Source organism: Subtercola sp. Z020 (assembly GCF_002931235.1).
GTDB lineage: Bacteria > Actinomycetota > Actinomycetes > Actinomycetales > Microbacteriaceae > Subtercola.
This window is the reverse complement of record NZ_PSTT01000009.1, coordinates 1-113916: the sequence shown is the minus strand read 5'-3', so window position 1 is coordinate 113916 and position 113916 is coordinate 1. Positions and strand designations below refer to the sequence as shown.

Annotated in this window: 108 protein-coding genes, 1 tRNA gene and 2 pseudogenes (1 of these 111 only partly in view); 61 read left to right on the top strand and 50 right to left on the bottom strand. The window is 68.5% G+C overall.

Translation table 11 applies throughout. From position 1 onward, the window contains the following. Positions 1–1207, top strand: the end of a protein-coding gene (locus tag C5B96_RS01435; RefSeq protein ID WP_104242201.1) for a fibronectin type III domain-containing protein. The gene continues 2024 nt to the left of window position 1, outside the view; 1207 of the gene's 3231 nt are visible here — the last part of the coding sequence; the start codon falls outside the window, past its left edge; the stop codon is at positions 1205–1207. A gap of 41 nt (positions 1208–1248) precedes the next feature. On the opposite strand, the gene C5B96_RS01430 is transcribed toward C5B96_RS01435, so the two are convergent. Beyond that, a complete protein-coding gene (locus tag C5B96_RS01430) occupies positions 1249–1980 on the bottom strand; it encodes a FadR/GntR family transcriptional regulator (RefSeq protein WP_158507096.1) in 732 nt (243 codons plus the stop codon). 235 nt (positions 1981–2215) lie between these two features. On the opposite strand from C5B96_RS01430, the gene C5B96_RS01425 reads away from it, so the two are divergent. The 7 genes from C5B96_RS01425 (at position 2216) to C5B96_RS01395 (ending at position 8842) form a co-directional block, all read left to right on the top strand. After that, positions 2216–3547, top strand: coding sequence for an ABC transporter substrate-binding protein (locus C5B96_RS01425; RefSeq protein WP_233188925.1), 1332 nt, complete (start codon positions 2216–2218; stop codon positions 3545–3547). Between the two features lie 107 nt (positions 3548–3654). Beyond that, complete coding sequence (locus tag C5B96_RS01420; RefSeq protein ID WP_233188924.1) at positions 3655–4500, top strand: carbohydrate ABC transporter permease; 846 nt, start codon at positions 3655–3657, stop codon at positions 4498–4500. Between the two features lie 3 nt (positions 4501–4503). Next, positions 4504–5412 carry a carbohydrate ABC transporter permease gene (locus tag C5B96_RS01415; protein WP_104242192.1) on the top strand — a complete coding sequence of 303 codons (909 nt, stop codon included), beginning with the start codon at positions 4504–4506 and terminating at the stop codon, positions 5410–5412. A gap of 28 nt (positions 5413–5440) precedes the next feature. Further along, on the top strand, positions 5441–6625 hold the full coding sequence (locus C5B96_RS01410) for a mandelate racemase/muconate lactonizing enzyme family protein (RefSeq protein ID WP_104242190.1): 1185 nt from the start codon (positions 5441–5443) through the stop codon (positions 6623–6625). Further along, the gene (locus C5B96_RS01405) at positions 6622–6957 is read left to right on the top strand and encodes an L-rhamnose mutarotase (RefSeq protein WP_104242188.1); all 336 of its coding nucleotides are present in this window, start codon (positions 6622–6624) and stop codon (positions 6955–6957) included. Before C5B96_RS01410 ends, C5B96_RS01405 begins: the two co-directional genes overlap by 4 nt. After that, positions 6954–7862, top strand: a complete 909-nt coding sequence (locus tag C5B96_RS01400; RefSeq protein ID WP_199176516.1) for an amidohydrolase — start codon at positions 6954–6956, stop codon at positions 7860–7862. The genes C5B96_RS01405 and C5B96_RS01400 overlap by 4 nt, the downstream gene beginning before the upstream one ends. Next, entirely contained in the window at positions 7859–8842 is a 984-nt protein-coding gene (locus C5B96_RS01395; RefSeq protein WP_104242183.1) for an aldo/keto reductase, read from the top strand. Before C5B96_RS01400 ends, C5B96_RS01395 begins: the two co-directional genes overlap by 4 nt. A gap of 51 nt (positions 8843–8893) precedes the next feature. Here the strand turns inward: C5B96_RS01395 and C5B96_RS01390 are convergent, their stop codons facing one another. Further along, positions 8894–9664, bottom strand: coding sequence for a FadR/GntR family transcriptional regulator (locus C5B96_RS01390; RefSeq protein WP_104242181.1), 771 nt, complete (start codon positions 9662–9664; stop codon positions 8894–8896). A gap of 113 nt (positions 9665–9777) precedes the next feature. Beyond that, a complete protein-coding gene (locus C5B96_RS01385; RefSeq protein ID WP_233188923.1) occupies positions 9778–10899 on the bottom strand; it encodes an ABC transporter substrate-binding protein in 1122 nt (373 codons plus the stop codon). A gap of 255 nt (positions 10900–11154) precedes the next feature. Between C5B96_RS01385 and C5B96_RS01380 the strand changes: the two genes are divergently transcribed. From C5B96_RS01380 to C5B96_RS01330, 11 genes are all read left to right on the top strand, one after another. After that, entirely contained in the window at positions 11155–12486 is a 1332-nt protein-coding gene (locus C5B96_RS01380) for an ABC transporter substrate-binding protein (RefSeq protein ID WP_104242333.1), read from the top strand. A 143-nt stretch (positions 12487–12629) separates the two neighbouring features. Further along, complete coding sequence (locus C5B96_RS01375) at positions 12630–13727, top strand: carbohydrate ABC transporter permease (RefSeq protein ID WP_104242177.1); 1098 nt, start codon at positions 12630–12632, stop codon at positions 13725–13727. Further along, the gene (locus C5B96_RS01370) at positions 13724–14617 is read left to right on the top strand and encodes a carbohydrate ABC transporter permease (protein WP_104242175.1); all 894 of its coding nucleotides are present in this window, start codon (positions 13724–13726) and stop codon (positions 14615–14617) included. Before C5B96_RS01375 ends, C5B96_RS01370 begins: the two co-directional genes overlap by 4 nt. A gap of 2 nt (positions 14618–14619) precedes the next feature. Next, the gene (locus C5B96_RS01365; protein ID WP_369826414.1) at positions 14620–16071 is read left to right on the top strand and encodes a glycoside hydrolase family 1 protein; all 1452 of its coding nucleotides are present in this window, start codon (positions 14620–14622) and stop codon (positions 16069–16071) included. 35 nt (positions 16072–16106) lie between these two features. Continuing rightward, positions 16107–17159, top strand: coding sequence for a LacI family DNA-binding transcriptional regulator (locus C5B96_RS01360; RefSeq protein ID WP_369826413.1), 1053 nt, complete (start codon positions 16107–16109; stop codon positions 17157–17159). Positions 17160–17250: 91 nt separating this feature from the next. Then, entirely contained in the window at positions 17251–18273 is a 1023-nt protein-coding gene (locus C5B96_RS01355; RefSeq protein ID WP_104242171.1) for a LacI family DNA-binding transcriptional regulator, read from the top strand. Positions 18274–18313: 40 nt separating this feature from the next. Continuing rightward, positions 18314–19573 (top strand): extracellular solute-binding protein, encoded by a 1260-nt coding sequence (locus C5B96_RS01350; protein ID WP_104242329.1) that lies wholly within the window; start codon positions 18314–18316, stop codon positions 19571–19573. 63 nt (positions 19574–19636) lie between these two features. Continuing rightward, positions 19637–20614 (top strand): carbohydrate ABC transporter permease, encoded by a 978-nt coding sequence (locus C5B96_RS01345; protein ID WP_158507095.1) that lies wholly within the window; start codon positions 19637–19639, stop codon positions 20612–20614. Next, positions 20611–21429, top strand: coding sequence for a carbohydrate ABC transporter permease (locus C5B96_RS01340; protein ID WP_104242169.1), 819 nt, complete (start codon positions 20611–20613; stop codon positions 21427–21429). The genes C5B96_RS01345 and C5B96_RS01340 overlap by 4 nt, the downstream gene beginning before the upstream one ends. Positions 21430–21433: 4 nt before the next feature. After that, a complete protein-coding gene (locus tag C5B96_RS01335) occupies positions 21434–23359 on the top strand; it encodes a glycoside hydrolase family 127 protein (RefSeq protein WP_104242167.1) in 1926 nt (641 codons plus the stop codon). Further along, positions 23356–25065: an amylo-alpha-1,6-glucosidase gene (locus C5B96_RS01330; RefSeq protein WP_104242165.1), complete on the top strand. Its 1710-nt coding sequence runs from the start codon at positions 23356–23358 to the stop codon at positions 25063–25065. Before C5B96_RS01335 ends, C5B96_RS01330 begins: the two co-directional genes overlap by 4 nt. 63 nt (positions 25066–25128) lie before the next feature. Here the strand turns inward: C5B96_RS01330 and C5B96_RS01325 are convergent, their stop codons facing one another. After that, positions 25129–26061, bottom strand: coding sequence for an oxidoreductase (locus C5B96_RS01325; RefSeq protein ID WP_104242164.1), 933 nt, complete (start codon positions 26059–26061; stop codon positions 25129–25131). Positions 26062–26085: 24 nt separating this feature from the next. Between C5B96_RS01325 and C5B96_RS01320 the strand changes: the two genes are divergently transcribed. Continuing rightward, positions 26086–26970 (top strand): MurR/RpiR family transcriptional regulator, encoded by an 885-nt coding sequence (locus C5B96_RS01320; RefSeq protein ID WP_104242163.1) that lies wholly within the window; start codon positions 26086–26088, stop codon positions 26968–26970. After that, positions 26970–27830, top strand: a complete 861-nt coding sequence (locus C5B96_RS01315) for a DMT family transporter (RefSeq protein WP_104242162.1) — start codon at positions 26970–26972, stop codon at positions 27828–27830. The genes C5B96_RS01320 and C5B96_RS01315 overlap by 1 nt, the downstream gene beginning before the upstream one ends. A 5-nt stretch (positions 27831–27835) precedes the next feature. Here the strand turns inward: C5B96_RS01315 and C5B96_RS01310 are convergent, their stop codons facing one another. Beyond that, positions 27836–28513 carry a hypothetical protein gene (locus C5B96_RS01310; RefSeq protein ID WP_146078060.1) on the bottom strand — a complete coding sequence of 226 codons (678 nt, stop codon included), beginning with the start codon at positions 28511–28513 and terminating at the stop codon, positions 27836–27838. A 105-nt stretch (positions 28514–28618) separates the two neighbouring features. On the opposite strand from C5B96_RS01310, the gene C5B96_RS01305 reads away from it, so the two are divergent. Then, a complete protein-coding gene (locus C5B96_RS01305) occupies positions 28619–28978 on the top strand; it encodes a nuclear transport factor 2 family protein (RefSeq protein ID WP_104242158.1) in 360 nt (119 codons plus the stop codon). Between the two features lie 4 nt (positions 28979–28982). Here C5B96_RS01305 and C5B96_RS01300 read toward each other — a convergent pair whose 3' ends face one another. The 4 genes and pseudogenes from C5B96_RS01300 to C5B96_RS01295 form a co-directional block, all read right to left on the bottom strand. After that, the gene (locus tag C5B96_RS01300) at positions 28983–29729 is read right to left on the bottom strand and encodes a hypothetical protein (protein ID WP_104242156.1); all 747 of its coding nucleotides are present in this window, start codon (positions 29727–29729) and stop codon (positions 28983–28985) included. Further along, complete coding sequence (locus tag C5B96_RS17020; RefSeq protein ID WP_146078059.1) at positions 29726–30199, bottom strand: hypothetical protein; 474 nt, start codon at positions 30197–30199, stop codon at positions 29726–29728. Before C5B96_RS17020 ends, C5B96_RS01300 begins: the two co-directional genes overlap by 4 nt. Before the next feature lie 45 nt (positions 30200–30244). Beyond that, positions 30245–30355 (bottom strand): annotated as a pseudogene (locus C5B96_RS18030) (helix-turn-helix domain-containing protein); the annotation flags it as partial. Between the two features lie 73 nt (positions 30356–30428). Next, positions 30429–31268, bottom strand: a complete 840-nt coding sequence (locus C5B96_RS01295) for a DeoR/GlpR family DNA-binding transcription regulator (RefSeq protein WP_233188922.1) — start codon at positions 31266–31268, stop codon at positions 30429–30431. Between the two features lie 190 nt (positions 31269–31458). Here C5B96_RS01295 and C5B96_RS01290 point away from each other — a divergent pair, with 190 nt between their 5' ends. The 5 genes from C5B96_RS01290 to C5B96_RS01270 all read left to right on the top strand — a co-directional run bounded on the left by C5B96_RS01290 (position 31459) and on the right by C5B96_RS01270 (position 36735). Next, the gene (locus tag C5B96_RS01290; RefSeq protein ID WP_104242323.1) at positions 31459–32742 is read left to right on the top strand and encodes an ABC transporter substrate-binding protein; all 1284 of its coding nucleotides are present in this window, start codon (positions 31459–31461) and stop codon (positions 32740–32742) included. A 98-nt stretch (positions 32743–32840) separates the two neighbouring features. Next, on the top strand, positions 32841–33761 hold the full coding sequence (locus C5B96_RS01285) for a carbohydrate ABC transporter permease (RefSeq protein WP_104242154.1): 921 nt from the start codon (positions 32841–32843) through the stop codon (positions 33759–33761). A 2-nt stretch (positions 33762–33763) separates the two neighbouring features. Next, positions 33764–34609: a carbohydrate ABC transporter permease gene (locus C5B96_RS01280; RefSeq protein ID WP_104242152.1), complete on the top strand. Its 846-nt coding sequence runs from the start codon at positions 33764–33766 to the stop codon at positions 34607–34609. 67 nt (positions 34610–34676) lie between these two features. Then, a complete protein-coding gene (locus tag C5B96_RS01275; protein ID WP_104242150.1) occupies positions 34677–35534 on the top strand; it encodes a ketose-bisphosphate aldolase in 858 nt (285 codons plus the stop codon). A gap of 4 nt (positions 35535–35538) precedes the next feature. Then, the gene (locus C5B96_RS01270) at positions 35539–36735 is read left to right on the top strand and encodes an ADP-dependent glucokinase/phosphofructokinase (RefSeq protein ID WP_233188921.1); all 1197 of its coding nucleotides are present in this window, start codon (positions 35539–35541) and stop codon (positions 36733–36735) included. On the opposite strand, the gene C5B96_RS01265 is transcribed toward C5B96_RS01270, so the two are convergent. Next, positions 36701–38470: an MDR family MFS transporter gene (locus C5B96_RS01265; RefSeq protein WP_233188920.1), complete on the bottom strand. Its 1770-nt coding sequence runs from the start codon at positions 38468–38470 to the stop codon at positions 36701–36703. The two genes, C5B96_RS01270 and C5B96_RS01265, sit on opposite strands and share 35 nt — an antisense overlap. 234 nt (positions 38471–38704) lie before the next feature. On the opposite strand from C5B96_RS01265, the gene C5B96_RS01260 reads away from it, so the two are divergent. From C5B96_RS01260 to C5B96_RS01245, 4 genes are read left to right on the top strand one after another with little or no spacing between them, the layout of a single operon-like run. After that, positions 38705–40384, top strand: a complete 1680-nt coding sequence (locus C5B96_RS01260) for an asparaginase domain-containing protein (protein ID WP_104242148.1) — start codon at positions 38705–38707, stop codon at positions 40382–40384. A gap of 46 nt (positions 40385–40430) precedes the next feature. Then, positions 40431–41504, top strand: a complete 1074-nt coding sequence (locus tag C5B96_RS01255) for an LLM class flavin-dependent oxidoreductase (RefSeq protein ID WP_158507094.1) — start codon at positions 40431–40433, stop codon at positions 41502–41504. A gap of 2 nt (positions 41505–41506) precedes the next feature. Then, positions 41507–42853, top strand: a complete 1347-nt coding sequence (locus tag C5B96_RS01250; protein WP_233188919.1) for an NtaA/DmoA family FMN-dependent monooxygenase — start codon at positions 41507–41509, stop codon at positions 42851–42853. Positions 42854–42865: 12 nt separating this feature from the next. Further along, the gene (locus C5B96_RS01245) at positions 42866–43666 is read left to right on the top strand and encodes a GntR family transcriptional regulator (RefSeq protein WP_104242144.1); all 801 of its coding nucleotides are present in this window, start codon (positions 42866–42868) and stop codon (positions 43664–43666) included. Positions 43667–43668: 2 nt separating this feature from the next. On the opposite strand, the gene C5B96_RS01240 is transcribed toward C5B96_RS01245, so the two are convergent. Next, a complete protein-coding gene (locus C5B96_RS01240; RefSeq protein ID WP_104242142.1) occupies positions 43669–44847 on the bottom strand; it encodes a nitrate ABC transporter substrate-binding protein in 1179 nt (392 codons plus the stop codon). Between the two features lie 300 nt (positions 44848–45147). Here C5B96_RS01240 and C5B96_RS01235 point away from each other — a divergent pair, with 300 nt between their 5' ends. The 7 genes from C5B96_RS01235 (at position 45148) to C5B96_RS01205 (ending at position 53233) form a co-directional block, all read left to right on the top strand. Beyond that, on the top strand, positions 45148–46479 hold the full coding sequence (locus C5B96_RS01235) for an MFS transporter (protein WP_233188918.1): 1332 nt from the start codon (positions 45148–45150) through the stop codon (positions 46477–46479). Then, positions 46472–47770: an alpha/beta fold hydrolase gene (locus tag C5B96_RS01230; RefSeq protein ID WP_199176515.1), complete on the top strand. Its 1299-nt coding sequence runs from the start codon at positions 46472–46474 to the stop codon at positions 47768–47770. The genes C5B96_RS01235 and C5B96_RS01230 overlap by 8 nt, the downstream gene beginning before the upstream one ends. After that, entirely contained in the window at positions 47767–49245 is a 1479-nt protein-coding gene (locus tag C5B96_RS01225) for an aldehyde dehydrogenase (protein ID WP_104242138.1), read from the top strand. The genes C5B96_RS01230 and C5B96_RS01225 overlap by 4 nt, the downstream gene beginning before the upstream one ends. Positions 49246–49285: 40 nt before the next feature. After that, positions 49286–50188, top strand: coding sequence for an NAD(P)-dependent oxidoreductase (locus C5B96_RS01220; protein ID WP_199176514.1), 903 nt, complete (start codon positions 49286–49288; stop codon positions 50186–50188). A 2-nt stretch (positions 50189–50190) separates the two neighbouring features. Continuing rightward, positions 50191–51051, top strand: coding sequence for an N-acyl homoserine lactonase family protein (locus C5B96_RS01215; protein WP_104242136.1), 861 nt, complete (start codon positions 50191–50193; stop codon positions 51049–51051). Beyond that, positions 51035–52507: an FAD-dependent tricarballylate dehydrogenase TcuA gene (gene tcuA / locus C5B96_RS01210; RefSeq protein WP_104242134.1), complete on the top strand. Its 1473-nt coding sequence runs from the start codon at positions 51035–51037 to the stop codon at positions 52505–52507. The genes C5B96_RS01215 and tcuA overlap by 17 nt, the downstream gene beginning before the upstream one ends. Before the next feature lie 90 nt (positions 52508–52597). Then, positions 52598–53233: a GntR family transcriptional regulator gene (locus C5B96_RS01205; RefSeq protein ID WP_233188917.1), complete on the top strand. Its 636-nt coding sequence runs from the start codon at positions 52598–52600 to the stop codon at positions 53231–53233. 59 nt (positions 53234–53292) lie between these two features. On the opposite strand, the gene C5B96_RS01200 is transcribed toward C5B96_RS01205, so the two are convergent. The 6 genes from C5B96_RS01200 to C5B96_RS01175 form a co-directional block, all read right to left on the bottom strand. Then, on the bottom strand, positions 53293–53898 hold the full coding sequence (locus tag C5B96_RS01200; protein WP_104242132.1) for a response regulator transcription factor: 606 nt from the start codon (positions 53896–53898) through the stop codon (positions 53293–53295). Further along, on the bottom strand, positions 53895–55061 hold the full coding sequence (locus C5B96_RS01195) for a sensor histidine kinase (RefSeq protein ID WP_233188916.1): 1167 nt from the start codon (positions 55059–55061) through the stop codon (positions 53895–53897). Before C5B96_RS01195 ends, C5B96_RS01200 begins: the two co-directional genes overlap by 4 nt. Before the next feature lie 29 nt (positions 55062–55090). After that, positions 55091–55888: an ABC transporter permease gene (locus C5B96_RS01190; protein WP_104242130.1), complete on the bottom strand. Its 798-nt coding sequence runs from the start codon at positions 55886–55888 to the stop codon at positions 55091–55093. Further along, positions 55885–56823 carry an ABC transporter ATP-binding protein gene (locus tag C5B96_RS01185; RefSeq protein WP_104242128.1) on the bottom strand — a complete coding sequence of 313 codons (939 nt, stop codon included), beginning with the start codon at positions 56821–56823 and terminating at the stop codon, positions 55885–55887. The genes C5B96_RS01190 and C5B96_RS01185 overlap by 4 nt, the downstream gene beginning before the upstream one ends. A gap of 94 nt (positions 56824–56917) precedes the next feature. Beyond that, entirely contained in the window at positions 56918–59788 is a 2871-nt protein-coding gene (locus C5B96_RS01180) for an FAD-binding and (Fe-S)-binding domain-containing protein (protein WP_104242126.1), read from the bottom strand. A 6-nt stretch (positions 59789–59794) separates the two neighbouring features. Then, positions 59795–60889, bottom strand: coding sequence for an EAL domain-containing protein (locus tag C5B96_RS01175; RefSeq protein ID WP_104242124.1), 1095 nt, complete (start codon positions 60887–60889; stop codon positions 59795–59797). Between the two features lie 144 nt (positions 60890–61033). Here C5B96_RS01175 and C5B96_RS01170 point away from each other — a divergent pair, with 144 nt between their 5' ends. Both C5B96_RS01170 and C5B96_RS01165 read left to right on the top strand, forming a co-directional pair. Next, entirely contained in the window at positions 61034–61855 is an 822-nt protein-coding gene (locus C5B96_RS01170) for an alpha/beta fold hydrolase (protein WP_233188915.1), read from the top strand. A gap of 8 nt (positions 61856–61863) precedes the next feature. Then, entirely contained in the window at positions 61864–63276 is a 1413-nt protein-coding gene (locus C5B96_RS01165; protein ID WP_158507093.1) for a diguanylate cyclase, read from the top strand. Positions 63277–63295: 19 nt separating this feature from the next. On the opposite strand, the gene C5B96_RS01160 is transcribed toward C5B96_RS01165, so the two are convergent. The 6 genes and pseudogenes from C5B96_RS01160 to C5B96_RS01130 all read right to left on the bottom strand — a co-directional run. Continuing rightward, on the bottom strand, positions 63296–63892 hold the full coding sequence (locus C5B96_RS01160; protein WP_104242120.1) for a DUF1349 domain-containing protein: 597 nt from the start codon (positions 63890–63892) through the stop codon (positions 63296–63298). 275 nt (positions 63893–64167) lie between these two features. Next, positions 64168–65544: a GntP family permease gene (locus tag C5B96_RS01150; RefSeq protein ID WP_104242116.1), complete on the bottom strand. Its 1377-nt coding sequence runs from the start codon at positions 65542–65544 to the stop codon at positions 64168–64170. Positions 65545–65608: 64 nt separating this feature from the next. Then, positions 65609–66637, bottom strand: coding sequence for a methionine synthase (locus tag C5B96_RS01145; RefSeq protein ID WP_104242114.1), 1029 nt, complete (start codon positions 66635–66637; stop codon positions 65609–65611). Continuing rightward, entirely contained in the window at positions 66634–67650 is a 1017-nt protein-coding gene (locus C5B96_RS01140; protein WP_104242112.1) for a putative oxygenase MesX, read from the bottom strand. Before C5B96_RS01140 ends, C5B96_RS01145 begins: the two co-directional genes overlap by 4 nt. Before the next feature lie 271 nt (positions 67651–67921). After that, the gene (locus tag C5B96_RS01135; RefSeq protein ID WP_233188914.1) at positions 67922–68800 is read right to left on the bottom strand and encodes a LysR family transcriptional regulator; all 879 of its coding nucleotides are present in this window, start codon (positions 68798–68800) and stop codon (positions 67922–67924) included. Positions 68801–68903: 103 nt separating this feature from the next. Further along, positions 68904–69446: pseudogene (locus C5B96_RS01130) on the bottom strand (alpha/beta hydrolase); the annotation flags it as partial. A gap of 220 nt (positions 69447–69666) precedes the next feature. Between C5B96_RS01130 and C5B96_RS01125 the strand changes: the two are divergent. Further along, positions 69667–70554 (top strand): SDR family oxidoreductase, encoded by an 888-nt coding sequence (locus tag C5B96_RS01125; RefSeq protein ID WP_104242106.1) that lies wholly within the window; start codon positions 69667–69669, stop codon positions 70552–70554. A gap of 48 nt (positions 70555–70602) precedes the next feature. Here the strand turns inward: C5B96_RS01125 and C5B96_RS01120 are convergent, their stop codons facing one another. The 4 genes from C5B96_RS01120 to C5B96_RS01105 all read right to left on the bottom strand — a co-directional run bounded on the left by C5B96_RS01120 (position 70603) and on the right by C5B96_RS01105 (position 74673). After that, positions 70603–71415 (bottom strand): carbohydrate ABC transporter permease, encoded by an 813-nt coding sequence (locus tag C5B96_RS01120; protein ID WP_369826412.1) that lies wholly within the window; start codon positions 71413–71415, stop codon positions 70603–70605. Positions 71416–71428: 13 nt separating this feature from the next. Beyond that, complete coding sequence (locus tag C5B96_RS01115) at positions 71429–72352, bottom strand: carbohydrate ABC transporter permease (RefSeq protein ID WP_104242104.1); 924 nt, start codon at positions 72350–72352, stop codon at positions 71429–71431. Positions 72353–72437: 85 nt separating this feature from the next. Continuing rightward, positions 72438–73688 (bottom strand): extracellular solute-binding protein, encoded by a 1251-nt coding sequence (locus C5B96_RS01110; protein WP_233188912.1) that lies wholly within the window; start codon positions 73686–73688, stop codon positions 72438–72440. 187 nt (positions 73689–73875) lie between these two features. After that, complete coding sequence (locus C5B96_RS01105; protein ID WP_104242102.1) at positions 73876–74673, bottom strand: FadR/GntR family transcriptional regulator; 798 nt, start codon at positions 74671–74673, stop codon at positions 73876–73878. Between the two features lie 247 nt (positions 74674–74920). Here C5B96_RS01105 and C5B96_RS01100 point away from each other — a divergent pair, with 247 nt between their 5' ends. After that, entirely contained in the window at positions 74921–76246 is a 1326-nt protein-coding gene (locus C5B96_RS01100) for an MFS transporter (RefSeq protein WP_104242100.1), read from the top strand. 82 nt (positions 76247–76328) lie between these two features. After that, entirely contained in the window at positions 76329–77063 is a 735-nt protein-coding gene (locus C5B96_RS01095) for a FadR/GntR family transcriptional regulator (RefSeq protein WP_104242098.1), read from the top strand. 25 nt (positions 77064–77088) lie between these two features. Here C5B96_RS01095 and C5B96_RS01090 read toward each other — a convergent pair whose 3' ends face one another. Both C5B96_RS01090 and C5B96_RS01085 read right to left on the bottom strand, forming a co-directional pair. Beyond that, entirely contained in the window at positions 77089–78228 is a 1140-nt protein-coding gene (locus C5B96_RS01090; protein ID WP_104242096.1) for an enolase C-terminal domain-like protein, read from the bottom strand. 47 nt (positions 78229–78275) lie between these two features. Further along, complete coding sequence (locus C5B96_RS01085; RefSeq protein ID WP_158507092.1) at positions 78276–78956, bottom strand: RraA family protein; 681 nt, start codon at positions 78954–78956, stop codon at positions 78276–78278. A 191-nt stretch (positions 78957–79147) separates the two neighbouring features. Here C5B96_RS01085 and C5B96_RS01080 point away from each other — a divergent pair, with 191 nt between their 5' ends. Further along, positions 79148–80308, top strand: a complete 1161-nt coding sequence (locus tag C5B96_RS01080) for an enolase C-terminal domain-like protein (protein WP_104242094.1) — start codon at positions 79148–79150, stop codon at positions 80306–80308. 32 nt (positions 80309–80340) lie between these two features. Here C5B96_RS01080 and C5B96_RS01075 read toward each other — a convergent pair whose 3' ends face one another. The 3 genes from C5B96_RS01075 to C5B96_RS01065 all read right to left on the bottom strand — a co-directional run bounded on the left by C5B96_RS01075 (position 80341) and on the right by C5B96_RS01065 (position 84137). Next, entirely contained in the window at positions 80341–81591 is a 1251-nt protein-coding gene (locus tag C5B96_RS01075) for an MFS transporter (RefSeq protein WP_233188911.1), read from the bottom strand. A gap of 198 nt (positions 81592–81789) precedes the next feature. Then, on the bottom strand, positions 81790–83109 hold the full coding sequence (gene hisD / locus C5B96_RS01070; RefSeq protein ID WP_104242092.1) for a histidinol dehydrogenase: 1320 nt from the start codon (positions 83107–83109) through the stop codon (positions 81790–81792). Between the two features lie 92 nt (positions 83110–83201). Then, the gene (locus tag C5B96_RS01065) at positions 83202–84137 is read right to left on the bottom strand and encodes a LysR family transcriptional regulator (protein ID WP_104242090.1); all 936 of its coding nucleotides are present in this window, start codon (positions 84135–84137) and stop codon (positions 83202–83204) included. Positions 84138–84322: 185 nt separating this feature from the next. Here C5B96_RS01065 and C5B96_RS01060 point away from each other — a divergent pair, with 185 nt between their 5' ends. From C5B96_RS01060 to C5B96_RS01045, 4 genes are all read left to right on the top strand, one after another. Next, positions 84323–85783 (top strand): APC family permease, encoded by a 1461-nt coding sequence (locus C5B96_RS01060; RefSeq protein ID WP_199176513.1) that lies wholly within the window; start codon positions 84323–84325, stop codon positions 85781–85783. Then, positions 85780–86907 (top strand): Zn-dependent alcohol dehydrogenase, encoded by a 1128-nt coding sequence (locus C5B96_RS01055; RefSeq protein WP_104242086.1) that lies wholly within the window; start codon positions 85780–85782, stop codon positions 86905–86907. Before C5B96_RS01060 ends, C5B96_RS01055 begins: the two co-directional genes overlap by 4 nt. A 2-nt stretch (positions 86908–86909) precedes the next feature. Continuing rightward, positions 86910–88274 carry an NAD-dependent succinate-semialdehyde dehydrogenase gene (locus tag C5B96_RS01050; protein WP_104242084.1) on the top strand — a complete coding sequence of 455 codons (1365 nt, stop codon included), beginning with the start codon at positions 86910–86912 and terminating at the stop codon, positions 88272–88274. A gap of 115 nt (positions 88275–88389) precedes the next feature. Continuing rightward, a tRNA-Gly gene (locus tag C5B96_RS01045) sits at positions 88390–88460 on the top strand. Between the two features lie 39 nt (positions 88461–88499). On the opposite strand, the gene C5B96_RS01040 is transcribed toward C5B96_RS01045, so the two are convergent. The 3 genes from C5B96_RS01040 to C5B96_RS01030 form a co-directional block, all read right to left on the bottom strand. Next, positions 88500–89594 (bottom strand): alkene reductase, encoded by a 1095-nt coding sequence (locus tag C5B96_RS01040; RefSeq protein WP_104242082.1) that lies wholly within the window; start codon positions 89592–89594, stop codon positions 88500–88502. 83 nt (positions 89595–89677) lie between these two features. Then, a complete protein-coding gene (locus tag C5B96_RS01035; protein WP_104242080.1) occupies positions 89678–91000 on the bottom strand; it encodes a HipA domain-containing protein in 1323 nt (440 codons plus the stop codon). Continuing rightward, positions 90997–91215, bottom strand: coding sequence for a helix-turn-helix domain-containing protein (locus C5B96_RS01030; protein WP_158507091.1), 219 nt, complete (start codon positions 91213–91215; stop codon positions 90997–90999). Before C5B96_RS01030 ends, C5B96_RS01035 begins: the two co-directional genes overlap by 4 nt. 218 nt (positions 91216–91433) lie before the next feature. Here C5B96_RS01030 and C5B96_RS01025 point away from each other — a divergent pair, with 218 nt between their 5' ends. Together C5B96_RS01025 and C5B96_RS01020 are read left to right on the top strand one after the other, a co-directional pair. Continuing rightward, a complete protein-coding gene (locus C5B96_RS01025; RefSeq protein WP_233188910.1) occupies positions 91434–92210 on the top strand; it encodes an HAD-IIB family hydrolase in 777 nt (258 codons plus the stop codon). 88 nt (positions 92211–92298) lie between these two features. Then, complete coding sequence (locus tag C5B96_RS01020; protein ID WP_104242074.1) at positions 92299–92577, top strand: TraR/DksA family transcriptional regulator; 279 nt, start codon at positions 92299–92301, stop codon at positions 92575–92577. A gap of 26 nt (positions 92578–92603) precedes the next feature. On the opposite strand, the gene C5B96_RS01015 is transcribed toward C5B96_RS01020, so the two are convergent. After that, on the bottom strand, positions 92604–94580 hold the full coding sequence (locus C5B96_RS01015) for a hypothetical protein (RefSeq protein WP_104242072.1): 1977 nt from the start codon (positions 94578–94580) through the stop codon (positions 92604–92606). A gap of 9 nt (positions 94581–94589) precedes the next feature. After that, positions 94590–95051 carry a MarR family winged helix-turn-helix transcriptional regulator gene (locus tag C5B96_RS01010; RefSeq protein WP_104242070.1) on the bottom strand — a complete coding sequence of 154 codons (462 nt, stop codon included), beginning with the start codon at positions 95049–95051 and terminating at the stop codon, positions 94590–94592. A gap of 36 nt (positions 95052–95087) precedes the next feature. Between C5B96_RS01010 and C5B96_RS01005 the strand changes: the two genes are divergently transcribed. Both C5B96_RS01005 and C5B96_RS01000 read left to right on the top strand, forming a co-directional pair. Then, positions 95088–95327 (top strand): hypothetical protein, encoded by a 240-nt coding sequence (locus C5B96_RS01005; protein ID WP_104242068.1) that lies wholly within the window; start codon positions 95088–95090, stop codon positions 95325–95327. 52 nt (positions 95328–95379) lie between these two features. After that, complete coding sequence (locus C5B96_RS01000) at positions 95380–96363, top strand: helix-turn-helix domain-containing protein (RefSeq protein ID WP_104242066.1); 984 nt, start codon at positions 95380–95382, stop codon at positions 96361–96363. Here C5B96_RS01000 and C5B96_RS00995 read toward each other — a convergent pair. Genes C5B96_RS00995 through C5B96_RS00985 form a run of 3 tightly spaced genes read right to left on the bottom strand, consistent with a single transcriptional unit; the run spans position 96341 to position 97866 of the window. Further along, positions 96341–96670: a hypothetical protein gene (locus C5B96_RS00995; RefSeq protein WP_146078057.1), complete on the bottom strand. Its 330-nt coding sequence runs from the start codon at positions 96668–96670 to the stop codon at positions 96341–96343. The two genes, C5B96_RS01000 and C5B96_RS00995, sit on opposite strands and share 23 nt — an antisense overlap. A 15-nt stretch (positions 96671–96685) precedes the next feature. Then, entirely contained in the window at positions 96686–97306 is a 621-nt protein-coding gene (locus tag C5B96_RS00990) for an Asp23/Gls24 family envelope stress response protein (RefSeq protein ID WP_104242062.1), read from the bottom strand. Next, the gene (locus C5B96_RS00985; RefSeq protein WP_104242060.1) at positions 97303–97866 is read right to left on the bottom strand and encodes an RNA polymerase sigma factor; all 564 of its coding nucleotides are present in this window, start codon (positions 97864–97866) and stop codon (positions 97303–97305) included. Before C5B96_RS00985 ends, C5B96_RS00990 begins: the two co-directional genes overlap by 4 nt. Before the next feature lie 163 nt (positions 97867–98029). On the opposite strand from C5B96_RS00985, the gene C5B96_RS00980 reads away from it, so the two are divergent. Genes C5B96_RS00980 through C5B96_RS00955 form a run of 6 tightly spaced genes read left to right on the top strand, consistent with a single transcriptional unit; the run spans position 98030 to position 100500 of the window. Beyond that, positions 98030–98491, top strand: coding sequence for an Asp23/Gls24 family envelope stress response protein (locus tag C5B96_RS00980; protein ID WP_104242058.1), 462 nt, complete (start codon positions 98030–98032; stop codon positions 98489–98491). A gap of 2 nt (positions 98492–98493) precedes the next feature. After that, positions 98494–98691 (top strand): DUF2273 domain-containing protein, encoded by a 198-nt coding sequence (locus C5B96_RS00975; RefSeq protein ID WP_104242056.1) that lies wholly within the window; start codon positions 98494–98496, stop codon positions 98689–98691. Continuing rightward, entirely contained in the window at positions 98688–99101 is a 414-nt protein-coding gene (locus C5B96_RS00970) for a hypothetical protein (protein ID WP_199176512.1), read from the top strand. Before C5B96_RS00975 ends, C5B96_RS00970 begins: the two co-directional genes overlap by 4 nt. Next, positions 99098–99676, top strand: a complete 579-nt coding sequence (locus tag C5B96_RS00965) for a DUF6286 domain-containing protein (protein WP_104242054.1) — start codon at positions 99098–99100, stop codon at positions 99674–99676. Before C5B96_RS00970 ends, C5B96_RS00965 begins: the two co-directional genes overlap by 4 nt. Then, positions 99673–100278 (top strand): hypothetical protein, encoded by a 606-nt coding sequence (locus tag C5B96_RS00960; protein ID WP_104242052.1) that lies wholly within the window; start codon positions 99673–99675, stop codon positions 100276–100278. Before C5B96_RS00965 ends, C5B96_RS00960 begins: the two co-directional genes overlap by 4 nt. Before the next feature lie 48 nt (positions 100279–100326). Then, the gene (locus C5B96_RS00955) at positions 100327–100500 is read left to right on the top strand and encodes a CsbD family protein (RefSeq protein ID WP_104242050.1); all 174 of its coding nucleotides are present in this window, start codon (positions 100327–100329) and stop codon (positions 100498–100500) included. 84 nt (positions 100501–100584) lie between these two features. Here the strand turns inward: C5B96_RS00955 and C5B96_RS00950 are convergent, their stop codons facing one another. From C5B96_RS00950 to C5B96_RS00935, 4 genes are all read right to left on the bottom strand, one after another. Further along, positions 100585–101247 (bottom strand): G5 domain-containing protein, encoded by a 663-nt coding sequence (locus tag C5B96_RS00950; RefSeq protein ID WP_146078056.1) that lies wholly within the window; start codon positions 101245–101247, stop codon positions 100585–100587. Positions 101248–101394: 147 nt separating this feature from the next. Next, positions 101395–102774 (bottom strand): M18 family aminopeptidase, encoded by a 1380-nt coding sequence (locus tag C5B96_RS00945; protein ID WP_104242048.1) that lies wholly within the window; start codon positions 102772–102774, stop codon positions 101395–101397. Between the two features lie 30 nt (positions 102775–102804). Further along, the gene (locus C5B96_RS00940; RefSeq protein ID WP_104242046.1) at positions 102805–104007 is read right to left on the bottom strand and encodes a hypothetical protein; all 1203 of its coding nucleotides are present in this window, start codon (positions 104005–104007) and stop codon (positions 102805–102807) included. Positions 104008–104121: 114 nt separating this feature from the next. Continuing rightward, positions 104122–105027 (bottom strand): PhzF family phenazine biosynthesis protein, encoded by a 906-nt coding sequence (locus C5B96_RS00935; RefSeq protein ID WP_104242044.1) that lies wholly within the window; start codon positions 105025–105027, stop codon positions 104122–104124. A gap of 257 nt (positions 105028–105284) precedes the next feature. Here C5B96_RS00935 and C5B96_RS00930 point away from each other — a divergent pair, with 257 nt between their 5' ends. Further along, positions 105285–106775: a PLP-dependent aminotransferase family protein gene (locus C5B96_RS00930; protein ID WP_104242043.1), complete on the top strand. Its 1491-nt coding sequence runs from the start codon at positions 105285–105287 to the stop codon at positions 106773–106775. A gap of 71 nt (positions 106776–106846) precedes the next feature. On the opposite strand, the gene C5B96_RS00925 is transcribed toward C5B96_RS00930, so the two are convergent. The 4 genes from C5B96_RS00925 to C5B96_RS00910 form a co-directional block, all read right to left on the bottom strand. Then, a complete protein-coding gene (locus C5B96_RS00925) occupies positions 106847–107758 on the bottom strand; it encodes an NADP-dependent oxidoreductase (protein ID WP_104242041.1) in 912 nt (303 codons plus the stop codon). A 136-nt stretch (positions 107759–107894) separates the two neighbouring features. Beyond that, positions 107895–108326, bottom strand: a complete 432-nt coding sequence (locus tag C5B96_RS00920; RefSeq protein WP_104242039.1) for a MarR family winged helix-turn-helix transcriptional regulator — start codon at positions 108324–108326, stop codon at positions 107895–107897. After that, positions 108323–109924: an MFS transporter gene (locus C5B96_RS00915; RefSeq protein ID WP_233188909.1), complete on the bottom strand. Its 1602-nt coding sequence runs from the start codon at positions 109922–109924 to the stop codon at positions 108323–108325. Before C5B96_RS00915 ends, C5B96_RS00920 begins: the two co-directional genes overlap by 4 nt. An 88-nt stretch (positions 109925–110012) precedes the next feature. Continuing rightward, positions 110013–110474 (bottom strand): Lrp/AsnC family transcriptional regulator, encoded by a 462-nt coding sequence (locus C5B96_RS00910; protein ID WP_104242037.1) that lies wholly within the window; start codon positions 110472–110474, stop codon positions 110013–110015. Between the two features lie 95 nt (positions 110475–110569). Here C5B96_RS00910 and C5B96_RS00905 point away from each other — a divergent pair, with 95 nt between their 5' ends. After that, the gene (locus C5B96_RS00905) at positions 110570–111097 is read left to right on the top strand and encodes a DUF2000 domain-containing protein (protein ID WP_104242035.1); all 528 of its coding nucleotides are present in this window, start codon (positions 110570–110572) and stop codon (positions 111095–111097) included. Positions 111098–111167: 70 nt separating this feature from the next. Here the strand turns inward: C5B96_RS00905 and C5B96_RS00900 are convergent, their stop codons facing one another. Both C5B96_RS00900 and C5B96_RS00895 read right to left on the bottom strand, forming a co-directional pair. Beyond that, the gene (locus C5B96_RS00900) at positions 111168–112568 is read right to left on the bottom strand and encodes a glycine--tRNA ligase (RefSeq protein ID WP_104242033.1); all 1401 of its coding nucleotides are present in this window, start codon (positions 112566–112568) and stop codon (positions 111168–111170) included. 108 nt (positions 112569–112676) lie between these two features. After that, on the bottom strand, positions 112677–113366 hold the full coding sequence (locus C5B96_RS00895; RefSeq protein ID WP_104242031.1) for a pentapeptide repeat-containing protein: 690 nt from the start codon (positions 113364–113366) through the stop codon (positions 112677–112679). 108 nt (positions 113367–113474) lie between these two features. Here C5B96_RS00895 and C5B96_RS00890 point away from each other — a divergent pair. Then, positions 113475–113916 (top strand): helix-turn-helix domain-containing protein (locus C5B96_RS00890; RefSeq protein WP_104242029.1); only part of this gene is annotated, 442 nt, incomplete at its 3' end.

The window sequence follows — 113916 nt, the reverse complement described above, 5'->3', positions numbered from 1 at the left end:
GAACCAGTTCGGCTTCAGCCAGTGCCCGACCGATGCGCCCGTGAGCAGCGACTTCAGCACCACGGGAGCGTCGGCTGTGAACTCGGTGTTCCGGCAGAGCGGCACCAGCTTCGGCATCGCCGCGGCAGGCGCCGACATCTGGAGCGCCGGATCGACCAAGGCGGACCAGTTCGGCTCGATCTATAAGGCAGGCTCGGTGAATGCGCTCTCGAGCGTGTCGACCAGGGTCGTCTCGGTGAACGATGCCAACGGTTCGGCGAAGTCCGGCGTGATGGTGCGGAACGACATGACCAAGGCCGGCTCCTCCGCCGGCTACGCGGTCGTCGCCGTGACCGCCCGCAACGGCGTCGTCTTCGAGTGGGATGCCAACGGTGACGGGTTCCTCGAATCCGAGGCCAAGGCGAACGTCGACATCTACCGTCCGATCTGGGTCAAGCTGGCCCGGGCAGGCACCGCGTTCACCGCGTCGTACTCCTACGACGGGTCGAACTACACCGCCATCGGCTCGCCGGTCACTCTCTCGTCGGCTGCCGCCACGCAGGACGCGGGGATCTTCTCCACCTCGCACGACGTCAGCCAGTCGGCGATCAACCAGTTCGACGCCTTCGCCGTGACGGCAGCCACTGCTCCGGCAGCGCCCGCGGCACCCTCCGTGGGGCTCGGCGACAAGGCCGCCAAGGTCAGCTGGCAGCCCGGCGCCGACGGTGGCTCGCCCATCACCGGCTACACGGCGACCGTAACACCGGGCGGCGCGAGCTGCACGGTGGCGGCTCCCGCCTCGAGCTGCCGCATCGAGGGGCTCACGAACGGCAGCGCCTACACCTTCACGGTGACGGCGCAGAACGCCTTCGGCACCTCGGCGGCATCGGCTCCGAGCGCGCCGGTCACCCTCGGGTTCCCCGCGGGCGGCTCCGACGTGGGAGTGTCCGTCTCCGCCAAGACCCAGTGCATCAACGGTGCACCGTCGCTGGCGGTGTACGTGATGAACAAGGAAGCCGTGAAGGTGGATGCCCGGGTGACCACCGGTCTCGGCGAGGTGAAGGTGTCAGGGCTCGCGCCCGGTGCGTCGAAGTACCTCACCTTCGCCGGAACCGGAACGGAACTCGCCGCCGGCACGGGCACCGTCGCCACCTACAAGTACGTGAACGGTAAGGGGTACTACACCGTCTACCAGCTCGCGTACGCGGGGGTGAGTTGCTCGAAGTAGCGCCTCACTGAAGCAGACGAGACCGTCTGGCCCACCCCGGGTCAGGCGGTCTCGTTCAGTGCGAGCAGGCGGCGTTCGATCTCGAACCGGTAGTCCTCGAGCGACCGGCGCACGTGGTGCGCTGCCCGCTCGCCAGCCAGCTCGGAGTCGCCGTCACGGATCGCCTCGAGAATCTCCGAGTGCTCGCGGATGGCGCGCTCGGCGTCTGTCACGTCCTGGCCCAGTTCGAGAAAGCTCACCTGGGCCTGCAGCTCGCGGATGCGCACCACCGCATCGACGAAGAAGATGTTGTGGGAGCTCTCGGCGAGGGCGGTGTGGAAGCGCTCGTCGGAGCGCGTGAACGCCGTCCAGTCGCGGCGCCCCGCCGACTCCCGGCCGAGTTCCACCGCGTCTTCGAGCGCGCGCACCTCCATGGGCGCGGCGTGCGACGCGGCCAGCCTGGCCGCCTCCCGCTCCTGCACCGCGCGAAAACGGAAGAGGGCGGCGATCTGGTCCATGTCGGTGGGGCGGAACGGCACGGGATGCGCTCCGCGCAGGGATTCGGTACCGCGGCCGACGAACAGTCCTCGGCCGCGTTCGGCCTTGACCCGGCCGATGGCCGAGAGCATTTTCAGAGCGTCGCGCACGGTGCGCTGGCTGGTTCCGAGCTCGGCGGCGAGCTCGGATTCCGTCGGCAGACGATCGCCCGGCTTGAGGTCGCGGCTCGAAATGAGAACGATGATCTCGTCGACCACCCGCTCGTACGCGGGCCGATAGTCCTGGCCAGATGCCACAGTTGCTCCTCCAAGCTCTCTAGACAGATTCTCGCACGCAGAGCGTCGGGGACGAGCTCTTTTCCCACCAAAATGAATGACATCCATTTTTCGGCCATTTGCTCCACTAAGCGGTTGATATCGCTCCAGCTATCGGTTATGGTCGCTCTGACGCGCATGGTCGTCAATGAAGTCGACAGAATGAAGGACATCGATGTTCCCACTGTTTGGTAAGACCCGAACCCGGCGACGGGCCGTGTTCACACTCGGAGCGACGGCCATCACCGCTGTCGTGCTCAGCACCGCCGGGTGCAGCGGCTCCTCGTCGTCGACCGCCGACGGCGAGTTCGGTTTTCCCCAGGTCGCCCAGAACACCTCGGCCAAGATCACGGTGTGGGTCGACTCCGACCGCCAGGCCGTCGTCGACGCCTTCGAGGCGGCACACCCCGAGATCGCCGTCGATGCCGTCTCCTACGACGGCTCGGCCAACGGCTCGAACTCCTTCCGCACCAAGATGCAGCTGTTCGACCGTGCCGGCAGCGGCTGGCCCGATGTCGTCTTCTCGTCGCAGAACAACGACGCGTCGTGGGCCAGCCAGGCCTCGAACGGCAAGCAGGCCTTCGCAGCCCAGCTCGACAAGGGGCTCGTTCCCTCCGACACCCTCTCGAACTTCACCGAGGGGTCGTTGAACCCCTGCACGGTCGACGGCAAGGTGTACTGCCTGCGCAACGACCTCGCGCAGAGCGTGCTCTGGTACAACCAGTCCCTCATGACGCAGTTCGGCTACACCATGCCCACCACGTGGGAGGAGTACGAGGCCCTCGGCAAGAAGGTGGCCGCAGAGCACCCGGGCTACATCATCGGCACCGCCGGCGACGCCTGGACCCCCGAGGTGTACTTCTGGGCGAGCCAGTGCCAGGCCAACGACGTGACGGGCCCGCGCGAGGTCACCGTCAACACCAGCAGCGACGAGTGCACCCGCGCAGCCAAGATGCTCGACGACCTGCGCGCCAACGGCACCGTTCCGAACGTGAGCGTGTTCACGCCCGAGTTCCTGCAGCAGTACACCGGCAAGGTGCTCATGCTGGCCGGCCCGGCCTGGTACGCCGGGGCGATCTTCAACAACCCCAACTCCCTGAACGTTCCCGCCGGTGAGCTCGGCGTCGCCGCTCCGCTGCCCTGGCAGGGTTCCGATGCGGTGACCGGCAACGTGGGCGGTGGCACCTGGTTCATCAGCAGCCACTCCGCCAACCTCGCCGCAGCGGCCACCTTTGCCGAGTTCGCCACGACCGCCGATGACTACCAGGTCGAAAAGGCACCCGGTTACCCGGCCTACGCTCCGGCAGCCACGAAGTGGGTCGCCAAGCAGGAGGCGAGCGGCTACTTCGGTACCTCGCTGCAGCCGCTCGTCGAGGCCGGCTCGCAGATCTGGACCGGCTGGGGTTCGGGAATCTTCAGCCAGGAGGCCATCTGGGCGAAGACCATCACACCGGCGATCGCCGGCGGCCAGTCGATCGCCGACCTTCTGCCCACCTGGCAGGATGCGATCAAGAACCAGGCCCAGGTCGACGGGTACACCGTCAAATGACGGTTCCCGCCCTCTCGACACCGAAGCCCGCCGGCGTGGCAACGCGCCGGCGGGCTTCGGCCGGGGCCTCCCCTGAGTCCGCACGACCCGGCAAGAAGCGTTCGACGATGTCGTACGTCTTTCTCTCGCCGTACCTCCTGCTCACCCTGGCGTTCGGAATCTTCCCGGCGCTCTACGCCGTGGTTCTCGCCTTCACGAACGGTGCGGGCGACTTCGCGGGGGTCGACAACTTCACGCAGGTGATCGCCGACTTCCGGTTCTGGCCGGCTGTCGTGCACGTCGCGGTGTACCTGGTCATCTGGCTCGTCTCGCTCGTGCTGCTCGTGACCCTGCTCGCCATCGTGGTGCATGCGATCCGCGTGCGCTGGCTGAGCACGACGCTGCGCTTCGTGTTCTACCTGCCCGGCGCACTGGCGGGGGCATCCTCCGTTCTGCTCTGGCTGTTCGTGCTCGACCCGACGTCGAGCCCGGTCAGCGGGCTGCTGAACCTCCTCGGCTTCCAAAGCTTCGTGCAGGTCATCGTGCCGGGCAACCTCCCGCCGGTGTTCGCCATCATCGCCTTCTGGACGGGGGCGGGCGGCTGGATCGTCATCATGTACGGCGCGCTGAACAACATCAGCGCCGAGGTGATGGAGGCGGCGCGCATCGACGGCGCGAGCACGCTGCAGATCGCCACGCGCATCCAGATCCCCCTGCTGCGCAAGTGGATCGCCTACATGGGCGTGATGTCGCTGGCGGCCGGAACGCAGCTCTTCGTCGAGCCCCAGCTGCTCTCGCAGGCCAGCAATGCGGTCGTGCCCAACGACTACTCGCTGAACCAACTCGCCTACCAGTACGCGTTCCAGCAGAACAACTTCAATGGCGCCGCCGCCATCTCCCTGCTGCTGCTCGTGGTGGCCCTCGTGCTGTCGACCGTCTTCGTGACGCGCGGCGGACTCTTCGATACGGAATAGGACATGACAGCCACCAACCTCCAGAGCCCCGGCCGCAAGGTCGGAGCGCGCGGCTGGACCGCGCGAACCGTCATCGGCGTCGTTCTCGTCGCCTTCGTGCTCTTCTTCGCCATCCCGATCATCTGGCTGCTGCTTGCGACGACCAAAACCGGGCGCGACCTCGTCACGATCAACCCGTTCCTGCCGGGCACGTTCGACGGCCTGATGACGAATGTCACTCAGCTGATCGGCTATCAGGACGGAGCCGTCGCGACGTGGATCGGCAACTCGACGGTCTACACCGTCGGCGCCCTCGTCATCACCCTGGTCGCGAGCATCCCGGCCGGCTACGCCCTCGCCCTGACGGAGTTCAAGCTGCGCCGGGCGATGCTGGTGCTGACCCTCGTGCTGATGCTGATGCCGAGCACCGCGCTCGTTCTGCCGATCTTCCTCGAACTCAACACCGTCGGCCTGATCGGCAGCCCGCTGAGTGTGATTCTGCCGATGTCGTTCTTCCCCTTCGGCGTCTACCTCACCTACATCTACTTCTCGACGAGCATCCCGCAGGATCTGCTGGCTGCGGCGAGACTCGACGGCTGCGGCGAGTTCCAGGTCTTCACCCGGATCGCCCTCCCGCTCGCCACCCCGATCGTCGCCCTCGTGGGATTCTTCAGCTTCGTGCAGAACTGGAACAACTTCTTCCTGCCGTTCGTGATGCTGCCCTCGAGCAACTCGTACCCGATCCAGGTCGGCCTGACCTCGCTGCTCGCATCGACCCCGGCGTTCAACCCGAGCTCCGCGGGTGCCCAGTCGGTGCAGCTGCCCACTCTCGCCCTGGCGACCGTGGTGTCGGTTCTGCCTGTTCTGATCATCTTCCTGTTCTCACAGCGCTTCCTCGTCTCGGGGATGACGGCCGGCGGAACCAAAGAATGACCGCGACCCGTTCGCCGAAGGAGTTTTCATGAAGATCACCGGCTACCGCAGCCTGGTAACGATGCACAACTGGGAACGCCGCACCGGCGACGCCAACGGCGTGATGCCCGGCCACCAGACCCCCGTGCACGTGCTCATCCTCGAGACCGACGAGGGAATCGAAGGCGTCGGCCTCGGCGCCCACGGTGACATCGACCGGGTGTTCGGGGCGGTCGAGGGCGAAGACCCGCGCGCCGTCACGGCTCTCTACGACCGGATGCTCGCCCGCACCTTCAAGGTCGGTCACGCCGGCTCGGTGTTCGGTGCCATCGGCGCGATCGACATGGCCCTGTGGGACCTGAAGGCGAAGCTCGCAGACGAACCGCTCTGGCGAACCCTCGGCGGGCGGGACCGCTTCGTGCGCGGCTACGCCTCGGGCCTCGAGATAGCCCTCGACGACACCGCCCTGATCGACCTCTACGAACGGTTCGCCGACCGCGGCTTCTCGTCGGCGAAGATCAAGGGCGGGCGCGACCTCGACCACGACCTCCCCCGCCTGCTCGGCGTGCGCGACATCCTGCGGCGGAATGCCCCGCGACCCGCGATGATGCTCGACGTCAACGAGTCGTGGAACCGCTCGCAGGCCATCCGCTACCTCACCGAACTCGAGACCCACCTCGACCTGACCTGGATCGAGGAGCCTGTGCGCCGGTGGGATGCCGCGGGCATGCGCGCGATCCGCAATGCGGTGCGCGCGGGTGTGGCGAGCGGCGAGAACCTGACCGGGCTCGAACAGTTCCGCCCGCTGCTCGACGCCGAGGCGCTCGACATCGTGCAGGTGGGCAACGTCTGGGGCATCACGAACTACCTCCGGGTCTCCGCTGTCGCGCACTCGCACGATCTGCCGGTGAGCCCGGTGACCTACAACTGCAACCCGCTCGCCCACGCCTCCACCGCGATCCCGAACCATCTGGTGTCGGAGGTGCAGGATCTGTCGTTCCCCGTCGGCCTCAGCGTCGACCAGGAGTTCGCCGACGGCGGCATCGTGCTGGGCGACAGGCCCGGCCTCGGAATCGAGGTCGACGAGTCGCACATCCGCGTGGTGACGGCCGAGAACCCGGCCGCCGTGCTGACCGGCCCCCACGTGCGCCCCGAGCGCGCGGGGCTCCGCCTGGTCGACCGCGACGACGAGCGCCCTGTCGCCGACCGCGACCTCGCCGGAGCCGGACGGTGAGCGGCGTCGAGCGGCACGCCCTCGTCGTCGGGGTCCGCCCCGAGCTGCGGGAGGAGTACCTCGCCCTGCACAGGGCCGTCTGGCCGCAGGTCGAGCAGACTCTTCGCGAGTGCCATTTCACCAACTACTCGATCTTCGTCGTCGAGAACACGCTGTTCGCGTACTACGAGTACACCGGCGACGATCACGCCGCCGACCTCGTGCGCATCGGCGAGGACCCGGTGACCCGCGAATGGTGGACCAAGACCGACCCGTGCCAGGTGCGCATCGTGCCCGAGACCGACCCCGGAGCGCTCTGGCAGCCGCTCGAAGAAGCCTGGCACCTCGCGTGAACGGAGCGATCGACGCGCACGTGCACCTCTGGAACCGCGCGACCGACCCGCAGGACTGGATCGACCCGCTGACGATGGGCGCGATCGACCGTGACTTCGGCCTCGCCGAACTCGCCGGAATGCTCGATGCGACCGGCGTGAGCCGGGCCGTGGTCGTGCAGTCGTCGAACAGCCTCGCTGAGACCCTGCGGCTCCTGGAGCTGGCGGCAATCGACCCGCGCATCCTCGGCGTCGTCGGGTGGCTCGATCTGACGGCGGACGTTCCCGCACAGCTGGCCGGCATCCCTGCCGCGCACCGTGAGCACCTCGTCGGGGTGCGGCACCTGGTGCACATCGACGACGACGAGGAATGGCTCGGCCGGGCCGACGTGAATGTGGGCCTCGACCACCTCGGTGAGGCCGGTCTCGCGTTCGATCTCGTGGTGCGCTGGTGGCAGCTGCCGCTCGCCGCGAAGACCGCCTCCCGGCACCCCGGCGTGCGTTTCGTGCTCGACCACCTCGGCGGCGTACCCGCCGAGACCGGCGCACCCGGCGAGCCCGACAGGGTGGCCTGGCGCGACGGCCTGCGGGCCCTCGCCGGGCAGCCGAACACCGTCGCGAAGGTGTCGGGGGTGAGCGGCCTGCTCGACGCGGGGACGAGTCGCGACGAGCTCGATCGCCTCGTCGACATCGCCGTCGACGCGTTCGGAGCCGACCGCCTGATGTTCGGGTCGGACTGGCCGCTCGTCGAACTCGCCGCAGGCGCCGCCGGCTGGCGGCAGATCGTCGACCGCCAGGTCGAGGGCTGGGGCTGGGCTCCGGATGCCCGGCAGAACCTGCTCGAAGGCACCGCCCTGCGGAGCTACCGCCCCGACAGCACCCTGCGGAACCACCACACCGACACGACCGATGGGAGCCTCCGGTGACCGACCTCACTGCCCTGCTCGACGGCCTCGGCCCCCACACCCCGCGGATCGGCCTCGGTGGCGGTCCGCTCGGCAACCACGGTGTCGCCATCAGCGACGACGATGCGGCGGCCACCGTTCGGGAGGCCTGGGATCTCGGGATCCGGTACTTCGACACAGCGCCGCACTACGGGCTCGGCCTGGCCGAACGCCGCCTGGGCGAGGCCCTGCGCGGGCGGCCGCGGAAGGAATTCATCATCTCGTCGAAGGTCGGGCGGCTGATCGTGCCCGCTGAACAGCCCCGGGAGTTCGACGACGACGGCTTCATCGTGCCCGGCGACCAGACGAGGCAGTGGGACTTCAGCGCCGCCGGGGTGGAGCGCTCGCTCGACTCCAGTCTCGAGCGCCTGGGCCTCGACTACATCGACATTCTGCTCGTGCACGACCCCGACCAGGCCTGGCCGGGTGCCGCCCGGGAGGGCCTCGACTCTCTCGCCCGGCTGAAGGCCGACGGCCGGGTCGGCGCGGTGGGCATCGGCACCAACAGCACGGCCGGGCTCGAGACGTTCATCGACGACGGCACCGTCGACGTGATCATGTTGGCGAACCGGTACAGCCTGCTCACCGACGATGCACTCGAGCCCGTGCTCGAACCCGCCCGACGGGCCGGAGTCGCCGTCGTGGCCGTCGGCGTGTTCGGTACCGGGCTGCTCGCCACACCGCGGCCCGTTGCGGGCGCGAGCCTGGAGTACCGCGCTGCAGACCGCGCAGCGATCGAGCGCGCCGAAGCCATCGCCGACGTCTGCGAGGCCCACGGAACCGATCTGCCGACGGCGGCGATCGCCTATCCGCTGCTGCACCCCGCGGTGCAGGCGGTGGCGCTCGGGATGCGGTCACCGGCCGAGGCGGCAGCGAACGTGCGCCGGGCCGCGGCGACGGTGCCCGCTGCGCTCTGGGTCGCCCTGGCCGACGCGGGCCTAGTGCCGGCTCCCGTGGCCTGAGGCCGGGCCCGGCCGGCCCGGCCTGGGTCGGTGTCTGGGTTCGCTCCCGGATCAGAGGCGGATGTCGGGCGCCCGCCGGCTCTCCCACGAGCCCTGGATGTGCGCGAACATCTCCCGCCGGGCCGCGGGCGCATCCCCCTGCCCGATCGCGTCGAAGATGCGCTGGTGCGCACTGAGCGTGACCTGCCGGGCGTCGTCGGGGCCGACCCCGTGAAAGCGTGCGCTCTCTGACGCGCGGTTGAAGAGGGTGCGGGCGATGCTCGGTGCCAGTCGGTCGCCCGACATCGCCATCACGGCGGCGTGGAACCGCTGGTCGGCCGCGTCGAAGCGCTCATGGTCGTCGAGGGCATCCTGCATCTCGTCGAGTACTCCCCGCAGTTCGGCGAGCTGCCCGGCCGTCGCCAGCGCGGCTGCATCTTCGGCCATCGTCGATTCGAGGCCTGCGCGCACCCGCGTGAGCTCATCGAGAATCTGCAGCGCCCCGTCGTGCTCGATCAGGGCGCTGAGCACGACCGGGTCGAGGAGGTTCCACTCCGTCGGGTCGGTCACCCGCGTTCCGAAGCCCTGGGCCACCGTGACGAGGCCCTTCTCGTCGAGACGTTTCATCGACTCGCGGATGATGGTTCGGCTCACGCCGAACTGGGCCGTCAACTGCGCTTCGGGCGGGAGCAGGTCACCGGGCGCCAGCGCGCCGGTCACGATGACGTCGGTCAGCTGCTTCACGACGGCGACACCCAGCCGCGCGGCCGGCGCCGTGACCTCGAGCGTCGGCAGGTGCGAGACCAGCAGGCCCGCCGGTGCGTTCTCGCTCTGGTTCGTCATGCCGCCAGTCTATTTCGCCGCGCCCCGTCGGCCCGGGCATCATCCCCTCCACGTCGTCGACGAGCCCGCGCGCCCCCCGCGAGGCGGCGATGGCGGCGCCGGCTCGCAGGCTGTCAGGGCGCCGGCCAGATGAGTTCCGACCCGGAGGAGATCGCGGCGACGAACGACGGGTCGACGAAAGTCGCGGTGTCTGGCGCGGTGGCCAGCTGCCCGCTGTCGACGAGAAAGCCGACCTCCTTCGCCATCAGCTCCGGGTTCAGCGCGCCGAGTGGTGCGCCGGCGGGCCGGGATGCCGCCACCAGAGCGGTCTCGGTCTGCCAGACCTGCACGTTGTGGGCGGTGTCGTACGAGTCTCCCCCGCCGGCCAGCTTCGCGGCCAGCCCGACGCACTCGTCGGCATTCGACTCGCAGTGGCCGTAGGCGTGGAAGGCCGCCCGCAGAAAGTCCTCGGTCGCCGTGCGGTTCGCCAGGGCGAAGGCCGGGTTCACCACCACCGTGCCGAACGTTCCCGGAATGCCGTAGTCCTCCGGGTTCCACTCCGTGATCGCGTCACCGTCGGCCTTCAGGGTCAGCGGCTCGTTCGACTTGTACCCCGTCAGCGACTGCACCTGCCCGCGCGGCAGCACGGTCGGGTCGTAGCCCACCACGACCTGGTTGATCTTCGCGACGTCGACACCGTCGGCGACGAGCATCGCCGCGATCTCCGCCGGCAGCTGGCCCTTCTGGCCGAGCGTGGTGCCCTCCAGCTGCTTCAGGTCGGTGACATCGGTGCCCGTCATCAGCGTGGTGATCGGCACCTGGCCGTAGGTCGCCACGGCCGTCACGCCGACACCGTTCGCCTGCGCGAGCAGCAGGTCGGAATCGCTCCCCAGATCGGTCACGGTCGCCGTTCCCGCGGCGACGAGCTGGGCATTGCCGGCCGTGTCACCACTGCCGGGCTGCACCTCCACCGTGAGACACAGGGCATCGAAGTAACCCAGCTCCTTCGCCGCCAGGAACGGGAGGATCGACGCCGACGACTGGTACTGGAACCCGGTCACGTAGGTGATCGTGCCGGCGGCCCTGTTCGACGCGCAGCGGTCGGCCGAGATGGTCTGCGAGCCGGCCGACGAGCCGACGGTCGGGCCGGACGACGAGCCCGGCGAGGTGCTCGTGCCCGCGCATCCCGCCAGCGCGAGGGCGGAGACGGCGGCGACAGCCAGCAGGGTGGTGATGCGGAACGGGCTGCGTCTCAACGGCGGGAACTCCTCGAATGGATGGGCGCAGCGTTCGGTCGAACCGCGGCGCGTGGGCCGACGGGGTCGACATTCGAGCATCTCACAGGGTGAGGGCAGACCCGCCCCCGCGCCCTCCCTGCCCCCGGTCACAGAACCGGTGCTTGACAGCGGGCCGAATCGAATTTAGATTACTCCCATCCCATTGAGAGCGCTCTCATGAGATGTTCATCGCGTCGTGAGAGCGCTCTCTCAAACGCACACAAAGGAGTGACCGTGAAGTTTTCACGACGAACAAAGGGCCTGGCGGCCGTTGCAAGCGCCGCCGCCTTCGCCCTGCTGGCCACCGGATGTTCAGGGGGCGGTTCGAGCACCGCCGCCGGCAGCTCGACCGATCCCATCACGCTGACGGTCACGACCTTCAACACGATGGGCTACGACGACCTCTACAAGCAGTACGAGGCGGCGCACCCGAACATCACGATCAAGGCAACCAACATCGACACCGGTGACAACGCCAAGACGGACTGGCAGACGAAGCAGGCCGCCGGGGCGGGGCTCCCCGACGTGCAGGCCGTCGAAGAGGGGTGGCTGAGCGCGGTGATGCAGGTCTCCGACCAGTTCAACGACCTCAGCCAGTACGGCGCCAACGACATCAAGGACCGCTGGGTCGACTGGAAGCTGAAGCAGGCCACCGACTCGAACGGCCGCATCATCGGCTACGGTTCCGACATCGGCCCCGAGGGGCTCTGCTACAACAGCGCGGCATTCGCCGCAGCAGGCCTCCCGACCGACCGAGACGCCGTCGCCACCCTGTTCGGCGGAGACAACGCCACCTGGGACGACTACTTCGCCGTCGGCCAGAAGTACCACGCCGCCACGGGCAAGGCCTTCTACGACCAGTCCGGCTTTCTCTGGAACGCCATGGTGAACCAGCAGAAGGAGGGCTACTACAAGACCGACGGCAGCCTGAACGTCGACGGCAACGCCGACCTCAAGGCCCTCTGGGGCAAGCTGTCGACCGCCACCACCTCCGGCCTCTCGGCCAACCAGACCGCATGGGACTGGGGCAAGGGCAAGGCCTTCACCGACGGAACGTTCTCGACGTTCGTCTGCCCGGGCTGGATGCTCGGGGTCGTCAAGGGCCAGGTCACCTCGGCGGGCGGCAGCGCCGCGACCGGGTGGGACTTCGCCAACGTCTTCCCCGGCGGCGCGGCGAACTGGGGCGGCAGCTTCCTGACCGTTCCGACGCAGTCGAAGCACCCGCAGGAGGCTGCGGACCTCGCCGCGTTCCTGACCAGCGCCGACTCCGAGGCTGCGGCCTTCGGAGTGGCCGGCACGTTCCCGAGCGTCACGGCGGCCCAGACCTCGCCTGCGGTGACCGGAACGAACGACCTCTCGACGTTCTTCAACAACGCGCCGGTCGGCCAGATCCTCGCCGACCGCTCGAAAGGTGTCGTCGCCCAGTACAAGGGTCCGGATGACTCGGTTATCCAGTCGCAGGTCTTCGGCCCGTCGATCCAGGAGATCGACTCCGGCAAGGCCGACGGCCCGACCGCCTGGAACAACGCGATCACGCTGCTGAACCAGCTCGTCGTCAACAAATAAGCGAGCGCGGCAAGCGGCTTGAACAGCCGCTTGCCCCCAGCGCGGCGCATCTCACGCGGCGGGCGGCCTGAACGGCCGTCCGCCCCCAAGGGCGGCGCAGCTCGCCGCCGCATCCCCACCCAGGCATCCATCGGAGAAGGTTCATGACCGCCACCCTCACGCCACCCCCGGCGACCACGACACCACCACCGCCCCGACGGGCGCCGAAAGACAAGCAGCCCTTCCGCCACCGCCTCAGCCGGTTCGACGTGAAGGCTTCCCCCTATATCTACATCGCCCCTTTCTTCATTCTGTTCGGCCTCGTCGGCCTCTTTCCCCTCGGCTACACCTTCGTCGTCTCGCTCAACAAGTGGAACCTGCTGACCGGCCCGGCCGGCTTCATCGGTCTCGACAACTACGTCGCCGAACTGAATGACCCCTTCTTCTGGAACAGCCTCTTCAACACGGTCAGCATCTTTCTGCTCTCGGCCATCCCGCAGCTCGTCGGAGCCGTGCTCATCGCGGCCGTTCTCGACCAGAACATCAGGGCCAAGACCTTCTGGCGCATGAGCGTTCTGATTCCCTACGTCGTCACCCCGGTGGCGGTGACGCTCATCTTCTCGAGCGCATTCGACGAGAAGTACGGGCTGATCAACAACCTGCTCGCGTCGTTCCACCTCGACCCCGTGATGTGGAAGACCGAGACGTTCCCCTCGCACGTCGCGATCGCCACCATGGTGAACTGGCGCTGGACCGGGTACAACGCCCTCATCCTGCTCGCCGCGATGCAGGCCGTGCCGCGCGACATCTACGAGTCCGCAGCCCTCGACGGCGCGGGCGCCGTGCGTCGGTTCTTCTCGATGACGCTGCCGAGCATCCGCCCCACCATGATCTTCGTCATCATCACGGCGACGGTCGGCGGCCTGCAGATCTTCACAGAGCCGAAGCTGTTCAACCCCACCACCGCCACGCCCGGCGGGCCCCAGCGCCAGTACCAGACCACCGTTCTCTACCTGTGGGACCTGGCCTTCAACCGGCAGAACTTCGGCAAGGCCTCGGCCGTCGCCTGGCTGCTCTTTCTCATCATCGTGCTCTTCGGCGTGCTCAACTTCTTGGTCTCGCGGCGCATCGCGTCGACAGAGGCGCGCGTGTCGAAGCGCCGAATGACGAAGCTCTTGAACGACCACAACCAGCAGAAGACCGACCGGGCGGCCCAGGGTTCGCTCGCCGTCATCGCCGCGGCCGAGGAGAAACGCTCATGACTGCCACCATCACCCGCCCCCGCGCCGAAGCCGACCCCGCGGCTCCGCAGCCGAAGAGCCGCAAGCCGCTCGGCATCGACCGCCGGCCCGGGTTTCTGACCTACGGCCTGCTGATCGCGTTCTTCATCGGCGGCACGTACCCGCTCTACTGGTCGTTCGTCGCCGGCTCGAGCCCGAGCTCGGTGCTCACCGACACCTGGCCGCCGCTGCTGCCGGGCGGCTTGTTCTGGCAGAACGTCGGCGCCGTGATGGACACCGTTCCGTTCTGGATGTCGCTGCTGAACAGCGTCGTGGTGTCGGCGATCATCACGGTGAGCGTCGTCTTCTTCTCGACGCTGGCGGGCTACTCCTTCGCGAAACTGAAGTTCCGCGGCCGTGAGGGGCTGCTGGTGTTCGTCGTGGCGACTCTCGCCGTTCCGACCCAGCTCGGCATCATCCCGCTCTTCATGGTGATGAAGCAGTTCGGCTGGACCGGCTCGCTCGGAGCCGTGGTCGTGCCGACCCTCGTGACGGCGTTCGGGGTCTTCTTCATGCGCCAGTACCTCGTCGACGTCATTCCCGAGGAGCTGATCGAGGCCGCCCGCGTCGACGGCGCCAGCATGATCGCCACGTTCTGGCACGTCGGCATTCCGGCGGCCCGGCCCGCGATGGCGATCCTCGGCCTCTTCACGTTCATGACCGCATGGACCGACTACCTCTGGCCGCTTCTCGTCGTACCGCAGAACCCCACCCTGCAGGTGGCGCTGAGCCAGCTGCAGTCGGCGAAGTACGTCGACTACAGCATCGTGCTCGCCGGTGCCGTGCTGGCGACCATCCCCCTTCTCGTTCTCTTCGTGCTCGCCGGCCGCCAACTGGTCTCGGGCATCATGGCCGGCGCGGTGAAAGGCTGATGATGACCGACCTCGCACTGCACCCCTGGCCCGCCGACTTCATCTGGGGCTCCGCCACCGCGGCGGCCCAGATCGAGGGGGCCGCCCACGAAGACGGCAAAGAGGACTCCATCTGGGACCACTTCGCCCAACAGCCCGGCGCGATCGCGCACGACGACACTCCGGAATCGGCGGTCGACCACTACCACCGCATGCCCGCCGACGTGCAGCTGATGAAACAGCTGGGCCTCGGGTCGTACCGCTTCTCGACGAGCTGGGCACGGGTCAAGCCCGGCGACCGCTTCGTCAACCAGAAGGGGCTCGACTTCTACTCGCGGCTCGTCGACGAGCTGCTGGACGCCGACATCCTCCCCTGGCTCACGCTCTACCACTGGGATCTGCCCCAGGCCCTCGAAGACAGGGGCGGGTGGGCGAACAGGGACACGGCGTACCGCTTCGCCGACTACGCAGAGGCGGTGTACGACGCCCTCGGCGATCGCGTCACGCACTGGACCACCTTCAACGAGCCGCTCTGCTCCTCGCTCATCGGGTACGTCTCCGGCGAGCATGCACCCGGCCGCGTCGACCCGCGCGCCGGCCTCGCGGCCGCGCACCACCAGCACCTCGCGCACGGTCTCGCCGTTCGGCGCCTGCGCCGACTCGGCGAGCGGGATGACCGGGAGACCCGGCTCGGAATCACCCTGAACCTGACCAACGCCGTGCCGAACGACCCGCACGACCCGGTCGACCTCGATGCGGCACGCCGTGTCGACGGCCTGTTCAACCGGCTGTTCCTGAACCCCCTGCTCTGCGGGAGCTACCCCGACGACGTGCTGAACGACGTGCGGGAGTTCGGGCTCGAGGAGCACATCCACCCGGGCGACCTCGACATCATCTCGGCTCCCCTCGACTTTCTGGGGGTGAACCACTACCACGACGACAACGTCAGCGGGCATCCGCACGCCCGCCCCGAGGGGGAGTCGCCGCTTCCGCCTTCGCCGTCGGCCCGGCCCCGGCGTTCGCCCTTCCCCGGTTCGGAGTTCGTCACCTTCCCGCCGCGCGACCTGCCGCGAACTGCGATGGGCTGGGAGGTGCATCCCGAGGGCCTCGCCCGGCTGCTCGTTCGACTGGGCCACGAATACCCGAATCTGCCTCCGCTCTACGTGACAGAGAACGGGGCGGCCTATGACGACACGGTGGCACCGGATGGGGGCGTGCACGATGTCGAGCGAACGGCGTACATCCGCGCGCACATCGATGCCGTGGGGCGCGCGATCGCCGACGGAGCCGATGTTCGCGGGTACTTCGTCTGGTCGTTGCTCGACAACTTCGAGTGGGCCTGGGGCTACGAGAAGCGATTCGGCATCGTTAGGGTCGACTACCAGACCCAGAGGCGCACCGTCAAGGACAGCGGTCTCGCCTACGCGGCACTGATCGAAGAGCTCCGATCGACGCTCTACACTGAAGTTCGCTGAGGAGCCGATTCGTGAACGACTGAGGGAGAGGGCCCGTGACCACAGACACCTCTCCCTCCCGCCAGGGGCCGCCCCGCACGCCCACTCTCGAGATGGTCGCCGCAGAAGCAGGGGTCTCGCGGGCCACCGTCTCCCGGGTCGTCAATGACTCGCCCCGGGTCACCGAGCACGTCGTACAGGCGGTGAACGAGGCGATCGCCCGGCTGAACTACGTTCCGAACCGTGCCGCGCGATCCCTGGCGAGCCGCCGCACCCAGGTGATCGCCCTGGTGGTGCCCGAGACGACCGCGAAGCTGTTCAGCGACCCGTTCTTCGCGACCGTCGTGCAGGGCATCGCCATGGCGCTGTCTGAGACCGAGTACACGCTGAACATGCTGATCTCCTCTGAGCTGCGCTCGGAGAAGACGAGGCGCTACCTGCTTGGCGGCAACGCCGACGGGGCGATCGTCGTCTCGCACCACAGCGGTGACCACGACTTCAGCCACCTCGGCGCCACCCTTCCCATCGTCTTCGGCGGGCGGCCCCTCATCCAGAACGACGAAGACAGCTACTTCGTCGACGTCGACAACGTCGCGGGAGCGGCCACGGCCACCGAACACCTGCTCGACCGCGGCGCCCGCCACGTCGCCACGATCGCCGGCCCCCAGGACATGCCTCCGGGCTTCGACCGGCTCGCCGGCTGGAGCCGTGCACTGCAGAGCCGGGGGCTCGACGACTCCCTCGTCGAAGTGGGCGACTTCACGCCCGAGTCGGGTGCCGAGGCCATGCGACGCCTGCTCGAGCGGGGCCGGCCGATCGACGGGCTCTTCACCGCCAACGACCAGATGGCCGCGGGCGCGTACTCGGTCATCAGGGACCACGGTCTGCGCATCCCCGACGACATCATGGTGGCCGGCTACGACAACAACTACTTCGGCTCGACGGCGTCACCGTCGCTGACCACCATCAACCAGCCGTCGCACGAACTGGGCGCGAAGATGGCCGAGGTGCTGGTGCGCCTGATCGAGAACAAGCCGACCCCTCTCGTGACCCTGATGCCCACCGAGCTCATCGTGCGCGCATCGACCGATCGGCGCCCGACCGCCTGATCGTATTTCCCTCTTGCAGTCGGATGTCTGTCGATGTAGTGTCGAACCGGTTCGAATCGAACCGGTTCGACACTAGTCAACGGAGACAGGCATGGCGACAATCGGAGACGTGGCCCGGATAGCGGGCGTCTCACGCAGCACCGCTTCGTACGCGCTGTCGGGCAAGCGATCGATCTCGGCCGAGGTGCGGGAGAAGGTCGAGCAGGCCGTTCAGCAGCTCCGGTACACGCCGAACGCAGGGGCCAAGGCGCTGGCCACCTCCCAGACGAAGGTCATCGGCCTCCTCGCCCAGTTCTTCGAAGACGAATTCGCCCCCGCGATGCTGCAGTACATCCTGGGCGTCACGAACCGTGCCCGCGACTGCGGGTACGACACCCTGCTGCTGACCGAAGAAGACGGCGTCTCCGCCCTCACCCGCATCTCGGCCTCACGCATGGTCGACGGGTTCATTCTGCTGAACGTCGCCGAGAACGACGACCGTCTCGACCCCCTCCGCCGGGCACCGCAGCCCGGCTCCCTGGTGGGGCTGCCCGGTGACCCGTCGGAGATCGACGTCTTCGACCTCGACTTCGCCGCGACCGGCCGCCTGATGGTCGAGACGCTCGCCGAGCTCGGGCACCGCGAGCTGGTGCTGGTGTCGCAACCCGAACACGTGCTGCAGCGCGGCGGAGCCTACGTGTGGCGCCTCGCGAATGCTGCCCGGGAGCAGGCGGCCGAACTCGGCGTCACCCTGCACCACCACTTCGGCTCGTCGACCCAGCCGCAGATCGGGAGGGAGCTCGACGACCTCCTCGATGCGCATCCGAACGCGACCGGCCTGCTTCTGAACAATGAGGCCGCCGCCGCCGCACTCCCGAGCGTTCTGCAGAGCCGTGGCATCTCCGCCCCGCGCGACATCTCGGTGATCGGCCGGTACTCCGACGACTTCGCCCGAACCTTCTCCCTGCCCTACACCGCCATCGACAGCGCAGCCGCCGAGCTCGGTCGCCGCGCTGTCGAGCACCTCGTCTCCCGAATCGAAGGCACGTCTGATTCGGAGAAAACCGTCGTCGATCTGATCGCACCGCAGATCGATGACCGCGGCAGCACAGCCGTTCCACCCACCCGTCACTGACCCGACGTCCGGCATCCCGGACATGTTCAAGGAGGAACACATGATCACCCGAAAATTCCGAGCGCCGGTCGTCATCGCCGTCGCAGCCCTCGCTGTGGGCGCCCTTGCCGGCTGCTCCGGATCGAGCACCGGCTCGTCGACCGACGCCGCCGGCGGCACCTACACCTGGTGGGACCCGTACCCCCAGCACGCTGAGGGCTCCGACTGGGCGAACCGCGTCCAGGCCTGCGGCACCGATGCCGGCGTCACCATCCAGCGCACCGCCTACGACACCACCTCCCTCACCAACCAGGCGCTCCTCGCCGCCCAGGAGGGCACGGCGCCCGACGTCATCCTGCTGGACAACCCGGCGGTCTCGACGCTGGCCGACACCGGAATGCTGACCACGACAGACGAACTCGGTCTCGACACCTCGGGAATCGACGCCAACCTGCTCGCCGCCGGCCAGATCGACGGCAAGAACTACGGTGTGCCCATCGGCGCGAACACCCTCGCGCTCTACTACAACGCCGACATCCTGTCGGCGGCCGGTGTCGACCCCGCAACGATCACCAGCTGGAGCAGTCTGACCGACGCGCTCGCCAAGGTCACCGCGGCCGGCCACAAGGGCATCACCTTCGCGGGCATCAACACCGAAGAGGGGTCATTCCAGTTCCTGCCCTGGTTCTGGGGATCGGGCGCCGATCTCACGAAGCTCGACTCACCCCAGGCCGTGAGCGCCCTGTCGCTGTGGACCGACTGGGTCACCAAGGGGTACGCCCCGCAGTCGGTGATCACCAACTCGCAGAACACCACCTGGGAGGAGTTCATCACGGGTGACTTCGCCTTCGGCGAGAACGGGACCTGGCAGGTCGACAACGCCGCAAAGCAGTCGTTCAAGACCGGCATCATCGAGATTCCGGCCGTCGACTCCGGTGTGGCCCCCGCGCCGACCGGTGGAGAGTTCATCACCACCCCGGTTCAGAAGGACACCGCCCGGTACGAGACCACGAAGAAGATCGTCGACTGCATGACGACGCCCGACGGTTTCGTCAAGACGGCAGACACCTTCGCGTACTACATCCCGCCGACCAGCGCCGGCCAGGAACAGCTCCTGACCGAGCACCCCGACCTGAAGACCTGGGTCTCTGCGGTGCAGTCGGCGAAGGGTCGCACCAGCGACAATCTCGGCACGAACTACCCGCTGATCTCCGAGCAGTTGTGGACGGCCGTGCAGAGCGCCCTCTCCGGCGCGTCATCCCCCCAGGATGCCCTCGCCGCAGCCCAGACGGCGGCGGCCTCCGCCACCGACGGCAAGTAGCACTCGACGTTCCTGCCGGCGGGCCCCCGCCCGCCGGCAGGAACCCGCAACGAAGGATCAGGGATGACACTCTCCATGGCACCGCCGGCGACGCCCGTACCGGGTGACCCCCGCGACACGGCCGACGACCGCCCACCCGCCCGTCGTCGGCGCTCGAGACTCGGCGGATCGCGCTGGGTGGCAGCGGCCTTCGCCGCTCCCCTTCTGGTGTACCTCGCCGCGTTCTACGCCTATCCGCTGTTCCGCAGCATCGACCTGAGTGTGCACGACTACACCGTGCGCGCCTTCGTGCAGGGAAACGCCGCCTTCGTCGGGCTGAAGAACTACGCCGACGTGGTGTCGTCGCCGCTGTTCAGCCAGGCGCTCCTGAACACGGCCGTCTTCGTGTTCGCCTCCCTGGTCTTCCAGTACGTCTTCGGCCTCGCCCTGGCCGTGTTCTTCCGCAACCACTTCCGGCTGAGCGGCGTGCTGCGCGCGCTCTTCCTCGTGCCGTGGCTGCTGCCCCTGATCGTCTCGGGGTCAGTATGGGCCTGGATGCTCAACAGCGACAACGGCATCGTCAACGCCTTTCTGCAGGCCGTCGGCATCGGCCAGATCAACTGGCTCACCTCACCCGACACCTCGATGATCGCGGTCATCATCGCGAACATCTGGCTGGGCATCCCGTTCAACCTCGTCATTCTGTACTCCGGCCTGCAGAACATCTCTGCCGACGTGTACGAGGCCGCCTCGCTCGACGGCGCCGGGGCGTGGCGCCAGTTCTGGAGCATCACCTTCCCGCTGTTGCGCCCGGTCTCGGCGATCACCCTGCTGCTCGGGCTCGTCTACACCCTGAAGGTCGTCGACATCATCTGGATCATGACCAAGGGCGGCCCGGCGAACTCGACCACCACCCTGGCCACCTGGTCGTACCGCGAAGCCTTCGGCACCGGCCAGCCCGACCTCTCACCGGCCTCTGCGGTGGGCAACATCCTCATCATCATCGCCCTCATCTTCGGGTTCCTGTACCTGCGGATGCAGCGTCGTCAGGAGAACTCATGACCGCCCGCAGAAACTGGTGGAAGACCGCGCTCGGCATCGTCTTCACCGCGCTGATGCTCTTTCCCATCTACTGGATGGTGAACGTCTCGTTCACCCCGACCCGAGACCTGCGCCTGAGCCCACCGCACCTCTTCCCCACCGACGCCACCCTCGAGGGCTACACCGAGGTGCTGCGGCAGCAGCTGCCGAACCTCGGCACCAGTCTGCTGATCGGGCTGGGCTGCGTCGCGCTCACCCTCGTCATCGCGACCCCCGCGGGTTACGCCATCGCCCTTCTGAACCTGCGGGGCGGGCGAACGCTGAACTTCGTTCTCCTCGTGGCGCAGATGATCCCCGGTGTCGTGATGGCGATGGGCTTCTACGCCATCTACGTTCGCCTCGGCCTGCTCAATGGTGTCGGCGGGCTCATCCTGGCCGACTCGACCATCGCCGTTCCGTTCGGCGTGCTGCTGTTCACCGCGTTCATGAGCGGCCTCCCGGCCGAGCTTCTTCAGGCGGCCCGGATGGACGGGGCGAGCGCCTGGCGCACCTTCACGTCGGTCGTGCTGCCGCTCAGCCGCAACTCGGCGCTCACGGTCGCGCTGTTCGCCTTTCTCTGGGCCTGGTCGGACTTCATCTTCGCCTCGACGCTCGCCCGCAACTCGCCGCTGAAGCCGGTCACCCTCGGCATCTACTCCTACATCGGCAACAACACGACCCAGTGGAACGCGATCATGGCGACCGCTGTTGTAGCATCCATCCCGGCGGCCGTGCTGCTGATCGTGGCACAGCGCTACGTCGCGGCCGGCGTCACCGCCGGCGCAGTGAAGGACTGACCCCATGACCCTCTCCGCGACGACAGCCGGCACCACGCCCGGCACGAGCGCAGCGACCGGAGTGCCCGTCGCGCCCACGACGGGCCTTCGCAGAGGCGTCGGTGTCGGCGACGTGACCCTCGACCCGGCGGGCTTCTGGGGCAGACGCCAGGGCGTCAATGCCCGAGCCACCCTCGGCCACTGCCTCGCCTGGATGGAACGCCTCGGCTGGATCGCGAACTTCGACCGCGTTGCGCGCGGCGAGACGATCACCGATCGCCCGGGCTGGCAGTTCTCCGACTCCGAGATCTACAAACTGCTGGAGGCGATGGCGTGGGAGCTCGGCCGCTCCGACGACCCCGCCCTCCAGGAGACGTTCGAGGCCCTGGTGGCCCGGGTCGGCGCCGCCCAGGATGCCGACGGCTACCTGAACACGGCCCATGGGCATGCGGGGCTGGCCCCCCGGTACAGTGACCTGGCGATGGGCCACGAACTGTACAACACCGGTCATCTGCTGCAGGCCGCCGTCGCGCGACACCGCACCGGCCACGATGACGAGCTCGTGCGGATCGGTCGGCGCGCGGCCGACCAGGTCTGCGAGGAATTCGGGGAGGGCGGCCGCGACGCGGTCTGCGGTCACCCCGAGATAGAGGTGGCGCTCGTCGAAGCGGGGCGCGCTTTCGGCGAGCGTCGCTACCTCGAGCAGGCCCGGCTCTTCATCGAGCGCCGCGGCCACGGCACCCTGGCCGTGCGCCCCCTGCTGTCGGCCGAGTACTTCCAGGACGACGTGCCGGTCAGAGAGGCGGTCGCGCTCCGGGGCCACGCGGTGCGGGCTCTCTACCTCTCAGCGGGCGCGCTCGACGTCGCGGTGGAGACCGGCGACGATGCGCTGTTCGACGCCGTCGCCCGGCAGTGGGATCGCACGGTCGCGCGCCGCACCTACCTCACCGGCGGTATGGGTTCGCGCCACCAGGACGAAGGGTTCGGCGACGACTGGGAGCTCCCGGCCGACCGTGCGTACTGCGAGACCTGCGCCGGAGTCGGCTCCGTCATGCTCGCCTGGCGGCTCTACCTCGCCACCGGCGACGCGCGCTATCCCGACCTCATCGAGCGCACCCTCTTCAACGTCGTCGCCACCTCGCCGAGCGACGACGGCCGTGCCTTCTTCTATGCGAACCCCCTGCACCAGCGCGAGGCCGGTGCCCCGGCGGGTGCCGGCGTGAACGGCCGCGCCGAGGGCGGCGTGCGCGCCCCGTGGTTCGACGTGTCGTGCTGCCCGACGAACGTCGCCCGCACCCTCGCCTCGCTCGGGTCGTACACCGCCGCGGTCGACGAGCGCGGAATCGCCCTTCTGCAGTACGCGGCGGGCGAGGTGCGCGCGGGCGGGTTCGTTCTCACGGTGCAGACGCGCTACCCCGACGCGGGCGCGATCACGGTGCGCATCGACGAGGCTCCGGCCGGCGACGCCCGGCTCCGGCTCCGAGTGCCGGGCTGGGCCGAGGGGGCGACACTGCGAGTGAACGGCGGCGACGCCTCACCTGTGCGGCCGGGCTGGGCCGATGTGACCCGCACCTTCTCTGCGGGAGACGAGGTGGCGCTGCTGCTGCCCGTCGCGCCCCGGTTCACCTGGCCCGACCCCCGCATCGACGCCCTGCGCGGAACGGTCGCGCTCGAGCGCGGGCCCCTCGTGCTCTGTCTGGAATCGCCCGATCTGCCGCGAGGGGTGACCATGGAGAACATCCGTATCGACACCGCTCATGCCCTCGAAGAACACGGTGACGGAGCCCTCGCCCACGGATCCGCCGTCGACGGCCCGGCCGACGACGGTCTTCCCTACGGCCCTCCGCCCTCCGAGCGGGTCGGGCGCCCGGCGCTCGGCCTGGCGTTCGTGCCCTACCACCGCTGGGCAGAGCGCGGCCCGGCAACGATGCGCGTCTTCGTGCCCGCATGAGCGCCCCCTCCGAGACGGGTTTCGACATCCGCAGCATCCCGTTCAGCCGGCGGGGTTCATGGCTCGACATCTCGCCCGTGGTCGCCCTGCACGATGTGCGCGACGACCTGCACCTCGTCTCCCACCAGACAGGTATGCACGCGATCTTCACCCTCGAACCCCTGCAGGGCGGCGAGCGCGTGCCCGTCGACGTCGACGCCGCTCCGGGCAGGCTCCGGCTCGCCGGCGCGGGCGGGGAGATCGAGATCGTCTTCGAGAACGACACGACACTGCGGCTGCGCGGCCGGATGCTCGACCTCCGTCTCGCCGACGCTGCCGCCGCACTCACCCCGTTCACCGGCACCTATCTCTTTCACGATCCGATCGACGGTTCAGCGGTCTTCACGTCGTACGAGACGGGCCGCCGCTACCGCATCACCACCCTCCGAGGAACGGCGACCGTGGCTGGTGCCGAGCTGCTGGGCTCCGGCGAGCGGGCCGTGACCATCGGCGGTGACGAGTGGGAGGTGGCCATCGAGGAGTTCGAGACGGCAAGGGCCCCATTCACCGGCACCCTCTCATTCGACGAGGCAGCCCGCGCCGTCGCCCTCGACTTCGACGACTACGTCGACAGGGTCGCCCCGTGGCGGAGCGAGCGCACGCCCGGCGCCGTCGCTGCGGCGTACGTTCTGTGGTCGGCCACCGTCTCCGCGCGCGGCTTTCTCACGCGCGAGGCGATCCTCATGTCCAAACACTGGATGGACAAGGTCTGGAGCTGGGACCACTGCTTCAACGCGCTCGCCCTCTCCCCCGGACTGCCCCGCGAGGCGATCGACCAGTTCAGCGTCGTCTTCGACTTCCAGGATGCCGCGGGCGCCCTGCCCGACTCGGTCACCCATTCCGAAGTGCTCTACAACTTCGTCAAGCCGCCGATCCACGGCTGGGCGTTCCGCAAGCTGCGCCAGAGTCTCGCCGAACCGCTGAGCCGTGACGTCGTGGCCGAGCTGTACGGCTCCCTGGTGCGGTGGACCCGGTTCTGGCTCGACTCCCGGCGGGCCCCCGGGCATCCACTCGCCCACTATCAGCACGGGAACGACAGCGGCTGGGACAACTCGACCACCTTCGACAACGACCGCCTGATCGAATCGCCCGACCTCGCCGCCTTCCTGGTGGTGCAGTTCGACGTGCTCGCCGAACTCGCCGACGAGCTCGGCCTGGCCGGCGACGCCGACGAGTGGCGGGCAGAACTGCGGTCGATGCGGGGGGCGCTCCTCGAGCTCTGGGATGCCGACACCTTCGTCGCGCGTGCCGTGACCACGGGTCGCCGCAGCACGACGACGTCTCTGCTGACCACCCTGCCGATCGTCGCCGCCGCGCACCTGCCTGCCGAGGTCAGCCACCTGCTGGCCGAACGCATCTCGCTGCACCTGACCGAGTTCGGCCCGGCGACCCAGCTCGTCGACACCCCGGAATACGAGGCCGACGGCTACTGGCGCGGCCCCATCTGGGCGCCGTCGACCGCCCTCGTCGAAGACGGTCTGCGCCAGGCGGGCGAGACCGGGCTGGCCGACCTCATCAGCGCCCGCTTCCGAGCGCTCTGCGAACGGTCGGGGTTCGCCGAGAACTTCGACGCCCTGACGGGGGAGGGTCTTCGCGACCGGGCCTACACCTGGACGGCGAGCTGCTACCTCACGCTCGCCCGCGAGGCGGAGGAGCGGCGCGGCTGAGGCCGGGCCGGCGCCGGGCCCGCTCGGCCAGCCCGCGCCGCCCGCGTTCGGCACGCCGCCCGGTCAGCCCGGCCCGTCGCTCGATGCGGCCAGAAGCGGCACCAGCACGTCGCTCACCGGGGTCGGGATGCCGTGGGCCAGGCCCCGGCGCCGAATGATGCCGTTGCGGGTGTCCCATTCCAGGGGTCGGCCCGCCTGGCTGTCGGTGAGGATGGAGGTTCCGAGGTCTGCCGGATTCGCCCGGAAGTACCGGATGATCTCCCCGACCGTCTCGTCGCCGAGCTCGGCTCCCTCAGCCCGGGCGACAGCCAACCCCTCGCGGAGGTAGCGCTCGGCGAGCTCCGCGATGTCGTCGCGCACGAACATTCCCGACCGTCGCCGGGCCGGCACCATCAACCCGGCCACCGCATTCTGCAGCAGCTTGCGCCAGGCCACCGCCCGAAAGTGCGGTGCGAGCTCGACCGAACAGGCGGTCTGCTCGAGCGCCGCGACGACGACCCGGGAGGCGGGCAGGTCGGGGAGGGTCAGGCGGGCGCTCGCCCGCAGTCGCACTGAGCCGTCGGGCTGCGTGGTGGCCGGAAACCACACCACAGCCGGTACGACCGCGGCACCGGCGGCGTGCGGAGTGACCGAGGCCAGCTGCTCCACCCCGTTCTGCAGAACGCAGACGACCGTGCCCGGATGGCAGAGGGCACCGAGCCAGACAGCTGCGGCCTCGACCTGCGTCGTCTTGACGGCCAGGAAGACGAGGTCGACGGGCCCCTCCGCCTGCTCGGGTCGGGTACGCACGGGGCCCGGCACCGTGACAGAACCCTCGTCGTCGTGCAGGGTGACACACGGCCGGGGCGTTCGCCCGTAGAGCAGCGGTGTCTGTCCGGCCCGGTGCAGCAGCGCGGCGATCGTCGTGCCGATCGCGCCCGGGCCGACCACGGCGACCGTCGGCGGCCGGCCCGACGGGGAGCGCCGGTCGCCGGGGGGAGTGCGGTTTTCTGCCATGCCTGACACGTTACACTGTTACCGATGGATGACACAGACGGTAATCGCGTTTCTGATGAGCACCCCGGGCTGCTGCGCTGGCTCGGAACCGTTGCGGGGCGGAGCGGCGACCTGGCCGCGAGCGAGGCGAAGGTGGTCGCGCTCGTGATGGCCGACCCGCTGTTCGTCGGCACGAGCACCACGGCCCAGGTCGCCGCCCGTGCGGGGGTCTCTGCCCCGAGCGTCGTGCGCGCGGCACGGGCGATCGGCTTCGCCGGGTTCTCCGACCTCAAGTTCGAGATCGCCCGGGCACGCGGCGCCACCGAGTTCTTCAGCCCTCCCCCTGCGCTTCCCGACGACGCCCCCACCGTCGACGTGCTCGAATCCGCCACGCGGACCGGCATTGAGGCATTGACAGCCCTGGCCGGGTCGCTCGACCCCGCGGCGCTCGACCGGGCCGTCGATGCCGTTCGGGATGCGCGCCAGGTTCTCGTCGTGGGCGCGGGAACATCGGCGGCAGTCGCCGCCGATGCCGTCTTCCGGCTGCGAGCGCTCGGCGTCGGGGCCCTCACCATCCCCGACCACGAATCGGCCATGATCGCGACACGGCTGCTCGACGGGCGCGATGTCGTGCTCGCCGTCAGCTCCACGGGCAGAACGGCGTCGACGCTCGCCGTCGCCGACGCGGCCACCTCGGCCGGTGCGGCACTCGTCGCCCTCACCAACCACTACGACACCCCGCTCGCCGAACTCGCCGACATCGCCCTCGCCGTCGGGGGCGCCGCGCTCCCCGGCCAGATGGCCGCGGCGGGGAGCCGGCTGGCGCAGTTGGTCGTCATCGATGCCCTGGCCGCAGTTCTGGCGCTCCGTGACCCGGAGAGGAGACGCCGGGCCGAGCACGCGGGAATGGATCTCCCCAACCTCACCTGATGGCACCGGCCACCGTCGCGATCGTTCTGCTGGCCGCGGTCGCCCACGCCATCTGGAACACCGTGTCGAAGTACCGGCGCGGCGACACGATCGTCTTCGTCTGGGCGTACACCTGCCTCGCAACCCTTCTCTGCCTGCCGTTCGGACTCGTGCCGCTGATCGACGGCGACCAGCCGGTGTCGGTCGCGCTTCTCGTCGGGTCGCTCGGCTCGGCGGTGTTCCACCTGCTGTACTCGTTGACGCTGCAGACGGGATACGACCGTCACGACCTCGGAGTGGTCTACCCCGTGGCGCGGGGAACCGGCCCCGTGCTGACGATGGTGGTCGCGGTGGTCTTCTTCGGCGAGCGGCTGGGCACCCTTCCGATCGTCGGCGCCCTCGTCGTCGTGGCGGGCATCCTCGTCGTCACGGGCAACCCGCTGAGAGCGGCGAGGCCCGGGGCGGCGGGCGGGCTGGGCTGGGGCGCCGCCACCGGCGTCGCAATCGCGGCCTACACCCTGTGGGACAGTTACGCCGTCTCGGCGCTGCACCTCTCGCCCGTCACGTACTTCACGGGAACCTTCCTGGCGCAGAGCCTGATGCTGGCGCCGCTGGCCCTCCGGCGCCGCGGCCGCCTGCGGCTCGACCTGCGCCGGGACGCCATACCCGTGACCACGGTCGCGGTGCTCTCGCCCGTCTCGTACATTCTCGTTCTGACCGCACTGCAGACCGCCCCCGTGGCGCTGGTCGCGCCGCTCCGGGAGTCATCGATCGTGATCGGATCACTGCTGGCGTGGCGACTGTTCCACGAAGGGCAGCTCGCCCGGCGCCTCGTCGGCGCGGCGATCGTGCTGGCCGGGATCGCCGCCATCGCCCTCTGAGACGCTCAACCGATCGCGAGCTGAACGGCCTTGGCGCCCGTGTAGTCCTTCGGGTCACCGTCGATCACCAGCCGGTCGGGCACATTCCCGCCGGTGTAGACACTGACCGAGCAGAGCACATTGATGACGTTGTCGTTGTCGAACTGGCCGGTCGTGGGGTCGGTGCACTTCTCGTAGTCGTCGGGAACGAGCAGGGTGCTGCCGGTGTCGCCGGTCGCGGAGTCGAGAGTCGAGACGCGCTGCACCGGGCTGGAGAACTCCGAGCCCTCCAGCAGCACCCAGGAATAGTTCACGTAGAAGGGCGTTCCGGCGGTGCTGTCGCTCGTACCGTTCAGAACCTTGACGTCGGCGAGATCATCCGCATCGCCCTGACGCATCGCGCCCGAGCGGATGGCGATCGTGCTGACGGGAGGGGTCGAGGTGGAGTCGGTGATCTGCACGACGGCCCACTCGCCGGCCGGAACCACCGTGCCGGCCGGGGTGAGCGCGGCGGCGTCGGGCATGTTCGTCGCAGGTGCCGGCGACGGCCCGCCGAGGGACTCCTCCCGGGCGCTCAGTCCACTCGACGAGCACCCGGCGAGCACCACGACCGACGCGGCGAGCGCCACGACCACCGCCGCGCGCCGGCCGGCGCCTCGTGCAGGAGCCGGGCGGAGGGAACGGGATGCCGGTCGGAAGATCATCCATCCAGTATGCCAAGGCGGCATACTGTGCATCACGACCCCTGCACGACGACCTATGCACGACGACCTCTGCACGACGACCCGTGCACGACGAAAGGCACGCCGATGACCGCCAGCACAGAAGACCTGATGACCGCCAACCTGCTCGAGGTGTTCGGCCAGCGCGACCCGGCGCTCCGCCGCGCCGCCATCGAGCGCACCTACACCGAAGACGTCGTCTTCCTCGACCCCGACGAGGTCGTCGAGGGCTACGACGCGCTCGACGCGAAGGCGGGCCGGCTGCTCGCCGGCGCCCCCGGCTTCACCTTCTCGCCGGCCGGCCCCATCTACGCAAACCACGACATGGGCTATCTCGCTTGGAACCTCGGCCCCGAGGGCGAGGCCCCCGTCGTGCGCGGCTTCGACACCTGCTTCATTCGCGACGGCCGCATCGCCAAGGTCTACACGCTGCTGCTCGCCGACTGACACCTCAGTCCACGACGAACTGACCGCGGACCACCTCGACGGTGGCCGCATCGACGCCGACAGCGAGATGGAGTACGGGCCGTTCGAGAACCGCGCCCAAAGCTTTGCGCACCCGCAGCGTTTCGGTGCGCGTGAGGCCCCTTCCGACGGCATCCCGCCGGGTGACCAGTGAAGCCAGTACGGCCAGATCGTTGAGATGGCGGTCGCCTCGCGCGCCTTCACCGATGAGAAGCGCCGACGATTTGGCGACCAGGGCACCCTGCAGGGTGGGGCGGATGATCGTTCCCCTCCTCCCCGCGACCTGCACCTCGACCGGCTGCGCGCGATTCAGCGCACCCTGGCCGCCGGGCGCCGCGATCGTGCGGCCTCCGGTCACTCCGACTCGGTTGTCGGCGCGCACCCCCAGGAATCGGGGGACGAGCACATCGATCTGCGCACTGCCCTTCACCCAGCGGTGCTGCACCCCTTTCTCACCCTCTGTGACCGACGGCGCCTCCCCCGCGGACTCGAAACCCAGCCGTTGGAGTGCAGCAGTGAAGTCGTAGAGCATGGTGGGGTGAGCCCGCACGTCGAGCACGGCGTCGGCATCCTCTGTCGGCCGCGGCGGATTCGCTCCGCGCTCCCAGCAGAGGCAGTGCACCATCTGCCCTCCCACGAGAGCCCAGCCGCTCGGGTGGGTCTCGTAGATTCCGAAGAGCGCGAACCACGCTTCGGCCTGTGCCGCACTCATGGCGGGCGCGACGATCGTCACGGCGACATCTCCTTCAGAAGGTCGGCGACACGCGAACGCTCGCGCACCCCAGGGTGGTGCGCGAGGTCGACGAGCAGCAGTCCGAGGGGCACCGGCGCCGACGACGCCCTGTCGTCGACATGCACGAAGACATTGGGCCGGTCAGACGGACGCAGAAGATATTCGCGTTGCAGATCGTTCAGGTCGGCTTCGGCGACACGAACTTCGAGTTGCCCCGCCGCGGCGACACGGGCTCGCGGATCGCTGAAGCCGGTCCTGGTGATTCGCGCGTCTCTGCCGAGGTCGTCGAGGTCTGATGGTGCCACAGACAACTGCAGCGGAGGGCGTTGTGGTATCCAGGCTGAGAGGACGCGGTCTGGATCAGTGGCACCGCGCAGTTCCGAGAGGTAGATGCGCAGGCGACGGCGTTGGGGGGCTGACATCCCGGGCACGGACTGACCCGAGAGAGCGGCGATGAGGCCGATGCCCATCTGTGCACTGAGTGGCCGACTCGACGCTGGTCGGTGCACAGAGGCCTGATCGATGAGCCACTGCCGGCCGACCAGCCTCGCGGAGAGTTTTCCGTCGCGAATCAGCGCTCGCACCCGGCGCTCGGAGATCCCCTCCCGCTCGGCATAGTCCGCCACACTCTCCTCAGGCACAGTACACAACTATACCGCCAACGGAATAGATGTGCGCGAGAGCGTCAGCGCGAGCGCGTCAGGCCGGCGGCTCGGCCGAGGGAAGCAGCACGCGCACGCCGTGGCGCTGCAGGGCGTCGGCGAGCTCGGGCGGGGGCTCCTTGTCGGTGACCAGGTAGTCCGCGGCGCCGAGCGCTGCGACCTGCGCGAACAGGGGCGCGCCGAACTTCGACGAGTCGGCCAGGATCGCCACGCGTGACGCCCGGGCGATCATCTCCCCCATCATCACCGCCTCACTGACGTTGCTGGTCGAGTAGCCGCCGTCGGCCGAGACGGCGCCCACCGAGATGAGGGCTAGGTCGCACCGCAGCTCGAGGTCGCTCGTTCGCCCCGTCACCCGAAAGCTCACCGGGCCGACCGTCGACTGGCCGGCCAGGCGCACCGCGCCACCGAAGAGGTAGAGGTCGTTGACCGCCTTCGGCGACACCTCGGCGGGAATGCGCAGGTTGTTGGTGGCGATGGTGAGCTCGCGGTGGTTGCCGAGGTGCCGGGCCAGCGCCAGGCACGTCGTGCCGGCGTTCAGCATGATCACCGAGGCATCGTCGACCAGGGTCGCCGCGAGCGCACCGATCTTCTCCTTGGCCGAGGTGTGCAGCTGCATGCGCACGTCGAGTTTCTTCTCGGTGACGATCATGGCCGACCGGCTCACGGCGCCGCCGTGGGTGCGCACCAGGATTCCGTCGGCCGCCAGTTGGTCGAGATCGCGGCGCACGGTGTCTGAAGAGACCCCGAACCGCCGGGAGAGCACGGCGACCGTGACCTGCTCGACCTCGGCCACATAGGCGGCTATCTCGGCCTTCCGCCCGGCCGGCAGCCGCACCGGCTGCGCCGTGTTCCCCAGTTCTCCATCATCACCCACGGCTCATTTCTACCAGACGGGGCACGGGCGCCGCGTCTTTCTGCGCTTATCTTCGCGAATGCATCAGCGATCGTGCATGATTTTCCGTATTGACGCGAAACCATCCGCGTATTAGCATCTGAGCACGCGCATAAGCGCACAAAACAGCACATTCCCGTAATACTCAGCAATCACCGAAGATTGGATGAACATGAGCAACGTTGCTCGAGGCCGTCGGGTCACGCTCGCAGGGCTGGCCCTCGCGACGACCGCAGTCCTTCTCACCGCCGGCTGCAGCAGCAGCGGCAGCTCCACCAGCGCAGACGGCAAGGTGACGATCGAGTTCTCGCAGTGGTGGGGCTCCGAGCTCCCCGACGGCGACCTCCAGAAGATCGTCGACGGCTTCCAGGCCGAGAACCCGAACATCACCGTCAAGCTCCTCACCCAGCCCTATTCCTCCCTGCAGGACCAGACGACGACGGCCGGCGTCTCCGGCACCCTCGCCGACGTCGTCGGCCTCGATGGGGCGTGGGTGAACAACCTGGTCAAGCAGGGCGCCCTCGACAACCTCAGCGACGAGATGAAGTCGTCGAACTACGACGACAGCCAGCTCTCGAGCCAGGTGCAGATCGAGGGCTCGACCTACGCCATTCCCGTGGTCAACTTCGTCTACCCGCTCTTCACGAACGACGAGCTGCTCGCCCAGGCCGGCGTCACTACGCCCCCGGCCACCCGCGACGAGTTCCTGGCCGACGCGAAGGCGATCACCGAGAAGACCTCGGCGAAGGGCTGGATCCTCCCCCTCGGAACCACCAACCCCAACGGCGTGCAGAACGATGTCATGTCGTGGCTCTGGGCCTCGGGCGGCAGCATGCTGAAAGACGGCAAGCCCGACCTCACCAACGACGGTGTCACGAGCGCCGTCGACTACGTGAAGTCGCTCTACGACGCCAAGGTGGTCGCCGACGGTACCTTCACCCTGCAGGAGCCCGACAAGGTGACCCAGTTCACCAATGGGCAGGTCGGGATGATGGTCGACTCCCTCGCGCACATCACCACCATCCGCGACGCCAACCCCAACCTGAAGTTCAGCATCTCCGCCATCCCGGCGACCGACGGTTACACCGGCAAGCGCGGCATCCCCTTCGCCTCGTGGGGCATCGGTGTGTCGAACAACTCCGAGCACAAGGCCGAGTCGTGGAAGTTCGTGCAGTACCTGATGAGCAAAGACGTCAACGCGAACATCTCGAGCCTTGCGCACGGCTTCCCGGCCAACAGCACGGCGACGCCCGACTTCACCGGCAGCGACCCCCTCTACGAGGAGGCGTTCAAGATCTACCAGGCCGGCTACCCCGCGAACGAGTTCGTCGGCCTGCCCACCTCAGACCAGCTGATGCGCGACTTCGACACCGAGTTCCAGAAGACGCTGAACGGCGACGAGAGCGTGGGCGACATGCTCAAGACCACCCAGGAGAGCTGGACGAAGGCCTTCTAGGCCCCTCCCAGAACTCGCTGTAGTTCGGGCACGCCGCATCTGCCACCCCACATGACGGATGCGGCGTGACCCTCTCCTCTCGGAAAGAAGCACCACACATGACAGCTCTGCGTGCGAAACGAACCTCGTCCCGATTCGGGTCGGCGCGCCTCGCGGGCAAGACCGCGCCCTACGGCTTCGTCGCCCCCACCGCGATCCTCCTGATCGCCCTGATGGTCGTTCCGATCATCCTGGTCGTCAGCTACTCCGTGTCAGACGGGGCCATCACCACCAAGAACGCGTCGTTCGCAGGCCTGACCAACTATGTGACCCTGCTCACCGACCCCGAGTTCTGGAACGCCGCCCTCAACACGCTCGTCTTCACCGTCACGAGCGTCGTCGCCCATCTGCTCATCGGGCTCGGCTTCTCGCTGATGCTGAACTCGAAGCTGATCGGTGCGGTGCCGCGAGCGGTCTTCCGCGTCATCTACATTCTGCCGTGGCTGTTCACGGCCGCCATCATCGCGGTGCTCTGGCGACTGCTGCTCGACCCGCAGGGCGTCATCAACTACCTGCTGCAGGCGGTGCACCTCACCGGCAGCCCGATCGCCTGGTTCGGCGACCCGGCCTCTGCCCTGTTCGCCGTGACCGTGATGAACATCTGGGCCGGCTACCCGTTCTTCATGATCAGCCTCCTCGCGGGCCTGCAGGGCGTACCCGCCGACCTCTATGAGGCAGCGCGCGTCGACGGCGCATCCGGGTTCCAGCAGTTTCTGAACGTGACGCTGCCCCAACTGCGCCCGATCATCATCTCGATGGCCATGCTCGACGTTCTGTGGACGACGCAGCAGTTCGCCCTCATCTGGCTCACGACCGGTGGCGGCCCGATCAGCGTCACCGAGATGCTGAGCACCTTCACCTACAAGCTCGCGTTCACGGGCTTCGACTTCTCGGCAGCCTCGGCGAGCGCGGTGATCGTGCTCGTCTTCTCGCTCATCGTCGCTGTCTTCTACGTGCGCTCGCAACGATCGGAGAGCTGACCATGTCCACCATCACCACCCCCCGCAAGGTCGGGCTCCGCGTCGCGCTGCTCGTCGGCCTGCTGGTCGGCGCGGTCTTCGCCGGCTTTCCGGTGTTCTGGATGCTCATCAGCAGTTTCAAGACGAACACCGAGATCTTCGCCTACCCGCCGCAGATCATCACCCAGGGTTTCAGCTTCGACGCCTACCTCGCGGTCCTGAACGACCCGGAGGAGATCCGCTTCTTCATCAACAGCTACGTGGTCGCCCTCTCGGTGACCGCACTGACCGTGCTGTTCGCCATCATGGCGGCCTACGCCTTCAGCCGGTACGAGTTCCGCGGCAAGCGGGTGATGAACGTCATCATCATCGGCACCCAGGCGGTGCCGCCGATCGCGCTCATCATTCCGTTCTTCGGCCTGATGGTCTCGCTCGGGCTCTACAACACCTACGCGGGCCTCATTCTGACCTACATCGTGTTCACGCTGCCCTACGCGATCATCATGATGACGGCGTACTTCAACACCCTGCCCAAAGAGCTCGACGAGGCGGTCAAGGTCGACGGCGCGGGAGCCTGGACCGCGCTCTGGCGAATCCTGGTGCCGATCTCCGTGCCCGGCATCGTCTCGGTGGCCGTCTACACGTTCATGATCTCGTGGAACGAGTACCTGTTCGCCCTGACGCTGACCCGAACCAACGACCTGCGCACGGTGCCGGTCGGCATCCAGCTCCTGATCGGGCAGAACTCCTACGAGTGGAACCAGATGATGGCCATCTCGATCATGGGCAGCATCCCCGTGCTGCTGCTCTTCCTCATCTTCCAGCGCTACTTCATCGGCGGTCTGACCTCCGGTTCCGTGAAGAGCTGACCCCGCGACATCCCTCGCGCCCTTCGACCCACCGCCCGCACCACCACAACAAGGAGAACAACCAACCATGCTGATGACCGGTAAAGACCTGCTCGCCGTCGCGAACGAACACAACTTCGCGATCCCGGCGTTCAACGTCAGTGACTACGCCATGATGAACGGCCTCTTCGAGATCAGCGAAGAGAAGAACGCGCCGATGATCGTCGCGATCCACCCGGATGAGGTGAGCCACCTGGGCGTCGAGGCCATCCTCGCGATCCGCGAGCGCGCTCACAAATCGAGCATCCCCGTGGCGATCCACTGGGACCACGGCGGATCGTACGAGCAGATGCTGACGGCGATCCAGGCCGGCTTCACCTCGGTGATGATCGACATGTCGATGCGCCCGTTCGACGAGAACGTCGCCGTCACCAAGCGCGTCGTCGACACCGCCCACGACGTCGGCCTGTCGGTAGAGGGCGAGCTCGGCACCATCGGCAAGCTCGACGAAGAAGCAGAGGAGGGCGGGGAGATCATCTACACGGTGCCCTCTGAGGCCGTCGACTTCGTGGAGCAGACCGGCGTCGACAGCCTGGCCATCGCCATCGGCACCAGCCACGGCCTCTACCCGCAGGATCTGGAGCCGAAGCTGCGCATCGACCTGCTGCAGGAGATCAAGGCGCTGCTGCCCATTCCGCTCGTGCTGCACGGCGGCTCGAACAACCCCGACTCCGAGATCGCCGAGGCCGTGAAGTACGGCATCAACAAGATCAACATCTCGAGCGACATCAAGGCGGCCTACCATGACGCCATGCGCACAGAGCTGGAGAACAAGGGTCTTCGCGAACCGAACACCATTCAGCCGCCCGCCATCGCGGCGATGAAGAAGGTCGCCGCCCACAAGATCGACCTGTTCGAAGCCGCCGGTAAAGCCGACCTGTACTGATCCCATGCTGAACTCCGAAACCGTGCTGGGCCTCGGCGGCACCGTCGACTACGAGATCGACTGGGACTCGACCGTGCTCGAAGACCTCGCCGCGCACTACGGCATCGCGGTCTCGGAGCTCAGCACGCGGCATCCGATCGCCACCGAACGGGACCTGGTGGTCTCGGTGCTGGGCTTTCTCAGCACCGGTGCCGGAGGGGAGCGCTTCGTCGCCTCCTCCGGCATCGTCGAGGCCTTCGCCGCCCGCTTCACCAGCCGCATCACGCTGGGGGGCACGGGGGTTCGGGCGGCCCTGGCCATGGAGGTGCTCGGCGTGACGAGCACGCTGCACCTGGTGAGCATCGACGACCACGTGCGCCGGCTCCTGCCGCCCGGCAGCAGCCACATCAGCAGCGCACCGCACGACACCACAGACCCGCACCTGATCATCCAGTTCCCCGTCGGGGCGACGGTGCGGGTCGGCGACGTGCTGCTGACCGCCGCGCACGCCAACCGGTTGATCTACTCGAACGACCCGCCCAACCAGATGTTGCAGCTGAGCCCCGAGCTGCCCGCGGCGCTGGCATCGGCGTCGCTCTTTCTCGTCTCGGGTTTCAATTCGATGCAGGATGCCCGGGCCCTCGACGAGCGCCTGCACCAGTTGTGCGACGCCCTCGACTGCCTGCCGCCCGGGGCGACCGTGTTCTACGAAGACTCGGGCTTCCACCGGCCGGAGTTCGTGCCGCGGGTGCTCGCGGCACTGCTCGGGCGTGTCGACGTCTACTCGATGAACGAAGACGAACTCGAGAACCACCTCGGCAGGGCGGTCGACCTGCTCGACACCCCTGCCGTCGAGCAGGCCCTGGCCGACATCCGGCGGCTGGTTCCGGCCCGCCACCTGGTCGTGCACACCTCGCTGTGGTCGGTGGTGCTGGGCCCCGACGCCGGGCGCTACCGCGAGGCGCTGCTCGGCGGCATCCTGATGGCCAGCACCCGCTACCGGTTCGGCGACGGGTTCACGCTGGCCGACTACGAGGGGATGGCCGCCGAGCGCCTGAACCCGGCGGGCGCCCGGGTGGCGGCGGGGCTCCGCCTCTCGATGCCCGACGCCGTCTGCATCCCGGCCTTCCTGCTCGACGACACCTCACCCACCACGATCGGTCTCGGCGACTCGTTCGTGGGTGGGTTCATCGCGGCACTCCGTCGCGGCCGCGCCGTCTGAGGCCCGCGCCGACGGCGTCTGCTGCGGTCGCGTCGTCGTCTGCTGCGGCCGCGCCGGCTGCGACGTCGCCCGCTGCGGCACCTCTGACGTCGACCGAGCCGACACCGGCGACGTCTTCCGCCGCCCCGCCGAGGGCTCCCCCGTCGGTGTCGCGCTCGGCGACGGTCTTGGTGGTGAGGGGCTTGTTGGGCATGAAGATGACGGCGAGAACGAGCAGGATGGCGATCGGTGCGGCGATCAGGAAGATGTTCGCCACCGCCTGACCATAGGCGGACTCGATGATCTGGCGAACACCGTCGGGCAGGCTGCTGACGGCCGGGATCGTACCGCTCGCGAGCTCCTTCGCGACCGCCGCACCCTTGTCGCCGAGCGCGGCGATGGCCTTGCCCAGGTCGATTTGCCGGTCGCCGATCAGGGTGGTCACCCGGTTGCCGAGCACCGTGCCGAGCACCGAGACGCCGAGTGCGCCGCCGAGGGAGCGGAAGAACGCGATACCGGCACTGGCCGCACCGATGTTGCGGGGCTCCGTGGTGTTCTGCACCACCAGCACGAGGTTCTGCATCACCGACCCGACTCCGGCTCCCGTGACGAACATGAAGACCGCGACGAGGCCGTAGGGAGTGTCGTACTGGATGGTTCCCATGAGGGCCAGGCCGACGACCAGGGCGATCGAGCCGACGAGCATGATCGGCTTCCACTTGCCGGTGCGGGTGATCAGAATGCCGCCGAAGGTCGACGAGAGCAGCAGGCCGGCGATCATCGGGATGGTCAGCAGCCCCGACTGCGTCGGCGTCGCACCGCGGGCGAGCTGCATGTACTGGGCGAGGTAGACGGTCGCCCCGAACATCGCGATGCCGACCGAGATCGAGCCGATGACCGAGAACGTGAAGGTGCGGTTCTTGAACAGCGTCATCGGGATGATCGGTTCTTTCGCCCGGAGCTCCACGAAGACCGTCGCCACCAGCAGAATGGCCGCGCCGATCACCATGATGAGTGACGTCGGCGAGATCCAGTCGAAGTTCTTGCCCGCCAGGGTGACCCAGATCAGCAGCAGCGAGACGCCGCCGCCGATGGTGGCGATGCCGAGATAGTCGATCGACACCTTCCGCTTGCGAAGGGTGCGCAGCTTCAGAGTGACCTGCAGCAGGATGATCGCAGCGACCGCGAACGGCACGCCCACGAAGAAGTTCCACCGCCAGCCGAGACTGTCGGTGAGCAGCCCACCGATCAGCGGGCCACCCACGGTTCCGACGGCCATGACGGCACCGAAGTACCCGCCGTACCGGCCTCGCTCGCGCGGGCTGATGATGTCGGCGAGGATGATCTGGCTGAGAGCCGTGAGCCCGCCTGCACCGAGGCCCTGCACGACCCGGAAGGTGATCAGGGTGCCGGTGTTCTCCGAGAAGCCGGCCGCAGCGGAACCGAGCACGAAGATGACCAGCGAGAGCTGGATGAGCAGCTTGCGGTTGAAGAGGTCGGCGAGCTTGCCCCAGATCGGCGTGGAGACCGTCGTGGCGAGCAGGGTCGACGTGACCACCCAAGTGTACGCGCCTTCGTCGCCGCCGAGGTCGGAGATGATGCGGGGCAGGGAGGTGCTGACGACGGTCGAGGCGAGGATCGCGACGAACATTCCGAGCAGCAGGCCCGACAGCGCCTCGAGTACCTGCCGGTGGGTCATCGAAGCGGGGGCGGCGTCGCCGGCGCGAGGGGCGACATCGGTCGCTGAGTGTGACATGGAGGGTCTCCTGGGAGAAGAGGGGATGCCACGCTGCACCCGGGAAGATGGTTGACTAAAGTCAAGTATCCTCCGATACTTGCCTGATGTCAAGTACCGGCCGCGTCGGCGCGCACCGGCGCGGCCAGGAGCACAGCCCCGGTGTTCCGGGGTTCTGTGCCAGCCCGTGGTGGCGAAGCGCGGTGATCACATTGCCGCAACGAGGGGGAAACAGGCGCCACCTACGCTCGGCCCATGGCTTCCCTCCCCGCGCCGCGCGCCCGCATCGTCGTCTTCTCCGGCCCCCGGGCCACGATCCAGAACAGTGCCGCGCTCTGCACGAGCCAGTCCGTGCGTCGGCAGCGCGATCTCGCCGGGGCCGATGAGACCCTCCCCGAGTCGCTGCGGGCCCAGCGGCTCGCCGCCCCGGTCACCGCGTTCGTCGAGGCCTATTCCGCGCATCCCCTCGAACGCGATGCGCGCGAGCTGTACGGCCCGGTCGACGGCTGGCTGCATCCCGACACCGGAGCCTTCAGCGCCGAGGAGGTGCCCGGCGGCACGCCCGTCTACGAGGTGACCCTCGACCCCTCGAACGGCCCGTACCCCCTGCCCTACGCGGCGACCCAGGCCAACGGCGAGCCGTGGAACGGCCCCTTCGACGATGCGGGCCACGCACGGCAGCTGTTCTACCCCGATGCCTCCCGCATCGTCGAGGAGATCGACCACTTCGGGCTCGACGGTTACGGCGGCAACAACCTGCTCTCGTCCCTCGCCGACTTCGACTTCGTGCGGGCCGCGCCATCCGGTGGCTACACCCAGGGCCAGCCGGCCGCCGAGCGCACCGACACCCCGACCCCACCCGGCCACCGGGGCGAGCCCGGCGATCTCGCAGCCGAGGTTCTCGGGGAGCACTTCTTCCCCTACATGCCGATGCGGCAGGAACCGGCGTTGCCGACCCTCGCGGCGCTCACCAACATCGTCGCAGACACCCTCGCCGCGGGGGAGTACGACGGCGCGATCTGGCTGGAGGGCAGCCCGACCACCGAAGAGACGATCTACTGGCTGAACCTCGTGATTGGCACCACGAAGCCCCTGATCGGCAACTGCTCGCAGTACGGCCACGGGGTCTTCGGCAACGACGGCGACCACAACCTGGTGCAGTCCGCCACGTACATCGCCTCCCGGGTGTGGGCGGATGCCTCGGGTCACGACCGGGTGGGCGCCGTCATGATCCAGAACGGCCAGGTCTTCACGGCCCGCGAGGTGCAGAAGGCCGATGCGCGACCGGGCGGATACGTCGCCTACGGCGGCCACGGCGGAATCGTCGGCAACACCGTCGAGCAGCCGGTGCTCTCGTTCCTCCCGGTGGCCCGGCACACGCACACCTCGGAGCTGACCCTCTCAGCACTGCCCTCCTCGGTGCCCGGCCTCGGCGGCGAACCGGTGCAGACACTCACAGAGGCCGGCCACCTCCGACCCGAGTCGATGCCCAAGGTGACCATCGCCCGCTACGTGAACTACGGGCAGGACGACTTCACCGACAGCGCCGCCAGCGAGGTCGAGATTCTCGCCCGCATCGAGAAGAACCTCCGCGACCACCCCCTCGCCGGGATGGTCGCCGAGGGGTCGGCGCCCTACGGCGGGGTCTACGAATCCATGGCGGCGGCCCTGCTCCGCGGCGTGTTCCGGGGCATGCCGGTGGTCGCGGTCGGCCGGGGCGGCGGCGGATACGCGTTCGGGCAGTCGACGATGGGCGGCCTGCTCATCCGCGGCAGCAACCTGTCGGCGCCGAAGGCCCGCATCCTGCTGATGGCGAGCCTGCTGAAGTTTGGCACCCTCCCGCTTCCGGTCGACGCGGATGCGCCCACTCCGGTCGAGCTCGACGCCATCCGCGCGAAGGTCGCCGACTACCAGCGCGTCTTCGACACCCACTAGGGCTCGCGAGTCCGCCCCCTCCACCCTCTCTCGATCGGAACAGCACATGGTCAGCTACGGAGTCTTTCTGCCGGTCGGCAACAACGGCTGGATTCTCTCCACGACGTCGCCGCAGTACGAGCCGACGTTCGCCCTGCAGCGCAGCATCGTCGAGCGGGCCGAGCACTACGGCCTCGACTTCGCCCTCGCGATGCTGAAGTACCGCGGCTTCGGCGGCGAGACCCAGCACTGGAACAGCACCATCGACCCGATGACCCTGATGGCCGGGCTCGCACCGCTCACCTCGCGCATCAAGCTCTACGCCACGGTGTCGCCGCTGAGCTACAACCCGATCGTCGTGGCCAAGATGGCGCAGCTCATCGACGAGATGTCGGGCGGTCGCTTCGGCCTGAACCTCATCGCGGGCTGGAACCGCAGCGAATACGCGCAGATGGGCGCGTGGCCCGGGGATGCGTACTACGGCTACCGCTACGACTACCTCACCGAGTTCACGCAGATTCTGCTCACCGCGTGGGAGACGGGCCGGGTCACGTTCCACGGCGAGCACTTCGACATCGAGGACTGCGAAGTGCTGCCCACCCCGGTCGGTCACATCGACCTCATCTCCGCCGGTTCGTCGCCGCGCGGTCGCCGTTTCGTCGCCGAGTTCGCCGACTACCACTTCGGCGCCGGTGGCGACGCGGCATCCGTCGCACGGTCGAACGCTCACCTGGCCGCAGAGAGCGAGAACCTCGGCCGCGTTCCCGGCTCGTTCGCGACCTCGCTGCTGGTGATCGGCGACACGGATGCCGACGCGAGACGCAAGGCCGAGCTCTACCAGGCGGGCACCGACCTGCAGGCTGTCGCCACCATGGTGGGCGAGTACTCCAACGACACGGCGAAAGACGGCTCGAGCGCCGCCGTCGCCGAGAGCCACCGCGCCGATGTCTCGCCGTTCTACGGCGGCAGTGCGCTGGTCGGTTCACCGCAGACCATTGCCGATCACCTCAATGCGATCGCCGCCGTCGACGGCACCGCCGGCATCATGTTGACCTTCGACGACTTCACCGAGGGCCTGGAGCGTTTCGGCACCGAGGTCATGCCCCTGCTCGACCACGTGGCCATTCCAGAGAAGAGCTGACCGTGCCCTACCAGATGAGTCTCGCCCTCGATCTGTCGTTCTCACACCACCAGGGCCGCTGGCGGCTGCCCGGGTCGTGGTCGGGCCGGGACTTCCCCGACCTGCGCATGTACCGCGAACTGCTGCTCGCAGCGGAGCGCGGGTGCCTCGACATGGTGTTCTTCGGCGACGGCACGGGCATCCCCTCCACCTACGGCGCATCGATCGACCCCGCCGTGGAGTGGGGCATCGGCTTTCCCCGCCAGGACATGAGCCCGTTCATCGCGGCCCTCGCGCAGCAGACCGAGCACATCGGATTCGGGCTGACCTACTCGTCGACCTTCATGCATCCGTTCTACGTCTCGCGGTTGCTCAACTCGCTCGACATCGTGACAGCGGGGCGCATGGCCTTCAACGTCGTCACGTCGAGTCGGGGGGCGGATGCCGCGAACTACGGTTTCGACGAACTGATGGAGCACGATGCGCGCTACCGCCGCATGGAGGAGTTCGTGGCCGTGTGCCAGGAGCTCTGGCGGAGCGTCGACCGCGACGCCTTCGTGTGGGACCGCGAGACCGGAATGGTGGCCGAGCCCGGCAGCATTCGGGCCATCGACCACCAGGGGGAGTTCTTCACCGTCGCCGGGCCGCTGAACTCCGTGCCGAGCCCCCAGCAGGCGCCCGTGCTCATCCAGGCCGGCGGGTCGCCCCGCGGCATCCGTGCCTCAGCAGGATTCGCCGACGTGGTGTTCGGCGGCGCCTTCGCAGAGGCCGACCGCGTGCGGCACCGCACTCTGCTCGACCAGGAGCTGCTGGCCGCGGGCCGGGATCCCTCCCGGGTGGGCATTCTGTGGGACCTGCACCTCATCGTGGGAGACACACCCGACGACGCACGCCGACGCAAGGAGCAACTCGCCGACCTGCTGCCGCCGGAGGCGTCGGCCGCGCAGTTCGCCCACAACACCGGCTACGACTTCGCCCAGCTGCCCGCCCGCTTCACCCTCGCCGAACTGCAGGCAGAGGTCATCGCGAAGCAGGCCAGCCCGATGGGCTTTCGCGACCTCGTCAACGAACACGGCGCCGACACCGAACTCAGCCGTGAGGAGTTCTTCGACGCGCTCTGGAAGGTGGCCACCGGCTACGAACACACCGTCGCCGGCAGCGCGGCAGAGGTGGCCGACTACCTCGAGGAGTCCTACGAGTCCACCGGCAGCCGGGGCGGGTTCATGATCGCTCACCCCCAGGTGACGCCGCGCGACCTGATCGACGTGGTCGGCCTGCTGGTGCCCGAACTGCAGCGGCGCGGCCGGTTCCGCACGCGGTACGACGGCACCACGCTCCGCGACACCCTCGGAGTGCCCGCCTTCGCATGAGAGCCTGAGACCGTGAGCCCCGAGAACCGCAGCGCAGACCGCGCTCATCCCGCGCGCCGCCGCAGTTTCACCGACGACAAGATCCTCGACCTCGGCCAGCACCGGCGACAGGATGAGGCGCGGCGCCTGCGCGACCTGATCTCGGCCTTCCTGCTGTCGTCGGCCGCGAGCGGCGAGCGGCTGCCGAGCGACGAGCAGATCGCCCGGGAGTTCTCCTGCACCCGCAACACCGCACGCATCGCCATGCAGATGCTCGTGCAGGAGAACACGATCGGCCGCACCGCTGGCCAGGGCACCTACGCCAACGCCCGGCCGCTGACCTGGCGAACGGACCGCCTGCTCGACCAGCTGAAGATCGACCCGCCGCCGGTCGACCACGACTACGTGCTGATCGGCTGGCGGGAGACGAGCGCGGTGCCGACCCCGATGGCGGCCTCATTCGACGAGAGCGTCGACCGGATGGCCGTCTTCGAGCGGGTCATCCTCTACAAGGGCCGCCCGGGCTCCCTGCGCACCTACTACCTGCCCCTCCGCCCGGGCGACGCCTTCGATCGCGCCGACGCGAACGACGACGTGTTCGACATTCTCGAGAGCCGCTTCGGGCACCAGAACCTCACGGCCGACCGGCAGATCAGTGCCATCTCGGCCGACCTGTCTGCCGCCGAACTGCTCTCGACCGAGGTCGGCACGCCGCTCCTCTTCATCGAGACCACCGTGCGCGAGCCCGGCGGCACCGTGGTCATGCTGTACCACGGGCGCCAGCGCTCCGACCGGGTCCGGGTGGCGCTGGCGCCCTCGCGGGGCGACCTCTAGCGTCAGCCGGCCATCCCGATCGACGTGTCGATGAACTCGTTCGTCACGAGGTCGCCGGGTGCGAGCCCCTCAGCAGGCGTGATGCCCTGCGACTGGTAGACCGGCAGCACCTTGTCGATCAGGTCCTGCACCCGGGCTTCGTCGAAGTCACCGATGGTGCCGTTGTCGCCGTTGCCCGAGATCTTCTCGTCGACCATCGTCTTCACCGAGTAGTCGGCCACACCCTTCGTGTAGACCCAGCCGGTGTCGTACTGGTCGACCAGGTCCAGGATGAGGGCGTTGGCAGCATCCGGAGCGGCGAAGTAGTCGACCTCGGCCTGCTGCAGCACGGGCACCAGTGCCTTCAGGCACGACGACTGCGTACCGATGTCGGCGCTTCGAACGACGACCGGGTCCTGGTAGGGCCGAAAGCCGAGGTCGTCCACCAACTGGTAGGCGACCGGCTTCTGCCAGGCCTGCACCTCGTTCTGGTACACGTAGGGCTCGGCGGAGGCATAGCCCTGCTGGGCATCCTTGCCGCCCGACGCGACGTAGGCGGCCGGCGTGCCGTCGTACGAGCCGTCGGTCTGGTCGACGGGGATGATGCCTGCAGAAGTGAGATACGACATGTACGCGGTACCGCCGAAGTAGCGGATGATCGCCCCCGCCTTGACCAGGCCGTCGATGTCCTTCACGTCGGGGTAGGTCGCCGGGTCCCACATGATCATCAGCGGGCTGATGTCGTGCGACGCGAACACCGCGGTGGTCGGCATCGTGCCGGACTGCGAGATCGACTCGTCTGTCGACACATAGCCGAGCGTGATACTCGGGTCGGAGTACAGCAGGCTCGTCACCGTCTGGTACCCCGTGGCCGGGCCGCCCGCGCGGATCTCGACGTTCACGCCGGTGTACGAGCCCTTCGACATCAGCGGGCCTGACACGACCTTCTTCCCCGCGTCGACCGTGTAGTCGTCGCCGAGCAGTTCGTACAGGTGCCCGTGCTCGGCTTCGGGGTTCCAACCGGTCTGGATGACCACGTTCGCCGGGCAGCCCGCTGCCGCGAGGTCGACGTCACCGACGGTGAGGGATGCCGCCGGCGTCTCGGCAGACGACGATGATCCGGTCGAACAGGCACTGAGCAGCAGGGCGGTCGCGGCGAGAGCGCTGACCGAGGCGGCGATGCGCCGGGGGTGGGTGGGCATGGGTTCTCCAACTGTCGTAGAGCATCGAATGGTGCGGAAAGAGGTGCAGGAGCCTCTTCAGCCTCATCGATCGCCATTGCGCGCCCGTTTCCCGAGGGAGAACGATTCGTTGCGCCACCCCGCACCCCCGACGACGCGTGCGGGGGCGCCGAACGGGCCGGGGTTCCGCCAGCGGGCCGCTTTGCCGCCGCGGGGCCTCGCAAACGTGCCCGACATAGGGGTTGTGCTGTCACGCCGTCTGTGTTCAGATGTATACAGATTTATACAGCGACGTTCTTTCGACGACGAAAGGTTTCAATGATGAGCAGCGTTCCGGCCGCACCGGCGTATTCGCCAGCCATGGCCCGACGAGTGATCTTTGCCAGCTTCATCGGCACCACCGTGGAATGGTACGACTTCTTCCTCTACGGCACCGCCTCCGCGCTGGTGTTCAACACGCTCTTCTTCCCCGGCTTCTCGAGTCTCGCCGGCACGATCGCGGCGTTCGGCGCCTTCGCTGCCGGGTTCCTCGCGCGGCCGATCGGCGGCATCGTGTTCGGCCACTTCGGAGACAAGGTCGGCCGAAAGTCGATGCTGATCTACAGCCTCGTGGGGATGGGCGCGGCGACGGTCGCGATCGGCCTGCTGCCGAGCTATGCGCAGGTCGGCGTGCTCGCGCCGATACTGCTCGTGGTCTTCCGCCTGATCCAGGGCTTCGCCGTCGGCGGGGAGTGGGGCGGAGCGGTGCTGATGTCTGTCGAGCACTCGCCCGAGAACAAGCGCGGACTCGCCGGCAGCTGGACGCAGGCGGGCTCCCCCGCCGGGCTGGTTCTGGCCACCATCGCCTTCGGTGCGTTCGCCTCCCTCCCACAGGAGCAGTTCCTCAGCTGGGGCTGGCGCATCCCGTTCCTGCTCAGCGCCGTGCTGGTGATCGTCGGCCTGGTGATCCGCCTGCGCATCATCGAGTCGCCCGAGTTCCAGGAGGTGAAGGAGGCCGGCAAGCAGTCGAAGCTGCCGATCCTCGATGCGATCCGCAAGCACCCTCTGAACATCCTGCTCGCGATCGGCTCCTGCCTGGCACCGTTCGTGAACTTCTACCTCTTCGCGACCTTCATCCTCACCTACGGCACCGTCACGCTCGGGCTCGACCGCGGAGCGGTGTTGGCCATCGTGGCCGTCGCCGGCGCGATCGAGGTGGGCACCATCCCGCTCGCCGCCTCTCTCTCCGACCGGATCGGGCGCCGAAAGGTCTTCCTCACCGGCGCGGTGCTCTTCGCCGCGTTCGCGTACCCGTTCTTCATCATCAACGACGCCAACCACTCCATCTGGGTGCTGGCGATCTCCTCCCTCATCGGGCTCTCGATCATCCATCCTCTGATGTACGGGCCGATGGCAACGCTGTTCGCCGAGATGTTCTCCCCCGAGGTGCGATACAGCGGCGCCTCCCTCGGCTACCAGGTCGGCGCCATTCTCGGTGGTGGCTTCGCCCCCCTCATTCTGACCTCCCTGCTGGCCACCGGGCTCGGCGCGGCGACGGTACTGCCGCCCTACCTGATCGTCGTCAGCATCCTCACCTTCATCGCCGTCTTCTTCGCGACCCGCCCGGGCCGCAAATGGGTGGCCACCCCGACCGAATCGAAGACCCATGCCTGACCGGACCGTGAACGGCGAAGCTCCCGCCCGCCACCTCTTCGACGCCGAGAACCTGCGCGCGTGGTCGGCAGCCTGCGCGAACGACGTCGAACTCAGCCAACTCGCCGCCTCTGCGACCGTCGGCTTCGACATCGTGGTCGCCGACGATGACCTGCGCGCACCGTTCCGCTTCGAGGGCGGCACGCTCGTTGCACCGGAGGGCCCCGCGGCCTTCAGCCTGGCGGCAGACCTCGCGGACTGGAACCGCTTCTTCCACCTCCCCCCGCCGCCGGCCTACCAGAACTTCTTCGGCATGCTGATGCGGGTACCGTCGGCGAGCGTGGTCGGCAGTGAACTGGCGATGGCGCAGAGCGCGCATCTGTTCCGCCGGGTTCTCGAGATCGGTAGGGCCGTGGCGAACGGCGTCACGACAGCCGAGCTCTCCGACCCGGTCGAGCCGGGCTCGGCGGTCTCGAAGAAGTCGTCCCTCCGCGGCGGGTATGTGACCGCGCAGATCGAGGGCGAGCCTGTCGACGTCTACTACGAAGAACGCGGCCAGGGCCGGGATGTGTTGCTGCTGCACACGGCGGGTGCCGACGGCCGGCAGTACCACGACCTGATGAGCAACGACGCGCTCACCGCCGATCACCGACTGGTCGCCTTCGACCTGCCGGGCCACGGCCGTTCCGACCCGTTTCCGAACCGGGTCATCGGCGGCTACTCGCTGACGACGGAGCTCTACGCCAGCACGGTGCTCGCCGTCGTCGACGCCCTCGGCCTCTCGTCACCGATCGTCAGCGGTTCCTCCATGGGCGGCGAGATCTGCCTCGAGCTGGCCTACCGTGCCTCCGACATCCTGGGCGGCGTCATCGCCTGCGAAGCCAGCGAGAAGGTCAACGGTCGAAAGGTGGCGTGGGCGAAGCATCCGCTCGTCAACGAATCGCTCTTCGTTCCCGAATGGGTCTACGGCCTGATGGCACCGCAGAGCCCCGAACAGTACCGCCGCAAGGTCTGGTGGGGTTACTCGCAGGGCGGGTTCTCGACCTTCGCAGGCGACATCGACTTCTACAGCGGCGACTGGGACGGCACCGAGCGGGTTCCCCTCATCGACACGGCAGCCTGCCCGGTCGTGATGATGACCGGTGAGTACGACTACTCCTGCACACCGGCGATGTCGGAGGCGACCGCCGCCCGCATCCCCGGCGCCACCTTCTGGCCCATGCCGCAACTCGGCCACTTTCCCATGGCCGAGAACCCCGAGCTGTTCGCTCGGCACTTCGAGCGCGCACTGAAGGAGATCGAACACCGATGACCGAGCACTACCGCATGCTGATCGACGGGCAGAAGCCCGCCCTCGATCCTGCCCACGCACTGAGCGTGGTGAACCCCCTCACCGGGCAGACGAACGCGATGGTCTCAGACGCCACCGCCGAGCAGGTGCACGACGCAGTCACTGCGGCCGAGAACGCCTTCACGACGGTCTGGCAACGCACTCCCGGCGTCGAGCGCGCCCGGTTGATGAACGCGCTCGCCGACCTCATCGACGGCCACGCCGACGAGCTCGCCCAGCTCGAGACCGACGACAACGGCAAGCTGCTGCGGGAGACCCGCACCCAGGCGCACTTCGCCGCCCGCAACTACCGCTTCTTCGCCGGCATGGCCGACAAGATCTTCGGGCACACCATTCCGCTCGACAGCTACGACTCGTTCGACTACACCGTGCGCGAACCCCTCGGGGTGGCCGCGCTGATCACCGCCTGGAACTCGCCCCTGCAGCTGCTGGCCAACAAGCTGGCACCCGCCCTCGCAGCGGGCAACACGGTCGTCATCAAGCCCTCAGAGCTCGCGCCCCGCAGCACCCTGCGCCTCGGCGACCTGGTCAGAGAGGCCGGCTTCCCGCCCGGAGTCGTCAACATCATCACCGGGGGCAGGGAGGCCGGCGAGGCGCTCACCTCCGACCCGCGCCTCGGCCGGATCAGCTTCACGGGCAGCGTCGGCACCGGCCAGGCCATCGCTGCGGCCGCCGCCAGAACCCTGGTTCCCGTGACGCTCGAGCTCGGCGGGAAGTCGGCGAACATCGTCTTCGACGACGCCGACCTCGACAGGGCCGTGATCGGTGCGGTCGCGGGAATCTTCGCAGCCGGTGGGCAGACCTGTATCGCCGGCAGCCGACTCCTCGTGCAGGCCGGCGTGTACGACGAGATGGTCTCCCGGGTGTCCGCCCGGGCCGACGACATCGTTCTCGGCGACCCGTCGCTCGACACGACCCAGATGGGTCCGGTCGCGAACGCGCCCCAGCTCGAACGCATCGAAGCGATGATCGCCGCCGGTCGCGACAGCGGCGCGACGATCACGAGCGGCGGCGAACGCCCGACCGGCTCCGACCTGTCACCGGGACTGTTCATGCGCCCCACCGTCTTCGCCGGCGTCGACCCGATGGCCCGGATCGCCCAGGAGGAGATCTTCGGGCCGGTGCTGAGCATCATCCGATTCGAGACCGAAGACGACGCCGTCAGCATCGCCAACAACACCGACTTCGCCCTCGCCTCCGGCATCTGGACGAACGACCTCTCCCGGGCGCACCGGATCGCCCGGCGCCTCGTCGCCGGCACGGTGTGGGTGAACACCTACAGGTCGAGCGCTGCCCAGGCACCGTTCGGCGGCACCAAGAAGTCCGGCTACGGACGCGAGCGGGGAGTGGAGGCCATCGAAGAGTACCTGCGCACCAAGAACGTGATGATCGACCTCTCCGATTCGGTTCGCGACCCGTTCTCCATTCAGGCCTGAGGGCCGGATGCCGTCGGCCACCCAGAAAGGACCCACCACCATGACCACCACGATCGGCCTCTGCGGGCTCGGCCAGATGGGCCTCGCCGTCGCCGGCCGCCTCGCCGCCCATTCTCCCGTCGTCGCGTTCGACCCGAGCCCGGAACGCCGTTCGCTCGCCGACCGCATCGACAACCTCACTGCCGTCGACACGCTCGAAGAACTCACTGGACTGACGGTCGTCGTGTTGTCTCTGCCGACCCCCGCCATCTCGCTCAGTACGTGCGAGGCGCTGGCGGCGCTTCTCCCCGCCGGCGCCGTGGTGATCGAGACGAGCACGACGACGCCCGACGCGATCCAGAGTTGCCAGAGCATCCTGGGGGGCCATGGGCTGGCCATCATCGACGCCGCCATACTCTCGGGCGTCGGCCAGATGAGTTCCGGTACCGCCACCCTTCTCCTCGGCGGCGACACGACCGTGATCGACCGGGTCACAGACATCCTCGACGCCATCGCACCGCGGCGTGAATACTTCGGTGAACTCGGTACAGGGATGGCGGCGAAGGTGATCAACAACGGTGTCGCACACGCCGTGATGGTCGTGCTCGCCGAGGCGGCGAGCCTGGCCGCGGCGACGGGAGTCGACCTCGACCAGCTGACGCAGATGCTCGCGGCTCCCGACGGCGGACTGATGCGCCCCCTCACCCACCGGCTCACCGAGCGGGTCGCCCGCGGAGATTACGAGGGCGGCATGCCGCTGGACGCGGCCCGGAAGGACTCGACCCTCGCGCTGAGCCTCGCCCAGCAGCACCGCGTGCCGCTCTTCGCCCTGCAGGGCGCCCACTCGGTCTACGAGATCGCGATGAGCAGCGGCCTCGCCCGCAAGGACTACTCCGCACTCGTCACCCTCTGGGAGCACTGGACCGGGCGGGAGTTGCACTTCGCATCGGAGCAGCCGCAGTGAGCATGCCGCACCCGGCGCAGGGGGTCTTCGCTTTGCGTTACGCCAGCCGCACCCAGTCGGAGCGCGGAGAACACTTCTACGGCCATGACGCCGCCTGCCACGAGAACTACCCGATCGACTACTTCGTGTGGGCGATCGGGCGGCCTGGCGACGTCGTTCTGTTCGACACCGGCTTCTCGCGCGCGACCGCCGAGAAGCGCGGCGCGAGGAGCTACCACGCTTCGCCCGCCGAGTTGGTCGAGCGCCTCGGCCGCAACCGCGACGAGGTGCAGCACATCGTGCTCTCGCACCTGCACTACGACCACTCGGGAACCGTCACCGACTTTCCGAACGCCCAGGTGCACCTGCAGCAGAGCGAGTACGACTTCTGGATGAGCCCCGCCGCCCTCAGGGGCACCAATCCCCACCTGATCGAACCCGACGACCTCGACACTCTCGCCGGGCTGCTCACCGAGGGGCGGCTGGTGCTGCACGACGGTGACTTCACGGTCGGTGATGGCGTGCGTGTGCGCCGGGTCGGCGGCCACACCCCGGGGCTTCAGGTCGTCAGCGCCGACACTCCCGCCGGCGTGGTCGTGCTCGCCGCAGACGCCAGCCACTTCTACGAGAACATCGAAACCGACCGGCCCTACTCGATCGTGCACACCCTGCCGGCGATGCACGCCGCCTTCGACACACTCGTCGAGCTCGCCGGCGCAGACGGTGTCATCGTGCCCGGGCACGATCCTCGGGTCGCCGATCGCCACCCTGCCGTACCGGGCACGGACGACCTTATCTTCTCCCTCTCCCCCGACTCCGTCCTCACCCGGACCGAGCTCTCTCCCGTCCCCAGGAAGGACCTCCCCCATGCAGAACACCTCTGACGAATACGACGTCATCGTCGTCGGCGGCGGCAACGCCGGATTCAGTGCCGCCCATGCGGCCGCGACCCGCGGCCGGCGGGTGCTGCTGCTCGAGAAGGGCCTGCCCGACATGGCCGGCGGCAACAGCTTCTACACGGCGGGTGCGACCCGCATCAACCACAACGGGCTCGACGACGTGCGCGACTTCGTCGAGCCCGACGAACGCCAGGCCCGCACCGTGGTGCCGCCGTACTCGCCCGAAGAGTACGCCGCCGACCTCGCGAAGGTCACCCAGGGCCGGAACGACCCCGCCCTCACCGACGTACTCGTGCACGAGAGCCAGGCCGCCGTGCGGTGGCTGCAGTCCCTCGGCGTTCGGTACCGGCTGATGTACGAACGCCAGGCCTATGAGCGGGCCGACGGGTCGTACCTGTTCTGGGGCGGGCTGCACGTCGGCAACGTCGACGGCGGCGAAGGGCTCATCCGCGACCACACGGCGGTCGCTGAACGGCTCGGCACCACGGTGCGCTACGGCGTCTCCGTCACCGGGCTGGTCACGGAGGGCGGCCGGGTCGTCGGCGTCACCGCCGAGACGGCGGATGGCACCGAGGAGCTCCGCGCCGAGTCGGTGGTTCTCGCCGCCGGCGGATTCGAGTCGAACCCCGAGTGGCGAAAGCAGTACCTCGGCGACGGCTGGGAGAACGCGATCGTTCGCGGTACGCCCTACAACACCGGGGCCGTGCTGCAGGCCGCCCTCGACGTCGGGGCCGCCAGGGGCGGCGACTGGGGCAGCGCGCACAGCGTGCAGTGGGATGCGGAGTGCGAAGAGAACGAGAGCAACCGCGTGCTCACCAACCGTCTCACGCGGCAGAGCTACCCTCTGGGCATCATCGTCAACAACGAGGGCCGCCGGTTCCTCGATGAAGGCGCCGACTTCCGCAACTACACCTACGCCAAGTACGGCAAGGTGATCTTGCAGCAGCCCGGCTCGATCGCCTACCAGATCTTCGACGCCACCCTTCGGCCCATGCTCCGCACCGAGGAGTACGACATGCCGGGCATCGGTGTGCACGTCGCCGACAGCATCGAGGAGCTGGCGGCGAGCATCCATGTCGATCCGGTTCGGCTCGCGACGACGATCACCGAGTTCAACGACTCCATCGACCGCTCGCTGCCCTTCGACCCGACCGTTAAAGACGGTCGTGCGGCACACGTCGACCCCCCGAAGAGCAACTGGGCGTCGCCCCTGGAGACCGGGCCGTTCTACGCCTACCCGGTCACCTGCGGCATCACCTTCACCTTCGGTGGGCTCAAGGCGACCACCGACGGGCAGGTCATCGACACGAACGGCGACATCATGCCAGGACTCCTCGTCTGCGGGGAGATGCTCGGCGGGCTCTTCAGCGGCAACTATCCCGGTGGCTCCGGTCTCGCAGCAGGCATGGTCTTCGGCCGACGGGCCGGGCAGATCGCCTGACCGGCCCTTCGGCCGAGGCCGGTGGGGAACCAGTAGATTGGGCGGGTGTGCGCGGCAGGGCCGACGCACACCCGCACAGGGAGAGGACCGATGGGCACCAGCCTGTACGAACTGATCCGATCCGACATCATCGCCGGCGTCTACCGCCCCGGCGAGCCCCTCGGTGAGACGGCCCTGGCCGCCAAGTACGGCAAGAGCAGAACGCCGATCCGCGAGGCGCTGCAACGGTTGAGTGACGAACGTCTCATCGAACGCACCACCCGGGGCGTTCAGGTGCGCGTGTCGACGCCGGAGGAGATCCTCGACATCTACGACGTCAGGATCACGCTCGAAGGCGCTGCCGCACGATCGGCAGCGCTCCGCCGCACCGACCTCGACCTGGTGAACCTCCGGCGAGCGCACGAGGCGATGACCGCGTACTCGGGAACCACAGGCTCCGAGCGCGCCGAACTCAACCGGGTCTTCCACGAGGCGATCTGGATCGCCAGCCACAGCCCCACGCTGCTCGACCTGTTGATGCGGCTGAACACCCACCTGATCCGCTACCCCACGTCGACCCTGACGCACGGAGAGCGCTGGGAGCGGGTGCTCGTGGAACACCTGGAGCTGCTGGCGGCGATCGAGAACCGCGACGGCGACCTCGCGCAGCGCCTCGCGGAGGGCCACATGAGTGGCGCCCGCGACGTGCGCCTGCAGATGTACGGCGCCACCCCCGACCCCGCCTAGGGGATGAGGCGCCGCCGGCGAAGACGGGTGGAGGCGGGCGGGTGGGGGCGTGGGGCCGCTCAGAGCCAGCCGCGCTCGACCGCGACCCGCACGGCGTCGGCGCGGTTCTGGCCGCCGGTCTTGCCGATGGCGCTCGAGAGATGGTTGCGCACCGTGCCCTTCGAGAGGTGCACCATGCGGGCGACGTCGGCGATCGTTCCACCCCGGCGCGCCGCCGCGAGCACGTCGGTCTCGCGTTCCGTCAGCGGGGAGTCGCCCTGGGCGAGTGACTCCGCGGCGAGCTGGGGATCGACCACCCGCAGCCCCATCGACACGCGCCGTACAGCATCCGCCAGTTCGGCGGCGGGGGTGTCCTTCACGACGAACCCCGACGCACCGGCCTGCATGGCCCGCACGAGGTATCCGGGCCGGCCGAAGGTCGTGACGATCAGCGCCCGGCAGCCGGGCACGTCGGAGCGCAGCCGGGCCGCGGCGGCGATGCCGTCGATGCCGGGCATCTCGATGTCGAGCAGGGCGACGGTGGCGCCCGTCTCCCGCGCCGCCTCGACGACCTCGTCGCCGCGACCGACCTGGGCGACGACCTCGATGTCGTCTTCGAGGCCGAGCAGGGCGGCGAGAGCCCCGCGCACCAGCGCCTGGTCGTCGGCGATGAGAAGCCGGATCACCAGGTCACCCTCACCCGGAATCCACCGAGATCGCTGCGCCCCACCGTGAGGCGCGCGCCGGCGGTCTCGACGCGCTCACGGAGCCCCGTGAGCCCCGACCCCGACGGAGCATCGGCAGAGGGCCCGCAACCGTCGTCGACGACCTCGACGCCCCGGGCATCCAGCCGCACCCGGCAGGTACGGGCGCCGGAGTGCCGCACCACGTTCGTCACCGCCTCACGCACGACCCAGCCGGCGAGCTCGCGCCGTTCGGTGGGCACCTGCTCCGTCGACCCGGGCAGGTCGGGCCGCACGTCCACGCTCTCCAGGGCGGCTCGCGCGGCGGCGAGTTCGCCGCTGATGCTCACACCGTGCAGGCCGTGCACCGTGGCGCGCACGTCGGCCAGGGCACCGCGCGCCAGCTGCTCGATCTGGCTGATCTCGGCTCGCGCTGCGGGAGAGCCAGCATCCATCAGCCGTCCCGCCAGCTCGGCCTTCACCGTGATGACGGTGAGCGAGTGACCGAGGATGTCGTGCACGTCGCGCGCGACCCGGGCGCGCTCGCGCTCGGCGGCGAGCTCGGCGACCTGGCCCTGGGCGGCGCGGAGGCGGGCGAGGGTGTTGATGTTGCCGGTGAGCGTCGCCATCATCGTCGAGACAGAGAGGATGACCGCCGCATTCAGCGCACTCAGGCCGATGTCGGCGCCGTCGACCATGCCGACCGCGAAGGTGAGGCCGGCGAGCGCGAGGAGCACGCCCCACAACCCCCAGATCGGCAGGCGGGAGACAGCGATGGCCACGCCGACGAACGTCCACAGCCAGCGCACATCGGCGCCGAGCCACGGAATGAGCGTGAGGCTCAGCAGGAACAGGGCAGCGCCCGGCACGACGCGCACCGGGCCGGGTGGGAGCCGGCGCATGACCGGCACGGTGAGCAGGAACGCGACCGCGAAGACGATCACGAGCAGGGTGGGCACGAGGTCTGCCGCACTGGGCTGCTCCCAGATCGTGAAGAGGATCGGCACCGTCCACGCCAGCGACATGCCGGCGCCGACGAACCATCCGCGGTCGGACATGGCGAACCCCGCGCCCGGTCGCGGCGCAGGGTTCGATGCGGCCGCGGGCGTCGACGCGGGGGCGGGCGTCGACACCGACGCCCGCGCGGAGGAGGCCTGCTCGTTCATGATGCTCACCCTAGAGCGTTCCGGCCCGCTCAGCTCCGCCGTGTGTCGCGGCGGAAGAAGAACACGGTGCCCGCGACGAACACCGCGAGCCAGACGACCGCATTGACGAGGGCGCCGAGGTCGAAGGCTTCACCGGTCAGCGGCGACCGGGCCAGCTCGCCGATGCCGTAGACAGGGGTCAGCCTGCCGATCGTCTGCAGAAAGTCGGGCATGTTCGACAGCGGGAAGAACAGGCCACCGAGAAACGACAGCAGCACGACGACGAGGCTGGTGATCTGCGCCACGTTCTCGCCGGGCACCATGTAGCCGACCATCAGCCCCAGTGTGGTGAACACCGCGCCGGCGAGCAGCCACGCGGCCAGGCCAGACACGATCCACTGGGTCGCCGACAGCTCGACACCCGAGAACATCGCCGCGACGTAGGTGGCGATGATCGCCACCAGGCCGAACGCCATGCCGGCGAGGGTCTTCACCGCCACGTTGACCACCGGGTTCAGCGGAGTGAGCCGCAGCTGCCTCGTCCACCCCTGGGCCCGCTCCGCGGCGACGGAGGCGCCCGTCTGGGTCGCCGACATCATGGCGCCGTACATCGCCATCGACACCATGATGTAGGCCGCCACCGACACTCCCCCCGACGCCACCGGGGTCCCGGTGAGCGGGATGTCGAGCATCTGGTAGCCGACGATGAAGAACATCAGCACGGGAAAGGCCACGGTGAAGAACAGCGCACGCGGGTTGCGGATCTTGCGCACCAGCTCGAGTCGCAGGTAGGTGAGCGTGAACCCGCCGAGGGCCGGCGCCGGGCGGTCGAGGGTGATGGCGGTCATCGGAGTGCTCCTTGCGAGGGTGTGGTGACGGATGGCGCTCTGTCGGCGGTGAGGGCGAGAAAGACGCTCTCGAGGTTCTGGGCGATGATCTCCAGGTCTTTCGCCTCGGTCGAGGTGAGCAGGTGGCGAGCGAGCTCGTCGGAATCGCGGGTGTGGATGGTCACCCGGTCGCCTGCGGCCTCGACAGAGTCGACACCGGGGATCGACGCGAGGGCCGCGAGGTCGGCCTTCGGGAGCGTCAGCTGCACGATGCGGCCCGACACGAGGTTCTTGATCTCCGCAGTGCTGCCGTCAGCGACGATCTGCCCCTGGCTCATGAGCACGATGCGGTCGGCGTACTCGTCGGCCTCGTCGAGGTAGTGCGTGGCGAACATCACCGTTCGTCCGCGAGCGGCGTCGGCCCGGATGGCGCCCCAGAACGACCGGCGCGCTTCGACATCCATACCGGTGGTCGGCTCGTCGAGAATGAGCAGCGCCGGATCGCTGACCAGCGCCATCGCGAAACGCAGCCGCTGCTGCTCCCCGCCCGAGCAGAGGCCCACCCGCCGGTTCGAGAGGTGCCCGATACCGGCCCGTTCGAGCGCCTCGTCGACCGGGCGACGTTCGGCGAAGAGACTCGCGGTGAGCTCCACCGTCTCGCGCACCGTGATGTCCTTCAGCAGCCCGCCGCTCTGCAGCACGGCTGAGACGAGGCCCCGCGCGACGGCACCGCGCGGGCTGTGGCCGAAGACGCTGATGGTGCCGGCGCTCGGGGTGGTGAGGCCGAGGATCATGTCGATCGTGGTGGTCTTGCCCGCGCCGTTCGGGCCGAGGAAGGCCACGATCTCGCCGGGCCGAACCGTCAGGTCGACTCCGCGCACGGCGTGGACGGAGCCGAAGCTCCGGGTGACGCCCCGCACGTCGATCGCGGCGGGGAGGGGGATGGATGGGGTCATGACTCCAGAGTGGCCCGGTCGGGCCCGGTGGGCTTCGCCCGCCTGTCACCTTTCGTGGGTGACATCTGTCACGGCTCGCGGCGCTCGCCCGACCTCAGTTCTGAGCCGCGACCAGCGACCCGGTGAGCAACTCGGCCAGATGGAGGCCCTTCACTCCTGCCAGCTGTTCTGCCTGCGTGCGACAGGAGAATCCGTCGGCGAGGAAGACCGTCTGCGGCGCCGCCGCGCGGAGTGCGGGCAGCAGGGAGTTCTCAGCGACCGCCACCGAGACCTCGTAGTGACCCTGCTCCATTCCGAAGTTGCCGGCCAGTCCGCAGCATCCGGCCAGCTCCGTCACCCGGGCGCCCATGCTCTGCAGCAGGGCCCGATCGGCAGCGAAGCCCATGACCGCATGCTGGTGGCAGTGCGGCTGCACGATGACCTCCACTCCATCGAGGCGGGGCGGCTGCCAGCCCGCTCCCGGCGCGTGAGCGCCGCCCGACCGGAGCAGCTCAGAGAGAGTCACCGTCGCTCCGGCCACCGCCAGCGCCCGGTCGTCGTCGGGGAACAACTCCACGAGGTCTGATCGCAGAACCGCCGTGCACGACGGCTCGAGACCGAGAATCGGGATGCCCGCCAGCGCGGAGGGCCCGAACTCGTCGAGCACCGAGGAGAGACGCCGCCGCGCCCCGTCGAGCTGACCGGTCGTGATCCAAGTGAGGCCACAGCACACCAGTCGTTCGGGCAGCAGAACGTCGTACCCGGCCGCCTCCAGTGTCGCGAGAACGGATTCCGCGATCGACGGCGTGAAGTTGTCGCTGAACGAGTCGACCCAGACCATGACCTTCGGCCGGCCTCTCTCGGCGGGCGGCAGGGCGCGCCGCCGCGCCGAGAACGACTTCGCAGCGAACCGCGGAATCGCCCGCCGCCTGTCCATACCTCCCGCTCTGAGGATCAGCTTCTCGACGAACCGAATCGATGTCGCCGCATTGACGACCCGGGCGAAGGGAGAGGCGAGTCTCGCCCAGCGCGGCAGCCAGCCCAGCAGATAGTGGGCGGCGGGGCGGATTCGACCCTTGTACGACTGGTACAGAACCTCGGTCTTGTAGGCCGCCATGTCGACGCCGGCCGGGCAGTCGCTGGCACAGGCCTTGCACGAGAGGCAGAGGTCGAGAGCGTCGTGAACCTCTGGGGAACGGTAGTCGCGCTGGATGAGCGAGCCGTTCGCCATCTCCTGCAGAACTCTGGCCCGCCCTCTCGTCGAGTCCTTCTCGTCGGCGGTCGCCAGGAACGACGGGCACATGAAGCCGCCGTCTGCCGTGTTGTCGGCCCGGCATCTGCCCACCCCGACGCAGCGGTGCACCGCCGTCGTGAGGTCGCCCCCGTCGTGGGCGAAGGCCAGGCCGTTCACCGAGAGCAGCGGCAGCGCCGCCGGGCGGCGCAGATCTTTGATCAACGGAGCGGGCCGCACGACGATGCCGGGGTTTAGCAGATCCTGCGGGTCGAAGATCGCCTTGAACTCGCCGAAGGCGGCGAGGGCTGCGGGTGAGTACATGAGCTCGAGCAACTCGCTGCGCGCTCGGCCGTCGCCGTGCTCGCCCGAGAGCGATCCACCGTATCCGGCGACCAACTGCGCGGCGTCCCTCATGAAGTCGTTCAGCGTCGACCCGTCGTGCTCGAGGGGAACATCGAGTCGCACATGCAGGCAGCCATCGCCGAAGTGGCCGTACGGCATCCCCTCGACGCCGTAGTCCTCCAGCAGGAGGTCGAAGTCGCGCAGGTAGGCGCCGAGATGTTCGGGAGGCACGGCGGCGTCTTCGAATCCGGGCCACGCCTGGTTGCCTGCCGGAGTGCGCCCGGCGAGACCCGCACCGTCTTCCCTGATGCGCCAGATCGCACGGGTGTCGGGCCCCGGGGCCATGATGCGGTGGGAGATCGCTGCGGAGTCGGCGGCGACCCGGGCCGCGAGACTCAGCGCCTCGTCGAGGTCGCTGCCGGCGACCTCGACGAGCAGCCAGCCTGCGCCGTCGGGCAGCTGGTCCACCGCGCGAGACCCGCTCTGCCGGCGCACCGCGTCGACGAGGCGCGCATCCAGCCCCTCGATCGCTCGCGGGCGGTGCGCGAGCAGTGCGGGAACGGCATCGGCGGCGGCGTGCATGCTGGGGTAACCGAGAACGACGAGCACCGGGGCGGCCGGTACATCGACCAGGCGGAGCGTCGCACCCAGCACCACGACGCAGGAACCCTCTGTGCCCACGAGTGCCTTCGCCAGGTTGCCGCCGTGCTCGGGCAGCAGGTGTTCGAGGGAGTAGCCCGAAACCTGGCGACCGAACCGGCCGAGTTCGGTTCGCAGGGTGGCGAGATTCGCTGAAACGAGCTCCTCGAGCCCCGGCACGGGGGAGAGCGAGCCGTTCTGCGCGACGAACCGCCGGCCCCGTCCGTCGACCACATCGAGTTCGAGCACGTTCTCGGCCGTTCGGCCGAACTGCAGGGAGTGCGATCCGCAGGCGTTGTTGCCGATCATCCCGCCCAGCGTCGCACGAGCCCAGGTGGAAGGGTCGGGTCCGAAGCGCAGCCCGTGGGGCGCGGCCGCCCGTTGCAACGACCCGAGAACCACGCCGGGTTCCACCCTCGCGGTGCGACCCTCGACGTCGAGGTCGGTGATGCGGTTGACCGAGCGGGACAGATCCATGACGATTCCCGGGCCGATGGAGTTGCCCGCGACCGACGTGCCTCCCCCGCGCGAGGTGAGGGGCGTCGACGTCGACCGCGCCACCTCGACGACCGCCAGCACGTCGTCCACGTCGCGGGGAAAGACGACGATCTCGGGAACGACCCGGTAGTTCGACGCGTCGGTGGAGTATTCGGCGCGCCTGCGGTTCCCCGTCTCGACAGGACCCGACACCGACTCGCGGAGCAGGGCGGCGAGTTCCTCCCTGTCGGAGAGATCGCGCGCAGGAGGCGCCAACCGGGCCGAGTCGATCATGACGGGCTAGACCCGGCCGAGGTCGAGCCGACTGGCGGGCTCGGGCCTGCCGAGCAGGTACCCCTGGGCGAGGTCGCAGCCGAGCTTGGTCAGGCAGGCGAGCTGCTCGGGCGTCTCGACCCCCTCGGCCACGCACGTCATGCCGAACTCGTGCGCCAGGCCGACGAGCGCGGTGACGAGCGCCACGTCGTGGGCGTTCGAGGGGAGCCCCCTGATGAACGACATGTCGAGCTTGAGCTGCGACGTGGGCAGGTAGCGGAGGTAGGAGAGCGACGCATGCCCCGTACCGAAGTCGTCGATCGACAGCAGGTAGCCGGCATCCGACAGCCTCGTCAGCGTCTCCGACATGGCAGAGCCCTCCGCCACCAGCAGGCCCTCGGTGATCTCGAGCATGACGTCGGGCGGGATCACCCCGGCCTTCTCGCAGGCCGCGTCGAGCAGGGCGGCGAGGTCGCCGTCGAGCAGCTGGCCGGGCGAGAGGTTGATGGCCATGCCGAAATCGTCGTCGACCACTCCCCCACGCTTCCATTCGCCGAGCTGGGAGATCGCTTCGGCGATCACCCACCTGCCGAGCGGCACGATGAGCCCGGTGAGTTCGGCCAGCGGGATGAAGTCGTCGGGCGGTACCAGCCCGAACTCGGCGCTGTTCCAGCGGACGAGCGCCTCGACACCGAGCGTCTTGCCCTCCGAGATGCGCACGACGGGCTGGTAGTGCAGCACCAGCTCCCCGGCGGAGATGCCACTCCGGAGCGCGGCGGCGTGGATGCCGCTCTCGCCCAGCGGCGGCTCGACCGACCCGATCCGGTCGCCCGGGCCCGACTCGATGCGGTCGCCCGGGCCCGACTCGATGCGGTCGCCCGGCGCGATCTCCTTCCACGCCCCGGACCCGCGCCGGCACCAGGCCACGAACGCGTGCGGCTCATCGATCGGAACAAGCACGAGGCCGTCGATTCCGGGCAGAAGTCGTGCAAGCGCGCTGTCGAAGCTCTGCAGCGAATCCGTTGCGAAGGGGAGGCTCGGGTGCTCGCGGGCGACCCACGACTGCAGCACCCGGTGCTCGGCCCCCAGCGACTCCTCGCCGGGGCGTCGGTTCTCATCCACGGTTCCCCCATTGCTCGAGGGCCCCCGCGGCCTTCGACACCGATCCCGCTCTCAGCGGTCACTCTACCCGGCCCTGTGCAGATCAGGAGATAACTCCCCCTCTGGCGGTAGCCTGTGGAGAAAGCTATCTGGGGAGGCTTCACTGTGACCTATGCACCGTTCGAGCAGGCGGATGCGGTGATCCGGCGCAACAACGTCACGGTGCAGGGTGACGAGGGCGCCCCGGCCATCGTGTTCGGGCACGGATACGGGTCGAGCCTGGCGATGTGGCGGCTGGTGGCCCCCGCATTCGCCGACGACCACCGGGTGGTGCTCTTCGACCACGTCGGTTCGGGCGGCTCCGACCCGCGCGCCTACGACCGCGGCAAGTACGACTCGCTGCACGGGTACGCCGACGATCTGCTGGAGATCGGCCACGCACTCGGGTTGAGCGAGGTCGTGTACGTCGGTCATTCCGTCGGCGCGATGATCGGATGCCTCGCAGCGATCGCCGAGCCGGAACTGTTCCGCGGCTTGGTGCTGGTCGGCGGCTCAGCGCGATACGTCAATGACGGCGAGTACATCGGCGGCTTCGAGGCCGACGACGTCGACGCCCTCCTCGACTCCCTCGACGCGAACTACCTCGCCTGGGCGTCGACGATGGCCCCGGTGTTCATGGGCAACGCCGACCGCCCCGAACTGGCGGCCGAACTCCTCGACAGCTTCACGAGGGCCGACCCGTCGGTGGCGCGCCAGTTCGCAAGGGTGACCTTTCTCTCCGACCTCCGCCAGGAGCTCAGCAGGGTCTCGACACCCACTCTCGTCGTGCAGTCGACGAACGACATCGTGGCGCCGGTCGTGGCTGGACAGTTCCTGCGCAGCGAGATTCCCGACAGCAGTCTGGTGGTGCTCGAAGCCAACGGCCACTACGTGCACCTCTCCGACCCCCAGAAGCTGGTCACGGCCATCCGAAGCTTCGTACGATGAGCCCGGGTGTGCAGCCGAGGGACCTGTTCGATCTGGTTCCGTGCGGGCTGATCTCCGCCACGACCCGGGGCGACATCACGACGGCGAATGACACCTTCCTGGCCATGGTCGGCAGGATGCGCGACCAGGTCGTCGGCCAGCACCTCACGGCGGTGCTGGCACCGGGCAGCAGGCTCTACTTCGAGACTGGTTTCCTGCAGCAACTGAGTGCGCACGGCCGTGCCAGCGAAGTCGCCTTCGACCTCCAGCTCGCTGACGGGAAGACCCTCTCGGTCTTCGTGAATGCCGTCGTCGACGCCGATCGGGACGGCGGCACCCTTCTGCTCGCCGTCTTCGACGCAACCGTGCGGCGGCACTACGAGCGGGAACTGCTCGCCGCACGCCGCGTCGCGGAGCGGTCGGAGACGAGGGTCAGAATCCTGCAGACGGCGACCACGGCATTCGGGGCGGCCGCCAGCGAAGGGGAGGTCACAGAAGCTCTCGCCGAGGCGGTGCGCGGTGCCACAGACGCCACCGTCGTCAGCGTGCACCTGCGTGCGCCCGACGGGAGCTTCACCGCCCGAGCAACCGCGGGTGCCCCCCGGCCGCTCGCCGAGACAGCTCTGCTCGCGTGGCTCGACGAGGGCGCCGAGGCGGCAGCGACCGGCAGCACGTCGCCGTCGGGCGGAACCCAGGTGCTGCCGAACTCGGCTGAGCTCCGGATGCGCTTCCCGTCTGCGGTCGCCGAGCTGCGGGCCGCCCGCATCGAGGCGCTGGCCATCGTTCCGCTGATCGACGACGGCGCGACCGGCGGCGTCATCCTCCTCAGTTTCGGCAGGCCGCGCCGCCTCGATGCGCAGACGGTAGACCTGCTGGATTCGCTCGCCGAGCAGTCCGTGCTCGTTCTGCAGCGCCTCCGCCTGAGGGAGCTGATCTCCTACCGGTCACTGCACGACACTCTCACCGGCCTGCCGAACCGGCTCTCGCTGCAACTGCGGCTCGACCACCTGCTCACAGAGACGCGCCCCAGCCAGCAGGCTGTGGCCCTGTTGTTCATCGACCTCGACGGATTCAAGTCGGTCAACGACAGGTTCGGCCACCTCGCCGGCGACACCGCGCTGCGCCGCATCAGCACGAGCCTCCACCAGGCGGTGCGTTCCGGCGACATGGTGGGGCGGCTCGGCGGCGACGAGTTCCTGCTCATCTGTGAGGATGCCGACGAACAGTCCCTGGCGGACATCGCCGAACGTCTGCGCTCGGCTGTTCGGAACACGCCCCTCGAGGAGGGACTCCACGTCTCTGCCAGCGTGGGAGTCAGCATCCATCGGCCGGACAGCTCGCGGGAGAAGCCCACCGCGGAGGCGCTCATCACGCTCGCCGACGAGGCCATGTACCAGTCCAAACGGGCCGGGAAGGATCGGGCGACGATCGTCGTGGCCTGACGCCCAGCGCCGTTCAGGGTCAGGCGACAGGCGGTTCGGGGTGCAGGCTGGCGTCGGCTTCTGTCGTACGCCACGACGTGAAGTGCACCACGAGGCCCGACCGTGACGGAGCGCAGCAGAACGGCCCGGCCGTGACCGTGGCCTCGGGGCTGAGGGGCGCCACGCGAACCAGCCGCCACTCTTCGTCGTCGACCCGGGCACGAACCGTCACCGCGTCTCCCGACCGGCTTGCCCGCACCGTGACGGTGCGGCCGGCCCAGCCGAAGACGGGCCCGAGCGACCAGTCGGATTCGCCGCGGGTGACGACGGCGCCGAGGCTCGCCACACCGTCGCTGACCTCGACGCCGGCCTTGATCCAGGTCGAATCGTCGACCCGGAGGAAGACGCCCGCCTGATCGAACTGCTCGGAGAAGTCGAGCTCGAACGACACCTCGACCGCCGTGGACTGCTGCAGGGGCGCCAGCAGAGCATGGGCGTTGTCGTGGATGAAACCGTACGACGTGATACGCCAGGCGTCGCTGCCCTCCACAGCGCTGACGCGCATCCCGTCGTCGGCGACCTGTACGTGAGCGGGTGCGGTACTCCACTCACCGGCGGACCAGTCGATGTCGGTCATGGTCGGGTTCCCTTCGGCGAGACGTGCCCGTCCAGTGTCTCAGTCGTCGAGGGCGTCGGGGGCTCCGGGGGCGTCGGGGGCGTCGGGGTCATCGAGGCTCCGACGGTGCGGGCGAGCGCACCCCGCAACCACAGCGACGCGGGATCGGTGTCGGCGCGTCGATGCCAGCGCTGTTCCACCGTGGCCGACGGCAGTTCGACGGGCACCGTGTGCATTCGCAGCGGCACACCCCGGCCCCCCTGCCGGTCGGCGGGCGACCACCGGCGGGGGCACGCTCAGATGACCAGTGAGACCACGAGCGTCATGCCGAGCGCGATGACCGAAGCCAGCGAGACGCCGACGGTCACGGTCTTCAGAGCGCCCCGCACCGACTGGTCGAGAAAGCTCTGCAGGAGCCAGAACGTGTTCGAGGTCACATGGATGCAGAACAGCGCACCCGACCCGGCGGCCAGCGCGACCAGCAGGGGGTCGAGCCCCATGGTGGTGGCGACGGGCGCGATGATGCCCGCAGCCGTGATGGCCGACAGGGTCACCGAACCGACCGCGATGTGCAGCACCGCCGCCATGGCCCAGACCAGCAGAAGGGGGGCGAACGCCGTCGCGGAGAAGTAGCCCTGCAGCACCGCTCCGAGGTCGCCCTTCGCGATGACCGCGGCCAGCGAACCGCCGATGCCCGTCAGCAGAAAGATCTGGCCGCCATCCTGGAAGCCCTTCACCACCGCCTTCTCGATGCGCGTGGTGCCGACGGCGGCCCGGCCGACGAGTCCGGTCGCGATCACGGCGAGCAGCAGGGCGATGACCGGGCTGCCGAGGAACTGCATCACGGGAATCTCGACCCCGGCCACGGAGAGAACCGCCTGGCCGGCGATCAGCACCAGGGCGACCAGCATCGGCGCGAAGAGCAGCAGCAGCGGTTGCTCCGAACGCGCACGGGGGTCGCTGCCGCCGGCCGTCGGTGGCCTCGGCGCCTCGTCGTCGTGCACCGCGACAGGCTCGTCGCGCACCACCACCTGCTCGTCACGCTCGGGGTTCCAGAAACCGAGACGGAAGAAGAGCGTCATCAGCAGGATGGTGAGCACGACCGTGGGCGCCACCACGGCGAACCCACCGAGCATCATCACCCCCAGCGGCACCCCGAGCAGCCCCGCCAGAGCGACCGCGGCGAACCCCGGCACCATCATCACGATCCCCATCTCGAGACCGACGGCGAACGTCACGCTGACGATTCCGGTGCCGGCCCGCCCGAGCCGCGGCGCGATGCGCCGGGCGAAGGGCGCCGCGATCACGATCAGCACGTCGACGAAGACCGTCTGCAGGTAGGTCGCGAGCGACAGGCCGAGAGCGTATGGGATGCCCCGCCGGCCGAAGACGCGCATCAGGCTCTCGACGAGCCGGGTGATGGCACCGAGTTCGTTCAGCATGGCGCCGATCAGCACGCCCCAACCGATCAGGATGCCGGCATCCATCATCACGTCGCCGAAACCCTGGGTCATGGCCGAGACGGTGCCGACGGGGCCGAGCCCGGTGAGCAGGCCGATCGCAGCCGCGCCGAGTGCCAGCGCGATCACCGGATTGACGCGGAACCGCACGATGACGACGACGACGGCCGCTATCGCGAGTGCGACGACGCCCAGGGTGTACCACTCAGGCATAGCGGGCCTCTCGACGAACGCGCGCGTCTGCGCTACCGGGGACAGGATAGGGCTACCGGGGGCGTTACGCCGAGAGCTCCCCCCGCACGATCTCTGCGCCCGCCCCGAGCGCGGCGAGCTTGGCCCGTGCCACGCCACGCGGCAGGGGCGCCATGCCGCAGTTGGTGGAGGGGTAGAGGTTGTCGGCGTCGACGAACTGCAGCGACCTGCGGAGGGTGTCGGCGACCTCCTCCGGCGTCTCGACGGTGGTGGAGGCCACGTCGATGGCCCCGACCATCACCTTCTTTCCCCGGATGAGCTCGATCAGGTCGAGGGGTACGTGCGAGTTGTGGCATTCGAGCGAGACGATGTCGATGCCCGACGCCTGGATCGTGGGGAAGATCCGTTCGTACTGCCGCCATTCCGACCCCAGCGACTCCTTCCAGTCGGTGTTGGCCTTGATGCCGTAGCCGTAACAGACGTGCACCGCGGTCTCGCAGGTGAGGCCCTCGATCGCCCGCTCCAGAGCGGCGACGCCCCAGTCGTTCACCTCGTCGAAGAACACATTGAACGCGGGCTCGTCGAACTGGATGATGTCGACACCCGCATCCTGCAGCTCCCTGGCCTCCTGGTTCAGAATGGTCGCGAACTCCCACGCGAGCTTCTCTCGGCTGCGGTAGTGAGCGTCGTAGAGCGTGTCGACCATCGTCATCGGGCCGGGCAGGGCCCACTTGATGCGCTGGTCGGTCTGGGCGCGGAGAAAGCGGGCGTCGTCGACGAAGACCGGCTTGTCGCGGGTCACCGCACCGACGACGGTGGGCACCGAAGCATCGTAGCGGTCGCGGATCCTGACGGTCTCGCGTTTCTCGAAATCGACTCCGTCGAGGTGCTCGATGAAGGTGGTGACGAAGTGCTGCCTCGTCTGTTCCCCATCGCTCACGATGTCGATGCCCGCCTGCTGCTGATCCTCCAGCGAGAGGCGCAGGGCATCCCGCTTGCCCTCGGCCAGCTCGTCACCGTCGAGTTTCCACGGCGACCAGAGCTTCTCGGGCGCCGCCAGCCACGACGGCTTGGGCAGGCTGCCCGCGGTGGATGTGGGGAGTGCCGTGCTCACGATCGTTCTCCTTGCAGATCGAACTGGTGAACCGCGACGTCGCTCGACCACTCTTCGAGTGCGGCCCTGTGCGGTCTGATGATGTGCTCTTCGGCGAACGCACCCTGCTCGACCGCCAGCCGGCTGCGTTCCTCCCTGTCGTAGTCGATCGGCGTCGGCGTGAAGTCGCTGCTGGTCAGGCTCGGCCGGTACGTCGCCCCTGCCGGGGTGTTCGCCGCGTAGATCTCCGGGCGGTAGATCTTCTGGAAGGTCTCCATCGTGCCGATCGTGGCCGCCAGCTCGAGGTCGGTGTAGTCGCTCTCGATGTCACCGAGAAAGTAGAAGGCCAGCGGTGCTGCGCTGCCCGGCGGCATGAAGAAGCGCGCACTCAGCCCCATCTGGGCGAAGTAGGCATCCGTCGGCGAGTACTCGCTCTGCCGATACTCGACGCCGAGCACCGGGTGCCGGTTCTCGGTGCGATGGTAGACCTTGCTCGTCGACACGCTGAGGCAGATGACGGGTGGCTTGTCGAAGCGCTGGGCATAGCTGTCGGAACAGAGGAAGCTCTTGAACAGGTTGCCGTGCAGCTCGCCGAACCCCTCGGGCAGTCCGTCGATCGCGGGGTTCGTGCGGTGGGCGGGGAGCACGATGCTGAAGTCGTAGTCCCGCACGTACGACGAGAAATTGTTGCCCACGATCCCCGCGGTGCGTCGGCCGGTTCGGCGGTCGACGATCGTCGTCTGCAGCACCTCGATCAGCGGAACGACGTCGCGGCCCTCCTGGCCTGGGGCCTCGATCTCGATGCTCACCGAGACGATGTCGAGCTCGACCGCGTACCGGTCTCCCCCGTCGTTGTCGACGTGGGCCAACTCGTTGAAACGGCGCTCGATCATCCCCAGCGCGTTCCGCAGGTTCTGTTCACGGTTCTCACCGCGGGCGAGATTGGCGAAGTTGGTCGTGATGCGCGTATCGCTCCGCGGCCGGTAGCTCTCGTCGAAACGCGTGCTCGCGAGAGAGAACGTCACACTCGTCATCGACAGACCACCCCGAACGCGAAGAGGGAGAGCACGTCGACGGCGTACGGCCTCGATGCGGGCGAAGACGGGGCGATGGGATGCACGGGAGACCGATCTTGTTTCGGGCGAGCCGGGGCGCGGCCCGCCGAATGAGTGTTCAGGGAGCCGCAGCGCGTGCCCGGTGGTGTTCACCCGGGCGCAAGGCTTCGCATCGTGCTGCGATCACGACGACTGTAGCCGTCTTCCCTCCGAGGTCGCCAGTGGCCTGTAACATTCCGACGCACACCCGTCACGCATCCCAGACCAGTTCTTCGGCACGGGCCGAGACTTCGTGGTGAAGCGCCCGGCGAACGGCTTGCACCGCCCCCCTGCTCTCAGCCTCCTTCCGCACCGCCAGCGTCACCTCGACCCGCGCGGGCGGGATGCCGATGTCCACCCGGCAGAGATCAGGGGCTGTCATCGCCATGAACTTCGAGATCAGGGCGATTCCGCCGCCCCGCCGGGTGGCCTCGAGCAGGGCGAAGATGTTGTTCGAGGTGAAGCCGACCACCGGGTCGGAGACGTAGGTCTCGAGGTCGAGCTCCCGAACCTGCTGGAGGGCGTCGATGAAGAAGATGAGCGGGTGCCGGGCCAGTTCTTCGACCGATGCGGGCGACCCGTGGAGGGCCAGGTACTCCCGGCTCGCGAAGAGAGCGGAATCGTAGCTGCAGAGGCTCTCGGTGTAGAGCGGTGTCGCCGGAACGGGGCCGATGGTGACAGCGATGTCGAAGTTCGTCTGGCGCAGATTCAGTCGGGATGCCCCGGTGAGCAGTTCCACGGTGATGCCGGGATAGCGGGACCGCACGCGGGTGATCGCCGGGGTCACGAACCTCGTGCCGAACCCGTCTGCTGCGGTGACGCGCACTGTGCCGGTGATGTCGTTCTCGGCTCGCCCACCGATGGCGTCGGCCGCTTTCTCGACGGCCTCCTGAACAGCGCGCGCGTGCTCGACGACACTCAGGCCGTCCTCGGTCAGAACCCAGCCGTCGTAGCCTCTGCCGAGCAACCGGGTTCCGAGTGACTTCTCGAGGGCCCGGAGCCGGCGGGACACGGTGGTGTGGTCCACGCCGAGCATCCGGGCGGCCGTCACCAGACGGCCCGTCTCGGCGACGGCTGCCAGGTATCGCAAGTCGTCGGCCCGAATCTGACGAGGATCAATGCCGCGAACCATACCCACCCCACTGTGCACGCATGCACACTCCCGTGTGCCCGATGTGCTCTGTGCGCACAGACTAGTCGACCCCGGTGGTGCCCTCCGTCTCCCGGGCCGCCGTCTCGATGACGTCGACGACGGCTTCGGGATGGGTCTGCATCAGCAGGTGCGGGCCATCCACCTCGATGACAGCCCTGAACTGGCCGCGCTCGTACCCGAAGCGCTCGACATCGGGCTGCACCGTCCTGTCCGCCGTGGCGACGATGCCCCAACTCGGGCGCGTCTTCCAGGCGGCTGCGATCGCCGGCTGCGTGTAGGCGGCATCGGCGAACGACCTCTGCGAGACGGCGAGAACCTCGGCTGTTCCCGCGTCGAGACCCGCGGCGAAGACCGGCAGGAAGGCATCCGGAGCAACAGAGAGATCGACTCCCTCCTCCCGGCCCGGCGCGGGGTTCGGAAGCGAGACCAGGTGGTCGCGAAGATCCGTCGCCGGGTAGCGGGCATCCATGTCGGCCGGGCTCTCGCCCTCATCGGGACTGTACGCGGCGATGTAGACGAGCCCGACGACGTTCGCCGCCACGCCGGCGACCGTGATGACCGCGCCCCCGTACGAGTGGCCGACGAGCTGGTCACAGGGGGCTCCTCGACTTTCCGGATGGTTCGATCAGGCGGATCGGGCAGTCCGACTGTAGGGGGAAGAACCTGCGTGCCGAAAGACACAACGGAGCACAGCGAGTGTGCAGAAGTGCCCCGTTCTGCGGGCCGTGGGTTCGGGTACTTTCGATCCCGTCCCCGCTGCACACCCGCACACCCGCACACCCGCACACCCAGGAGATCACCCGATGGCACGTCCCGCAGAACTGAAGAAGGTCCTCATCACCGGCGCGGGCACCGGGTTCGGGCTCGAAGTCGCGCTGCGCCTCGCAGAGAAGGGCTTCGACGTCGTCGCGGCCGTGGAGATCTACGGGCAGGTGCAGACTCTCAAACGGCAGGCCTCCGAGCGCGGGGTGACACTCCAGGTCGAGAAGCTCGACGTCACGGATGAGGGTGACCGTCGAAAAGCGCTGGACTGGGGCGTCGAGATCCTCGTCAACAACGCCGGTGTCGGTGAAGGCGGCTCGACGGTGGACATTCCCGCCGAGAACATCCGCCACCAGTTCGAGGTCAACGTGACCGGGCCGCTCCTGCTCACTCAGGGCATCGCGAAGCAGATGGTCGCACGCGGCGAGGGCCGCATCATCTGGGTCTCGTCGCGGGAGGGATTGAACGTCAACCCGTTCACCGGGCTCTACTCGGCGTCGAAGCACGCCGTCGAGGCCATCGCCGAGAGCATGAAGGACGAGCTGCAAGAATTCGGGATCGAAGTCGCGACCATGAATCCCGGGCCGTTCCTCACCGGCTTCAACGACCGCATCTTCCAGACCTGGGAGAGCTGGAACGACAACCCCGCAACGCGCCTGTTCGACTACTCGAAGCTCGCGTTTCCGCGAGCGCAGTTCAACCCGGAGCCGGTCTACGCCACGCTCACCGCCCTCGCGGCCGGCGAGATCGACTCGTACCGCAACCTGGAGCCGGCGTCGATGCTCGACGAGACGAAGCAGCTCATCGACGCACCCTGGCAGAAGAGAACCACCGACGGCCTGGGTGAGCGCAATCGAAATGTTCAGATGGCTTTCGACATGGAACCCGAACAGCTGCGCGACGACCAGGACCCCCTCCCCTCCCCTTGACCGTCGCGTGGTGGGCCAGGCCTCCGAACCGGATCTGCAGAGCGGGCGCTATTTCACCGAGCCGCTCATCGCGCCGGCGGCGACATACCGCTGCGCGACGAGCAGAAGCACGGTCGCCGGGAGGGCCGCGAAGACGGCTGTCGCCATGACGGCGTTCCAGTCGGTCTGGTCGGCACCGAGGTACTCGTAGATGCCGAGGGTGACGGGGCGGAGCTGCTCCGTCGTGGTGAGCGTGAGCGCGAACAGGAAGTCGCTCCACGAGAACAGGAACGAGAAGAGTGCGGCGGTGATCACTCCGTTCCGGGCGAGCGGGATGGCGACGGAGAGGAAGGTGCGCACCTGGTTCGCGCCATCGATCTTCGCTGCTTCGAGCACGGCAGCCGGGATGCCCTGCATCGTGACCCGCATGATCAGAATCGCGAACGGGATCGAGTGTGAGGCATCGGCCAGAATGAGGCCGCCGAACGAGTTCAGCAGGCCCAGCGAGTTGTAGGCGCCGTAGAGCGAGTTGGCGATGACGATTCCCGGGATCATCTGGCTGACGGCGAGTACCAGCAGAACCACGTTCACGCCCCGCAGGCGGAACTGGGCCAGCGCGTAGGCCGCCGGCGTGGCGATGAGGAGCGTGACGACCACACTGATGAGCGACACGATGAGGCTCACCAGCAGACTGTTGCCCTGGTCGCGGACGGCGGCGGCGTAGCCGTCGAAGTTCAGCGCTCGGGGTATCCAGTCGGTGGCCAGACCCGTGCCTCGTGGCTGCAGGGAGAGGTTGAGCATCCAATAGAGGGGAAAGAGCATCACGATCAGGATGACGACGGCGATGACACTGCGCGTGGCTCGGGTGACGGCGGGATTCACGGTTCGGAGCCCTTCAGTTGACGACGGAAGGTCGGTTGGCGCGCAGATAGACCAGCGCGAAGACGAAGGAGATGACGATCAGGAGATTGCTCATCGCCGCGCCCTGGCCGAAGTCGAAGAGCTGGAAGGAGAGCTGGTACGACTGCGTGGGCATGGTCTGCGTCGCATTCGCCGGCCCGCCACGGGTGAGGCCGAGAATGATGTCGAGCGAGCGGAGGGTGTAGATCACGCCGAGCAATACCGCGACGTTGACGGTCGGTCGGAGCAGCGGCCACGTCAGGTGTCGAAAGGCGCGCCATCCGGTGGCACCGTCGAGCGCCCCGGCCTCGTAGATCTCCTCGGGGATCTCGGTGAGACCGCCGTAGAGGATCGTCAGCATGAACGGCACGCCGATCCAGATGTTGACGATGATCACGGAGACGAGAGCGAAGTTCGGGCTGGTCAGCCACGGTACGCCGGATGACACGACACCGAGGTTCTGCAGCAGCTGGCTGAGCGCGCCCTGGTCCTGGTCGAAGAGCGACCGCCAGATCGCTGTGGCCACAATGACCGGCAACAGCCACGGGAGGAGGAGGAGCGAGCGGACAACTCGGCCGAGCGGGAAGTGCTTGCGAAAGAAGTTGGCGAGAAGCAGGCCCAGCAGAAACTGCCCGACCGTGGAACCGATCGTGAAGAGCAGAGTGTTGCGAACCACGGGGAAGAAGCTCGACGAGCCGATGACCTGAACGTAGTTGTCGAGCCCGACCCAGGGTGCCTCGCCGGTGTAGAAGGTCGAGGCCGTGAAGTGCTGGAACCCCGTGACGATGTTCTGCAGGATCGGATAGGCGAAGTAGAGCCCGATGTAGACCAGCGCCGGAACAACGAACAACCACTGGAACAGTGCAGTCCGGGCACCGAGGCGTCGTCGGGTGCGGATCGATTCGGCAGGTGCGGTCATCGTCAGGAGGCTCTCGTCGGGAACAGATCGTGAACTGAGGTGGTGGGCGGGGAGGGCCGGCGCGGCCGCCCTCCCCGCGGCCCGGCTAGTTGCCGGCGGCGGTCTTCAGCGCGTCTGCCGCCGAGGCCTGGCCGCTGATGGACGACTGGATGGCCGTGCCGAGCGCCGTGGCGACGGGAGCCCAGCCCGTACCCAACTGCGCAGTGCGCGAGCGTGCCGAGTTCACCGTGTTCACGTATTCGGTGAGCGCGGGCAGAGCCTCGAGGTACTGGGCGTCGAGCGCCGGGTTGCCGGGAACGGTGCCGCGCTGAGTGGCGAGGCTCAGCTGCGTCTTGTCACTGAGCATGCAGGTCAGCACCTCCGCGGCTTTGGCCGCACGCGCCTTGTCGCCGGTCTGGGGAAGAGTCCAGTCCTCGCCGCCGAGAACACTGACGGGCTCGTCACCCGCCGACTTCACGGGGATTTGGGCGAGACCGTAGTTCAGCGTGGTGTCCTTGTTCAGTTTGGCCATCTGCGAGCCGGTGTTGAACATCATGGCCGCGGTGCGGTTGAAGAACTGGTCACCGGCATCCGAGTTGCCCCAGGTGAGCACCGACTGCGAGGCGGAACCGTCGCTCACGAGGCTGGTCCAGAACGACAGGGCGTCGACAGCCTCCGGGCTGTCGACGGCCGTCTCGTCCGCTCCGCCCGACCAGAAGGTCGGAAGGAACTGCGCGACGCCCTGGCCGTCGTTGGTCGCACTGAACGCGAGGCCGTACACCCCGTTCGTCGTCAGCTTCTTCGCCGCCGCCGACAGCTCGTCCCACGTGGTGGGGGGCGTGACACCGGCAGCCGCCAGGAGGTCTTTGTTGTAGTAGAGCACGACAGCGTTCACTGTCGGCGGGAGCCCGTAGACCGTGCCCTTGAAGGTTCCTGCGCTGAGAGCCGGCGCCCCGAAGTTGTCGGTGGGCACACCGGCGTCGGGCAGGGGGGTCAGCGCGCCAGTCTCCGCGATGGTCGGCAGATCGGACTGGTCGATCATCTGGATGTCGGGCAGCGTCTTCGAGCTCGCCTGCTGCAGAACCTTCGAGACCAGTTGGCCTGAGGGCACCAGCTCACGGTCGATGGTCACCCCGGCTTCCGTTCCGCACTGGTCGAGCGCAGTTCCGATGATGGTCTTCGCCGGGTCGTCGGTGTAGTAGTCGGCCACCCGGATGCTCGTGACGTTCTCCGACGACCCGCCACCGCTACCGCCGCTGCAGCCGCTGAGCGCGAGCGCGCCGACGACGAGGAGGGACCCGCCCGCCGTGATCCGTGCTCTCATGCGGGACTTTGCGACGGTTGTGTGGCTCTTCATTGAGGTTCCCTTCGTTGGGCGGTGTTCGGGGGTGTTCGCGGCGTTCGCGAGGGGTGCGACGGCCTGCGGAACACGGCCACGATATTCTAGTCATACGTAATATGCAATGGATTAGACAGTAATACATATGATGAGATCATTGGGCGTAAAGAAGCCTCGGCCATCAGCCTGGGACCGACGGAGGGCGCTACCTGGCGCTGGGTGAGGACTGCAGATCGGCGGGCGGAACCGCCTGGGGCGCCGTGGGCATGCGGCGGCGAGCCCACGCGACCTCGATGTGCGCCCGCATCGCCTGCCGTGCGCCCTCGGCATCACCGGCCGCGATGGCCTGCGCGATGAGCTCGTGCTCGGAGAGCGTCGCCTCTACCGCATCCGAGACGGGGATGCCCCGGTAGCGGTCACTCTGCAGCGCGTGCCCCACGAGCGAGCGGGAGATACTCGGAGCGATACGCACCCGGGAAGCGTCCATGATGACGTCGTGGAAGGTCGCGTCCAGCTCGGCGAAGGCCTGCGCATCGTTCGACGCCAGGCGCATCTGCTCCAGAGCATCCATCAACGCGGCAACATCGCTGGTTGTCGCACGGCGTGCTGCGAGGTACGACATGTCGCTCTCGAGAGCGGCCCGCACGAAGACGACGTCGTCCAGAATGCCGAACGAATCGTCGTGCTCGATGAGGCACGACAGCACGATCGGGTCGGCGAGATTCCACTGCGAGACGGGCGCCACCGTCGTTCCCCGGCGACCCTGCTCCACACGGAGCAGACCCTTCTCCTCGATGCGTTTGACCGACTCCCGCACGACGGTTCGGCTGACCCCGAACTCCTCGCAGAGAACGCTCTCCACAGGGAGGCTCGCACCGGGAGCCAGTTCGCCGGTAACGATCAATTCCACGATGTCGTGCACGACGACCACGCCCAGCCGCGTCGAGACGCGCTGGGTTCGAGCTACCGTGCCAGACCGCGGTTGCCCCAAGACGTCACTCATTCCCCCATGGTATCGATGTTACGTATGACCGAGCAGAACCTCGGAAGAGGCGCCGGCCACGCCGCCGCCTCTCCCTCAAGGGATCCGGGGTGAGACGCCACGTCGTCACTGAGTGTCTATTGGTTGGACCAAATGCTTGCCTAGGACCCTCTCAGTTGCTAAAGTCATCGGTAAATCGGAAATCGGTCATGCCAATAGCGCAAAGCCGTCCCGAATTTGTCTGCATGGACTCAAGGAGGAGACCCTGATGGCGAGCACAACAAAGACCCCCGGCGCGAAGCGCACCAACGTTCGGTGGCAGATAGCGATACTGGCGGGGGTCGGGGTGGCGATCACCAACATCGACCGCTCGACGATCAGTGTCGCCCTGCCCTACATGAGCCAAGACCTGCACATCTCCCCGCTTGTGCAGGGTCTTGTGCTCGGCTGGTTCTTTCTCGCCTACGCGATCTTCCTGCTGCCCATCGGCGTCCTTGTCGACAGGATCGGTTCGCGGCTCGTCTACGGAGTGGGTGCGATCGTCTGGGGAGTCGCGACGCTTGCGACCGCCGCGGTGAATGGAGTCGGCGCACTGGTGGCGCTGCGATTCCTGCTCGGGCTCGGAGAGGCGACGCAGTATCCCTCGTGCATCAAGGCGACCGCCGAATGGTTCCCGCGGCGCGAGCGGAGTTCGGCTACAGCCACATGGGACATCGGCGCGCGCGTCGGCGGAGTGATCACCCTCCCCCTGGTTGCCGGAATAATCGCCTGGGCCGGGTGGCGCGTGGCGTTCCTCATCACAGGCGCGCTGGCCCTGGTCTGGGCGATCGGTTGGCTCGCAGAGTACCGTCGGCCGGGCGATCACCGCCGGGTCAACGCGGCGGAACTGGCCCACATCGCCTCTGACACCGTCTCCGCCACCAAGACCCGCGTGGGCGAGGCCGTGCGCGACGTCAAGTGGCGCGAGCTCTTTCGCCGCCGCTCGACCTGGGGCCTAATGATCGGGTACTTCTGCTTCAACTATGTGGCCTACTTCTTCATCACCTGGTTTCCCTCCTATCTCGTCAGTGCGCGAGGATTCAGCCTGCTCACGCTGGGCATCTTCGGAGCGATCCCAGGGATCTTCGCCGTGCTCACCGAACTCACGAGCGGTTTCCTGCAGGACCGGTTCATCCGTCGCGGGTGGAGCACCAACCGCGTGCGGAAGGGCTTCATCGTGGTCGGGATGCTCGTCTCGAGCCTCATCGCCTTCGCCGCCTTCACTCCGTCTGCCGCCGCCGCGCTGGTGCTGTTGACGATCAGCTACGGAGCCCTGCTGATCGGCGGGCCCTCGCTCGGCACGTTCCCGGCAGAATTCGCACCGAGCGAGCGCCACGTGGGTTCGCTGGCGGGCATCCAGAACTTCGCGGGCAACCTCGCAGGGTTCCTCGGACCGATCGTCACGGGTGCCATCGTCGCCACGACAGGCAGCTTCGTCGTCGCCCTGGTACTTGCGGGAGCCATCGCCATCGCCGGCGCCGTCAACTATCTCGTCATCGTGCCGAAGATCGCCGAGCACGTCAGCGACGAGCCCACCGTGCCGGTTCTGAACTGACCGGTGCTGCCGGTGGGTCGAACTAAGCTGGCGTCATCCTCGGGCCGCACCACTGCCCGGCGAGGCGGAAGGACACGGCACGATGACCGATCCCATCACCCTTGACGCAGGCTCTGCCGTCACACTGGTCGTGGCGCAGCTCAAGGCGATGATCGTGGAACGCGGCTTGAAGAGCGGCGACCGGCTCCCTCCTGAGCGACAGCTGGCCAGCGAGATGGGTGTGTCGCGCAACACCATCCGTGAGGCGCTTGGCGCACTCGCGCAGTCGAGCGTGATCGAGATCAAGCGCGGGTCGGGCGCCTTCGTGCGTGACCTCGCGCCGGCTTCGCTGCTCGACAGCATGGCGTTCATGATCGAGATCTCGCCGATTGCCACACTCCTCGATCTGCTGACCCTCCGCCGCATCGTCGAAGCCGAGGCGGCGAGCCTCGCCTGTGTGCGCATCACCGACGAGGAGCTGGCCGCACTGGAGCAGTGCCTCGATTCGATGTCGGGAACGCCCGAAGCCGCGGGCTCCCAGCGCACCGACGAAGCAGCGCAACTCGACCTCCGCTTCCACCAGATCATCAACGAGGCGGCGCGGAACCCGGCACTCAGTGCACTCGGTTCGACCCTGAACAGCACCACGTTCCGTCTGAGGGTCTCGGGCGGCCAGTACCGGAGCACGGCGTATCCCCTCGACGCCCGCAGCGACCACTCGTCGATCTACCACGCCATTCGCGACCGTGATCCCGCCCGCGCAAGTGCTGCCGCAGCGGCACACGTGGGCGCTGTCGAGCGGTCGCTCCGGGAGTCGAACCTCGAAGCCTCGGGCTAGGACCGCCCCCGATCGCGACCGGTACTCACAGGATGGTGAGCGTGCTGTTGTCGATGAAGTCCCAGTCGTAGTCGACGCCGAGGCCCGGCCTGTCGGGCACCCTCGCCATGCCGTCGACGATGTCGATCGGCGTCGTCAGGCCGAAGTCGTTGTCGGCCAGTGGGTAGAGCAGCTCGAGGTAGGAGCAGTTCATCATCGCCGATGCACACTGCAGGTTGATCAGGTCGAGCGCGTGGTACACGCACGTGTGCAGCTCGCAGTTCATGCCGAACGAATCGGCCAGGGCGCCGACCTTCATCACTCCCGAGATGCCGCCACGCCACGAGACATCGGCGCGCACCATGTCGACGGCACCCGAGGCGATGGCCTGGGAGGTTCCGCGATGCGCTTCGGGCGAGGTCTCCGTGCCGAGTATCGGGATGTCGAGGCTGCGTGCCAGGCTCTGCTGGCTGTGCCAGTCGATGTCGTGCACCGGTTCCTCGAACCAGCGAAAACCGAGTCTCTCGAGTGTGCGGCCGACCGTGACGGCCTCGGAGTAGCTGTACGCTCCGACAGGATCGCACATCAGGGTGAACTCCGGTCCGACCGCTTCGCGAACAGCCTCGTAGACCTCGAGGTCTTCGGCCACGCGGCCTGCGGGGTGGATCTTGTAGCCGCGAAACCCTGTGGCCTGCGCATCGAGCGCCTGCTCGACGTACGCATCCCGCCCGCCCGGCAGGAACATGGAGCTGACATAGACCGGCACCTCGTCGCGCGCACGACCGAGAAGGCGGGAAACCGAGACACCCGCCTTCTTCCCGATCACATCCCAGCTCGCGTTGTCGAAGGGCCCGTAAGCGTAGAGGGGCGAGAGCGTCCAGCTGCGGTCGAATCTCCGGAACTCGTACGCTGCCCGCTCGCGATCGAAGACATTCCGACCCAGAAAGAACTGTTTCAGAGCCACCATCGACTCGCCGGCAGCCCGCGGGTTCAGGGTCGCGAAACCGAAAGAGGTACCGGTGGTGCCGTCGGCCGTCGTCATGGTCACCACGATGAACGGCGGCCGGGTGCCGCCGGCCAGGGCCGCGGCCTCGCGCACGTCGGACTCATCGGATCGGCAGACCCGGATGTCGATTCCGGTGATCGTGTCGGCGCCCGCCGACCGTGCAGGGTGCTCTGACGTCATCGTCGCATCTCCATCTTCGTGAGGGTTGTCCTGGGCGGCGTGCCCGCTCAGAGAGTTCGGTACTTCTTCCAGACCTCGCCGATGGTGCTGCCGGAGAGCAGTTCTTCGAGCACAGCAGACTCTGTCGCGGCCCGAGCATTGGCTACCTCGACCACCTCGCCGAGGCGGTCGAGGGGGGCGACCACGATACCGTCGTCGTCGCCGAGCACGAGGTCGCCGGGAGAGATTCTGACACCACCGAAAACGACAGGAACCTGGTGGCCGGTGATGACCATTCGGGCGCGAAAGTCGATGGGCCGCGTGCCGGCCGAGAACACCGGGAATCGGAGTGCGTCGATCTTCGATCGGTCCCGAGTGAAACTGTCGCAGATGACGCCGACGCCGCCCCGCCCGATGGCGGCGGCGGAGAAGAGCTCCCCCCAGTACGCGGTGCTGGGATCGCCACCGGTCGAGACCACGATGACCTCACCGGGCTCTACGCCGTCCATGAACTCGATGAACGTGTCGTAGGGATGCGGATCGCCGTACGCTTCAACGGCGGGCCTCGTCTCCGGCTCGAACCGTACCGTTCTGGCAACACCGGCAATGCGGGCACCGCGCGTCTGCGACTGCACGGTGGCAGCCACGACCCGATCCCGGAGCCCGATCGAGTCGAGCGAGTCGGAGAGCTGGGCGGAGGTGACACCGGCGTCGAGGGCCGGGGTCTCGTCGGTCAGGGGAGGGGTCATGACGGGCTTACTCCTTCGGAAACTAGTCACCCCACAGTACCCCGTAAATCGTGACTTTGGCACATTTGGTTGGACCAAATTGCTTGCAACCGGCATTTTAGAGTCGAAGAGTCGTCTCGACAGCAAACTTGGCCCTGCCAATCGCGTTGCTACTGACTTGCTCGCCCCGTTCTCGTCAAAGGAGACCCTGAATGAAGATCGCATCCATCCGCTCTGTGCTGCTCAGCTACGACAACCGCAACGACCCTCCGCTGGAATGGGTCGGTGGCCGAATCTGGGCATGGAACACCGCTCTCGTCGAGGTGACGACCGAGTCGGGCGCCGTCGGCCTGGGTGAAGTCTCCCAGTCGACGATGGCGGCCGAGGCCGTACCGGGATTGCTCACCGCGCTCCTGCCCTACATCCCCGAGGAGGAATTCAGCGCCAAGACGGTGGGTGACCACCTGCGGTCGTACACCCGGTTCTGGGCACGCGGCGGTATCGCCTCCGGCGTCATCGCTGCAGTCGAGATGGCCTGCCTCGACGCAGAGTCGAAGGAAGCCGGCCTCCCGCTGTGGCAGCACCTCGCCGTAGACCCGCTTGCGGTGCCGGACTCCATCGGCGGATACGCGAGCGGCGGCCTGGGGGTGACGCCGGAGCAGGTCTTCGGCTGGATCTCTGAGCAGCAGGATGCCGGATTCTCGACTGTCAAGATCAGGGCGATGCGGGATCCGCAGACCACCATCGAATTGATGGACTACATCGCACCCCGCCTCGACAGCGATCTGAAGGTCGCACTCGACCTCGTGCAGGGCTGCGCGTCGCATCCGTGGAGCATCGAAGACGCAGTCGAGGTCGGAAGGGCCTTCCAGTCCACGCTGCCCTACCACTGGTATGAGGAGCCCTGCGCTGCCGAAGACATTGCGGGCTACTCCGCCGTCACGGCTGCCCTCGAGGTGCCGGTGTCAGGGGTCGAGAGCTACAGCGTGGCCGAGGACTTCGGCCACCTGATGAACATCGATGGCGTACGAATCGTGCAGCCCGATCTGGGGATGGTGGGCGGTTATGCGCAGTTCGCACGCGTCGTGACCGAAGCCAGGGGGCGGGGAGTGGATTCCATCCCGCACGTATGGGGCAGCGGAATCCAGCTCCTGAACAGCACGCACGCCGCATTCGCGCTCGGCATGCCGCTTGTCGAAGTGTGCACCCTCAACAACCCGATGCGGGATGCAACGCAGTCTGCACCGTTCCCCATCAGAAACGGCCGGATCGAGCGTTCCGACCTCGCAACCGTGGGAAGCGGGGCCGTTCTCCCCGACGACGCCGAGGTGCGGTTCGAGTTCGTGCCGGGCCTCGGGATGAAGATCAGCTGACCGGGTTCGGAGAACACCCGGGCGGGGAGACCCTACCTGAGGAAGTCCGTCGACGACCGGTTTCGCAGGGTGACGAAGATGACGGCCGCCACCAGCAGGCTGAAGACTCCGAGGAGGCCGAGCGCCGGCTGGAGCGCGCCTGCGATGCCGGTCAACGCGATCACGGCGAGGGGCGAGAGGAACTGGCCCAGAAAGAACGCCGACTGCCACAGCCCGGTACCGCGACCGCGCTCGTCGAAGCTCAGGCCGGCGACCGCCCAGGTGAGCATGGTGGGGAGCAGGATGCCCGTTCCGGCACTGGCGACGATCGCACCGATGAGAACCGCCGCGAAGGAGCTGCCCGCGATCCAGATCACCACGAGCCCGACCGCGGCCAGCACGAAGCCCAGAGGAAGCAGCAGTTTGGCCTGCAGCCGGGCCAGGCGCCGGAAGGAGATCGCGCCGGCTGCCGTCGCGAGAGAGGCGAGCGCACTGGCAAGGCCGATGATCGCTGTGGCAGAGACTCCGATGCCGGTCAACACGTACGAGAGCTGAACGATCACCGCGTAGAAGACGATTCCGCCGAAGACGGCCACGATGCAGGGGCCCGCGATCCGCGCCCAGGGAATCGGGGGCAGAGCGACTCGCTCACTCCTGGCGCGGCCGTCGCCGACCGGCTGCGAGATCAACGGGATCATGAACGCGAAGATGATCAGGGAACCTGCGTAGACCCAGAACGGCGTGCGCCAGCCGGTGGCTCCGAGCGCACCGCCGAGGGCGAAGAAGACCGTGGCCGCCAGAGCTGTGACGACAGCTTGCAGTCCGAAATACCGGTTCCGCCGCTGGCCGGCGAAGTAGTCGCCCAGAAGAGTGGTGCAACAGGTGATGATGGCCGCCTCGGCCACACCCACGGCAAGACGGCTCGCGGCTATGGCGTAGAGGGAGTCGAGGTAGAGCGGCATCGTGCCGACGAGCGCGTAGAGCACGAGCCCGATCAGCAGGATGGTGCGGCGGTTGAACCGGTCGACGATGCTCCCGGCGAACGGCGCCAGGATGGCCACCACCAGCGCCGGAATCCCGATGAGCAGAGGGACCAGGGCCGCCGCCCCCGGGGTGCTGGCGAAGTACTCGCTCATCGAGGGAAGTACGGGGGTGATGAGCGTCGCAGCGAGCACGGGCATGCAGCTGCCCGCGAGCAGAACCACCCCCTGCGGCTTTCCGGCGCGCTTGCCATTCGTCATCAGCCGAGCGTCGGCCGCTTCGGCGACCTCGTGCTGACTCTGGGCGGCAGGGATTTTCGTCATGTGCACATGCCTGATTTCTCTTCGTTGAGCGCTTCAGATCACTGTCGAATCTCCCTGAAGCCTCATCGCTCCCCGGGGTGAGGAGGAAGAGGGAATGTGCAATACCGCCTATCCACGCGGTCGATGCAGCGGGCCGGTCTACTTGACCACCACGCCGTAGACCCAGGCGACCCGGGCGGCGGGGTTCGACAGCGGCCCTCAGTGCTCGTAGGCAGCCAGGCGCAGGGTTGCCGTGGCCTCGTGCGCTGCCATGCCCTCGCTCCGCGAGATCGTCTTGACCGCGGTCGCGAGCGTGGGGGTGGCCGATCGGGTGACGTGCTGGTAGGTCAGAGGCTTCAGGAAACGGGACACCGACAGCCCGGCACTGTGCTTCGCGCCCCCTGCCGTCGGCAGAACGTGGTTCGTACCGGCCATGCCCTTGTCGGAGTACGCCACGGTGCTCCACTCCCCGATGAAGAGGGAGCCGTAGTTGGTGAGGGTGTCGTGGTACCAGGCGTCGTCGGCGGTCTGTATCTCGAGGTGCTCGGGTGCGAACTCGTCCATCACGGCCGCCGCGGCCTCGCGGGTCTGCACGACGATGACGGATCCGAAATCACGCCAGGCAGGACCCGCTATCCCACGGGTGGCAAGGGTCTGCAGCTGGCGGTCTGCGGCCGCGATCACGTCACGGCCGAGCGCTTCGGATGTCGTCACGAGGGCTGCGGGCGAGTTGGGTCCGTGCTCGGCCTGACCGAGCAGGTCTGCAGCGACCGTCTCGGCGTCGGCGGTGTCGTCGGCGATCACCGCCACCTCCGAGGGCCCAGCGAGCAGGTCGATCGAGGTCGCGCCGAAGAGCTGGCGTTTCGCCTCTGCGACATAGGCGTTGCCGGCACCCACCAACATGTCGACCGGCGCCTCGCCGAGAAGACCGAAGGCCATGGCCGCGAGCGCCTGCACGCCGCCGAGCACGAACAGTCGGTCGACCCCTGACAGCGACGCAGCGTACGTCACGGCATCATTGGCCCGCCCGTCGGGCCCGGGCGGGGTGCAGGCGACGACGAGGGACACCCCGGCGACCTTTGCAACGCCGACGGTCATGAATGCGCTCGCCGTGAGCGGGAAGCGCCCGGCCGGCAGGTAGGCGCCGACTCGGGCGACCGGTACGTAGCGGTGACCGACGGTGACGCCGGGAAAGAGTTCCGTTTCGAAGTCGTGGAGGTGCTCGCGCTGCAGGCCCGCGAACGCCTTGGTGCGCTCCGAACCCACCTCGATGGCCTCTCTCAGCTGCGGCGAGAGACGGTCGCCGCTCGACGCGATCGCGGCGTGGTCCAGCTCGAACGAGTCGGAGTACGAGCTGTCGAGTTCGGAGGCGTATCGCCGTACGGCATCCAGTCCGTTCTTCTCGATATCCAGAAGCATCTGCGAGACCGTGTCGATGACCGCCGGGTCGCGCTGGGCGGGAGGTGCGTCGACACCCGGCGCTTTCAGAACGGTGAAGAGATGGCCGTGGTCGTGGATGAAGCGGGAACTCAGTTTCATACGTCGGAGTCAAACGCAGCATCTGGCAATGGACAATACCCAGTTGGACCCCGGGATCCATAGGCCAGACCTATGGACCGGTGATCAGACGCTCAGGTCGCGCGGCCCGGCAGCGCGATTGCTGGCTGATCCAGTCCGACCAGCGTCTCCCTGGCGAACCGCATGAGTTCGCGTGTGGCCGGCGAGAGCACCGCAGCGTCACGCTGCACCAACGCGATGGTGTCGAAGAGCGGGTCTTCGAAAGGAGCAAAGAACAACCCGTCGGGAACAGCGGCACTCGCAGCCACCGCTGTCGAGACGAAGCTCTCGCCGGCACCCGCGGCAACCAGGTCGAGCGCGGCGTCGACCTGCTCGACCTCGATCCGCGGTTCCAGAGTCAGCCCCTTGATCAGGGCGCGCTCCGCCAGCTGACGGCGGGTGGGATCCCGCCAACCGGCGTGCGCGTCGTAGAGGATCAGGTTCGTCGCGGCCAGCGTCTCGATCGAGACAGGGGCCGTCGCCCGCTGTGGGTCGGACGTCACGAACACGACCTCGTCCCGGGTGAGCGGGGTGACGGCCAACTCGTTCGTGTCCACCGGCAGCACGACGATACCGGCCTCCAACTCGCCGCCGCGAACGAGATCCGCGACATCCGCAGAGTTCACACCCACCACCCGCAGGCGAACATCCGGATAGCGCTGATGGAAAGAGGTCAGCAGGTCGGCCATCGCGTAGTGCTTCGCGTTCCGGAGGAGCCCTATCGACGCCACTCCCCCGCGGAGCCCCGTGACCGCCTTGAGGGCGCGATCGGCCGCATCCGCAGAGCCGACGGTCTGTTCGGCCAGCGGCAGCAGTTCCTCCCCCGCCGGCGAGAGGATGAGCCGCCGGGATCCACGGACGAACAGGGAGGTGCCGTACGACTGTTCCACCCGGCGGATCGTCTCGGAGACCGTGGGCTGGGACATATGGAGCCTGACCGCCGCGGCCGTGAAGGACCCGTCCCGCGCAGCCGCAAGGAACACACGCAGTTGGATGATCGACAGAGCCATAGGGTGAGACGATACCACCTGTCGCAAACACCTTGGTTGTCCTGTACCGGGGCGCTCCCTAAGCTCGGCAGTCAACACCCACAGACACACTCTTGGACAGGAGACAGAGGATGACTCACTCGGATGAGGACCATCGGCTCGGCGAACTGGGCTACACACAGCGTCTGAGCCGTTCCGTCGGGGGCGTGTCATCCTTCTTCCTCGGATTCGCGGTCATCAGTGCGACGACGGCCGTCTTCTCGGGTTTCGGATTCGGGCTGAACACGGCGGGGCCGGCCTTCGTCTGGACGTTCCCTCTCGCCGTCGTGGTCTTCTTCGTCTGGGCCCTCATCGCGGCAGACCTGGTCAGCAAACTGCCGCTCTCCGGCTACGCCTACCAGTGGACCAGCCGGCTCGTGAACCCGAGCCTCGGCTGGTTCACCGGGTTCTCCGGCGCAATCGGGTTCATCAGCGGGTTCACGGGGGTGGCCTTCGTCATGGCGGGGTACGTCGGCAGCCTCTTCGACATCGAGATGACGACCCCGATCCAGATCTGGATCTCACTGGCCATCGTGTTGCTCTGCGTGCTGATCAATGTCTACGGCGTGAAGCTCGCGACCGTACTGAACAACATCGGTGTCGGGCTCGAACTGGTCGTCACTCTCGGCGCCACGGCATTCATCGCGATCATCGCTTTCTTCGTCTCCAACGAGCACCAGGGCATCGACTTCCTGTTCAGCACCGGGTCGGCCGGCGCTCTGCCGTCGCCCTACATCGTGGTGTGGCTGACCTCGAGCCTCGGCTGCATCTTCGGTCTGCTCGGTGTGGAAGCGGCGGCAGACATCGCCGAAGAGACGAAGGATGCCCGCCGCACCATTCCCCGCACGATGTTCCTCGCACTCGGGGTGGCTTCGGTGATCGAGTTCTTCATGTACGTCGTCTTCCTGCTCGTCATCAAAGACCCGGCCACCCTGACCGACAGCGCCTCGCCCATCGCCGACATCTTCGCGCAGCAGATCTCGCCCTGGTTCTCGAAACTCGTCATCGCCGTCGCTCTCACGAACATCCTCGTCTGCGTTCTGGCCAACATGCTCGTCGCGACCCGGCTCGTCTACGCGCTCGGCCGGGACAACATGCTGCCCGGCTCCAAGACCCTGAGGAGGGTCTCGAAGAAGCACAAGGTGCCGACCACCGCCGTCTGGGCGACGGGCGTGGTCTCAGCGCTCCTTCTCCTGTCGGCGTTCGCGAACGAACAGACCTTCTCCTACATCATCGGGATGTCGGCCCTCGGCTACTTCGGTGTCTACATGCTGACCACCATCGGCCTCCTGATCGCCAACGCCAGGAAGAGGATCCCTGCTGCAGAACGGGGCACCTTCGATCTCGGCCGACTCCGCGTTCCGCTCTACATCGTCGGCATCGTCGTCTTCGGTGCGGTCATGTCGGCTCTGCTCTTCCTCCCCGACTTCCAGGCGAACGCCCTCGTGTTCGTCATCGCCATGGCGCTGGCTGGTGTCTGGTGGCTGGCACGCCTGCGGAGGCAGATCGCACGCGGCCAGGCCGGCCCCAGCTACGCGCTCGCCACCCGGGAACTCGATCTGGCGGCACTCGCCGCGACAGACGAGGCAGCCCCATCCACCCCAGAGAGCAAGGTGACCCCCGCATGAGAGCAGTCGTCTTCCGCGACAGCGGCACTCCCGTAGCCGTCGAACAGGTCGACCTCCTCGCACCGGGGCCGGAGGAGGTCGAGGTGCTGATAGCCGCAGCAGGCGTCTGCCACAGCGACGTCCATGTGAGGCAGGGTGACTGGGATCTGCCCGTACCTCTCGTGATGGGCCACGAGGGCAGCGGTACGATCAGCGCGGTCGGGCCAGGCGTGACAGACCTGAAGGTCGGCGACCACGTCGTGCTCTCCTGGGTCGCTCCGTGTGGTCGCTGTCGCAACTGCAGGGCAGGGCGCGAGGTGCGCTGCGAAGTCGCAGCCGGAACCGTCGCCCTCGGTGGCACCCTCAACGACGGCACCACCCGGCTCCGTCAGGGCGGGCAGCCCGTGCACCACTATCTCGGCACCTCCGCCTTCGCCGAACGGGCCATCGTTCCCATGACAGGTGCGATCAAGGTTAGAGACGACGCTCCGCTGGAAGCGATCTCCATCATCGGCTGCGCCATCGCCACGGGTGTCGGCGCGGTCAGGAACACCGCCCAGGTGCCCTCGGGTGCAACCGTGGCGGTGATCGGATGCGGCGGGGTGGGCCTCTCCATCGTGCAGGGTGCCCGGCTCGCCGGAGCATCCCAGATCATTGCCATCGACGTTCGTCAGGACAAGACCGATCTCGCCCTGCGGGTCGGAGCCACCACGGCCGTCGTCGTGACGCCCGGCGAAGACGTCGTCGCGACGGTGCGGGAGATCCTCCCCGACGGGGTCGACTTCGCCTTCGACGCGATCGGCAAGAAGGAGGTCACCGAGCAGTGCATCCGTCTGCTCGACATCGGCGGCAGTGCGGTCGTCGTCGGCATTCCGCGTGCCGGCACGACCGCGACCTTCGAGCCGCAGACGCTGGTCGACCTCGACCAGCGGATCATCGGATCCAACTACGGTGGCATTCGGCCGGCCAGGGACATCCCATGGCTCGTCGATCAGTACATGGCGGGCGAACTCCTCGTCGACGAGCTGATCAGCGCTCGACTGCCCCTCGAAGACGCCGAGAACAGCATGAACCTGCTCGCGAGCGGAGCTGCTCTGCGGCAACTGCTCATCCCCACCCTCCACCCCTCGACGAAAGCAGAGTGACCATGGCCGAGTACACCGTCACCAACCCCGCCACCGGGAAGACCACAGCCACCTACCCCGAACTGAGCGACGCGCAGGTCGAGGCGGCCGTCAGCACGGCGCACGCCGCATTCACCGAATGGAGCACCGGGACCACCCCGGCTGAACGCGCGAACCTCCTCCGCCGGGTCGCAGAACTGCACCGCGAGCGCCGCGAGGCCCTGGCCGACCTGATCGTCGAGGAGATGGGCAAGATCCGCGAGGGCGCTCTCGGCGAGGTCGACTTCGCCGCCGACATCATCGACTACTACGCCGAGAACGCCGAGCAGATCACCGCCGACCAGCCCCTCACCATCCAGGGCGAGGGATCGGCCGTCATCCGACGGTCAGCTCTCGGGCCGCTTCTCGGGATCATGCCGTGGAACTTCCCGTTCTACCAGGTCGCCCGTTTCGCGGCCCCCAACCTGCTGAACGGCAACACGATCCTGCTGAAGCACGCCCGCCAGTGCCCGGCCTCCTCGGCTGCCATCGAAGACATCTTCCACGACGCGGGGTTCCCCGACGGCGCCTACACCAACCTGTACGTCTCGAACGCCCAGGCGGCAGACATCGTCGCCGATCGCCGGGTGCAGGGCGTCTCGCTGACCGGCTCGGAACGGGCGGGATCATCCGTCGCAGAAGTCGCCGGCCGGCACCTGAAGAAGGTCGTCCTCGAGCTCGGCGGATCGGACCCCTTCATTCTGCTCTCCACCCGGGACCTCGACTCCGTCGTGCAGGCTGCCGTCGATGCGCGCCTCGACAACAGCGGCCAGTCCTGCAACGGGGCGAAACGCTTCATCATCATCGACGATCTGTACGACGACTTCCTCGCTCGCTTCACCGCCCGCATGAGTGAGAACGCCGCCGTCGACCCGCTCGCCGACGACGCCGTTCTCGGGCCGCTCTCCTCCGAAGGGGCGGCCGATAGTCTCGAAGCCCAGGTGCGGCGGGCCGTGTCGCAGGGCGCGAATCTCGCACTCGGCGGAAACCGGAACGGGGCATTCTTCGAACCGACCGTGCTCACAGACGTTGACCCGGAGATGGATGCCTGGGGTGAGGAGTTCTTCGGCCCGGTCGCGACCGTCTACCGCGCCACAGACGAGAACGACGCCGTGCGCATCGCGAACGGAACCGACTTCGGACTCGGCTCGTACCTCTTCACCACCGACCCCGACCAGGCCGAACGCGTCGCCACCCGCCTCGAGGCGGGCATGGTCTACGTGAATCTCGTGCTCGCCGACAGCCCAGAACTGCCGTTCGGCGGCGTCAAGCGGAGCGGAATGGGCCGGGAACTCGGCTACCTCGGAGCAGACGAGTTCGTCAACAAGAAGCTCATCCGTACCGCCTGACGCCGGCGTGGGCCCACACTCGTCGCCGACCGGATGGAAGGCTGCGGTCCGTCGCGCGGGGTGCCCGGGCTCACTGCTATTCTGGGGATGTCGGGATCCGCTGGTTCCGGCACGTGCGGATGTAGTTCAATGGCAGAACTTCAGCTTCCCAAGCTGATAGCGCGGGTTCGATTCCCGTCATCCGCTCCCCTGAAGGTCGGCCCCGGCATCCGGAGCCGACCGGCGTCAGCCGACCTGCTCGAGTGTCGGGTAATCGGTGTAGCCCTCCGCGCCGGAGGCGTAGATGGTGGCGGGCACGAGCTCGTTGAGGGCCGTGTTCTCGCGCCAGCGCCGCGGCAGGTCGGGGTTCGCGAGAAAGGCCCGCCCGACGACGACCGCGTCGCTGTGGCCGGCGGCCATCCAGGCCAGCGCCTCGTCGCGCGTGGTGATGCTCTCGAAACCCGAGTTCACCAGGAAGGGCCCGCCAAAGCGAGTGCGGAGGCCCTGCACCAGTTCGCCGGAGGGGTCGGGGTGCAGGATGCTCACGAAGGCCAGACCGAGCGGCGCGAGCTGGTCGATCAGGTAGCCGTAGGTCGCTTCCGCATCTTCGGGGGTGTCGAAGACGTCCTGGGCGTTCCGCTCGGGGGAGATGCGGAGGCCGACGCGGTCGGCGCCGATCGCGTCGACGACCGCCCTCACCACCTCGATCACGAGGCGGGCGCGGTTCTCGGGCGAACCGCCGTAGGGGGCCTCGCGGTGGTTGGACGACTCGGAGAGGAACTCGTTCAGCAGGTAGCCGTTCGCGCCGTGCAACTCGACGCCGTCGAAGCCGGCCGCGATCGCGTTGCGGGAGCCGGTCACGAACTCCTCGACGATGCCGGGCAGCTCGTCGTCGCGGAGGGCGCGCGGCACCGGGTACGGCTCCTTGCCTTCGGGAGTGTGCACCTCGGCCTGGATGGCGATGGCGCTGGGGGCGACCACCTCGTGGCCGGAGATGTGTTCGTGCGTGGCGCGGCCGCCGTGCATCACCTGCGCGACGATCTGGCCGCCGTTCGCGTGCACGGCGTCGGTCACGGCGCGCCAGCCGGCGAGCTGCTCCTCTGTCACGAGGCCCGGCTGCCCGACGAAGGCGTGGCCGGCGAAGGAGGGGTAGGTGCCCTCGCTCACGATGAGGCCCGCGGAGGCGCGCTGGGCGTAGTGCTCGGCGACGATCGGCCCGGGGATGCCCTCGGCGCCGGAGCGCATGCGGGTGAGCGGGGCCATCACGAGGCGGTTGTCGAGGCGGAGGGCTCCGAAGGCGGCGGGGGCGAACAGGTCGGCGGGGGCGAGGGAGTCGGGCATACACACGTTCAACTCCCTGCGCCTACAGGTATTCCCGCGCCCCGCCGCCGCACCCCGCCGGCCCGCCGCCGGGCCCGCCGTTCCTAGTGCAGGGGCCCTGGCAAACCGGCCGGCCTGTTCGGAAGCGAGATCTGCTGCAGCAGCCCCAACGGATGCGGCAGATCGAGCATGCCCGGGCGGCCAGCGAGCAGGTTGTAGGTCTGGCCGAGAACATACCCCGGCACCGTCTGCTCGATCGATGCATGCGCCGTTGTGGAGAGCACCGCGGATTCCAGTCCGAGAAGCGTGTCGACGACGGTGCCGCGTGCTCGTTCCGGCGGTACACCCCAGCTGGTCGCTTCCGACACAAGGTCATCGACAGTCACCTCGGCGTACCGCCGCCGGCCGTTCACCCAGATCGCGAGCGCCTGCTGGCTGTCGTAGCCGAGCGCATGCGGAGCCACGTCGTAGAGAGGAGCGAGCGTCGTGCGGCCGTCGGCGCTGTGGAGCAGCGAATAGTTCTTTGCATGCGCATCGGTGTTGCCGATGGCGACGGTGAAGGTCAGATACCGCAACAGCTGGTCGAGCTGGGGGGTCGCATCATCGAAGATCGACCGGCTCGTGGGGAGCAGAGCAGCGATGGATCGATGCCTCGTCACACCCTCGCCGTGTTCGAACTTGAGGTACTCCGAGGTCCAGTCGAGTCCGAGAGCCTGGGCTGCGTCCTCCTGATGAACGCGTGAGATGTCGCCGTCTACGTTGACCACCCGGTCGTAGCGTTCGATGACGAGAGTCGGCCGCCCTGCGAACTCCGTCACGAAGGAGTCGTAGGAGAGAAGCCCCAGCCGCCGTCCGAGCGCGAGCGCATAGCCCTCAGCCTGAATCGCCTTCTCCCTGTCGGGTTCGACCGGTTTCAGGATGTGAGTCGACACCGCGCCGCCTTCTCGATCGTGCCATCGTCCATTCCGGTAGGCGAGCGTGATCTTGCGCTGGTAGCCGGTCAACGAGGTTCCACCGGTCAACCGACCCAGCGGAAGCGTTGCAGCGGCATCCAACCGGGCAGCGACCTCGTCGTCGCTGAGCGGGATGTAGACATGGTCGGCCACCGGCTGGGGCTCACCGAAGGTGACGGCGCCGGCGACGTCTCGGCCGACGAACCGGATGAGGCCGAAGAGACTCTGATCAGATGGACCGAGCTGGCGACGGAGATTGGCCAGCGCCCGACCCTCGGGCAGCAGACCGCCGACGAAGGCCGTGGCATCCTGCGGCACCGTCGTCAGCGGAAGACCGACGGACAGTACACGCGAGTTCAGGCCGAAGCGCTCGATGCCCGCGTCGGATGCCCTGAAGTCGACCGTGTCGGAAGCACGAGAAATGAGAGAACCGACATGCGTTCCGTAGAGGTGCAGCTCGAGCTGGTCGTTCACTCTGTCTCGACCATCAGACGGATGCCGAGCTGCCCGAGCACCGAGATGAAACGTGCATCGAAGACCTTGGCTCGACCACGTTCGAGTTCGGAGAGGTATCGCTGGGAGACGCCCAGTCGTTCGGCCAGGGCATCCTGCGACAGACCGTTCTCACGGCGCACAGCCGCGACCACCCTGCCCAGGTCAGCCGGGGATTCGATGTATCCCTGTGCCATGTCAGTACCTCCGGGTAATGAGTCTACCCTCATTACTTTCGCGTAGTGAAAAGGTTCTCATGACCTGGTGAGTAATGAAGACGACCTCTATCGGAGGCACGCAGCGGCGCGCGGGTACCATGGAGCGGCGCCCCGATAGCGGGCGACGCCGAGACGCAGCCGCGCGCAGAACGTGCGGCGCCGACACAACGCCCGCACCGACCCCGAAGGAAACACCCGTGACGACAACCCCCCGGCTGGTGGCATTCGACCTCGACGACACTCTCGCCCCCTCGAAATCGCCGCTCGACCCGGCGATGGCGGCGCTGCTCACGCGGCTGCTCGACGTCACGGAGGTCTGCATCATCTCGGGCGGGCAGATCGCGCAGTTCCAGATGCAGGTGATCGACAACCTGACGAACGCGACCGACGCCCAGCTCGCGCACCTGCACCTCATGCCCACCTGCGGCACGCAGTACTACCTGCACCAGAACGGTGCGTGGAACCAGATCTACGCCCAGAACCTCACCGACGACGAGAAGTCGCGCGCCCTCGAGGTCGTCGAGCGCGTCGCGAAGAAGCTCGGCTACTGGGAGACCGAGACCTGGGGCCCCATCCTCGAAGACCGCGGCTCGCAGATCACCTTCTCGGCGCTCGGCCAGGCCGCGCCGGTCGCGGCGAAGATGGCGTGGGATGCCTCGGGCGAGAAGAAGAACGCGCTCCGCGAGGCGGCGCAGGCCGAGCTGCCCGACCTCGAGGTTCGCGCCGGCGGGTCGACGTCGGTCGACATCACCCGCCAGGGCATCGACAAGGCCTACGGAATGAACAAGCTCGCCGAGCTGACGGGCATCCCGCTCGACGACATGCTCTTCGTGGGCGATCGCCTCGACGAGAACGGCAACGACTACCCGGTGAAGGTGCTCGGCGTCGAGTGCGTCGCCGTCGAGGGCTGGCACGACACTGCCGCCTACCTCGAGAAGCTGATCCCCGAGCTGCAGGCGGCGAAGAACGCCTGATCCCGACGGGCTCACGGATGCCCAGCTGCGCCACCTGACGCAGCTCCTGCAGCGGCAGCGCTCGGCGCTCGACGCTGAACTGCGGCGCATGTCGGGGTCGCTCGCCGAGGTGCGGCTGGCCCGCGGTGACGCCTCGGTCGACGACGAGCACGACCCGGAGGGCCCCACCCTGTCGTCGGAGTGGTCCCGCATCGCCGGGGTCACCGGCGAACTCGAGAACCGGTCGCACTCGGTCGACGCGGCGCTCGGCCGCATCGACGCGGGCCGCTACGGCGTGTGCGTGCGCTGCGGCGAGCCGATCGGCTTCGAGCGACTGGATGCCCGGCCCTTCGCCGAGCTCTGCATCCGCTGCGCGCGCCTGGGCTAGCCGCGCCCGGCCGCGCCCGGCCGCCCTCAGTCGAGCCGGAACGTCGCCCCCAGCACGGTCAGCTGCGCCACGCCGTTCCAGCTCGTGCGCACCTGCAGCGTGGCCGGCACCACGTTCGTCAGCTCGACGACCCGGCTCACCGTGACCGCCTCCCCGCCCGTTCCGGCCAGCACTTCGGGCGGCGTCGCGTCGGCGTGCGCGGGCAGCGCCTGCCAGCTGCCGACGACGACGGAGCTCGGCGCAGCGCTCCGGTACGTGACCGACACCGTGTAGGTGCCCGCACGCACGAGGGTGATCGGCCCCTCCGTCACCGTTCCGGGCTCCTGCCCCGACGCCCGCGAAACCGAGACGCCGCCGGCCACGGCGGAGCCCTGCAGAACGACGAGCTGCGAGACCGGGTAGTCGCGCGGCGGCGTCGGTGGGTTCGCCACAAGGCCCGCCACGACAACGGCGGTCGCGAGTGTGGCGGCGACGGGCATCCAGAGCCGGCGTGTCATGCGGCGACGGATGCCCGGCGCGAAGCCGACCACAAGAAGCACCAGCACGACCACCGCCCACACGGTGTTGGGCGGAAAACCCGCGGCCCAGACGGGATCGTAGAGCGCCGGGAGGGCGTTCTGCAGCGGAAAGTAGAACACGCTGTACTCGAGCAACCACGGCAGCGGATCCTGCCGGTAGAGCAGACGGCCACCGAACTCGAGGAAGGTGGGCGAGAGGGTCAGCAGGGCCCAGAACCCGGCGGAGACGGCCTGGCCGACGGCCGACACCACCGCCCAGGCCACCGGGCGGGCCGCGGCGAGGCGCCCGAGCGCGAAGATCGTCGCGACGGCGAAGACCAGCGCGGCCGGCCACTGGAACCGCCCGTTCAGCGAGTACCCGCCGTACTCGTTCGCGAGCAGGGCGTTCGGCACCAGCAGGGCCAGAAGCACGAGCACCCAGGCGAGGGTGAAGGACCGCCGGCGAGCGAACATCAGCCCGGCGCCGACGACCCCGGCGAACGCGATGGGGCTCTGGAAGAGCAGCCCCTGGTTCTGGTCGATCACCAGCCCCGCGAACGACATCAGCGCAGCGGGCCCGACCTCGAAGGCCCCCGAGTCGTACGGGCCGGTCAGGTTCGAGAAGGCGTACAGGTTGTAGGCGAAGAGGATGCTGAGCAGTACCACGAACGGAACGACGACAGCCGCGGCCCGCCGAAGCCCGCGCGGGAGGCCGGCGCCACGAAGTCCCCCGCGTGGCTCCTGCTGCGCCCCCTGCGGCGGCGCACCCGCCGTCTCACGGCGCACGATCGCCACGGCGAGCGCCACCACCAGAACGAGCGCCGGCAGGGCGAACTTGATCTGCAGCAGCGGGAGGTACCCCACCGCGATCCCGGTCAGCACCTCCCTCCACACCGGCGGGCGGCGCACCACGGTCAGCACGCCGTAGAGCCCGACCAGGCAGAGCACCCCCGCGGGAATGTCGGGGAAGACCTGGTTGGCCCCCGGCAGCAGCGGCATCCCCAGCCCGACAGCGCCGACGGTCACCGCGCGGACGACGGTTCGTCCCACAACGGCACGGCCACCCTCCACCGGGCGCACGAAGACCCCGCTGATCTTCCACAGCAGAATCAGCGCGACACCGCCGACCAGCACGAGAAAAACCTTCACCCCGACGACGCCGAGCGCTCCGTAGGGCAGCGCGATCAGCAGCGGCAGACCGACGTTGTGAATGTTGAAGAGCCCGTTCGGGCCGAGGTAGGCGTGCGTGTTCGCGGGGGTCGGTGGCTCGGTGCTGACGCCCCCGAAGAAGAGCCCCTGTGCGAAGGCCTCCCGGTACGGCACGGTCTGCTCGAGGGTGTGGTCGACGAGGATGCCGCGGGCGATGACGAGGTAGTGCGGCTCGTCACCGGTCAGCGTGAACCCGGCGCTCTGCCAGGCGTGCAGGGTGGTGAGCGCCGCAACCAGATAGAGCAGCAGGATGCCCGCCGGCACGGCTGCGGCGCGGAACCGGGGGGAGCAGGGCACCTGCTGAAACTACCCCACCGTCGCGGCGATCACGCGGTGCAGCACCCCGCGCAACTGCTGGAGCTCGGGCACGGACATGTCGAGCGCCGCTGCCACCCGGGGCGGGATCGTCTCGGCCGTCGCCCGCAGAACGCGCCCCTTCTCGGTGAGCGCCACGTCGAGCATCCGCTCGTCGGATGCGCTGCGGGAGCGGGTCAGCAGGCCTGCGGCCTCCAGCCGTTTCAGCAGCGGCGAGAGTGTGGCGGGCTCGAGGCTGAGCGCCGACGCGAGGCCGCGCACCGATCGCGGGCTCTGCTCCCAGAGCGCGAGCATCACGAGGTACTGGGGGTGGGTGAGACCGAGGGGTTCGAGAATGGGCCGGTACAGGGCGACGACGTTGCGCGCGGCGACCGCGAGCGCGTAACAGACCTGGTTCTCGAGAGCCAGCGGGTCGGGGGCCGCCGGGGCCTGCTCGTCGATCTCTGTCGTCATGGGCGACTCCTCGCAATTCGTTAGTACACTAATGATATGGCGAGAGACGAGCGCAAGAGACCGACGCTGAAAGAAGCCGGCGGCGTCGGCAACTGGCTGAATGCGCGGCTGTTCCCCTACCTCGGCCCGCCCCCGCTCGGCCCCATCGACCGCGAGTCTGCCGAGTCGAAGGCCGAACGGGCCCTGACCGGCGCCTGCCCGCTGTGCGGGCGACCCATGTCGGAGCACGAGATCGACCGTACGGGCGAGCGCACCCAGCTCTACTGCCCCGTCTGAGGAAAGCGCTCTCACAGTTGCGCCGCCTCCCCCCTTCGGGTGAGATAGAGGTATGGAGCACCGAGGCGTCACCCGCACGGAATGGTCGCGGCAGGGCCCTGACGCGATCGCCCACTCCTTCGGCCGGGTGACCTGCGACGACCGCGAGGGGTTCCGCTCCCGCGGTGTGCGGTGGACCTTCGACGACATCGTCGTCTCGCACATCCGCCAGACTCCGTGCGCCATCGGCCCGACGAACGACGACACCAGCGGAGACGTCGACTACATCACCGCCCTCTTCGTGCTCTCGGGCGGTTACGTGGTGCGCGAGCGCAACCGAGTGCTGCCGTTCGGGAGCGGCGCAGCGGGGTGGATGCCCGGCTGGACCCGGGTCGACGCCGAGAACCTGCACGCCTCGCGCCTCGCGCGTGTCTCCGTGCCCCGTCGCGCGCTGCTCGGCGCGGAGAACGGCCAGCCGCGATTCGGGCTCTTCGACGGCTCCGCGATGCTCGTCGCCCCGGCACTGGCATTCGTTCTCGGGCTGATGGAGGAGAACGACGAGGCGACCGTCGCGGCCGGGGGCCCGGCCGCGAGCGCAGCGGGCGAACGCAGCGCCGCCGGGCATCAGGCAGCCACCCTGCTCAGCCAGCTCGTCGCCGGGCTCTTCCACGAGCAGGCGGGCTATCGCCCCGACTCGGTCGACCTGGCCGCCGGGCTCTGGGCTCAGGCGATGGCAGTCATCGACAGGGAACACGCCGACCCGGCGCTCGAGCCCTCCACCCTCGCTGCTCGGCTGCACATCTCGCTGCGGCACCTGCAGCGCACCTTCGCGGCCGAGAACTCGACGATCACCGACGCGATCCGGCGACGCCGGGTGGCAGCCGCGACCACCATTCTCGCCAACCCGACCGGCCGGGGGCTCCCCCTCGGCGAGATCGCCGCGATGACCGGTTTCTCCAGCATCAAGGAGCTGCGTTCGGCCCTCCGCGCGCAGCACGGCGTGACACCGCGCGACCTGCGTACGCGCGAGGGCGTCAGCCGATTCGACCGACCGTGACAGCGATCGACGCGGGCTGCGGGGCCGTGCCGGCCGCGAGGTGCTCGGCGATCGCGTCGTAGACTTCGCGGCACACCTCCGTCGCCGAGAGGCCCTCGCCCACGCCGATCGTGACGGCGACGACGAGCTCCCCGTCGACCTCCGACAGGGTCACGAGGTCGGGCCCGAGATCCCGGCGGGTGACGAGCTGGCTGAGCTTCGAGACGGTCGCGACCAGAACGGGCACCGACGAGTACACGTCTGTCACGCCCGGAACCCGGCGCACGAGGTCGGTCAGGGTCAGCGTGAGGGCGGTTCGATCATCCATCGGCGCATCCATCTCTCACTCGATCTCTTCCGTACTCGGTTCACCCAGGCTTCGCGAGAGGTGCACATCGTGAACGGTCACGTCGATCGCCACGATGTTCAGTTCGGTGTGCCGCAGGAGCTCGGCGTAGATCGCCTCGCGCACCTTCGCCGCGGCCGTCGGTATCGGCTCGCCCCAGAACACGCTCGCATCGACGAGCACGGTGATCGGCGAACCCGGCACCGTCACATCGCCCTGCAGGGTGCAGCGACCGATGAGAACGCCCGTCACCGAGTCGCCGGCCGCGCGCACCAGCCCGCGCACCGCACCCTCGGTCAGGCTGAGCGACGCCCTGCCCGAGGGGTGCTGAATGGGGATGCTCCGCCCCGCCTGCGCCTCCAGGCCGATGCTGTTCAGGATGCCCGCGACCCAGCTGTCATCGCGGGCGGGCTCGTCGACCGCCTCCGATTCGAGCAGCGACAGCGAGACCGACCGCAGGCGCACCATGGCCGCGAGCGCGATCTGGCAGCCCGGCGACGACTCGATCGAGGGATCGAACGGCTGGCGGCCGGCCGCGAGGTAGTCACTGAGCTGCTCGATGGTGTGCCCGTCGAGATCGGCGGGTTCGAAACCCTCCAGTTCGAGGTCGTCGGTCATCGCCACGCCTCCATCTCACGGATCAGGTTCTTGCGCGCCCGAGCCAGCAGTCCGCGCACGGTCGACGTGGGCAGGTCGAGCTCCCGGGCGATGTCGTCGTAACTGTACTCGGCGATCTCTTTGAGTATCCAGCACTGGCGCTGCTCGGCGGGCATCGCCTCCAGCGCCCGGCTGAGCGCCTGTTCGCGGGAACGCGCCTCGGCGACCCGGGGCGGCGTCGCCTCCGTCGGAGCCTCCTGCTCGTGGTCGTCGATGTCGACGTGCAGCTTGCGGGCCCTGATGCGGTCGATGCTCTTGCGACTCACGATGCGCATCAGCCAGCTCTTGACGACACCCGGGTCGCTCAGGGTGGACAGCTGCTGCCAGGCAGTGATGAACGATTCCTGCACCACATCGTCGGTCTCATCGTTCGACCCGAGAACGCGCGTCGCGTAGGCCCGCATCAGCGGGCCATAGCGCCGCACGAGAGCCTCGAAGGCCCGCACATCGCCGTCGGCGGCACGGCCCGCGAGGGTGCGGTCGTCTGCGTCGACGAGCGATGGTACGGAACGAGCATCCATCGGGCCCCCCTTCGCCTCGCAGAATCGTCGGCCACCGGGCTGGGCCGAAAAAAAATCTCGTACACGTGTGACGAATGCCGGAGCAGCTCCGTCTCACTAGTGACTATCGCACAACAGCCCCGGGAAGATCTCGGGGCTTGCAATCACCTCCAAGGAGTACGTCATGGCAAACACCACCACCCCCGCCACTGTCACGCCGGCCACGATCAGCACGACGTCGACGATCCCCACCGCCGAGACCGCGATCGGCAAGACCACCATCAACGACAGTGTCGTTGCCAAGGTCGCCGGAATCGCGGCCCGCGAGGTGAGCGGAGTACACGCCCTCGGCGGCGGCGCCGCCCGCGTGATCGGCTCCATCCGCAACGCGATGAACAACAAAGACCTGTCGCAGGGCATCAGCGTCGAGGTCGGTGAGACCCAGGTCGCCGTCGACGTGATCATCGTCGCCGAGTACCCGGTTCCGCTGCAGGATGTCGCCGACAACGTGCGCTCGTCGATCATCGAGGCGATCGAGAACCTCGTCGGCCTCGAGGTCACCGAAGTGAACGTCACGGTCGACGACGTCTTCATTCCGTCGGTCGACGACTCGGCCGACGCTGAGACCGAAGCGCGGGTTCAGTAGTCATGACCTCCACCGCCACTCGCACCGGCATCGTCATCGGTGCCGTGCTCGCACTGACCTGGATCGTGTTCGGGTTCTGGGCGTTCTTCTTCGTCGCCGTCGCCATGGCGATCGGGGCGCTCGTGGGCCGCGTGCTCGACGGCAAGCTCGACCTCTCCGCCCTCGCCGGAGCGTTCAGAGGGAAGCGTTCGTCATCATGAGCACGGTGACGGCTCCGCGGCCGGCGGCCCTCACGCCGGCCGCGCCCCGCGCCGTCGACCGGCCGGCAGCGGGCCGCACGCGCATCACCGAGAAGGCCCTGAACCGCCTGGTCGCCGCGGTGGCCGCCGAGGCGCTGGGCGTGTCGGCGCGTGCGGTCTCCGTCGATCTGGCGGACTCGGCCGGCAAGCTCGCCGTCACGGTGCGGTCTCCGCTCCGTGTGGCATCGCTGTCGCGGGTTCAGGATGATCGAACCCTCGTCGAACGCACGGGCGGCACGCTGCTCGAGCGCGCCGCCGCCGCACAACAGCAGATCAGGGCCCGCGCCACGGCACTCAGTGGTTCGTCGATCGACACCGTGACCGTGCGGCTGACCGGAGTCGACATTCAGGAAGGGAAGCGCGTCTCATGAGCACCACCCCTCTGTATCGCCGGCTGAACCGGCGCGAGACGCACTCTCCCCTGTCGGGTCTCGCCATCGTTCTCGCGGTGCTCGCCATTCTCGTGCTGGCGTACCTCGGAACCGAGTTCGTGTTGCGTGCCTTCGGGTTCGCCCCGCTGCTCGTGGCGCCCCAGGCCCTCGCGCAGGCCGTCGTCAACGCCCCGGCCTACCCGGCGTGGACCCTGATCGCGGGCGGCATCGTCGCGGCGATCATCGGGCTCGTACTGGTCATCGTCGCGGTGACGGGCGCCCGCCGGGCGCGGCACACCCTCACCTCCGAGCGTGCGGCCACGGTCATCGACAACGAGGTCATCGCCTCGGCCCTGGCCCGGCACGCCGCCAGCGCCGCCCACACCAGCGCAGACAACACGAGCGTGTCGGTGTCGCACCGCACGGCCGTCGTGCGGGTCACCCCGGCGTCAGGCGCGGCAGTCGACGCCGCTGCGGTGACGGCCGCTGTCGATGAGCAGCTCCGGTCGTACGACCTGAAGCCGAGCATCCGTTCGCGCGTCATCATCAGCACTGAGGGAAAGGTCGGCGCATGAACAGCACCAACCGTGGCGCGAACCGCGCCGTCATCCTGCTCGCGGGGCTCGTGCTGCTCGCGGCCGGTCTCTCTGCCGCAGCCGTCGGAGCACTTGCGTCCGTCCGTGACGGGTACACGGAGCAGGCTCCCGGAGTGGTCTCCTCGGTCACCGAAGCGCTGAAGGCGACACCGCTCGGTGGTACCGGTCACAGCTGGCTCTGGCTCGCTGCGGCCGCCCTGCTGCTGGTGCTGGTCATCCTGTTCGTCGTCTTCATCTTCCGGCAGGGCGGCGGCCACACCCGCACGCTGCTCTCAGAGAAGCCGACGGAGCACGGCCGCACCGTGGTCGACTCCGCCGTGGCCGAGCAGTTGCTGCAGGAATCCCTCGCGACGCATCCGGAGCTCGTGGCATCGCACGTCTCGACGTACGCTGTGAAGGGTTCATCGGTTCTGAAAGTCTCGGTCTCGTGCCGACGCGGGGTCTCCCCCGCCGACGCCCGCGACCTCGTCGAAGCACAGTTGCTCGCCCTCGACGAGCTGCTGGGGTCGAGCATCCCGGCGCTCATCCAGGTCAGCGGAGGGTTCCGGGTGCGCACCGCCGGTGCGACCCGCCTCGCCTGACCCCCACGTCTCATCTCTCCACAACCCCAACAAAGAAAGGTGCTCCTCATGAGTGCAGCAGACAAGATCCAGAACGCCGCGCAGGACCTCGCCGGTAAGGCGAAGGAGGCTGTCGGCAACATCACGAACGACGACTCGAAGGTCGCCGAGGGCAAGGCCGACCAGGCCGGCGCCAGCGCGAAGAAGGCCGGCGAGAACGTCAAAGACGTCTTCAAAAACTAGGTGACGCCAGCCCCTCGGGGCTCTCGGAACGCCCTCTGCTCGAATACCGCGGTATGCAGGCAGGGGGCGTTCTCGTCGTTCGGGTCACTCGCAGCCGATACCGTCGTTGTCGTTGCCGTCGAGGCCGTAGATGTCCTCACCCACCACCCGGACCGGGCCCTCGACGTACGAGGGGCCGTTGCCCTTGCCCCCTGCGCAGTCGACGTCGCTGTCGATCGGCACGCAGGCACCCTCGTAGTTCGGGTCGCAGCCGGCCCCGCCGGACTGCTCGTCGGCCGCCTGATCCTCGGCGACCGGCACGGGCGCGGGTGCCGGCTGCTTCGTTCCGACGGCGGTCACCTCGGTGACGGGCTCTGCGGTGGTCGACTCCGACACCAGGGTGCGGCCGGTCTCGACGCCGTCGAGGGATGCCACGTCCCACACCTGCGTCCTCGTACCGTTCCTGCCTGCGGCAACGACGGCCGACTCCCCGACGGCGCGCGACGGGTCGTCTGTCGTGTCGGTGCCGAACGGAATCTCCACAGTCGAGGCGACGGTCGCGTGGGTGACTTTCGGCGCGGGAGCAGCGGTGGGCGTCGGCGACGGGGTCGCAGGCGCCCCCGCGGGCGGGGTGACCGCGACGGAGGCGCTCACGACTTGGGCTGAGGCGCCCGCTGCGCCCGTCGTGCCCGCGCTGCAGCCCGCGAGTGCGAGCGCGGTGACGACGGTGGCCGCGAGGGCGGCTCCGGTGAGGGCTCTGCCGAGCATCCCACTCCCCGATGGTACAAGCGCTCCGCGACGTGACCTGTTCTGCATGCTGTACTCCCCCGTGACGACCGCGTCGTCCCCCGACGCGCCGATCCCACAGTAGGTACCGGCGGCCCCGGGGCCAAGCGAACGGCCGAAGTGGGGGTACTAGGGGCGCGGAGCGAAGAAGGCGCGGATGGCTGCCGAGAGCGCGGCGAGGTCGTTCACGTGGGCCAGCTCGCGGGCCGAGTGCATCGAGAGCAGGGGCACGCCCACGTCGACGGTGCGGATTCCGAGGCGCGTCGCGGTGAGCGGCCCGATCGTCGAACCGCACGGAACAGTGTTGTTCGACACGAACTCCTGGTACGCCACCCCCGCCTGGGCGCAGGCCGCCACCCAGAGGGCCGCCCCGTGCGCATCGGTCGCGTACCGCTGGTTGGCGTTGATCTTCAGCAGCGGGCCGCCGCCGGCGATCGGGCGGTTCACGGGGTCGTGCTTCTCGGGGTAGTTCGGATGCACGGAGTGGCCGGCATCGGCCGAGAGGCACCACGAGGCGGCGTAGGCGCGCAGGCGCTCCTCCGTCGACGCGCCGAGCCCGGCCGAGATGCGGGTGAGGATGTCGTCGAGCAACGGCCCGCTCGCCCCCGAACGCGACTCCGAGCCCAGTTCTTCGTGGTCGAAGGCCGCCAGCACGGTGATGTGCGCGGCGCCGGTCGCGGCATCCGGAGCCGACGCGGCGGACCCGGCGCCCGCTGCGAGCGCGCTCGTCTCGATCAGAGCGCGGAGCCCGGCGTAGACCGACGTCAGGTTGTCCATGCGCCCGGCGGCGAAGAGCTGGCCGTCGAGCCCGAACCGTGCCGGGGTGGCCGTGTCGGCCGTGAGGATGTCGTAACCGGCGATGTCGGCACCGGTGAGCTCCGCCCCGGCGAGCCCGGCCAGGTGGTCGACGAGATCGGCCCGGCCGAGGTCGCCGACCCCGAACACCGGGCTGGTGTGGCGCTGCCGGTCGAGCGTGAGGCCGGTGTTCGCGTCACGGTCGAGGTGGATCGCGAGCTGCGGGATGCGCAAGAAGGGCCCGGTGCGTACGAGCAGTTCGCGGCCGTCGCGGGTGACCACGCGGCCGGCGAGCTCGAGCTCACGGTCGAGCCACGAGTTCAGCAGCGGCCCGCCGTAGATCTCGACCCCGGCCTGCAGCCAGCCCGCGGAACCCGTCGTCGGCTTCGGCTTGAGCTTGAAGCCAGGCGAGTCGGTGTGCGCCCCGAGAATGCGGAACGGGGTCGACGGCCCGGCACCGGCGGGGGTGAGCCAGGCGATGATCGCGCCGTCGCGGATGACGAAGTGGCGACCGGGCTCACCCTCGGCGGCGGCGGCGGCCGTGGCGGCAGCTGCGGCCGTGACCGGCCACGGCTCGGTCTCGTCGAGCCGGGTGAATCCGGCGGCCGTCAGCTGGCGGCCGGCTTCGGCCACCGCGTGGTACGACGAGGGCGACGCCGTGAGGTACTGCGTGAAGTCGTCGATGTAGGCCGAAACGTCGAGGGGAGCATCCATTCGACAAGTCAACCACCTCGGGCGGTGGCGCTACTGCCTCAGGAGGTCGGCTCCGACAGACTCCGGATGCCCGCCCTGCACGGCCTCGGCCAGCCACTCCTCGGCGGTGACGCCGTTCTGCCGGTCGTTCTGGAAGGCGTCGACCGTCGAGATGACGTGGCGTGTCTCGCCGTTGGCATCGGCGCCGGTGTCGGTGACGTAGACGGAGGTACGGGCATCCAGAGCCGTGACCGCCCGGAACGACGCCTTCATCGCGTAGTTCCAGTCGGCGCCGGCCTGGGGGGTGTAGTACCCGTCGTCGATGCCGACCGAGAAGCCGGCGAGGGTGCGGTCGAGCGTCGTCTGGGAGAGGAGGGTGCGCAGTCGGTCGCCGAAGAGCTTGCCGTTGTGCGTGACGGCCGCCCGCAGCGGGTCGTTCGTCGGCTCGAAACCGAACCGGGCGCTGAACTGCGTGGTCCACAGGGGGTCGATCGTGCCGGCGAGCGCGGCGGCCGTCACGTACGAACTGTCGGAGTACTCGAAGAGCGGGGCGCTGTCGTAGTGCGCGCCGACGTCACCGAGCCAGAACGCGGCGTTGAGGCCGCCGGTGCCGGCGCCCGCGACGAGCACGCTGGTCGGGTCGGCGACGTTCGCGTAGACCCAGTCGAGGGCGGCGCGGGTGTTGTTGTAGCCATTGAAGTCCGCGGTCGCCGAGTCACCCGTCTCGGAGGTCATCGTGACGGCTTTCGCATCGCCCACCCCGAGGTCGCCCGTCGTGGTCGGGATGTAGACGATGGTCGACGCGGCGAACGGGGCCGCGGCATCCGGTCGCAGCAGACCGCCGAGGCTCGCGGGCTGGTGGAACGGCACGGAGTCGTAGAAGAAGTTGCCGCCGCCGAAGAGGCTCGACTGCGGGGTGATCGGTTCGGCGGTGGTGAGTTCGTTCCAGTTGAGGCCCCCGTCGCCGAAGAACACGACGAGATCACGGCTGGAGCCGGGCCGGACGAACATGTCGTACGCCGATCCGTCGCCGTTCAGCGCGGGCGCCGCGAGCGGGATGCTCGACCACTCCCCCGGCGTGGCGTCGGCCAGGGCGCTGTGCTCGGGCGGACGTTGGGTGAGAACGACGGCTGCGACGGCAGCGGAGACGCCGAACAACAGGAGCACCAGCGCGGCGGCGGCCAGCGCACGCCGCCGCCGGCGCCGCGGGGCCTGTTGCCGCTGCTGCTGCGGGTCGGGGTGGGCGGCGGTCACCGTTTCATCTTCCCACGTCGGCCGCGGGCGGCTCGGCGCTGGCGGCTCTGCGCCGGCGCCCGGCCCGCGCCGGTGCGCGGAGCGGGCGGCGGTGCCGGGCGCGTACCGCCGCTGCTAGAGCAGCACGGTGCCGGCGATGCAGGTGGTGCTGGCCCCGCCCACCCAGACCTGGCCGTCGACGCGGTCGAGGTGCACGCGGCCCGCGCGACCGAGGCGGGTGCCCTGTGCCGCGACGTAGTGGTCGGGAGCGTGGCCCGCCGCCATCAGCCACTGCGCGAGGCTGGCATTCAGGCTGCCAGTCACCGGGTCTTCGCCCACACCCGCACTGCCGGCGAAGCCGCGCACCTCGAAGTGCGGGGTCGCGGGGGCGGTGGCGTCCGCAGCGTCCGGCGCGGCGCTGTCGTCACCATCTGCGCCGGCGGCAGCGGCGTACGGCCCCACGACGCCGATGGAACGCCGGCCGAGGGCCGCGAAGTCCGGCTCGAGCGCCAGCACGGCCTCGGCCGACGGGAGCAGCAACCCCGACCATCCGGGGCCGTTGTCGACCCAGTTCGCATCGACGACGTCTGCCGGCGCGATGCCGAGCACGGCCGTGAGCTCGGCCAGGTCGGCGGGGTCGATGGGGCCGCTCCGCAGCAGCTCGGGCGCGGCGAAGGCGAGCCGCTCACCCTCGCGGCGGATGCGCACGAGGCCGACCCCGCACTCCTGCACGACGGCCGCCGGATCGCGCGGCTCGTTGCCGGCCTCCAGCCACGCGTGGGCCGTGCCGAGAGTGGGATGCCCGGCGAACGGCAACTCCCGGCTCGGCGTGAAGATGCGCACGTGGTAGTCGGCTCCGGCCGCGGCAGCCTCGGGGCTCGGCGGCAGAACGAAAGTCGTCTCTGAGAGGTTCGTCCAGTTGGCGAAGTCGGCCAGTGCCTCGTCGTCGACATCCCTCCCGTCGAGCACCACCGCGAGCGGGTTGCCGCGATATGGCGTGGCGGAGAAGACGTCGACCTGTCTGAAGTCCCTCAAGCGCATCAGTGTGTTCCTTTCGTGCCGCACCGGGAATCGTACCCGGCCCGTGTCTCGATCTGTCGGTATCCATCGGTCGTCACGGCTCGGAGGGTGAGACAGATCCCGACCATGCCAATCAGGCCAAGAACGATGAGGAAGACCATCATATGCACTCCAATTTCCGCGTGTTCGACGGTAAAGCACCCGTGTTGGAGGCCTTGGGACCAGTAAAGTCGGCATATTGGATGGTGACAACACTCCAATCGGCGTACAGTGGACTGGTGACCACTGCTCAGCTGACCGCCCGTTCCCTCTCGGCCCTGCTCGGTCACTGGCAGAGCGAGGGCGCCGCCTACCGCGCACTCGCCGACCGGATACGGCTGCTGGTACTCGACGGGCGCATCCTCGTCGGTTCCCGGCTGCCCGCCGAGCGGGAACTCGCCGCCCGGCTCGAACTCAGCCGCAGCACGGTGGCCGCGGCATACCGTGCGTTGCGCGAGGCGGGGTACCTCACCAGCGTGCAGGGCTCCGGCAGCATGACGCGCATCCCGGCCGACACCCACGACGGCGAACGCGGCGGAGGCCCGCGGGGCGCATTCGTCGCGTCGACAGCATCGCGCGACACGGCGGTCGATTCCGACCGACCCCTGTTGAACTTCACCCAGGCAGCGCTGCCCGCGTCCGCAGGCGTCAGCGAAGCGATCCAGCAGGCCGCGGCCGACGTGGCGCCGCTTCTCGACACGCTCGGGTTCGAGTTGCATGGGCTGCCCGCACTCCGCGAGGCGATCGCCGACCGGTACACCGAGCGCGGCCTGCCCACCGAGCCCGGCGAGATCATGGTCACCGGCGGGGCGCTCAGCGCGCTCAGCCTGATCACCCGCGCGTTCGTCGCCCGCGGTGATCGCGTGGTCGTCGAGACACCCACCTACCCGCATGCGGCCGACACGCTCCTCGCCGCCGGAGCCCGCCTCGTTCCCGTCGGTGTCTCTGTCGACGACGGCTGGAACGAGGATGCTCTGCTCGACGCGCTCGCGCAGTCCGCCCCGGCCCTCGCTTACGTGATGCCCGACTTCCACAACCCCACCGGGGCATCGATGACGCCCGGCTTCCGTCGGCGGCTCGTTGCGGCCGCGGCAGCGACCCGAACCGTGCTCGTCGCTGACGAGACGACGGCAGAACTCGACATCGACCGGCCGGCGGTCGCGGGCGACCCCTACATGCCGCTTGCGGCATACGGGGATGCCGTGCTCATCGGTTCGACCAGCAAGACGTTCTGGGGCGGGCTCCGCATCGGATGGATCCGGGCCGAGCGAGCCGTGATCCGCCGTCTGCTCGCAGCGCGCGCGTCGGTCGACATCGGTACGCCGGTCTTTGAACAGCTGGTCGCGACCAGCCTGGTGCGCCGCACAGCCGAGCTCCTCCCCGCCCGCCAGCGCCAGCTCGGCGACGGGCGCGACGTGCTCTACTCGGCACTCGAACAGCGTCTGCCCGAGTGGCGGCGCCCACCGCTCGCCGGCGGTCTCTGCGCCTGGGTGAATGTCGGCCGCCCGATCAGTTCGCAGCTCGTGCTGGCGGCCCGAACGCATGGGGTGCTCTTCACCGCCGGGCCGCGTTTCGGCACCGATGGGGCGTTCGAGCGCTTTCTGCGGCTGCCGATCAACTACTCACCCGGCGACACCCGACGTGCCATCGAGGTACTGCAACGCTCGTGGGCCGAGCTGGCAGGGCGCCCCTTCGGCGCCGACCTGCCGGAGTTCGCCGACCTGGTCTGAGCCCGGCGAACAGGCGGGGCGGGCTGCACGACGCCAGCTACCCCGTACAGCGAGGCGCGCTGCCGTGGCCGTCAGAGGTCGAGCAGCACCTTGCCCCGCCGCCCGCCGGCGGCGACGAGAGCCTGCGCCTCCGCGGCGTCGGCGAGCGGCAGGTGCCGGGCCGGCGCGATCACCAGAGACCCGTCGACCACGGCGTCTGCCAGCTGCCGCAGAACATCCGGGGTCTGGTCCTTCCGCCCGCCCGACGAGAACGTTACTCCGAGGCTCGTCGCCGCGGAGTCGGCGAGCGTGACGACGCGTTCCGTGCCACCGGCCAGCTCGATCGAACCCGGCAGATCGCCGGCCCCGGCGATGTCGAGCACGGCGTCGACGCCGTCGGGTGCCAGCTCGCGCACCCGTTCGAACACCCCGTCGCCGTAGCGAACGGGATGCGCGCCGAGTTCGCGCACGGCCTCTGCGTCGCGCTCGCTGGCGGTTCCGATGACGGTGATGCCGCGCGCAACCGCGAGCTGCACCGCGATCGACCCGACCGCTCCCGCCGCGCCGTGGATCAGTAGGGTCTCGCCGGCCCGCAGTTCGAGCAGGCGAAGCCCGCGGAGAGCGGCCTCGCCGGCGACAGGCAGGGCGGCGGCGACCTCCGCCGGCAGTGCGTCAGGGCGGGGTGCGACCCCGGTGGCGAGCGCCACGGCGAACTCGGCGTAGGCCCCTGTGGCCCAGCCGAACACCTCGTCGCCGACCGCCGATCCCTGCACCTCGCTGCCGAGGGCCGCCACTCTGCCGGCGATCTCGCTGCCCGGCGTGACCGGGAAGGTCACCTTCACCATTCCCGCCATGGCGCCGGAGCGGAGCTTGTTGTCGAACGGGTTCACGGCGGCGAACTGCACGGCGACCAGCACCTCGTTCGGCTTCAGCGTCGGAGTGGGCGCGTCGACGACGTGCAGCACATCGGGTTCGCCGTAGGTGTCGTACTGCACTGCGCGCATGTCGGGTCTCCCGTGGTGGTCGAGGTTCAGCGGTTCTGCAGAGAGGCTACTCCGGCCGGGGCGCCGGGTGCGCGGCGTCGTGCACAGGCGCCGGGCGCGCGGCCGGGCGCCGGGTGCGCCGCAGCGTGCACCGACGTCAGGCGTGCGCCAGATCGGCCGCCTCGGCGACACGGCTCAGGATGCCCGACAGCGCTTCGAGGTCGGCGTCGTCGAGCGCCGAGAACTCGGCCGGCGCCGCCGGGCGCACCCGCTGCACGCGCGCGACCATCTCGTGGCCCGCATCGGTGAGGGCGACCATCCGCACCCGCCTGTTCGACGGATCGATTGCCCGCTGCACCAGGCCGCGACGCTCGAGGTCGTTGACGGCCACGCTGGCGGCGGGGGCATCCATTCCCGAGGCCTCCGCCAGGCGCCCCATCGTCAGGGGCTGTGCCACGAGCCGGCGAATGACCCGCACCCTGCTGAACGGAAGACCGACCTGTTCGGAGACCACACGTCGCCAGTCTTCGAGGTTGTGCGTGACGATGGTGAGCATCGTCGCCCAGACCTCGTCGGCATCGGTCGTCATGAGGGGGCACTCCCTGTCTTCGCGGTGTCGCCGGCGCGCTCGGCGCTTCCGGTGCGCTCGTCGTTCCCGGTGCGCTCGTCGTTCGCGGCGCCCTCGGCACTCTCGGCGTCGTCTTCGGCGAGCAGGTGCGAGATGCGCTCGGTGCTGCGCTTCGCCCATGCCGTCGTCGACGCGATGCCGAGGGCCACGATCACGGCCCCGCAGCCCGCCGCGATCCACCAGAGCGGATGCGTCGCGAGGGCGAACTCCGGCCCGATCGTCGCCGAGGCGCCGGCGGCACCCGCTGCGGTGACCGTTCCGGCCAGGGCGACGCCGATCGAACTCCCCGTCTGGCGGCTCGTCGACGCAAGCCCCGCTGCCACACCCGCCTGCGACCGGGGCATGCCCGACACCGCCGTCGTCGTGATCGGTGCGTTGATCATCCCGAAGCCCAGGCCGAACAGAACGTACGCGCCGAGGAGAACGACGTCGGGCGTGTCGACGGTGAGCGTCGTCAGCACCAGCGCACTGGCGGCGATGAGCGAGCCGGCCAGCAGCAGCGAGGGGCGCGTTCCGAACCGGGCGACCAACCTCCCCGAGAGCAACGAGCACACCAGCGTCGCGATGGCGAGCGGCAACATGTAGAGCCCGGTGTGAAAGGCCGAGAGCCCGCGCACGTTCTGCAGGTAGAGCGCATTGACGAAGAGGAAGGCGCCGTAGGCGGCGAACCCGCAGACCGCTGTGATGGTCGCCGAGCTGAACGGAACACTCCGGAAGAATCGCAGGTCGACGAACGGCTGGGCCGCGCGGCCCTCGTGGCGGATGATCAGGGCCACCGCCACCACGGTGAGCGCGAACAGCCCGATGATCAGGGGGTTCGACCATCCCTGTCGCGGCGCCTCGATCAGGCCGAAGACCAGCGACACCAGGGCAACGATGACGAACAGCTGGCCGAGCGGGTCGAGCTTGCGAACGACCGCCGCCCGCGACTCCGGCACGAAGATAGCGCTCAGGATGATCGCCGCCAGGCCGACCGGAACATTCACCCAGAACACCGAGCGCCAGCCGACCGTCTCGGTGAGTGCGCCGCCGACCAGCGGGCCGAACGCGAGGCTCACGCCCAGCACGGCTCCCCAGACTCCGACGGCGCGGGCCCGCTCCTTGGCACCGGTGAAGGTGTTCGTGATGATCGACATGGCGACCGGATTCAGCATCGACCCGCCGAGCGCCTGGAGCACTCGCGCGAACACCAGGAAGCCGATGCTGGGGGCGATGCTGCAGAGCAGCGAGCCGACACTGAAGACGACGAGCCCGAGCTGGAAGATGCGACGCCGCCCGAACCGATCGGCAATGGAACCCGAGAGCAGCAAGAAGCTGGCGATCGTGAGGGTGTAGCCGTCGACGACCCACTGCAGGTCGGGCACAGACGCGCCCAGGTCGACTCGGATGGAGGGGAGGGCGACGTTGACGATCGTGACATCCATCGAGACGATGAACAGGCTCAGGCAGCAGATCGCGAGCACCAGGCCCTTGGGCGACTTCTTGCCGGTTCGCAGCTCGCGATTGAGGGTCTTCGCAGGCCGGGCGACGCCTCCGGTCGATTCGACAGTTGTAAGCACACAATGATTGTGCTCTCACAACCTTTTCGTGTCAACCGGGCGAGCACCATCGGGTCGCCACCTCCGGCCCAGAGGGGCTGGATGCGGTTCAGAGCGGCTGGATGCTCGTGTTCCGCAGGTGCTCGTAGACGACCGAGGTGCGCACATCGGCGACCTCGGGCCGCTCGGTGAGCCGGTCGATGACGAAGGCATACAGCGCGTCGTTGTCGGCCACGGCCAGGTGCAGGAGAAAGTCTTCGGTGCCGCTGGTCACGAAGAGCCCGAGCACGTCGGGCAGCCCGCGGGCCCAGTTGCGGAACCCCTCGATGTTGCGCCGCGACGGGGGGCGGATGCGCACGGCGATCATCGCCTGCACGGGGCGCCCGACCGCGGCGAGGTCGAGTTCGAGGGTCGCTCCGGCAATCACCCCTCGCTCACGGAGGCTGCGGGTTCGGTCGAGCGCGGTCGTCGGCGACACCCCGACAGCGGCCGCGATGTCGCGATTGGTGCGCCGAGCGTCTCGCTGCAGTTCGCGCACAATCGCCTGATCAAGTTCATCGAGAACCGGCATGGGAGCATCCTTTCCGTATGACGTACGGCTGAGTTGTCATGCAATCGTATGCCTGCCTAGCATGAGCCAACCAGACCGCACGAACAGAGGATCTCATGAGTACGACAGCCCCGGCATCCGCCCCCGCCTTCGAAGTACACGAGATCGCCACCGGCGAATCGACGCGGTCGGCCCGTCTCAAGTGGGTCATCATCGTCGACCGCGACCTGCCCGCGGGGCTCGCGGTCAACGCGGCCGCGTGCGTGGCGGCCTCGGTGGGCGCGTCGGTGGGCGGGATGCTCGGGCCGGGCGGCACCGACGCCGACGGCTCGCACCACCCCGGCCTGCCGTGGGCCGGATGCTCGATCCTCGGCGCGACGGCCGCGGAGCTGCTCGCCGTGCGGGAGGCGGCTCGCGCACTCGCCGACGCGGCGCCACAGGCACCCGCAGATGGAGCGGCGGCCCCGCACGCAGCCGTCTACCTCACCGACATGCCGCAGTCCGCGCAGACGAACCGGGTCTACGACGGGTACCTCGCCGAACTCGCCACGACGCCGGCGGCCGACCTGCACGCCAGTGCGCTCAGCATCGTCGGCCCCCGCAAGCAGGTCGACCGTCTCACGAAGCGCCTCACCCTGCTCTGACGCGTCGGCCTCGCAAAGCGGGGCCGACGCGCATCCGCAGCGGCAGGCGCCCGCGCCCCGCGTGCACGCGTCAGGCGCGGCGGAGGCGCTCCGAGAGGTGGGTGTGCAGCTCGGCGATCGGCACGCGTTCCTGCTGCATCGTGTCGCGGTCGCGCACCGTCACGGCCGCGTCTTCCAGCGAGTCGAAGTCGACCGTCACGCAGAACGGCGTGCCGATCTCGTCGAATCGGCGGTAGCGCCGGCCGATCGCCTGGGCGTCGTCGAACTCGATGTTCCATTCACCGGCCAGGTCGTCTGCCACCTGCCGCGCAAGAGGCGAGAGCGCCTCGTTCCGCGAGAGCGGCAGCACGGCCACCGTGACGGGTGCGAGTCGCGGGTCGAGGTGCAGCACGACGCGCTTGTCGGTGCCGCCCTTGGCGTTCGGCACCTCCTCCTCGTCGTACGCGTCGACCAGGAAGGCCATCAGCGCGCGCGTCAGACCGAACGACGGCTCGATGACGTACGGGATGTACCGCTCACCGGTCGCCTGGTCGAAGTACGACAGGTCTTTGCCCGACGACTCCGAGTGCGTCTTCAGGTCGTAGTCGGTGCGGTTCGCCACGCCCATCAGCTCGCCCCACTCGCTACCGGTGAACTCGAACTTGTACTCGATGTCGACCGTGCGCTTGGAGTAGTGCGACAGCTTGTCTTTCGGGTGCTCGAAGAAGCGGATGTTCGTCGGGTCGATGCCGAGATCGGTGAACCAGGCCCAGCAGAGATCCATCCAGGTCTGCTGCCACTCCTCGTCTTCGCCGGGCTTGACGAAGAACTCGATCTCCATCTGCTCGAACTCGCGCGTGCGGAAGATGAAGTTGCCGGGCGTGATCTCGTTGCGGAACGCCTTGCCGATCTGGCCGATGCCGAACGGCGGCTTCTTGCGCGAGGTCTGCAGCACGGCCGCGAAGTCGGTGAAGATGCCCTGCGCCGTCTCGGGCCGCAGGTAGTGCAGCCCGGTCTCGTCGTCGACGACGCCCAGGTAGGTCTTCATCATCCCGCTCATCTGGCGGATCGGCGACCACTGCCCGACCTTCTTCGGGTGCTCAGGGTCGGGGATGTCGTCGAGCCCGTTGACCGGCGGATGCCCGTGCTCGGCCTCGTAGGCCTCGAACAGGTGGTCGGCGCGGTACCGCTTGTGCGTCACGAGCGACTCGGTCAGGGGGTCGCTGAACACCTTGACGTGCCCGGATGCCTCCCACACGGCGGTGGGCAGGATGATCGCGGAGTCGAGCCCGACCATGTCTCGGCGCCCGCGCACGAAGGTGTTCCACCACTGCCGCTTGATGTTCTCCTTGAGCTCGACGCCGAGGGGCCCGTAGTCCCACGCCGACCGGGTTCCGCCGTAGATGTCGCCCGACGGGAAGACGAACCCGCGGTGCTGGGCTAGGGCGATGACGGCGTCGAGGCGAGACTGTTCGCGGGGCTCTTGGGCCATGGTGGGGTGTTCCCTACAGATAAACGTGGATCGGCGGTTTCAGGGGGCACGAACGCAGAGCGTTCGGCACCAACTCTAACGAATGCCGCCCGCCGCATCGACGTGCGCTCAACCCTGCACGCGCACCCCGAGGTGTTCGGCGAACAGGGGCGCAAACTGGGTCAACTGCAGGTCGTCGACGATCGTGCCCGCCAGCCCTGCCACACCGTGAACGGCCTGGAACTCACTCGTGCGCAGGTCGACACCGCCGCAAGATGCCCGGGTGACGTCGAGCGTGCCGATGCGGCAGTTCACCAGCGCCACCCGTGACGCTCTCGCCTCACCGAGGTCGAGGTCGGTGATCGTGCACTCCTCGAGGACGACATTGGAGAGCCGCGAGCCGCGCAGGTTCAGGTAGTCGATCTTGCCGCCGTGCAGGTGTGCGGAGTCGAGTTCGGCGTCGAAGAGCTCGGCAGAGCCCCAGCGGGGGTTCTCGATACGGATGTCGCGCCACGTCGTGCGCGCCGCTTTCAGTGTGTGGGCGAACGGCGCCACGAACTCGCACTCGATGAACCGGCTGCCACGCAGTTCGGCGTCGGTCAGGGTCACACCGGTGAAGCGGCACTCGAGGAACGAGCATCCCGCGAGCTCGATCGCGCCCGCGTCACCGCCGTCGTAGTGTTCGCGCTCCCGACTGTCGCCGGCGAAGAGCCCGTCGATGGGGGCCCGTGCGAGCCGCGCGGCGGGCACGCCGGCGAAGTCGACGTGCGCCGGTGCGGGCGGCGGCGCTGCCTTCGAACTGCGGGGTCGCGGGGTCATGGCCCGAGTGTAGACGGCGCCGCCGACACCGCACGCGGCGGCGCCCTGCCCGCGGTCGCGTCCTACGATGGAGGCGCGCCTGCGGGCGCTGCGACGGGAGGAGTACGCATGCCACTGCTCAGGGAACGCGCTGCCGAAGCGGTCGACCCCGCGGCCGCGAAGCGCATCGGGGTGGCGCTGGCGGGCATCCACTCGGGTGGAACCGACGGCGACACGACCACCGCTGGCCCCAACGGCACCATCGTCGTCGACGGCGTGCCGGTCGCGGTTCCGGCGGGCGTGCGCGACGCCGTGGTCGACCTGCTGCAACGCTTCGCCGACGGGCAGTCGGTGGTAGTGGGGTCGACGGATGCACTGCTCACGACCTCGCAGGCCGCCGAGTTGCTCGGAATCTCCGCGACCTACCTGCTGCGGCTGGCGAACGAGGGCACCATCCCGGTCGAGTACCGCGGAACGCACCGCCGCTTCCGCCTGGCCGACGCGATGGCGTACCTCGAGGCGTCCCGCGCCGCCAAGGCCGCCCGCGCCGCCGCCCGGCCCCCCGCTCCAC

Coding starts and splice junctions, on each gene's coding strand:
- C5B96_RS01420 (WP_233188924.1), top strand. CDS start 3,655: ATGTCGTACGTCTTTCTCTCGCCGTACCTCCTGCTCACCCTGGCGTTC.
- C5B96_RS01415 (WP_104242192.1), top strand. CDS start 4,504: ATGACAGCCACCAACCTCCAGAGCCCCGGCCGCAAGGTCGGAGCGCGC.
- C5B96_RS01410 (WP_104242190.1), top strand. CDS start 5,441: ATGAAGATCACCGGCTACCGCAGCCTGGTAACGATGCACAACTGGGAA.
- C5B96_RS01390 (WP_104242181.1), bottom strand. CDS start 9,664: ATGACGAACCAGAGCGAGAACGCACCGGCGGGCCTGCTGGTCTCGCAC.
- C5B96_RS01375 (WP_104242177.1), top strand. CDS start 12,630: ATGACCGCCACCCTCACGCCACCCCCGGCGACCACGACACCACCACCG.
- C5B96_RS01370 (WP_104242175.1), top strand. CDS start 13,724: ATGACTGCCACCATCACCCGCCCCCGCGCCGAAGCCGACCCCGCGGCT.
- C5B96_RS01365 (WP_369826414.1), top strand. CDS start 14,620: ATGACCGACCTCGCACTGCACCCCTGGCCCGCCGACTTCATCTGGGGC.
- C5B96_RS01355 (WP_104242171.1), top strand. CDS start 17,251: ATGGCGACAATCGGAGACGTGGCCCGGATAGCGGGCGTCTCACGCAGC.
- C5B96_RS01350 (WP_104242329.1), top strand. CDS start 18,314: ATGATCACCCGAAAATTCCGAGCGCCGGTCGTCATCGCCGTCGCAGCC.
- C5B96_RS01345 (WP_158507095.1), top strand. CDS start 19,637: ATGACACTCTCCATGGCACCGCCGGCGACGCCCGTACCGGGTGACCCC.
- C5B96_RS01340 (WP_104242169.1), top strand. CDS start 20,611: ATGACCGCCCGCAGAAACTGGTGGAAGACCGCGCTCGGCATCGTCTTC.
- C5B96_RS01335 (WP_104242167.1), top strand. CDS start 21,434: ATGACCCTCTCCGCGACGACAGCCGGCACCACGCCCGGCACGAGCGCA.
- C5B96_RS01330 (WP_104242165.1), top strand. CDS start 23,356: ATGAGCGCCCCCTCCGAGACGGGTTTCGACATCCGCAGCATCCCGTTC.
- C5B96_RS01325 (WP_104242164.1), bottom strand. CDS start 26,061: ATGGCAGAAAACCGCACTCCCCCCGGCGACCGGCGCTCCCCGTCGGGC.
- C5B96_RS01320 (WP_104242163.1), top strand. CDS start 26,086: ATGGATGACACAGACGGTAATCGCGTTTCTGATGAGCACCCCGGGCTG.
- C5B96_RS01315 (WP_104242162.1), top strand. CDS start 26,970: ATGGCACCGGCCACCGTCGCGATCGTTCTGCTGGCCGCGGTCGCCCAC.
- C5B96_RS01310 (WP_146078060.1), bottom strand. CDS start 28,513: ATGATCTTCCGACCGGCATCCCGTTCCCTCCGCCCGGCTCCTGCACGA.
- C5B96_RS01305 (WP_104242158.1), top strand. CDS start 28,619: ATGACCGCCAGCACAGAAGACCTGATGACCGCCAACCTGCTCGAGGTG.
- C5B96_RS17020 (WP_146078059.1), bottom strand. CDS start 30,199: ATGGGCATCGGCCTCATCGCCGCTCTCTCGGGTCAGTCCGTGCCCGGG.
- C5B96_RS01290 (WP_104242323.1), top strand. CDS start 31,459: ATGAGCAACGTTGCTCGAGGCCGTCGGGTCACGCTCGCAGGGCTGGCC.
- C5B96_RS01285 (WP_104242154.1), top strand. CDS start 32,841: ATGACAGCTCTGCGTGCGAAACGAACCTCGTCCCGATTCGGGTCGGCG.
- C5B96_RS01280 (WP_104242152.1), top strand. CDS start 33,764: ATGTCCACCATCACCACCCCCCGCAAGGTCGGGCTCCGCGTCGCGCTG.
- C5B96_RS01275 (WP_104242150.1), top strand. CDS start 34,677: ATGCTGATGACCGGTAAAGACCTGCTCGCCGTCGCGAACGAACACAAC.
- C5B96_RS01270 (WP_233188921.1), top strand. CDS start 35,539: ATGCTGAACTCCGAAACCGTGCTGGGCCTCGGCGGCACCGTCGACTAC.
- C5B96_RS01265 (WP_233188920.1), bottom strand. CDS start 38,470: ATGTCACACTCAGCGACCGATGTCGCCCCTCGCGCCGGCGACGCCGCC.
- C5B96_RS01260 (WP_104242148.1), top strand. CDS start 38,705: ATGGCTTCCCTCCCCGCGCCGCGCGCCCGCATCGTCGTCTTCTCCGGC.
- C5B96_RS01255 (WP_158507094.1), top strand. CDS start 40,431: ATGGTCAGCTACGGAGTCTTTCTGCCGGTCGGCAACAACGGCTGGATT.
- C5B96_RS01240 (WP_104242142.1), bottom strand. CDS start 44,847: ATGCCCACCCACCCCCGGCGCATCGCCGCCTCGGTCAGCGCTCTCGCC.
- C5B96_RS01235 (WP_233188918.1), top strand. CDS start 45,148: ATGAGCAGCGTTCCGGCCGCACCGGCGTATTCGCCAGCCATGGCCCGA.
- C5B96_RS01230 (WP_199176515.1), top strand. CDS start 46,472: ATGCCTGACCGGACCGTGAACGGCGAAGCTCCCGCCCGCCACCTCTTC.
- C5B96_RS01225 (WP_104242138.1), top strand. CDS start 47,767: ATGACCGAGCACTACCGCATGCTGATCGACGGGCAGAAGCCCGCCCTC.
- C5B96_RS01220 (WP_199176514.1), top strand. CDS start 49,286: ATGACCACCACGATCGGCCTCTGCGGGCTCGGCCAGATGGGCCTCGCC.
- C5B96_RS01215 (WP_104242136.1), top strand. CDS start 50,191: ATGCCGCACCCGGCGCAGGGGGTCTTCGCTTTGCGTTACGCCAGCCGC.
- tcuA (WP_104242134.1), top strand. CDS start 51,035: ATGCAGAACACCTCTGACGAATACGACGTCATCGTCGTCGGCGGCGGC.
- C5B96_RS01205 (WP_233188917.1), top strand. CDS start 52,598: ATGGGCACCAGCCTGTACGAACTGATCCGATCCGACATCATCGCCGGC.
- C5B96_RS01195 (WP_233188916.1), bottom strand. CDS start 55,061: ATGAACGAGCAGGCCTCCTCCGCGCGGGCGTCGGTGTCGACGCCCGCC.
- C5B96_RS01190 (WP_104242130.1), bottom strand. CDS start 55,888: ATGACCGCCATCACCCTCGACCGCCCGGCGCCGGCCCTCGGCGGGTTC.
- C5B96_RS01185 (WP_104242128.1), bottom strand. CDS start 56,823: ATGACCCCATCCATCCCCCTCCCCGCCGCGATCGACGTGCGGGGCGTC.
- C5B96_RS01180 (WP_104242126.1), bottom strand. CDS start 59,788: ATGATCGACTCGGCCCGGTTGGCGCCTCCTGCGCGCGATCTCTCCGAC.
- C5B96_RS01160 (WP_104242120.1), bottom strand. CDS start 63,892: ATGACCGACATCGACTGGTCCGCCGGTGAGTGGAGTACCGCACCCGCT.
- C5B96_RS01150 (WP_104242116.1), bottom strand. CDS start 65,544: ATGCCTGAGTGGTACACCCTGGGCGTCGTCGCACTCGCGATAGCGGCC.
- C5B96_RS01140 (WP_104242112.1), bottom strand. CDS start 67,650: ATGACGAGTGTGACGTTCTCTCTCGCGAGCACGCGTTTCGACGAGAGC.
- C5B96_RS01125 (WP_104242106.1), top strand. CDS start 69,667: ATGGCACGTCCCGCAGAACTGAAGAAGGTCCTCATCACCGGCGCGGGC.
- C5B96_RS01115 (WP_104242104.1), bottom strand. CDS start 72,352: ATGACCGCACCTGCCGAATCGATCCGCACCCGACGACGCCTCGGTGCC.
- C5B96_RS01110 (WP_233188912.1), bottom strand. CDS start 73,688: ATGAAGAGCCACACAACCGTCGCAAAGTCCCGCATGAGAGCACGGATC.
- C5B96_RS01105 (WP_104242102.1), bottom strand. CDS start 74,673: ATGAGTGACGTCTTGGGGCAACCGCGGTCTGGCACGGTAGCTCGAACC.
- C5B96_RS01100 (WP_104242100.1), top strand. CDS start 74,921: ATGGCGAGCACAACAAAGACCCCCGGCGCGAAGCGCACCAACGTTCGG.
- C5B96_RS01095 (WP_104242098.1), top strand. CDS start 76,329: ATGACCGATCCCATCACCCTTGACGCAGGCTCTGCCGTCACACTGGTC.
- C5B96_RS01090 (WP_104242096.1), bottom strand. CDS start 78,228: ATGACGTCAGAGCACCCTGCACGGTCGGCGGGCGCCGACACGATCACC.
- C5B96_RS01085 (WP_158507092.1), bottom strand. CDS start 78,956: ATGACCCCTCCCCTGACCGACGAGACCCCGGCCCTCGACGCCGGTGTC.
- C5B96_RS01080 (WP_104242094.1), top strand. CDS start 79,148: ATGAAGATCGCATCCATCCGCTCTGTGCTGCTCAGCTACGACAACCGC.
- C5B96_RS01075 (WP_233188911.1), bottom strand. CDS start 81,591: ATGACGAAAATCCCTGCCGCCCAGAGTCAGCACGAGGTCGCCGAAGCG.
- hisD (WP_104242092.1), bottom strand. CDS start 83,109: ATGAAACTGAGTTCCCGCTTCATCCACGACCACGGCCATCTCTTCACC.
- C5B96_RS01065 (WP_104242090.1), bottom strand. CDS start 84,137: ATGGCTCTGTCGATCATCCAACTGCGTGTGTTCCTTGCGGCTGCGCGG.
- C5B96_RS01055 (WP_104242086.1), top strand. CDS start 85,780: ATGAGAGCAGTCGTCTTCCGCGACAGCGGCACTCCCGTAGCCGTCGAA.
- C5B96_RS01050 (WP_104242084.1), top strand. CDS start 86,910: ATGGCCGAGTACACCGTCACCAACCCCGCCACCGGGAAGACCACAGCC.
- C5B96_RS01040 (WP_104242082.1), bottom strand. CDS start 89,594: ATGCCCGACTCCCTCGCCCCCGCCGACCTGTTCGCCCCCGCCGCCTTC.
- C5B96_RS01030 (WP_158507091.1), bottom strand. CDS start 91,215: ATGGCACAGGGATACATCGAATCCCCGGCTGACCTGGGCAGGGTGGTC.
- C5B96_RS01020 (WP_104242074.1), top strand. CDS start 92,299: ATGTCGGGGTCGCTCGCCGAGGTGCGGCTGGCCCGCGGTGACGCCTCG.
- C5B96_RS01010 (WP_104242070.1), bottom strand. CDS start 95,051: ATGACGACAGAGATCGACGAGCAGGCCCCGGCGGCCCCCGACCCGCTG.
- C5B96_RS01005 (WP_104242068.1), top strand. CDS start 95,088: ATGGCGAGAGACGAGCGCAAGAGACCGACGCTGAAAGAAGCCGGCGGC.
- C5B96_RS01000 (WP_104242066.1), top strand. CDS start 95,380: ATGGAGCACCGAGGCGTCACCCGCACGGAATGGTCGCGGCAGGGCCCT.
- C5B96_RS00995 (WP_146078057.1), bottom strand. CDS start 96,670: ATGGATGATCGAACCGCCCTCACGCTGACCCTGACCGACCTCGTGCGC.
- C5B96_RS00990 (WP_104242062.1), bottom strand. CDS start 97,306: ATGACCGACGACCTCGAACTGGAGGGTTTCGAACCCGCCGATCTCGAC.
- C5B96_RS00985 (WP_104242060.1), bottom strand. CDS start 97,866: ATGGATGCTCGTTCCGTACCATCGCTCGTCGACGCAGACGACCGCACC.
- C5B96_RS00980 (WP_104242058.1), top strand. CDS start 98,030: ATGGCAAACACCACCACCCCCGCCACTGTCACGCCGGCCACGATCAGC.
- C5B96_RS00975 (WP_104242056.1), top strand. CDS start 98,494: ATGACCTCCACCGCCACTCGCACCGGCATCGTCATCGGTGCCGTGCTC.
- C5B96_RS00970 (WP_199176512.1), top strand. CDS start 98,688: ATGAGCACGGTGACGGCTCCGCGGCCGGCGGCCCTCACGCCGGCCGCG.
- C5B96_RS00965 (WP_104242054.1), top strand. CDS start 99,098: ATGAGCACCACCCCTCTGTATCGCCGGCTGAACCGGCGCGAGACGCAC.
- C5B96_RS00960 (WP_104242052.1), top strand. CDS start 99,673: ATGAACAGCACCAACCGTGGCGCGAACCGCGCCGTCATCCTGCTCGCG.
- C5B96_RS00955 (WP_104242050.1), top strand. CDS start 100,327: ATGAGTGCAGCAGACAAGATCCAGAACGCCGCGCAGGACCTCGCCGGT.
- C5B96_RS00950 (WP_146078056.1), bottom strand. CDS start 101,247: ATGCTCGGCAGAGCCCTCACCGGAGCCGCCCTCGCGGCCACCGTCGTC.
- C5B96_RS00945 (WP_104242048.1), bottom strand. CDS start 102,774: ATGGATGCTCCCCTCGACGTTTCGGCCTACATCGACGACTTCACGCAG.
- C5B96_RS00935 (WP_104242044.1), bottom strand. CDS start 105,027: ATGCGCTTGAGGGACTTCAGACAGGTCGACGTCTTCTCCGCCACGCCA.
- C5B96_RS00925 (WP_104242041.1), bottom strand. CDS start 107,758: ATGCGCGCAGTGCAGTACGACACCTACGGCGAACCCGATGTGCTGCAC.
- C5B96_RS00920 (WP_104242039.1), bottom strand. CDS start 108,326: ATGACGACCGATGCCGACGAGGTCTGGGCGACGATGCTCACCATCGTC.
- C5B96_RS00910 (WP_104242037.1), bottom strand. CDS start 110,474: ATGCCGGTTCTCGATGAACTTGATCAGGCGATTGTGCGCGAACTGCAG.
- C5B96_RS00905 (WP_104242035.1), top strand. CDS start 110,570: ATGAGTACGACAGCCCCGGCATCCGCCCCCGCCTTCGAAGTACACGAG.
- C5B96_RS00900 (WP_104242033.1), bottom strand. CDS start 112,568: ATGGCCCAAGAGCCCCGCGAACAGTCTCGCCTCGACGCCGTCATCGCC.
- C5B96_RS00895 (WP_104242031.1), bottom strand. CDS start 113,366: ATGACCCCGCGACCCCGCAGTTCGAAGGCAGCGCCGCCGCCCGCACCG.